Genomic DNA, 88,127 nt, shown 5'->3' on the forward strand with positions numbered 1-88,127 from the left:
ATCAGGGTGCTCTTCCCGGCCCCGTTCGGCCCGAGAAGACCGAAGATCTCCCCCCGGGTTACCGTGAACGAGACATCGTTGACTGCCGTTACTGTCTTTGTCTTGCTCAGGAAGGTTTTTGTGATGTTATTTATCCGGATGATGCTGTCACCGTCCTGGTAAGGACCGTCAGTTGTCATTCGGCCCCCTCCTCTCGCGGGATTTGATACGGGTATGCCATCGGGTTCATGGGTATGGTTTCCTTATGTGATCCTGGCGAAAATGTTTGCATTCTTTAAGGTTACTCTTTACCGGGGAGTTTTTCAGGGATTTATCAGGAATAAGCCACCATTCAGTAATTATTTATTTTTCTTGCGGTGTTGGACTATCATATAAACGATCCCGATAATTGCCGCGATAACGATGACAAGATAGATTGGATTTGTGACTATTGCATTAATCCCCGCGGGTTTATTTACATCTATTTTGACTTGTATTGTGTCTGAGGTATACGCATTTTCGAGTCCATCCTTATACTGGATCTGGGAGTCCAGACCATATTCCTTGAGAGTTGCACCCGGGTCCACGCTCATGGTATAAGAGACCGTTCTTGACTCACCCGGCTGGAGATCCCCGAGATAAGCTGTATCGTCATTGTTGGTAGTGATGAATGGGTCTTCGGGAGTTATTCTGGCGTGTGCACTATATGCCGTAGTATTACCCGTGTTTTTGTATTCAACATTGATGACTCGTGTATTCCCGGGATTCATTATTGCAGGCGGGGAGATGATACTGAAATCAATTTTTCCACCCACGGGTATGCCAACCGTGTCAGTACGGGAGGTAACAAAATCGCCTTCGTCGTTCTGGTAAATCACAACGACATCAACCGGATAGGTCTGTGGTTGTGCATCGCCCGAAACAAACACCCTGTACCGGCAGGTGGCGGTACTTCCCGGAGGGAAATCCCCGATATATACGCTGCTGTCCGTGGGAAGGATCGGGCTGGTGCTGCTCTGCAGTATTTTTACTATGGATTTTGTACCGTTTTCAGATCCGGTATTCCTGATCTGCATATCGATATACCCTTCATTACCCACATTCAGATCTTCAGGTATTGCAGAAAGAACATCGATTGATACAACAGATTTGATCTTTATCGGTATATTGAGGGTGATATTCTCGGTTTTGTATTCATTCGTGACGAGATCAACACCGTATTGGTTCGTGCTGTAAAGGAAGGTATAATTGAGTATGACGGGTACAAGGTAAGTTCCGCCGGCGGCATCCGGTTCTATTTTTGTTGTGAAAACTGCATTCGTCGTGCTCCCACCATCAAGGTCCCCGAGCATCTGGGAATCGGATTTGACAATAACAGGCGCATCACCGGGTAACAGAGTCACCGTTAAGAATTTTGCCGTATTTGGCAGATCATCACGGTTAATAATGCCTGGCTGGCTATATACGAATTCATTGAGCCCGGTGTTTTCAATAACAACGGGTAATTGCACATCATCCCCCGGGCTGAACTCATTCGTGCCGGATATATATGCAGATAATTCCGGGCTTCCGGACGAGAATTGAGATCCTGCCATAGAAGGCACGATCATGCATGCACAGAAAATCAGGATAATACAGGTCAGTCTTCCGATGTTTGCCATCAGTTATTTCTCCACAGATACTTTGTAATCTTATCCGGCTTATTTAAAGTTACGTGGTTTTTACAAGAATTCTTAGAAATTTCCAATGCTGTTTTCTCATGATCACCGCTGAAAAAGGTTCAGATACGTTGAATGCAGATCTTCGTTTTTCATCCCGGAAAAATTCCCTTTCCCGTTAACCTGACAACGTATCGGAACCTGCCAAGGTTCAGACGTTCATTGTTGCATTATTTACATACGTTTCATTCAAAATAGTTGCGCATTCAACTGTATTGAAATTTTCCGTATTTTTCCATTGTTGATTTAATCCAGTATTCCCTTATGCAGCAGGGTTTATGGTTTTGAAGAGATCAAGGTATACCGGATGCAGGATTACCGGCTTGGAGGACTTATTTCGTATTTGTTGCGGGCCCAGTCTGCTTTTTTCACGCAACGGCTAAAATCCTACAATATCAGTTATGGACAGTTCCCGTTTCTGATGGCACTCTATCGTGAAGACGGCGTGAACCAGGAGACTATTGCAAAGAGGCTGCTTTTTAACAAAGCGACGATTACACGTGCAATTGACAAACTTGAGCGGGAAGGTTATGTAAGCCGCACTCATGATGAATATGACGGCCGGGCGAACCGGATCTTCCTGACCCGGAAAGGGAGGGATATCGAATCGGTTATCACCCGGTTGTCTCGCGAATGGAATTCTATCCTCCTTGCAGAATTCACCGAAGATGAGTGTCTTGTGCTGAAAAAACTTATGAAAAAGATTATTTCCAACGTCATGGATGAGATGAATCAGGAAGATATGAAGATTATCACGGAACTCATGAAATGAGAACGGAATTCTTCGTTGATTGTGTTGCTCCGGAGACTTCCTGCGGAGAATCCTCTCAACGGTCTCCGGAAACCGTACAATTCAGTGCAAAACCCTACAGGAATCCGGGGTGCAGCATTGGGGACGGTTACAGGAAGGTCAAATCATCGAATCGCTTTCGCGCGTGGGCTATTCGATCAGCCACATTTAACCGGGCGACTGGCATCTCACCGGGTAGCCAGCTCGTCCCGGACTCCCTCATAAGGCACCGGCAGACCGAGCCTCCGGAAGAACTCGTCCGTGAAGATGACACTGTTGACGATTGCCCATTCCGCACATCCATGGCCGAGGCACTTGTCCGGGAAGAATGGCAGATTCTTTTGGGCAAACGGGTTTGTGGCAAATTTCTTTCGTAAGGTCTTCTCAAATTTTTGCGCGGTCGTCTCGTCACAATCCCCCGCAGCCCCGCGATCCCGGATCACAACCCACTCCCGCTTGTAGTGCATAAGGTGGTTGCGGATCTCGATCAGCGACCTGACGTTTTCGTAGGCCTGATCTCCGTCCTCAAACGGGGGTTTTCCCGCGATCGGGAGGATCTTCTGGTACTTGCTGATCAGCGGGGCCCGGTCAAAATTCTTCTCATTGTGCCACTTCTCCCCGATCGTCCTGAGGAGCACCTCGTGCTCTTCATCCGCGAAGAAATAGGCATCGTCCGCTGCATCGGCGTAGAGCTCGTTGACCGTCGACTCGAGGAAGGAGACCGTGGAGAGGACGGAGTTGAGGATGAAGGCCTCGTGCTGCAGGAGCAGGTCCTGCGGGAGGGGGCCGGATGCTGCACGGGTTTTTTCGATCCCGTACCCAAGCCGGCAGAGCACCGCGGCTGACTGGATGTACCGGACGGAGAAGCAGTCCCTGAACCGGATGGCCGACTCCTCACCGATCATTTCGAGGGGTATCTTATCCATCGTTAACAGTTCTTTTGTCCGGCAGGATAAAAAGGGAAAGGTAAAAAGGGATTAGTGCCCGATCCCCCGATGGCTGCCGGTGCCGGTTTCGGATTACGTGCTGTCCACAGTACCCGCGGTCCCGTCTGAACCGGTTGTTGCTGCTGATTGTGCCGAGGTACGCTGTGCCCTGATGCTCTCCTGCGTCTCCTGCATGAACTGTTTCCAGAGCGGGACAAGATCCGCGTTGACGGCCTGGAGGCCTGCCCGGTCCTCGCTGGTCAGTGCGGTCTGGAGCGCTGCACGCTCGCCGCTGATACTCGCGAGGGTTGCCTGCATCTGCGTAGTGTCGATATTGTACTTGCCAAGAATCGAGATCACGCTGTTGGCTTCCTGGACATGGTTGTCGAATTCCTGCAGCCGGTACTGCTGCTGGTTGGCCCACAGGTCGTTCCTGAGTCCCTGGTTTACGCCCGATCCCTGTCCTGCCGCCGCTGCCGGCAGCACGAGCATGCCGATAATGCAGACAGCGAGAAATGCGCCTTTCATGATGGTTTTTCTGTCCATGGTGTTCCTCTGTTACCGGGGGGGAGTTCTCCCCCTCGATCACCAGTTGCCCTGAGGAGCATATGTATTCGTAAAATGGGAGGGGTGTCCCGTGTATACGGGCATGGCGAAGCGCTGAACCTGCGGGTTAGGCGCATGCCCCGGGTGCCGGGAGACCGGGCTCATTCCGAGACATGATAACTGCGCAGATGCCGCACAGGGTGAAGGAAGGGAGTGGCGGGGCCGCCCGGATCTGCCGCACTCACCGGTCCCCGAAACCCGCCACTTCAATATCCGGCAGGTTCCTGCGCACGTCTTCGATATCATTGTAGCGTGTGAGCACGCTGACAACCCCCGGGAGCGGCTCGTACCAGATCTCCGGCAGTTCAGCCTCGCCGGGCGCCCTGACTGTGTAAGGCAACATTTCCACCGGTGGGGTGAATGATGCATCGTGTCCGGGTTTCAGCCCGCGGGCATCGGCCCGGTACCACCCGCACCCTTCGAGCCATACGGCATTGAGGCCATGGAGGAAGAACGGTTGGCCGAACTCTCCCGATACGAGGCGCTGGTAACAGAGGCCGGCGGGTATGCCGTTTGCCCGGAGGAGGGCGGCGAGGAGGTGGCTCTTGGCATAGCAGAAGCCGGTCCCGTGCCGGAGCACGTCCGATGCCGTCAGGGTCACCGGGTTCTTCTTATGGTCCCAGCTGTGGAGGATCTGATCCCGGACAAAGAGGAAACACCGTTCCGCGATTTCCCGGTCCGTGGTGCAGCCAACTGCGAGTTCGCGGGTCTTGCGGGCAACGACCGGGTGATCAAAGTCGATAACGGATGAAGGTTCAAGGTAGCGGGAAAGGTGTGTCGTGCACATGGGGAACACCGTGATACGTTCGTACCCGGTTTGCAGTACCGGGACTTCTAATTATTCCGGGCAGGGCTGAGCAGTCCTCTCCGGTTACGTGACTCATGAAAGGCCCCGGACTCCTGCAATCCCGTTTCGCAGGTTCCCGGGACTCAACCACAGGATCTCCTTTATCATCCCTTCCCGCCAATAGTAGGTCAGCACTTTTAACTGTGCTGACAGATGTAAGTCCGACGTGCGACACCGCACTGCCTACAAGCATGGCTTTGGGATTACAGAGAGTCAGTAACCAATACTGCACTTTTCTGGACTTACGTTTAGTCTACTACCAAGGAGGCTACACAATGGCACGAATGCATGCCCGCAGAAGGGGCAAGTCGAGCTCAGTCCGCCCCTACCGGAAACAGGCACCCTCGTGGTCGAACACCGATATCACGGCGATCACCAAGGTCATCCTGGAACTCCGTAAGGACGGCGCATCGAGCGCAATGATCGGACTGGTCCTGCGGGACCGGTATGGCGTTCCCGATATCAAGCTTGCCACCGGCAAGCGGATCGGGGATATCCTGAAAGAGAACAAGGTCGCAACCTCAATCCCCGAGGATCTCCGCGACCTCATGATCAAGGCCCTTGGCCTCCGCAAGCACCTCTCCGAGAACAAGAAGGACCTGCACAACAAGCGCCAGCTTCAGCTGGTAGAGTCCAAGATCCGCAGGCTCGTGAAGTACTACACGGGGAGCAGGAAACTGCCCGCGGGCTGGGTCTACAAGCCGGAGAACGCTGAGATCCTCCTCTCCAGGTAATGTATCAGGAATCGTCCACCATGTCCCCGTCGCTTGAATCCGCAGCAGAGACCGTTGCAGCGCAGATACGCAGGCAGGAGTACGTCGAGGTGTTTGCTCACCACGATGCGGACGGCATCAGTGCCGGTTCGATCCTCTGCCACGCGATGCTCCGTGCAGGCATACGGTTCCGGCTCCGGGTACGGCAGGACGTGAACGCGTCGGATCTTTCCGGTGAGAGTGCATACCTCCTCTGCGATATCGGTGCGGGGATGGCAGATCTCCCGAAGAGCACGATGGTGGTGGACCACCACCTCCCGCTCTTTGAGGGTGAGTTCCATGTGAACCCACGCCTTGCCGGCATCGATGGCGACCGCGAACTCTCAGCGTCCGGGGCCGCGTACTACGTGGCACAGCAGCTGGGTGACAACCGCGATCTCGCCGGCCTTGTCATCCCCGGTATCATCGGGGATGGGCAGGCAGTTGCCGGGAAGAACCTTGAGATCTTCAACGAGGCGGTCGCGAACGGGATCGTGGTACCGGACCGGGGGCTTACGCTGCCGGGCCGGGACATGATCGAACGCTGGTACACGGCGACTCACCCGTATCTCGACGGCATCAGCGGCGCAGAACAGATCGTTACAGACTTCATCGACCAGTCCCGGGACCAGTCCAAGGCAGACGAGCCGCTCCGGCTCGATGCCCTGGTCTCGCGGGTGGTGCTTGAGGCGGCCCCGAAGTCAACGCTCGCCGGCCTGCAGGGCATCTGGGGCGACACCTTCCACCTCCAGCGTGAGGTGATCGAGGACGCCCATGCTTTCACCGCGGTCATCGACGCCTGCGGCAAGACCGGCAACGGCGACATCGGCGCAACGCTCTGCCTGCGTTCCTCGCATGACATCGACCGTGCGTGGGAGATCACGCGGCAGCACCACATCCGGGTAATCGAGGCGGTAAAGACCGCACACCCGTACGAAGGGGTTGCCGGGGTTTTCGAGGTGAAGGATGCGAACGTCCCGAGCGACGTTGCCGACATCCTCTCCCGCGACCTGCTCTCGGCAGGACCGGTGCTTGTGTACGCGAAGAGTGGCAATGCGTGCCGGATCTCCGTACGCTCGCCTGCCGGCAGCACGCTGGAACTCGGGCCGAAAGTCCGGGAACTGGCGGCAGCCTGCGGCGGAAGCGGCGGCGGGCACAACCTCCGGGCTGGAGCAACCATCCCCTGCGACTCGCTTGGGATTTTCGCGAAAGGCTGGCAGGAGGCGCTCGCGTGAAGATCGAAGGGAAGATCACAACCCAGCACCGTGACGCGGGCTACGTTGCCGCGGCGCTTGCGCCCGACAACCTGCGCAGCATGGAGACCGTTGCGATGGGCGACCGGGTCGTTACCACGATCACGGGCACGCAGCTCCGTTCGGTCATTGCATCCATGGACGATTATCTGATGAACCTGGCAGTAGCAGAGGACGCATGTTCCCTGCACAGAGGAAAAACCAACAGGTGATATTATGGCAAAGAAGAAACAGGTAGGAAGAAGAGTTGAAGGCTGGAAGGCCAAGAGCTGGTACAGGGTGCACGTCCCCGACAACCTCGGCAAGGCGTACATCGGTGATACCATTGCAAACGATGCTGAGAGTGTTGTCGGCCGCATCATGACCGCAACGCTCGGCGAGATCGTCAATGACTACTCCAAGCAGCACGTGAAGATGAGCTTTAAGATCCAGAACGTAACCGGCGACGCGGCATACACCGAGTTCGTGGGCCACGAAGTCACCCGGGACTACCTCCGCTCGCTCGTCAAGCGCCGGAGCTCCCGTATCGATACCATCGTCCCCCTCACGACAAAGGACGGCAAGAAGGTCCGCCTGACTATCTGCACGTACACGTTCGCCCGTGCCAACCTCTCGCAGGAGCACGCGATCCGGAACGCGATCGTAGCCACCATTGCAGCACAGGCATCTGCCTGGGACCTGAACACGCTCCTCTCCGGGATCGTTTCGGGCGAGATCTCCCGCGATCTCTTCAAGGCAGTCAAGACCATCTACCCCACCCGCCGGGTCGAGGTCATCAAGTCCAAGGTCGAGCAGGTCGCAACCCTGATCTCGACAGCGTAACTTTTTTTTGTTTTTTTTCAGTGGAAATATCTTGGCTCCGACAGGTCGGGATTTCCGGAGTATCCCGGAGAAATAACAGGTACGGTTGCAACCCCGATAACAGACCGGCCGAACCGAATCGATCAACCGGCCTTTTTCCTGGTGTAACAGAAAAATAATCAAGCCAGGTTGTTCCAATTTCGGGTGCTTCCACGGTTAGATTATGAGCATAACCACCATTATTTTCATCAGAAAACGCCGGGACGCAAAAAGTTGAAGAACCCTTGCGGGTTCTTCTCCTGTCCGCACATCTGATCTCATAACTGCCACCTCTGGAATGTAATGTTTCTAAAAAAAATATTCCGAAAAGCCTGGCCCGCTTACTCACTCAGAAGGCGGTGGCTGGATCCGGTTCAGCCGTTCCCTGACTGCTGAGCCATTGCCGGGAAGGGAATCGAACGGGGGAGTGCAGGACCGTATCCCCCGTTTTGGCGAGAACATGATCTCCACGTTCAGGTTCTCGGCATTGAGCGTACGGGTAAGATGCTGGAGATCTCGCCTGACCTGGTTCTGCTGCTCGTCCCCGGGCTCCATAATAGTTAATTATACACCCGGGGAGATAAACCATTGGATCGCAGAAATCGCGATTAAAATCGTTTAAATGTAAAAATTAGTTTAAATTTTACTTTTTATTAAGATTTACCGCACTACCTGCGTTTGTGTTTTAAGGGAGTCTGGCCGGGCTTTGGGAACGGAGGTTTTTTCGGCTCGTTCTTCTTCTCCTTGTGCACGTCCTCGCTCTCCAGCTCCGCAATGATCTCGACCGGGTCCTTGATTGTCTGGGTAAGGCGGACGATCTCAAGGAGCCGCTCCATGCCGATGAAGTGCTCGGCCATCACCCGGGCGAGCGGGGTCATCACGAGCCGGGTGCCGTGCTTCTCCACGAGTTTGTGGTGGACGAGCTCGGGCAGCACCGGTTCCATGCTCCCGACCATCATGCCGTTGATCCGGTTCAGGTCGGCCTCCTCGCCATTGCAGGCCACCGCGTTCGCCACGTACTCCTCCGAGCTCTGCTCGAAGTCATGTTCCGGTGCCACCTCTTCCATCTCGCCCTTGAGGAGTCGCATTGCTACCTCTTCTTCAGTAAAAGGGTTCTCCCGCGAGTAGCTGCCGCCGGGTTCTGCCAGGATCACGACCCTGCCGAGGTCGTGGAAGTCCGGCCGCCCGGCCCGGCCTGCCATCTGGTTGAACTCCTGCACCGAGAGCCAGTCCCGGCCCATGGCAAGGGCATCGAATATCACCTGGGATGCAGGGAAATCGACCCCTGCACCGAGGGCCGCGGTAGTCACGACCGCCATCAGCTTGCCCTGCAGGAACCGGGTCTCCACGTCCCGGCGCTCCACCGAGCTGAGCCCGGCATGGTAGGCAGCGGCACGAATGCCAAGCGCCTCGGCAATCGTATGGCAGCGGGCCCGGGCATTGGTGAAGATGATCGTCTGGCCCCGGAACCCTTTCGAAGAGGTGCGCTTGTACTCCTCGGTAGTCATCTGCTTGATCGTCGGGATCTTCTGCTTGCGCTCGACAAAAAGGAGGTAGCGTTCGAGTCCTACCGGCCGGTCTGCGTACACAACGAGCGTGCAGTTCAGTTTCTTTGCGAGCACTTTCGGTGATCCGATCGTGGCCGAGAGGTAGAGGAACTGGGCCTGAGGGGCCAGGTACTTCAGCCGGGCGATCATCCCGTCGAGACGGTGGCCCCGGTCCTTGTCCTCGAGCATCTGTACCTCGTCGATCACTACCGTTGCGACATTGGCCATCTTCTGGCCACGCCGGATCATGTGGTCCACGCCTTCGTACGTGCCGACCACGATCGCTGCCTGCGGGTTCCGGTCGCCGACCTTCCGGGTCTCGGGCAGGTTCAGCCGGCTCACACCGGTCAGGAGGCCGGTCTTCGCGATCTTCCCATACCGCTCCGTGAACCGCTCGTACTTCTGGTTCGCGAGTGCAACGAGCGGGACGAGGAAGAGCGTCCTGCCACGCCCCTCAAGATAATTCTTAATCCCGGCCATCTCGCCGATGAAGGTCTTGCCGCTCGCGGTCGCTGCCACAACGAGCAGGTCTTTTCCGAACAGGAGTCCTGCCTCAACCGCGAGCTGCTGGGCCGGCATCAGCTGGGTGACGCCGCACGCTTCCTTGAATGCCGCGGGGAGGGGGAGCTCGTCCAGCGGCGCCGTCACCATCACCGGGTGCGGCTCGAGCCGGTCGAAGAGGGCGGCCCCCATCGTCATCTTCTCGGGGTTGAGTGTCGCAAGCACCCGGTCCAGGTTCCGGAACTGGAGGAGCAGGTTCTCAAGATGAGTGATCCCGTCCCTGCCGAGCCGTCCGATATGCGAGACCTCCCTCCGCAGCTCCCGACGGGCGCAGTCAAGACAGATCTTCTCGGTCTTGCCGAACTGCACCGTGTTGTTGTCGTCAAGCTGCGTGAATTTCTCATCGAGCAGGCACATCCGGCAGGCATCGACCGTCCCTGCCTTGACCTGGAACGCGCCCAGGAACTCCTCGAACTGCTGGTCCCGCTTCACGAGCCGGACATCCGACTCGCGAAGGTTCGCGATGAAGTCCTTGGACGGCGTATGCCGGTACTCCTTCTTCGTCCCCCACTTCACCCGGTACCTGGTAGGCCGGGGGCCACGGGGCGTGTCCGTGAGCTCGACAAACCCGGCGCCCCGGACATTCCTGCCATCGTGATAGAGCAGCTTGTAGATGCCCCCCCTCTGGGGCTGGACAATGATCTTCATGGCGCGATCAGGTCGTGGATCACGTACGCGAGCTCCACACTCTCCAGCCGCTTTAAAAAGTCAGTGAACTCCTCGTCTACGATCACGATCGCGCAGTCGATCCCATGGAACGCCGCTTCGATCACGCCCTCCCGGGCGCCAAAGAACATGTCCGGTTCCCTGCCTGCGGACTTCAGCGCTATATAGGCCTCAAGCCCGACTGCCGCCACCATCCCCGCAGATGAAACGATCTCCTTCAGCTGGTCTTTTCTGACCTTGCGCGATCCGCCGTGCTGGATCCGGGGCACCTTGCAGACGTGGACCACACCTTCGTGGTGCTCGATGATCCCGTTCAGGTGCGCGACTCCGACATCCGAATCTTTCTTTGCGTCTGCAACCACCGACCCGGTCGCCGCCATCGGCTTCTTCGCTGCGTACAGGAACCCGGCCTGCATGAACACCCCGACCTCGTCACCGGCTTTGAGGTCCTCGGCCGCGATCGCGGTCCAGACCGAGACCTGCTGGATGATGTCGCGCCTGATGTGCCGGGCATAGGATTCAAGGGACTCGGCGTTCGCGAGCACCCACTCGATCCCTGACTTCGTCACCTCGTAATTGCCACGGCCGCTCGCAGAAACCATGCCTTCGTCCACGAGCTCGCGGATATATTCCGAGATCGCCTGAGGGGTAACCCCGAGTTTCTCGGCGATCTCCTGCTGGCGGACGGCCGGCTGGTGCTCGGCGATCTCTACGAGGATCTGGAGGCGCGAGACCTCGCGCTTGCTCCGCAGGATAGAATAGAGGGGGTCCTTAACGCCCTGTGTCAAGCAGCACCAGTCCCTGTCCCTTCACATCCATATGGGTGATCCGTTTGGCAAGACCCTTGATGAAGACCGGGCTGACATTGAATTTGCGGGAGAGATCGTTGATGGAGCTGTTGCCCTTCGCAAGTTCCCCTTCGATCTGCTCCACCACGTCGCGGAGGTTCTCGTCGTTTGAGAGCGAGATATACAGGATGTCGGAGAGGTCGGAGAGGTTGCACTGGAAGTTGGCCCGGAACTTGTTGTAGGTGGCGCGGAACTCCTTCTCGGGCTTGGCGCCCGGCTTTGGCATCCGCCATTGTTCCTCTACAAGGTTGCCTTTCTTGAGCACCTGGAGGCAGAGCGGGACGCAGTCCTCACTGATCTGTGCCCGTATTTCAGCCTCGGTCAGCCAGGACTTGTTCAAGAGTTCGTAGACCTTCTTGAAGGCGGGATCATTGAATGTCATCAGGAGTGGAACTAGCTCAACGGGATCGTTGACAATGCGAATGTGGCCCGGCACGGTGAAAACCCTATCATTATATCGCGCTTGGCATCAATAAAATTTTGCGACAGCATCATGCACGAACAGGTACGGATCAGCGTCCGCGGGATCGTCCAGGGAGTCGGGTTCCGGCCGTTCGTATACAGGAGTGCATTAAATCACGGGATCGCCGGTTCGGTGAAGAACCTGGGCAGCGAAGTGGAGATCATCGCGCGGGGGGAACGCATCCCCGAGTTCGTGGAGGCAGTCTCCCGCGGGCCGCCTCTCTCCCGGATCGATTCGGTGGAAGTGACGCCCGTTGCCGGTATGATCGCGGACGGGTTTGTAATCCTCAAAAGCGGCACCGGCTCCTTTTCGGGCATGATCCCGCCCGACATTGCGATCTGCAGCGAATGCATCGCCGACATCTTCACTGAAGGCGGCGGGTACCAGAACTACTGGGCCACCTCCTGCGTCAACTGCGGGCCCCGGTACAGCATCATCAGCGAAATTCCCTATGACCGGGAACGCACTTCGATGGCGGAGTTCCCGATGTGCCCGGCCTGCGCCGGGGAGTACCATGACCCGCACTCGCGGCGCCACCATGCCCAGACGATCGCCTGCGCCAGCTGCGGCCCGGGGGTCGAACTCTTCGACAAACTCGGGCACAAGGTCGACTGCCACGACCCGGTCGAAGAGGCTGCCGGACTGCTCGACGCGGGCTTCATCCTCGCGATGCGGGGTATTGGCGGTTTCCACCTGGCCTGCGTGGAGGAATCGGCCACTAAACTGAAGCACCGGCTCGGCAGGATTGAGCAGCCCTTCGCGATCATGATCCGGCCGGACCAGATCGACCGGCTTGCCGATCTTTCTCCCGAAGACCGGGCAATGCTCGAAAGCCCCGTCCACCCGATCGTGGTCCTTGACAAGCGCGACCCGGATGCCCACCGGGATATCAGCAGCCTTCACACGATCGGGTGCATGTTCCCGTACACCGGGCTCCACCACCTCCTCTTCTCGCACCTTGAACACCCGCTCCTGATCATGACGAGCGCCAACATGCCCGGCTACCCGATGATCACGGGGATCGACGTGGCGATGGCGAAGCTGGGCAATGATGCGGACTTCTTCCTCGCCCACAACCGGCAGATCGTGAACCGGTGCGACGACTCGGTGGTCAGGAACGGGTACATCATCCGGCTCTCGCGGGGGATCGCCCCGAAGCGGACTGCAATCGATCTCGGCCGGCGCTGTATCCTCGGTGTCGGCCCCGAGCTGAACGCGAATGCCACGATCTACAAAGGAGGTTTTGCCATCTCCTCCCCCCACGTGGGCAATGTCCGGAACCCGGCCACCCTCGAATACCTTGAGGAGACCGTCCGGAACCTGCAGCGTATCCTCGGGGCGAAGTTCGATGTCATAGCCCACGACCTCCACCCGCAGTTCCTCTCCACCCGGTTCGCCCGTGAGATCGCATCGGAGCACGGCCTCGAACTGATCCCCGTCCAGCACCACCGGGCCCATATCGCCGCCACGACGTTGAAGCCCTGTATCGGGATCGCGATTGACGGCGTGGGATACGGGGACGACGGCACGGTCTGGGGGAGTGAGATCTTCTCCGGGCAGGTGCCGGACCTGATGCGGGTCGCCCACCTCGAACCGGTTGCAATGCCCGGCGGCGACCTTGCTACCCGGTTCCCGGAACGGATGCTGTACGGGATCCTGCCGGACGAGCGGGTCCGCTCGCTCCTTGCCTCCCGCGGCTGGTCGGACGTGGAGCTCGGCGTGCTCGAAAAGCAGGTCGCATCGGGGTTCAATGTCACGCAGACCACGAGCACCGGCCGGGTGCTCGATGCCGCAGCGGCCCTGCTCGGCATCTGCCGGGAGCGGACGTACGACGGCGAACCTGCGATGAAACTCGAATCCGTAGCGGCCTCGGGCATGGCCGAGGCATGGCCGCTGGTCTTTGCCATGACGGACGGGTGCGAAACGCTCTCCAGCCGGTCGCTTACAGGTACGGCTCTTACGAAACTGCAGGCCGCACCGGACGGCGACCAGCGGGCAATTCGCGACATCGCCGCTTCGTTCCAGTACAACCTTGCCCGGGGGATCGCTGAGCTTGCTGCCCGGGCTGCCGTACGGGACGACATGAAAGATGTCGCACTTAGCGGGGGCGTGGCGTACAACCACGCGATCCGCACAACTATAGAATGGGAACTTGCTGCCCGTGGCCTTGCCTGCATCACGAACCGTGAGTACCCCCTCGGCGACGGCTGTGTCTCGTACGGCCAGTGCGTGTACGCGGGAAGACTGCTCGCCCGGCGGGATTAGTGTGAGAGGGGCAGCCGTTCCGGCCCTAAATCGTGCACCTTATTACGCGGGAAGAAGAAAGAGTGAAACACAAGCAATGGAGCCATCCGACCATCTCTCCGATACCGAGAAGAAGCTCAGGAGCCTTGAGCAGGACCTCAACGATCTCCGGCAGGGCCTCACCCTGGTCAACGACTATTACCGGGATCTTGAGAAGATCTCCCGGCACCAGGACGCCGTGGAGGCGGTGGATGAGATCATTGCAAAACCGCTCGTGGACGATGACATCGAGTTCGAGGGGATCTGGCGGTTCCATGAAGAAGCCCTTGCCGCAGACCCGGGTGCCGCGGTCCCCTGCCAGGCAATGTACGAGGCCTTTGTCCAGTATTGTAAGACCACCGGGAGGAGCGTTGTTGAACAGGATGCCTTCGAATTCGTCTTCGCCCGGATCGAGCACCCGGCGCCGGTGCTCGACAGCGGAGCATGGACCGGCTACCGGCTCCGCACGGAGTCCCGCTGACCGGCCGCCCTGCCGGGTGCCTGCCGCATGACTCATGTCCGGATCACCGCAGAATCGGGCATCCCCCTCATGGGCTCGCTCTATTTCGGGGTCATAGACCGGGGCACGAGCCTCCTGCAGGTACGCCCGAGCTGCGGCTGTAACCTGAACTGCCCGTTCTGCTCGGTGGATGCGGGGCCGGAATCAAAGACCCGGGCCACCAGTTACGAAGTGGAGATGGAGTACCTGCTGGAAGCGGTGGACGAGATCGCCCGGTTCAAGGGTGAAGGCGTTGAGTGCCACATCGATTCGCCGGGTGAGCCGATGATGTACCGCCATCTGCCGGAACTGGTGGCTGCCCTCAAGGGGATCGGGTGTGTCACGGCCGTCTCGCTCCAGACCAACGGCACCATGCTGACCGATATCTCTATCGCAGCGCTCGAATCCGCAGGGCTCGACCGGATCAACCTCTCGCTCCACGCGCTCGACCCCGACATGGCCCGTATGCTGGCGGGCGTGGAATGGTTCGATATCGGGCAGGTCAGCGAAGCGGCCAGGATGGTGGCGAATAGCAGGATAGACCTCCTGGTAGCCCCGGTCTATATCCCGGGGATCAACGATGCCGAGATCCCGAAACTGATCCGGTTCGCGCAGGAATGCGGGGCGGGGAAACGGTTCCCGCCACTCGGCATCCAGAAGTTCGAGCACTACCGGTACGGCCGGAGCCCCAAAGGGGTGAAGGCCCAGAGCTGGTGGCAGTTCTTCAACCGGAGCATACGGCCGTGGGAGAAGGAGCACGGCCTCCGGCTCCAGCTCGATATGGAGCGGGACTTTGGTACCGTGCGGCGTCAGTTCGTCCCTCTCACCATGGCAAAGGGAGATAAGGTCACCGTCGAGATCCGGGCTCCCGGCTGGATCCACGGGGAGATGCTGGGCGTGGCAAAGAACCGTGTGGTCTCGGTCTACAACTGCGAAAAGGAGTCCGGGCAGGTCCGGGTGAAGATCGTCTCCGCCAAGCACAATATCTACACGGGACAGCCGGTCTGAAACCCGTCATGCCGGTGCCCGGGACGAAGACCGGAATTCCGGAATAATCCAGCAGGCTTAAAGATAACGGGAAATAATATCTTTATCATGAACTCGGGTCCGTATCTTTTTATTTTCGGGCTGTTTGTCATTGCCGTTGGCGTTGCCTGGATTCTCACCGGGGGCCCGGGTGCGGATATAGGTTTCCCGTCCCCGGTGACCCCCACACCCCTGCCGGTACAGGAACCGACGGCAGGTATGGCAACCCCTCCCCAGGAACAGGGTACTCTCCCGCCATCCGGACCCGGGGACCAGGCAGCTTCCACGCAGGCCCAGCCGATCACAACCACGGTCCCGGTCACCACGGTTTCACCGACCCCGCAGCCAACCCAGCAGATATCCTCGGATGACATCAAGCTGCATTTCATGGACCTTGCGTTCGGATCGGGCAATGCCTATCTCGAACGGTGGAATGTAACTGGCAACAACGGTCGTATTATCATCTCCATTTCCGCAGGCGACGACAGTGACTCAATGCTGCTTTCGGGCGCTGCACGAGAGTTTAACAGCCTCTCGCAGACCAGCCAGCTGTCCGAGATGATCAAGGAAGGGATGAACGGCAATATCGTGATCAAGTTCATCCCCGGGGAAGGGATGGGAGATATCGCCGTGAACACGTCGGACTCCCTGACAAACCATGATTTCCAGATCAACGGGAGTACTGTCTCAGAGGTCACCCCCGGGGTCGTCTATATTGACGAGGACCTCAAGGGCGATCAGCGCAACCACACGCTGATGAGAAGCCTGTACTACGAGCTCGGCGTCACCGGTGAGACCCAGAAATACCCGGACAGCCTGTTCTATTCGGGAGTGAATACGAACGTGAACCTGACCTACGTTGACAGGGGCGCTATCGCGATCCTGTACGGACCCGGCCTCTACCCGGGGATGACCGTGGACGATATCAGGAGGATCATGTATATCCAGTGATGGCAGGATCCTGCGACCCACACATATTTCTTGTTTTTTGAAAATTCCCGGCCATATTCCGTGCAATTTTAAATCCAAATTCATTTATACTATCTGTTTTTCATATTGCTGTAATGGGAAGCAGGAAAGAACAGATCGGGCGCAACTGCCCGTTCTGCGGGGCGATTGTCGCGTACGGTGAGTATTTCTGCCGTTCGTGCCATAAGAAATTCACGGACCAGAGCGAGCTCGACGCCCCGTCCACCACCCGGCCCGACACGTACGTGGTCTCGGTCCGGCAGGCCTATGTCTCGGCAATCCTCTCATTCATCGGCGTCGGCCTCGGCCAGTTCTACAACGGGGATACACTCAGGGGCATTGCGTTCTTCCTCGGCTTTATTGCGATCTCGTTCAACTTCATCACCACCCAGTACCAGACAGTCCTGTTCTACGGGATCTGGCTGGTGGCGCTCGGGGAAGCGCTCTGGTCCGCCCGCAGGATCAACCGGTACGAGCGGCCGTTCGGGGGCAGGGCAAGCTATCTGCTCTATGGGATGCTTGCCGTATACGGCCTGATTGTGGTGCTCCACTTCATGACCGGGGAACCCACGCTCGGGTACCTGGGGCGGGTGTTCCCGGCGGTGAAGCTCTGGATGGGATAACGGGAACCGGACCCTCCGGTGTAAAAAAATTACCTGCCATCTCCATCCCTGTCCGGATCGGCAGGGCAGGGGATAACACAGCAGACAAACGACGATGGTTTTGGTGTCTCGCTTTTCACTTCACCAAATGTTACGGGAATGTTATATAATTTACAGAATTTCCCAAGAGATTCCAGGTCTTCTGTATCGACACCGGATGTCCCGATGTTTTTGAGGGCTTCGCAATACCCTTCTGCAGAGCGGATAAGATCGTCCTTTTCGGATTTACTGCTGTCGGAAGTATCACCATCCGTTGGTATCATGCTCCGGATTGTTTTGAGTAAAAGAACATAGGACTCGGGATCCGGGAGAAGTTCGATCGCTTCGCAAAGAAAAATTTTTGCTCGGTCCAGAGACGTGAATGCTCCCTGGCAATCGAGGTAAGGACATTCGCTGTCCGCAGGTTGCTGGGCGGCCGCTGCAAGTGCGCATATCCCTCTGACTTTACAGAATTCTGCCCTGATTGCATTGATTTCTTTATCGGTTTCTTCCTGTATCGCAGTGTCTTTGATTTTACCCGATATGAAATTTTTAAACTCTTCGATCTCCGTGTTGATCTCACAGGATATCCGTGGAATACACGACTCCCAGGAAGAACTGATCGTCACATTCCGTTCGGCAAGTATACGGAGATGCATAATGTGTGACCGGATTATGAGGGAATACGGGTGATACCTGACGTTAAACCCAAACCCGAAAAACCGGGCCCGGCAGGGTGGAGACGTTAATGCCTTCAGGGTAATAAGTTTTACAAAACACTTGTCTGCCTCATCGTATTTCTTCATCTGGTAATACGTTTTCCCGATCCAGAACAGTGTGATAACATATTCTTCATATAATTGGTTACATGGCACATCCGTGTCGGAATTCCAAGGTTTGTAGAATTTATTGATTGCCCCAAAATGCGAGAGCGCCACGGAGAAGAAACCTGGATCTTTTTCGATCAGGCCTCTCTGGTAATTGATCCAGCCGATATAATATCGCAGGGCAAAGATGCTGTTGAGATACTCAGTGGCCAGATTCTTCCTGTGTTCAAGGGTCTCGGGGTATCCAGCCGTTTTTTCATTGAACCCTAAGGAGGGGGGATCATCGGGGGAGGCATTTTTCTCGTATACGTCATGGAGCAGGCGCAGGGCATCCTTGAGCTGGTTGTCTGCGTTTTTAAGGGTCTTTTTCTGGACGTTTACATCAGACGAATCCCGCATCGATTGCATTATCGACAATGCAGAGTATTTGAGATACTGGCTGAGGGTATCCTTCCTGAAATTTTTCGTACCATATCCCACCAGGACAGATTTTTTCCAGTATCTCTGTGCCCGGATATAATCATCGAACGTATAATAGATCAGTGCGGCAGCAGTGTTCTGGTAGCCGGAAAACGGGTTTTGCCAGTGGGCAAACGAGTTGAAGAAGTATGCTTTATAATAATCATGATCATCAAGAGCTGCTTCTATCCTTGCGATCCGTGCAGGGAGATTCATATTCACACATTCTTCAGGAAACTGCGAGAATTTCTTACAGGCACAGGAAAAGGATTTCATGGATGTTGCATAGTTTGCTCCGGATTGGAGATCCGTAAGGACAATCCAGGGATCGTACGATGCCTTAAGGTACTCAAACCGCCCTTCAAGCACGTGTTTATGGCCGTCAATCCACTGTAAAATGCGAATATCAGACCTGATCAACTCTGTATCGGTCCAGATCTTGTTCCCGATAAACAGGATATTCTCTTCAATTTTTTTCCGTACCGGGTCGTTTAGTGATTCATCCACAACAAGAGACTGTTCCGATTCTTTAATGGGGAGAAACGGATTGAATACATCGAGATACTGGTGGGTACGATACAGGGTCTCAGTGATACATTCCAGATCCGATAATCGCTTTGTAAAATCTTTTACCTCACAGGTAAAATCTGATGCCGGTTCCAGAAGCCGATAACAATTCTCAAAAATATTTTTCCATTCTGCAGCCTGATCACAGCACTCCATATCATTCCTTGTATGATCTTTTCCCAAGTCCGCACAGGTATGTTCAATTTTCCGGAAACTTCCATACAGCCTGAGGATATCTTCGCCCCGGTTGCCGGGGGGGTTTCCGTTATTATTGCAAAGTGCAGTGAGGGAGTTATCTATGCAGGTTACTACATCCGACGGGATTGAGCTCTTTGGGCTCTTATTTGAAATGCCCTTAAAGGATTTTTGTATTTCCAAAATAATTTCCTTTTGATCGCCTCCCCCGGGATTCGTTGTACCTGAGGGTAATTCCCGGAGGAGACTGCACATTTCCCCGATCTCCTTCCACGGATCTCCCCGGTGTTCGTCTTTCTCCTCGAAGGCAGTAAGAGCGTATGGCAGAATTTTTTCAAACCCGTACGAGGGGTTTACCTGCGGGGTGTCTGTACTGGCCAGGGACAACTGAAGTCTCGACGCAAGGGCAAGCGATGCATGGTACTTCATGACCGCGGGACCGCTCCCGATCGCCCTCCTGAAATCATGGTATGCCAGACAGCACCGTCCTTCGCCGGGTCTGCAGAGGTTGATTACTCCCGACATCCAGTGAAGTTCCGGGCAGCAGCTGGTCCCGTACGACTGTTCGTGAAGCGAAATTGCTGACCTGACGAGATGACGTGATTTCTCTGACACCCGGTTCCACATTCTGTACGGCGTACGGGTCTCATTGACTTCCCGGTAGAGATATATCCATCCCAGCTGCCCAAGATACTGGCAGAGCGATGAATACGTTTCCCGCCAGCGTCGTTTCGCATAATAATCTGTCTGGTTATCATACGGATTGAGCCGGATGAACTGCCTCCAGGCACAGGCCATGGCCCGGGTCTGGTATCTGACGGCCGCTTCCAGGCAGACAGCAGATCCACATTCCAGGGACCGGAATAGTTTACTCTCAGATTTCTGGTTCAGCTTGTATAATTCCAGGAAAGTGAGGGCCATCAGGTTGAGATTTTCTGCATCTTCCGGATCAAGGAACTTTGCCTGCCAGCAGGGGCCGAGTATATCCGTTTCAATGGTGCAGAATTTTTTCTCCCGTTCGCTGCCATTCTTCAGGGCAGATTTGTCCGGTGCCGCTCCGTCTTCTGCGGAGATCGGTCTTCCCGTACAGTACCGGTTATACCGTGTCAGCGCAAGGGCATGGTGGATGCCTGCCTGGTTGGGATCCTGTTCAATAGCTTTTAAAAATGCCTTTTCTGCAGCATGGGTTTTACCGGATTCGAGGTACACAACGCCAAGATTATACCAGGCGGCAGTGAACGTGTTGTCCAGGGTCAGTGCCTGCATGAACTCCTTTTCAGCTTCGGACAGGTTTGCCACCTGGTCTTTGGAAGTGATCAGGCATTCCCGGTATTTTCTCAGTCCCCTGTTGAAGTGATGCGTTGCCTTCCATTTGAACGATCCGGTTGCGGGAATGTCAGTAAAGATCCTGCATGCGAGCTCTTCGATCTTCTTCTGTAATACCGAAGAATGGGTGAGATGCGGATCGGTGGAATCCCAGTAACCCTGATCCGGTGGATCCTCTGTATCCGGTACGAATACTTTCCACCCGTACGGCTGGGCGGTCCCGGACATGGAAACTACCAGGAGGAGGCCATCCTTACTTTTCTGTAACCTCCCCCGGATCCGGGGTCCGCCTGCAATACGGTTGAAAACCGATGATACTGCGCTCACCGGGATCTGGATCGGTCCGATCGAAATATTCGAATCCGCACTCATTGCGGAATTCAGCAGATCGCCGGGATCATCCACTTTCAGGACGGCCGCGACCTGCCGGCGATCGCCGACAGAGCTGTGGATCGCTCTCTGTTCGTTGACATCACAATACAGCTGATTGATCTTGTTGAATTCCACAAGAAGCAGGGACGCAATTCCCGATGCTGCGGAGGTCCGGGTATCCCCCGACGCGAACCCAGTTGTGCCGGGATCGGGGGATTTGGTACCGGAGCCGGGGGAATTCGTTGTCGTAGTGCCGGTGCCGGTATCGGAATTCCCGGTATCATCTTCGAAATCCTCGATAATAAGGGTGGAGCGGGATCTCCAGACTATGATCACGAGAACAAGAAGGATAAATATTCCAAGGATTTTTCCCAGTTCATCAAAGGACAAGATAACACCCCAGTTGATCCAGGGGAACGGGGTTGCCGGGAAGGAGGAATTGTAGGAAAGGTAGGTCTGGGACACATTATTGGTAAGGTACGACAGGGACGAAGTGGAATTGAGCCCTGTATGGGATACCGAGAAAAAATCGAGGGACGGGGTGGTATTCGTGACATTCAGGGTCAGGTTCAGGCTGTATGACTGCACGGTAAGGAGATACTCCTGGATAACCTGGAGGGCAACGAACAGGATGGCGCTGGCAATGAGCAGGACAAAGTAAAAGGCGCGTCCCCCGAGCCGGGAGGAGACAAACTGGCTTGTCCGCCGGATGGATGTCCGGGACCGGTAATAGATGACAAGCCAGGCCGGGGAGAGATTATCTATGAACCAGTCGCGGGATCTTCTCCGCTGTTCCCGGCCGGATATCCGGTATACACCCATGAACAAAATCCAGAGGAGGAATACGGTAATTGACCAGTATACCACCACCCATCCCGGGTTCCCACCCGGTGCCGGAAGATTTCTGTCGACAGAAAATAACTCAAGGTAATAGTAAGGGGTGAAGCCAAACATCTGGCCCAGGAATTCAATACCATCAAAGATGAGGAGGACAATTGCAGAAAAGATAAGCAATTTCAGCCAGGTGCCACATGCAGGCCGGCAGCCGCGGGTCTTTCCAAAGCCCATAATCATTCACAGGAGGGAATTACTATACAGTATTATTTATAATTTATTATGGTTTGACAGGCCGCGTTTTTCAGCGGATGCATATAATACGGGAGAATCACGGGAAATCCTCGGTTACACAAAAGAACGGAACATGTGCATGTACCGGTATATTCAAAACAGAAACAGGTTTCAATGGTTTATCAATGCGAAGTTTTGCTGCGGACCTTCTCTGCCCAAAGGTTCTGACGAACCTTTCGGGTCTCGAGGGATACTCACAGTCCTGACAAATTATCCCGTGAGAAGATAAAAAGATTTAGCCGAACAGGGCACCGAGCCCTGCCATGCCGCTCTCTTCGTCTTCCTTCTTGTGCTCTTCCTTTGGCTCTTCCTTGGCGGGTGCTGCATGGCCTGCTGCTGCTGCGGGTGCTGCTGCTGCGACCGGTACAACAGCTGCTGCCTTGATTGCGTCCTCAATGTTGACGCCGTCGAGGGCTGCAATGAGTGCCTTGATCCGTGATTCGTCTGCTGCTACACCTGCGGCGGTCAGGACTGCCTTGACGCCGTGCTCATCGACCTTCTTTCCAGCCTTGTGGAGGAGAAGTGCTGCATAGATATACTCCATCTTAATACACCTCAGATAATCTCAAATAATTATTTTACCAGGTTCTTTATGACCTGGCCTTCCCTGTACGCTTTACCGATAATCGCATCGACCACGTCTTTCTCGTAGATCGCTGCCTCGATCGCAAGACCGCGGGCATCCCTGACCGCCTTGATCAGGATCGGCTCCATCGAGTCCTTCGTCGGGATCGCTGCTTCGACCGACAGGGCGAGTGCCTGCCTGGCTGCGAGCTGGATCTGTCCGAGAATGACCGTCTCGTCAACTGCAAGCACAGACGGTTCGTAGATGCTGCCGTCGTGGAACGCGACCTGCAGGGCAAGTCCTACGTCCATGGGCTTGATGTCGAGCTTGACGAGCACCGCGGCGAGTTTTGCCGAGATGACGCCGCCCGCCTTGACAACCGTCTTGGTCTCCCTGATCCTGACCTTGCCGCCTTCGATTGCTGCGGGGATGCCTGCCTGCTGCAGTTCACCGACAATCGGGCCCGGCTTGAAGCTGGTCGGACCGCTCGCGATGACGATGTCTTCCGGCGCTTTCTCGCCGGGCTTTGCCGCCATCTTGGTCTTGGTCTTCTCCAGCTGTTTGAAGAGCTTGAAGGGGTTGTCGTTTGTGAAGATGATCGCCGAGTGACCGGAGATGAACTTCGAGAGGTTCTTTGTTTCCCCGCCAATCTCATCGAACGCGTGCCTGATGAGGGTGTTCCTCGTCACCTTGATGACAGCCTTTCCGCGGAGGTTCCTGCGGATCTGCTGCACCTGCTGTGCGGGAATACCGTACATGTCGACAAGCCCGATAAGCTTGTACTGCTTCGCGTTCTTCTTGATGTCAGCGACCTCGTCCTTCTTCCATGCCGGAAGGTGGTGGGTGTATAACGCCATTATTCCAACCTCACAGCGGGACCCATCGTTGTCTTGACAAAGATGGACCGGACGTTCAGCGGACCCTGCTCAAGTACTGACTCGATACGTTTGACGATCGTCTCGATGTTCTCGGCTACCTGCTCGGGCGGCATGCCCGTTGCTCCAACCTTGGTGGAGAAGACCGTCTTGTCCTTGGTCCGAATCTTCACCGAGTTGCGCAGGCGTTCGACGATCGGGCGGATGTCCTGGCCACCGGCAATCGGCATCGGCATCCTGCCCCGCGGACCGAGCCGGGGACCTAAGTACCGACCGACACCGGGCATGACCCCTGTCTCTGCAAGGAAGTACCGGTATGTACTGGCAACTTTCCGTGCTTCGCGGGGGGCACCGCCGAGCCGTTCTACTTCTTCAGGGCCGATGATCAGATCGACTTTGGCATCCTTTGCCTGCGTGACGATATCGCCCTTCCCGATGACACAGATCCCGATCTTTTCGCCGGTTCCGTGGGGGAGCATTATCGTCTCGTCGATACGATTTTTCGGCTGCGCCATGTCGATATTCTTGAGATTGATGGTAATATCGATGCTCTCAGAGAATTGACGCTTAGGCGCTTTTTCTACCGCCGTTTTCACGGCTTCTAAAATCTTAGCCCTATCAACCATCAGATTCCTCCATAGTTCTGCGACCTTCCGATCTCCTATGGTTTTCTCATGTTATTTCACGAGAACGCTGTCGTACTTGCCTTCATCGATGAGGGCGAAGACTTCTTTTGCCTTCTTGCCGTCAACGGTCACTCCCATGCTGACGCACGTGCCGATGACTTCCCTGACGGCAGTCTTCAGCTCGTAAGCGAGCATGCTCTCGAGTTTCATGTTGGCAATCCTGACAGCGGCCTCGAATGACAGGTTACCTGCCACTTTGACGTTGGGCTCTGAGGAACCTTTCTCGATACCAGCCTCTTTCTTGATGAGTGCTGACACCGGGGGGATACCCACGGTGACCGTGAAGTTCTTCTTTGCGTCGACTTCGATCCGGACCGGGACCTGCATTCCGTTGAATGAGGCGGTTTTCTTGTTGATCTCGTCTACGACTCCCTTCACGTTGATACCGAGTGGTCCAAGCGAGGGTCCAAGGGGTGGACCTGCTGTAGCCTTTCCGCCGGGTACTAAAACCTCGACCACTTCTGCCATAGTCTTTGCACCATGCCGTCCCTCATGAGGAGGGTTCCGAGCTTGGGTCTGTTAATTTTGACGGGAAGGGAGATAAAGGTGATCTCCCGGAACTGAGGAACATGAGATTACAGAGATTGATTAATCGAATCTTTTGCTATCACAGATGGCAGGAAAGGAATTGATACAACGGGAGGAAATCCGTCGTGGAGCTTATTACGTCATGACTGAGGTGTTGTCAATTCGGTTGTCAATCGGGAGAACCTGATCATCGGGAGTTGCTTCAAACTACAAGCCCCATAATTTTTGCAATACCGGGAAAACCGGGTACTTTTTCCTGACAATAGTCCAAATAATACATATGCTGCTTGTTGCCGCCAGGTGCCGTGTCCGCCCGGACCACTGCCAGGACTTTGTACATCAGGTAGACCGGATTATTCCCGTTGTCCGTGCAGAGCCCGGATGCACCAGATATGAACTCCATGCAGATGTCTTCGAAGAGGGACTGTTCATATTTTGTGAAGAGTGGGAGAGCCAAAAACAGCTTGATGATCATATTGCCACTCCGCATATGCAGGATCATTTTGTAACGTGTGCTGCGTGGATGGCAGCGCCAACCGAATTAACCATCTATGAAGTATCGGGGCTTCAGACAGTGGTATTATCGTAATCATCAGTGGACAATCCCGGATTGCATAGCATCCGGACTGTGTCCTGTCTTGTACCCGCCCGGACCCCGTTCCCCAATCAGTCCGGCACAATGTTCCACTCGTGCCATCCGGGGCGTACCGGAAAATCTTCCGGCAGGCAAACGTTTATTGCGGTTCATATCGTCAGAGTGTGTTCATGGCATCCTCTGCCCGGGCCCGGTACAGGGCCTTTCTGGAATCAGGTGCCCTGAAGGTATCACTGGTTTACCTTGTAGTTGGTCTTGCCTGGATCTTTTTTTCCGATAACATCGCTTTTGCAATAACAGGCGGATCGGACGCGTTCCTGCTGTACTCTGAGCTCAAGGGGTTCGGGTTCATTATCGTCACCACACTGATGCTCTATGGCCTCATCCGTTACTTCACGGATGCCTCAGAAAAACAACAACAACAGCTGTTCCGGTACGAGACCCGGTACCGGAAGCTCTATGAGAGCATGAGGGATGCATTTGCGAGTGTCGATATGGCAGGCAGGATAAAAGAATACAATCCTGCATTCCGGGAGATGCTGGGCTATTCCAACGAGGAACTCTCGAAATTCACCTATCGTGATATCACCCCGGATAAATGGCATGAGTCCGAAGAGAGGATCCTGAAAGAACAGGTCCTGCTGCTCGGGCATTCTGAAGTCTACGAGAAAGAATACCGGAGGAAGGATGGGACGATCTTCCCCGTGGAATTGCACACGTTCCTTCTCCGTGACGATGCAGGACAGCCTGCCGGCCTTGGGACTATCGTCCGGGATATCACCGGGCGCAAGCGGGCGGAAGATGCATTGCGCGAGAGCGAGGAGCGGTTCCGGAAGATCTTCGAGAACAGCTCCCTGGGCATGACTCTGGTCACATCCGATTACCGGTTTTTTTCTGTCAACCCGGCCTGGATAGCCATGACCGGCTATGCAGAGGAAGAACTCCTGAAGATGTCTTTTAAGGATATTACACATCCGGATCATCGTGCCAGTGACGACGAACATATGCGGGAGCTGGCGGCAGGGACGATTCTGGTCTACGGCACGGAAAAACGGTATATCAGGAAAGATGGCAGTATCCTCTGGGGATCGATCAGGGTTACCGCGATCCGGGATCAACAGGGTTCCCTGCGCTATTTCGCCGGCCAGATCGAGGATATTACCGAGCGAAAGATGGCGCAGGATGCGTTAAATCGTGCAACAAAGAAACTAAGTCTCCTGAATTCCATCACTTTTTCCGACATCCAGAACGCGATATTTTCCCTGGCGGGATATTTTGAACTTGAAAAAACCGGTGAACCTGGTGAAAGACTGCAGCAATACCTGGATAAAGAGACCGGAATTATCCGGACAATTACGGAATCACTTAAATTTGCGAAAAATTACCAGAACCTGGGACTGAAGCCTCCCGCGTGGCAGAATGTCGGCGAGGCATTCCTCTTTGGGATCTCGCACCTGGATATCTCAGATATATCCAGGAAACTCAGTGTCGAAGGATTGGAGATCTATGCTGACCCGCTCCTTGAGAATGTCTTCTTTACGCTTGCTGAAAACATTCTCCTGCATGGGAAAACTGCGACAGAGATCACCTTCCGGTATCATGAATCCGAAGAAGGGCTCACCCTTTTCTTTGAAGATAACGGCGAGGGGATCCAGCCCGATCTGAAAGAAAAGATTTTTGACAGGCGGAATGAAGAGCGGAGAGGAATGGGCCTTTTCCTCGCCCGGGAGATCCTTTCCGTTACCGGCATTACGATCAGGGAAACCGGTGAAGCCGGGAAAGGTGCACGGTTTGAGATCAGCGTGCCAAAGGGAGTGTACCGGTTCGAAGAGCGGCCCTGATCCCGGTTCATCGGGGGAGGCAGCGGGCAGGAGCTTACAGCCCTGGACGACAGCGCAGATCACAGGACCCGGGGGCCCGTCACACATCCCTCACCATCAGCGAGATGCCCCCATCAAGACCTGCAAAAAACCGGGCCCCGTCAAGGCTGAATGCATCGTATGGCAAAGATCCTGCTTCATGGAACCCGCACTGTTCGAACGACCGGCGGGAGGCCGGGCTGGTGCAGTCGGCGATGACCTGCCGGTACCCGCGTTCCCGGGCATGGGCAAGCACCCGGCGGATCAGGGCCTGTGCGATCCCGTGTCCCCGGTACTGCCGGCTGACGCCGATCTGGAAGATATGCAGCACCGACCCGGGGGCGATCGCATCCCGGTCGAGGTACCGGTCCTCCAGATCATCGATCATGGTCACGACTTCCCGGAAATATGCCAGGAGTTCCACCATCCATTCCCCTTCACGTTTGGGATCATCTGTCATATCAACACAGAAGATGAACCCGACTGGCTCTCCGGTCTGATCATCCCTTGCGACAAAGCTCAGGTTTTTTCCGGCGAGAGACCCGGCATAGAGGATCGCGTAGTGGAGGAACAGGGCCGGGTCGGGAGAACGGCGGTGCGTTGTCGGCTCGTCAGCAAGGAAAACTTCGCTGTAGAGCCGGGCGGTCCCGTCCGCATCGGATTCTCTGAGGGGGAGACAGGCCACCGTTCCCTGGGGCAGGAAGTCCGGACCGGGAACATACGTATGAATGCCGTTGCCGGGATCTGTCGGGTATACCATGCTGAGGAGCTGTTCTCGTTCATTCCATAAATGCCGATGCCGTCATTACTGATCGGTGCATCCGGTATTCCCGCCACAGTTTTTAGCGCCGGCTGCACAACAATATACTATGCAGGCAAAGGTCCCTATGAGCGAGCTCGGGGCAAGGCTGGAACGGTTCCGGGCACGGATGGATACCGCTGACCCCGGCTGGGAGCTCGCCCTCGTCTCCAGCAACGTCAACCTCTATTATTTTACCGGGACTATGCAGGACGGGATCCTGCTCATCCCCCGCAATGGCGAGGCAGTATTCTGGGTGCGCCGGAGTTTCTTGCGGGCAGTGGACGAGTCCTCTTTCCCGCAGATCCGGCCCATGCAGAGCTACCGGGCTGCGGCAGAAGCGACGGGACCGATCCCCGGGACGGGATACCTGGAGACCGAACACGTATCGCTCGCCATGTACCAGCGGCTCCGGAAATACTTTCCGTTCCGTGACGTGCAATCGCTCGATGGCGTAATCGCAGATATCCGGTCGGTCAAGAGCCGGTACGAGCAGGAACTGATGGAGAAGGCGGGCAGCATCCACCGCCATGTCCTCGAGGATCTCGCCCCGTCCCTCCTCCGCAAAGGAATAAGCGAGGCCGAGTTCTCAGCCGAGCTCTATGCCGTCATGGTGCGGGAAGGCCACCACGGGATCGTCCGGTTCGGCATGGCCGGGGCCGAAATCATGCTGGGTCTGATCGGCTTTGGCGAGAGTTCCCTCTACCCCACGTACCTCGACAGTCCCGGGGGCAATGCCGGTATGTCTCCCGCCGTCCCGCTGCTCGGCAGCCGGGAGCGGAAACTCGAATGCGGGGACCTCATCTTCTGCGACATCGGCTGCGGGTATCACGGGTACCATACCGACAAGACCATGACCTATGTCTTTGGCGGAACGCTGCCGGATGAGGCAGTCCGGATCCACCAGCAGTGTCTCGCGATCCAGGACCAGATCGTCCCGCTCCTCAGGCCGGGCGCCATCCCCTCGCAGATCTACGAGACGGTGACGGCCGGTCTTGAGCCCGCATTCCTCGAGAATTTCATGGGATACCGGGACCGGAAGGTCCAGTTCCTCGGCCACGGGATCGGCCTCGAGATCGCCGAGAACCCGGTGATCGCCAGAGGATTTGACCAACCGCTCAAAGAAGGGATGGTCATCGCCCTCGAACCCAAGAAAGGGATCATGGGGATCGGTATGGTCGGCACCGAGAACACGTTTATCGTCACACCTCATGGCGGCCGCAGTATCACCGGCAATCACCCCGGCCTGATACGGGTCGGATGAGGATTTTCCTCTCTTCCGGGGACCCTTTCCAGGGGCCGGACCCGAAGACCCCTCACAGACCCGGTGAGCGCGAGGCATAATACTCCCGTCCCGCCATACAGTACCGTATGGAGAAGAAGCTCGTCTTCGCATTCCTCTATGTCCTGATCTTTCCTGCCCTTATCCTCATCCTCTCCGGGAACCCCTTCTGGCCTGCAGGATGGATCTTTGGCGCGTGGTTCATCCTGCTCTGTTATTCGACGATCCTCTACCTTTACCGTAAAGATCCGGCACTGCTCGCCGAACGGTTCCGGAAGCCCGGTGCCGGCAACCATGTGGGGTGGGACCGGTACGTGGTCTACGGCCTCGGGCTCGGGTTCGCGCTCTGGATCGTCATCATGCCCCTCGATGCACAACGGTTCGGCGGGTCTGCCGTCTTTCCCCACGGTCTGAATATTCTCGGCTTTGTCATGCTGGCCGGATCCTTCTTCCTTTTCTTCCGGTCTTTCACGGACAATACCTTCCTTTCACCCTTGGTGCGGATCCAGGAAGACCGGGGGCAGCGGGTGGTATCAACCGGTGTCTATGGGTTTGTCAGGCATCCGATGTACCTCGGGGCGATCCTGATGTTCATCGGAGCGCCCCTCCTGCTCGGCTCAGGCTACGGCGCACTTACCGGCATTGCCCTGACCGCGCTTCTGATGGCGAGGATCATGAAGGAGGAAGAGATGCTGGACCGGGAACTTGAAGGCTACCGCGAGTATACCGGGAACGTCCGCTACCGGTTGATCCCGTTCCTCTGGTAGTGGCAGGGGAACGCTAAACAGATACCCTCATATTGTTCTGCCCTGCAATCCTGATTCAGGAATATCTTCCATGGATGCAATAGTTGCAGATAATCTCCGCAAGTCGTTTGGGCCGGTAACGGCGGTCGATGATGTCAGCATTACGATCCCGGAAGGCGGCATCTTCGGGTTCCTGGGTCCGAACGGCGCGGGAAAAACCACCACGATCCGGATGATCACCGGTGTGCTGATCCCGGATGCCGGATCGGTACGGGTCCTCGGGACGGATGTCGACAAGGATCCGCTTGCCGCAAAGCTGAAGATGGGCGTTATCCCCGAGAACGGCACGGTTTACAGCGATCTCACCGCGGAACAGAACATCATCATCACCGCGAAATTCTTCGGCATGGACCGGGTCAGCCGCGAAAGACGGGCAGGTGAGATCCTCGACCGACTCGGGCTCACGGAGCGGAGAAACGATATCGTCCGGACGTTCTCGAAAGGGATGCGCCAGCGGATCAGCATCGCGTGTGCCATCGTCCACTCGCCAAAGGTCCTGATCCTCGACGAACCGACCACGGGGTTGGACGTCTACAGCCGCCGGCTCGTGATCGATACGGTCCGGCACATGAACGAGCAGGGCAGCACGGTCCTCCTCACCACGCACAACATCGAGGAGGCCAATGCGCTCTGTACCACGATCAGCATCATCAACAAGGGGAAGATCGTGGCGACCGGCAGCCCGGAGAAGCTCAAGAAGACCTTCGACACCTCCCGGTATGTCGAGGTCTCGTTCGACCAGCCGGTAGGACACGGGCTATTCTCCGGCCCCGGGATCACCCGGGCGGAGCAATGGGGGGACAAGTGGCGGGTCTACACGGACGATCCGGACCGGGCGGTGAAGCACCTTGCTTCCGCTGCGGAGCGGGACCGGCTGACTATCGTCTCCATTGCTACCTCGAACCCTACGCTCGAAGAGGCGTTTGTCCGGCTCACCGGGGGCGTGTAAGATGGACTGGAAGGTCTTTCTCCGCAGCATCGCTGTCGTCACCGAGAAGAACATGCGGATCTATTACTTCAAGGGGCCGGTAGTGGTCTTCGGCCTGCTCTTTCCCCTTATCATGTTCTTCACGTTCTTCATAGGCAGGAACCTCGACATCGTCCTCTTCTTCCCGGGGTTCCTCGGCATGATGCTCTTCTTTACCGCATCCTCGGTCGGCCCCCTGATCACCCCGTGGGAGAAACGGGAGAAGACCTACGAGCGACTCGTCTCCCTGCCCGTAATCCTCGAGAGCATCATCATAGGCGACCTGATGGCCGGCGCGATCTTCGGCGTTGGCATCACGGCGATCGTCTTTGCGGTCTCTGCAGTGCTCCTCCACCTCCCCCTTGCGCATATCGGGCTCCTCGCCCTCTCGCTCGTGCTCGGGTCGATCACGTTCGCAGCGCTCGGCACCCTGCTTGCATCGCCGACAACGGACAACCCGTCGAACATCATGATGCTCTCGAGCCTCGTCCGGCTCCCGCTTATCTTCGTCTCGGGCATCTTCATACCGCTCAGCCAGCTTGCCGGCTGGGAATGGATCCTCACCTCGCTCTCCCCGCTCACGTACCTCGTCGACCTCTTCCATGCAAGCCTGAACGGCGACGCAGTTTACCCGCCATGGCTCGATGCGCTGGTGCTCGTGCTCGTGATCCTCGTATTTATCTTGTGTGCGAAGGTGATCCAGAGACGGAACCTGGTGAAGGGGATTTAGGTACCGGGCGGTTTATACCCTTTTTACCGGCACATGCAATCAGAATGTGCGTGTGCGGGGGTTCCCCGCATCCGATCTTCCCAAAAAAAGGGGCGGCCCCTTATTCGATAATATCCCATACGGGTGCATCGGGGGATTCAGGTACCTCTTCGGGTTTTCCACCATTCTTCCCGTGGATCTCGTGAACGAACCGTGAACCTGTAAGCGAGGACAATATCGCTGCAATGATGGACAGAAGGGCACCTATGTAGAAGGAGACCCTGAGCGATGGCATGAAGGCATGCGCAAGCGTTGTCGGGAACCAGGTGATACCGGTCAGGGTCGTCATGGTCGAATTGCTGATCCCGGCAACAACCGCCGGGGACAACGTTACAAGGATCGCATTGACAGGATTGTATCCTAGGAACGCGGCAAATAACGCCCCCGTCGGCGGGATTGCGCTCATGGGGACGATCAGGCCCGGGGCCCCGGCACCTTCAAGCGATGTTGCGAGTTCCGGGGGAAACAGGTGCGTCAGGCTGACGATGACAATGGTAAAGAACAGGGCCATGGAGATGACCATCCCGCTGTTCTGCAGCATCGATCTCATGCCCGATGCTACACCCCGGTCCTCCGGGGGCACGGAGTTCATGATCGCCGCGATGTTCGGCGTACCGAACATGCCGTTCCCGAGTCCCATGATAAGGAGGGCCAGGGCAAAGACCGGGTAATCGAAATTATAGGGCAGCGAGGCCAGCATCAGGAACGAGAGGGAGATGAGAAGCAGACCTGACGTGGCGAACAACCGTGAACCGTATTTGTCCGAGAGCCATCCCGAGAGGGGTCCCATGATCACGAACCCGGCGGTGAGCGGCAGCATAAATATCCCGGCCCAGAATGGCGTAGACTCGTAGCTGTACCCGTGGAGCGGCAGCCAGATGCCCTGCAGCAGCATGATCAGGAGGAACATCATGCCGCCCCGGGCAAGTGCGCTCAGGAACCCGGCGGTGTTGGCAAGGGAGAATACCCGGATCTTAAACAGGCTCAGCCGGAACATCGGGTCCTCGACCCTGCTCTCGATGATCGGGAATGCGATCAGGAGGAGGATGCCGATGACGAGGGATGCGATCACCCACGGGTTCCCCCATCCCATCGGGTCGTGCCCGTACGGGAGCAGTGCATACGTGATGCCGACCAGGAGGATCGTCAGCCCGCCGACAAACGTGATGTTGCCCCAGATATCGATCTTCCGGGCCTTTTTCGGCAGCGGGGTCTCTTTGAGTTTCAGGTACGCCCAGACCGTGCCGATGAGCCCGACCGGCACGCTGACGAGAAAGACGTACCGCCAGTTATAGAACGCGAGGATGCCCCCGAGAATGAGACCCACGAACTGGCCCGAGAGGAATGCCATCGTGTTCAGCCCCAGCGCCTTGCCCCGTTCGTCGGGAGGGAATGCATCCGTGAGGATTGCTGCGCTGTTGGAGAAGGTGAAGGACGCGCCCACGGCCTGGACGAGGCGGAATGCGATAATCTCGAGGGCACCTGCGTCCCCTTTGTCCGGCGTGAGGAAGAGCAGGATGGACCCGAGGGTGAAGATGGCAAACCCGATATTGTAGAACTTTACCCGCCCGTACATGTCCGAGAGCCGGCCGCAACTGAGGAGCAGTGTCGCAGTGACGAGACTGTACCCCATCAGCACCCAGATTAAGTACTGGAACGAGCTGAGCGGATCGATATTGATGCCATTGAAGATCGCGGGCAGCGAGATGAGGGTGATGCTCCCGTTCACGGATACCATGAACATCTCGATGGTGGTGATCGAGAGTACGATCCACTTGTAGTCGATGCCTTTTTTGATGGGTTTTGTGGCATTGCCTTCGGTTTTTATGTGTTCCATGAGATCGGGCTGCCTCCGGCATCATCCGGGCATGTTCCCCGGATCTGTAAAATATAGTTTACAAATTGGATCTTTTGGTACTATAATGTTTCAGGACTTTTGCATGAAGGTGTATCTCCAGAGGAATGCATCGGACGGTATCGTGCCCCGGATCCCGGGTAAAACCTGCGAAGCGTGAAAAAGTAGTTCGCCTTTCCGACAGGAACCGGGGAAACCTTGAAGCCACCCCCGGAGTGATTACTCAGTCAGGGTGGCATACATGAAATACGCCGATATTGACAGGATTTACCGGACGATCCCGCTGGATAACCTCCCGTGGAACAACGAGACCCCGCCGGAGGCACTCGTTGAACTGGTACGGGACGAAAAAATCCGGCCCTGCAAAACCATCGATCTCGGGTGCGGTGCCGGTAACTATGCGATCTACCTGGCCGGGCTCGGGTTTGATATGACCGGCGTGGACAGTTCTCCGACAGCAATTAAAATCGCTGAAGAACATGCAAAAAAGCAGGGAGTACGGTGCAGGTTCATCATCGCCGACCTCATCGGCGACCTGCATGAAGTGACCGACACGTTTGACTTCGCCTTTGACTGGGAATTCCTGCACCATATCTTCCCGGAAGACCGGGAGGCCTATATCCGGAATGTGCATAAAATCACAAGCCCGGGTGCAACCTACTTTTCCGCCTGTTTCAGTGAGAATGACCCCCAGTTTGGCGGTAGCGGTAAATACCGCGAGACCCGGATCGGGACAAGGCTCTACTTCTCCTCGGAATCCGAGATCAGGGAACTCGTCTCCCCGTATTTCATCATCCGGGAACTGAAAACAATCGAAGTCGGCGGAAAGTCCGGCTCGCATAAGGCAGTATACCTGCTTGCGGAACGGCGGTGATTTTTTTGCTGAGTTCCGGTTCAGGGGATGTGCCTGTGCGAAGGGAAAAACGGGGTACCTGTTTTCTATGCATCAATGTAATGAATTCCTGTGGAGAACATGGTTTTTCGGTATGTTGATGGGGGTTGAAACACCCATACCCCCGGTTGCGATGGATGCCGCCACCCCCTACGGGACGCCCCCGCGGCGGATCATTGACCGAAAAGCAATAAAAATACCTCCCTGCCCCGCCGTGCCCCGGAGAGGCCCTGTGGCCGGGGAAACCTCACAAATACTGAAGGCAGATCGTACAATTTTCATCATACGGGTGTAAACCGTATCGGTTCGTCTGTGGATCTACAACGCCATTTTTGATACACCCGCTGTGAAAAAAATATTTTCCGACTCGGGAAAATTTCCGGTCTTTTCTCCTCATTCCCTGAAGCCGGCGGCCGGTTTTTTTCGAAAACTAGATAGAGATGTGGGGTAAGGTACCATGAGACAACGATACGGATCCAGCCGGAATTGTATCGTAAATAATGGGGAAACTTCGATGGAACGAACGGAAAGCAGGACCGAAGTGAACATCGGCTTTGGCAAGGGGCGGATCGAGTCCCTCACGGACGGGATCTTCGCGTTCGGCATGACACTCCTCGTGCTCGGTGCCGGTTACCCGTTCACCGTTGCAACGCTTGCAAAAACGCCCGCCCACGATATCCTTGTCAACTCGGTGCCGGACGTGATCCTGTACATCATCTCGTTCCTCCTCCTCGCCGCGTTCTGGGTGGCCCACCACAGCCAGTTCCACCATATCCGGTACATTGACCGGACGCTCCTCTGGCTCAACATCATCATCCTGATGCTGGTCGCCTTCATCCCCTTCACCAGCACCATTGCCGGGATCTTTCCTGCGGACCCCCTTGCCTCGGGAGTGTTCGAGGCGCACCTCCTCATCACCGGCCTGCTCTTCCACATCCAGTGGCGGTATGCAACAAAAGACCACCGGCTGGTAGACCCGGACCTACCGGAATTTATCATCCGCCGGGGAAAAGAGATCACCCTCATTATCCCGGTCCTGTCCTGCGTGGGAATTATCCTCGCTGCCCTGAATATTCCTTACGGTGTGGCCATCTATATCTGCGTTCCCTTCCTCCTCTGGTTCCGGCTCAGGAGAATCCGGTAAAGATCCCGGAAAAAAGAATTGTATATTGTTGCACCCTTCGGCTCAGGCAGTCTGGCGGTCCGGCCGTTTCCCGTGGCTGGGAAATGCCACCTGCGGCCGCCGGGTAATGAATGAAACGTCCAGGTTTTTTACCATCCTTTCGGCCATCCCTGCGGGAATGCCCAGCGCCATCATCTCGGGCGGGAGGGAGTGGTTCTGCGTCGGGTCCTGCGGGCCCATGAACGCGGTGTTGGGTGGCGTGTTCTCTGCAAGGCCCGCCGGAAACGTGATAAAGGTCGAGCAGGAAGAGCCCCAGGGTACGATGACAGGTGAGAACGGGTCGTCCCGGTCGAAGTGGATGAGCGCTGCCATGTTCCGGATCTGCTCCCCCGTGCCAAAGCAGCAGAGGGACCTGACTTCAGGCCCGGCATCCCGCAGTGCCTCGCAGGCCTGAACGATGAGGTATTTTCCCGGGGGATGGATCGGTCCTGCTGCCAGCGTGCACTGTTCGACCAGCTCCGGGCTGGCCTTCAGGAATTCGGCTGCCCCGCCACGGACGTCTTTCCGGCCGGTCGATACGAAATATTTGATATCATTTGGGACGGGGATATACCCAACGTGGTAGAGACCACCCATGCAGCAGCCCTCGCTGGTATCGGCACTGACATAAATTGCTGACACCTCGTTTCCGGTTGCCATCCGGTACAGGGAAACCGCAAAACACCGGTTCACCCCGGTCATCGGGGGGATCCCCTCCGGCAGTACCTCGGATCCGTACACCGCAAGCGGGCGCGTCGTTAGCCTGAATGCTGTCTTCAGCCTGGCCCCGATCTCCCTGAAATCTGTTTTCGTCATGATCACAACACCTCACTCTCTGCAGCAAGCCCTTTCCAGATCGGGCCGTCGAATACACCATCTTTTGCCTCTTTTTCCATCTCTTCAAAGAGGGAAAAGGGTACGGCAAAGGTAAACATATGCGCAGGGATCGTCTTCCCAACATTGGCCCGTGCGGCAAGATCCGTGTACCCGAGCACGGCCCGGGGGTGCTCCTTCTTTGCCTCGTCATATACGAACGCCCCGATCTGCTGGCAGGCGGCCATGGGCGGGACCCGTACCGGGTCAGTGCCCTCGCGGACTGCCCCTACCAGCGTGACGAGCCCGGTGATCTGCAGCGGGTCTGCCACAAACACCACTACGACCGGGCGCTCGCCGGGTTTCACCGTGCTTAACGGGGTGAAGATCACGTACTTCTCGGCAATGTCCGTGATCGGCAGGTCAGCGGTCATGAACCGCTTTGCCTTCTCCGTATCTTTGTGCAGGCGCTCGCCATGCAGGAACTTTTCCCGCTCCCGCCCGGGGACATGCTGCACGGTCGCACAATAGGCTTCCGGGTTTTTTGCGCTCTCCTGCCCTTTCACGAAGAACGCGGACATGAATTCTACACCGGCGCCGCCGAAGGCATCGTAGTACCCGTTGCCAAACCCGAGGCCTGCCCTGGCACCGGGGCATCCGTAACTCTCCCGGTCGAAGACGGCGGTCTTCCCCTTCGTTGCGACCTGCGCAAAGAACGGCATGATGCAGGACTGCCCGTGGGGTTTGATCTGCAATGCGCCCTCGGGTTTTGTATTGCTCCAGAGAATTGCCACGGGTTCGTAGTCAAGCCGGAGTTTTTCTGCGGTGATACTCTTCATATCATTTCACCAGAATATTCCTGCAGGTTTATTTCATCCAGCCCATCTGGACGTACCAGTCATATTCGTGGGCGAACTTGTCCTTGTTGTTCTTTACGAGCTGGCAGAAGTACTCCCTTCTCTGCCGGTGACTCTCGTCCTGTTCGGGATAGGAGATCTCACCCCGGATAGACCGGGCCAGTCGCTTCCCCAGCTCGTGGGCATCCTTCCCGGCCTTCCCGAGCGCTGCTGGGTCCCTGCCGATCGCAACGCCAATCCCCCCCACGACATTTGCGCCAAGCGTCATGAGCACCTTGTTCATGTACCCGACCACCTCGTGCTCCCCGCTCCCCCCGGCCGTGCAGACCGAGCAGCCGAACTTTCCTGTCAGCATCTGGCAGTGGATCGCATCCGCCATACGGTCGAAGACCGCTTTCATCGGGGCGGGCACGCAGTCAATATAGTTGGGAGCGCCGAGCACAATCCCGTCGGCATTCATCATGCTCTCAAAGAGATCCGGGAAATCATCGAGCAGGGTGCACTCCCCTTTTGCATAGCAGGTGCCGCAGGCCGTGCAGTGCTCTATACGTAACGTGTATATATCCACGAGTTCAGTTTCTGCACCAGCCTCCTTCGCACCGGCCAGTACAGCGTTCACCAGACGGAGGGTATTACTGTCCTTTCCCTTAGGACTTGCATTCAGTCCGATTACTTTCATGAGTGATCCATCCTGATGGATGGGAATCAGAGAATATCGGTGATAAAGCTATTGATTGGTGGGTCGGCGGGGTGCATGGAGCAGGGATACTCTGTTGCCGGCAGAGACCCGGCCGGTTGAGGACGAACAGAAGGATCTCCTGTTTTCCGGGTTTAGCCTTTCGCTAAAAGCGCGGCAAGACGGTCCATGGACTCTGCCGCCCCTTCCTCCATCCCCAACCTGAGCATCGCATCGCGATCCTCTGCCGTCTGGAATACGGACTGGTCGATCAGGTTTGTCCTGCCGCCCAGATCTTCGAACGTCACGGTTTCCAGCAGTACATGGCCCGGCGTGCCCTCAAATTCGAACGTCCGGACCAGCCGCACAGGGGTTTCGATCGCATGATACACGCCGTGAAACGCGAACTCATTGCCTTCAGCATCGCGCTGGACAACCCGCCCGGCACCGCCCGGCTTCACGTACCATACGTTCAACCGTGGTCGTGAGCCGTGCCGGTCCCCACCACCGGGAAAGCAGCATTGGATCCGTAGACACCCCGAACACCCGCTCCCGGGGCGCATCGAAGATGCGGGTGATGACGATCTCCTGTGTTCCCGGCGCGGCAACGAGAACGGTCTTTCCATGGCGTGACTTCTCCTCTCCCAGGACGGCAGCGAGCTTATCGAGGGACTGGTTCCAGCCGGCCATCATGGGACTTATCATCTCTTTTGGCGGGGTGCGTTCATACTGCAGGGAGAACCTCGTCCCGCCCCTGTATTCTTCGAACGTGGCAGTGACCTGCACCTCGACCGGCCAGTCCCAGTTCATCCCGTAGTGCGAAGCCGGGACCACGTTGCCCTCTTCATCCGCAAAGCTGTCCGTGACAACGAGCCGTTTCGGGGGATCGATCTCACGGAAGACACCGGTACTCCAGAAGTCATGCTTATCGGGCGATCGCATGCAGTAGAGGTACCTGCCGCCCACGCTGATATCGATGGTGCAGAGCGGCGACGTGAAGCCCTCCGGCCCCCACCAGCGCATCACATATTCCGGCATCGTCCATGCCTTCCATACGAGCTCCCGCGGCGCATCGAAGACGCGGGTGATCTTCAATCCCGTTCTTTTCTTATCTGGTGCTATTGCCATGATGTACATCCCTCGTTCGTCCCGGTACCATATGCACTGTCGGGAGGCGGCCGGGCATTCCCGGTATGCCCGGGTAAAACCACCCGGTTATAACACCCTGCCGGCTGGAGTGGTGCTTTTAAAAAATTCATGCTATTACCAGCGACATATATCTTTGGCTCGTACCATTGCACCCGGGGATAAGCGCTTTCCTCCTTACGGTGAGATCGGGCGACTGGAGTAGCGACCGGACTATTTAAGGAACGAACGCCCGGGCTCTTGTGCAATCGTATAGCTGAAAAAAGAGACCGGAAGTATTACCGGTCGGAAAATTTCTCTACTACGCGGACGTTGTCGCCACGGACGGTGATCGGGATCGGGACTACGCTTTCGTACAGTTCGACCGTAATCTCTTCCTTTGCGGAATCGACACGCTTGACGACAGCCTTCTCACCTTTGAAGGGCCCGGCGATCAGCTCGACGATGGTACCTTCCTCGATACCGGAGACGACCGGCTTCGGGATGAGGAAGTGGCCGACCTCGGCGAGGCTCGTTTCGCCCTTGATTACCGAGCGTGCATGGGCAATAAGCTCCACGAGCTGTTCGACACGGTTCATCTTCTCGGGAGTCTCCACGAGCACGTAGCCCTGCAGCTCGTTCGGGACGATGATCGCGGTCACCTTGACGTCGGTCGCCTTGGTCTCGATCGCCTTGAGGATATTATCCGCTACCGTCCGTTCCTGCTTCGAGGTGGTCTTGATCGCAAAGATCCTGTTCTTGAATACTTCAGGGGCAGCAGGGGGTTGGGGAGCGGCGGGTGCAGGGGTCTGGGACTGGGTCATAGACATCGGGTCAGAATCCCAGCATGGTCTTGTGTTCGAATCCCACGAAGATGATGAAGCCGATCAGGCCAACAAGAAGCACACCTGCGGCGGCAACCGTGGCGATCTTGGTGAACTCTTCCCGGGTGGGGGTGCGCGCGAGCTTGAGGACCCGGAGGTACTTGCGGAGTAATTCCTCGTGAATGGCCTCGTGTATGCCGTCCATCTTGAAATCAGGTTTTGAAATTTCCATATTGAATCACTTGAGAAAATCGATCTCAAACTGTTTCTGTACTTTGGGGGTAAGTTTCTCATTGCGACCATATATTTGTGGCGACCGTACGCCCGTGACCACCAGCAGGCACCGCATCTTGTTCTCCATCGACGGGTCGATCTGGGCACCCCAGATAATCCGGGCATTCTGGTCCACGCGATTGTAGACTTCCTGCACCACACCCTCCGCCTCTTCCATAGTCATGTCCGGGCCGCCGACCACGTTGACGAGCGCGGCAGTCGCACCGCTGATATCCACATCGAGCAGCGGGGAGCGGATCGCCTTCTTGACCGAGTCGGCTGCCTTGTCCTCGCTGTCACTCTCGCCCATCCCGATCATCGCTACGCCGCCGCGTTCCATCACGGTGCGGACGTCGGCAAAGTCGAGGTTCACGAGGCCCGGCATCGTGATCAGTTCGGTGATGCCCTTGACCGCACGCATCAGGACTTCATCCGCGATCTTGAATGCGGCATAGAGGGGGAGTTTTGGCACGATCTCGAGCAGCTTGTCATTGGGCACAACAATGACGGTGTCTGCCACTTCCCGGAGGCGTTCGAGACCTGCTTCTGCATTCTCCATGCGGATGGCACCTTCCGCAGCGAACGGAAGGGTGACAACCGCGATGGTGAGGGCCCCCTCTTCCCGGGCGGCCTTGGCCACGACCGGTGCAACACCGGTACCGGTTCCGCCGCCAAGCCCGACCGTGATGAAGACCATATCACAACCGGAGACGACTGCCCGGATCTCCTGTTCGTTCTCGAGGGCTGCTTCTTCCCCGATCTGCGGGATGGAGCCGGCGCCGAGGCCCCGGGTGCGCTGGCGTCCGACGAGGATACGCTGGTCTGCACGGGTGCGGATCAGGTGCTGGGCATCGGTGTTCATGGCAATCAGTTTTGCGCCGTGGATGCCTTCCTCCATCATGCGGGAGATCGTGTTCGATCCGCCGCCACCGCAACCGATCACCGCTATCTCGGTCTTGAGTTCGGCGAGAATCTGATCAAGGTCTTCGTTATTCTGCGTAGGGGACACGGTTTCGTCCCTCGCCTTAGTGAGTGCCTCTTCAACAATTGACCTCATGAAAACTTCTCCAACCCCGGGATGTGGATCCGGATCTCACTGCGGGAAGACACCATGTCGGGTGTGATGGTCCTGCCATCGATCGTTACCGGCCGGCCCCCTGCCAGCTCGCGGTAGGATGGTCCGGGTACAATCCCCTGTTCGCGCGCTTTGTGGGGGTCGAACCGGACCTTCGTAATGATCAGGTTATCTTTCTCCGTTGCAGTGATCTCTTTACTACGTATGATTTTTACGCACAATGTATTTAAATCATTTATTATTTCAGGGGAATGGTGCGTATACGTGATAAATTCCGGAAGCAGGCAGTTATCGTGCGTGGAAATGTGAACGAGCGGCAAATTGTCGAGATTTTTTATGAACCCCGGCTCGTCCGATTTCACGGTTTCGGCAATTAAAACAGGATTTGCCTTAACAAGCACGGGCGTGCCGGCACCTTCCAGGGCATGGATGTAACAGCGGGCACCGGGAGTGATCGCGTCAGCCATCTTCCGTACGGTCCGGTAGGTACCCCATGCTACGGTTCCCATTGCGGCAATCTCGCTCTCAGAGAGCCGGGGTATTTCAAGGGATTCGAAGATCCCGGTCAGCCGTTCAAGTTCGGGGCGGGACAATGACTTCCTGTCGATATATGCAGCGACCGCCCCGCTCTGCCTGATCATTTCCTGCACCATCTCCGTGTCCAGTGCGGAGACCTGGCGCAGGGAACTGGCGATATGCCCGAATGCCCCCCGGGAGGTGAGGGCGATCTCCGTCTCGCGGGGTGCGTAATGGGTCCCCCCGATCCCGATCAGCGGGATCGCATTGACAGGTGCCGCACTGAGCACGGCTTCCGCGACAGCCCGGCCCGCGACGGGGTCTCCCCACTCCTTCTCCGTACTGCCGATCTCGACAAAGAACGATGGGATCGAGAGGGAGGTGGGCCCATGATGCGTCACTTCGTAGGACACCCGGTACCCTTCCGGGCAGTGCCGGGCAAGGGCCCGTAAGGTGGCCTGCATCATGGCCGGTGCAGCGGGTGCCAGGGTCCGGGCCTCGCCGCCAAGTTCCGCGGCCCCGTAATTCCCGGTGACATGGACAGTGAGGACCGGAACCGGGTTGACGCTGGAGTGACGGGAGAGGAAGACCAGCAGGTCTGCCTCGATCTCCCGGTCGATTGCCTCCGCATGGATCAGCCGCTCCTCCACATCGTAGAACGCGTATGTGCGGCCGGGGACCTGCCATCCGCCTGCCCCGCCCTCATCGAGCAGTTGCCCGATATGGTGCCGGATATTCAGGCCCGCCTTGTCCTGACGGGAGTTGACCAGCGCGATCCTCATTGGTACTCAGTGGATCGTGCCGGACGATTAAGGGTGCCCGTATGTGGCGTGATCGTTACCCCGGGCCCGGTGGCCCGTTCCAGTGAGGGGCTATTTGGCCGGGTCAAACCGGGAAACTTATTCACAAGAGGCGGGGCAGGGAACGGTTGCAGGGGCACCCGGTCGTGCAGGCCTGCCCCGGCCGGTTCATTCCGGCCCGGGCGTATGCCGGGAGGGAGGGCTGGCAGCCTTTATAGCCAGCCCCACCGCATCCGCAGGAGTCGTGCATTTCACCACCCCGTCAATATCCCAGCTGGCAATGCCGAAGACCGGGCATCCGGTCTTGAGGGCGATCGCAATTTCCGACAGGGTCCCGTGGCTCCCGCCAATCGCGATCATCACATCACCGGACTGGGCGACCAGCACGTTCCGGGCATGCCCGAGACCGGTCCGGATCACGATATCGAGGTACTGGTTCCCGTCGCCTGTCCCGGAGATGATACCCACGGTCGTCCCCCCGTGCTCCCGGGCGCCTTTGCACGCCGCCTCCATCACCCCGCCAAGACCTCCGCATATAAGGACACCTCCCTGCTGTGCGATCAGGGCCCCGGTTGCATACGCAGCCTTGTACTCTGCTTCCGTTGCGTCCGCCGCACCGGCAACCGCAATCTGCATGCACTAACCGTAGCCCGCCCAAGGGAAAAACCTGCGGAGAGTTGTCCCGGGCACGCTCCTGCAGAACAATATGCCATAATTTATTTTACTTTGAGTGAATAGAAACTGACTACATCAGCACGGTGAATTGTTGTGCAGCAATCCGACACGATATCCATTTTATGCGTAGATGACGAGCCGCTCTTCCTTGACGCGTTCGTCCAGAAACTCGAACGGCAGCCGGGGTTTTCTGTCACCTCCGTATCCAAGGTCAGCGAGGCGCTCGAACTCATAAACACCAGGTATTTCGATGTGATCATATCGGACTATGCGATGCCGGACATGGACGGTCTTGCCATGCTGCAGGAGATCCGGGCGCGGGGGTGCCAGTCGCTCTTCATCGTCGTCACTGCCAAACGGCTCGCCCATATCGCAATCGATGCCCTGAACTGCGGCGCTGATTATTACTTTCAGAAGGGTGCGGATTCTGCGCAGGAGATCACAAAACTCGTCGAGTTCATCAGGAAGAGTGTCCCTGAACGACATGCCGAGCACGAGATCGCGGAGTGGGAGCGGTTCTACCAGTCGGTGGTCGAGAACCAGACCGACCTTATCTGCCGGCTGGGTCCTGATGGCACATTCAGTTACGTAAACGAGGCCGGGGTCTATTTCTTCAAAAAAACCTATGAAGAAATGCTGAAGAGCAACTTCTTCTCCCGCATCCCGGACAACGAACGGTCGCTCGTCCTCGTCCGGCTCCAGAACCTCTCGACAATAAAACCCGACCTCCTGCTCGAGCACCGGATCAGCAACGGCGACAACCGACAGGTCCCGCTCCTCTGGAGCTATCGCGGGTTCTTCGATGCCCGGGGCGCGGTGACGGAATACCAGGTCTCCGGCAGGGATCATGCATCTGCGATCCGTATCGGGAGCCCGGAGCCGGTGAAGACGTCTGCACCTTCTGCCCCGCAGGCACCTGTGAACGCGCCCCTGTCCGCCCCGGAAGAGGCGGACTGGAAGGGGCTGGTCGAGACGATCCAGTCGCTGGACAACCCCGTCTTTGCCGTGGACAAGGGTGGCATCATCATCGCATGGAACAAGGGGCTCGAGGAGCTGACCGGGGTCCCGGCTTCCGCGGTTGTCGGCAAGGGGAACCGGGAATATGCGGTTCCCTTCTACGGGAAACCGGTTCCCATGCTCATCGACCAGATCCTCGCGCTGGCCGGCAAGCCCGGGGCCGCAGCACCGCAGGGCATCAAGAAAGTCGGGGACACCTACATCGGGGATGTGGAACATGTCAGCATCCGGGGTAAGCCAATGCTGTTATGGGGCAAGGGTTCCCCCGTATACGACGCAAAAGGGAGCCTGATTGCAGCAATCGAAGCAATAACGGTTGGCGAACCGTACCAGGCGGCAGACCAGGAGGAGTACATGGGTGGCATCTCGAGTATCACGCTGAAAGTTTCCGGTGACGGGATCGGGGGCGCTATTGCAGGTGCCATCGGGTCGTCAACAGGCGGATACGGGGTATATGCCACCAGCAAACGGCTGTTCGTGATCCGGAACCCCGATATGAACGCGGAGAACTCCCAGGGCGTCCAGTTCAGCACATTCATGATGGACGAACTGTTCGGCACCACGGTCGATACCCGCCAGAAGCAGGTGAAAGACCTCGAGAAACTGAAAATTTTCGTAGCGGAGAAAGGCGACATCACCAGGATCGAACTGAAAAAACCGGTCCTGCTCTCCGGGTTCATGACCATCACGACAAAGGATGGCAGCTCGTTCAGGGTGTATATCGACCACAAGAAAGCTTACACGCATATCGAGCAGCTGATGAAATCATTCTCACCGGAGAACCTGAAGATCGAGTAAGCAGCCGGATAACCTGCCGGGAAATATTACTGCCGATCCGGTACAGGGAACGGAAGCATACCTCCCGGCCCTGTATTTAAAAAAAACCTGCTCTGTAGAAATTATTTTTTTTCGAAGAGACGATGCCCCCCCCTTGCGCCACCAGTCCCCCGCGGGGGACGGGGCGCAGTGCGATGACCATAGTCAAATGGCAGGTAGTACATCGTCATCGCAACTGGGGGATGCCATAGCGGCGGGGGCAAAGCCCAAAAGAGCGTCCGCGATTATGAGGTTTTCTACAGAGCAAAAAAACCAAAAGATTCTTTTTATTCGATCCTGCCGTTACGGAAGAACGTCATGAGCCGGGTTCGCTCAACTTTGCAATCGCACACCGGAGGCCTTCCCGCCCGTGAGGTATGGGAAGACCGGACCAGGAAGCCAGGGATCGGGCTGTAGTTTTTTAAAACGGTATCGAAGATCCAGGGGGGCACACGGCTCACCTCCTGAGCACACACGCGTAGGCTACATCAGCCCCGGTCACCAGCTGGGGGTAATAGCGCGAGACGTACTCCTTGACCATACGGCGGGCAGAGAAGCGGGGGGCATTGCTCTTGATGGACTCTTTCATCATCTTCACCCAACCGTGCGGGATCCCGTCCAGCGAGGCCGAGTAATAGAGCGGGACCACTTCCCGTTCGAGGATATCGTAGAGCGCGCAGGCATCGGCCGTATCCCGGTCATTGCCGGCAGTCGTATTCGCGAATGACCACCCGTTCTTCCCGTTGTACCCCTCGAGCCACCAGCCGTCAGGGATACTGAGGTTGATCACACCGTTCATCGCCGCCTTCATCCCGCTCGTCCCGCTCGCCTCAAGCGGTGGCATCGGGTTGTTGAGCCAGACGTCGACCCCGTGGACAAGGTACTGGGCGGTCTGTTCGCTGTAGTCCTCGACAAACGCGATCCTCCCTTCGAATTCGGGCTGCTGGGCGAGCTGGTAGATCTTCTGGAGAATCCGTTTCCCTTCGTAGTCCGAGGGGTGGGCTTTGCCGGCAAAGATGATCTGGACCGGGCGCCAGCGGTTACAGACGATCCGCTTCAGCCGTTCCATATCATAAAAGATGAGATCGGAACGCTTGTACGTGGCGAAACGGCGTGCAAAGCCGAGGGTCAGGATTGACGGGTTCAGGAGGAGTCCCGCGGCAGCAAGAGAGAGAGGGTCTTCCTGCTTCTTTGCCCACTTGATCCGTATCCGTTCCCGCATGCGGTTGATGAGCTTGATCTTGAGGTCGAAGTGGAGGTCCCAGAGCTTCCCGTCCGGGATCTCGTCGACAAGGTTCCAGATGCCCGGGTCATCGTGCTCCTGCTGCCAGTTCGGGGTGACCGGGTAGAAGTACGTGTCGAGGAGATCCTCGACCCGGGGGTTCAGCCAGGTCGGGAGGTGCACCCCGTTCGTGATCGCGTCGATGGGGACCCTGTCCTGCGTGAGATCCGGCCAGAGGTTCTTCCACATCTGCCGTGTTACCTCCCCGTGCCGCTGTGAGACCGCGTTGTGGTAGGAGGAGAGGCGCATCGCAAGGACCGTCATGTTGAACCCGCTCTCCGGATAATCCGGGTGCGTCCCGAGCCCGAGGAACTCCCCGCGGGTGATCCCGAGCGCCGGGTAATAGCAGGAGAAGTAACGGTCCACCAGTTCCGGAGGAAACGCATCGTGGCCCGCTGCGACCGGGGTATGGGTGGTGAAGAGCGAGGTCACCCGGACCTGGTTTAGGGCATCGGGGAAACTGATCCCCCGCTCAACCCGTTCCCGGATCCGTTCCAGCAGGGCAAAGGCCGGGTGCCCCTCGTTGAGATGGACTGACGAGTACAGGATACCCATCTCGTGCAGCACTTTCCTGCCACCGATGCCGAGCACGATCTCCTGCCGGAGCCGTTCCTCCTGGTCTGAAGTGTAGAGGTTGGAGGAGATCCGCCGGTTCTCCTCATCATTCAGGGGGATGTCCGTGTCAAGGAGATAGAGCGGCACCTTGCCGACATCCACCCGCCAGACAGCGACAAAGATGGGAGGCTCGATATGCGGCACCTGAACGACCAGCTGTTCTCCTTCGTCGTTCAGCACACGCTTGACCGGTGCGGCATCCCGGTCAAGGGTCTCCTGGATCCCCTCCTGCCACCCGTCAGGCAGGATGTGCTGGTGGAGGTAGCCCTCCGAGTACATGAACCCAACGGCAACGATCGGAACACCGAGATCGCTGCATTCTTTGAGATAATCGCCGGCAAGGAAACCCAGTCCCCCGGCGTACATAGGGAGGGAGTGGTGCAGGCCATACTCCGCGGAAAAATATGCGATGGTCAGGGTCCGGCTGCCGGGGTACTCTTCCCGGAACCAGCCGGACGTAGTGTTCATGTACCGCCGGAAGCGGTTCATGATGATATCGTACCGCCGCAGGTACTCCTCGTTATTTTCAGCAGCGAGGAAGAACTCCTGCGGGGTGTCCCGGAGCATCCTCACCGGGTTGTGAACACTCGCCTTCCATGCCAGCTGGTTGAGCTGCTTGAAGAGGATCCGTGCCTCGGGGTGCCAGCTCCACCAGAGATTGTAGGCAAGGTCGGCAAGGCCGGCCAGCCTTGGCGGGATATGGGTAAAACGGTTATCGGTTCCGGACACAGCAAGCGAGTGCTCTGTCATCTGGTAGGCTTATACTTTTTCTTATGCGGGAAAAAGGGGGGGGTTAAAAACGGCTCAGTGTGACCGGGACCTGGTAGATGGCATCGCTGGTACCGGACTCTTTCCGGTCGTCGACACAGATGTAATAAATGCTCTGGGTCTTGATCGTGGCCGTCTTCTCAACCGCACCCGTCACATCGTTGAGCTGGATCAACGGAACGATGCCCGCATAGACCCAGGACTTCTGGACGATATCCCACTTCGGCCTGATCTGCCGGAACCCGATCTGGTCATTCTCATCTACAATCAGCACGTTGACATTTACCCCCCCACCCGCCGGGGGAGCGGCAGTAAGAGTCACTTTCTCACCGGGATACAGGTACGTGATCCCGATCTGGTCCTGGATGTTAAGGCAGGAAAAGTCGTTATAATTTACCCCGATTGTTGTGTCGATATCGGCAGTCTTTGCAGATGTGGCAGCAGGTGCGGGTGCAGCTGCCTGCTGCGCACCCGGGACAGCAGTACCGGAGGGGGTCCCCGGAGAAGCAGGTGACTGGGTGGTGGTGCAGCCTGCGGTGAGGAGCAGCAGGACCACGGGTAGGATAAAAAGGGCAGAATAGGAGGCGGCCTTCATAGTGGTAGAGTATAAAAGATGTCCATATATTGGTTACGATCCTGTTTTCATTTACTTCCCTGATTCCTGGATGATGCCTGACAGGTGCGGGCCGGCATGAGAGAAAAACTACTTTGTGCAGGGACGCCAACATGTGAACACACAAAAGGGCTTCCCGTTGTGAGAAAAGAGGGGTTTTTTTGAGAGAAGTCACCGCGAACTTCAATGCACAGGAGATCGAGCGTGCGGTGCAGGAATACTGGCGCACCCACGATACCTACCAGACCGTCCGTCAGCACCGGAGCAGGGGCAAGCCGTTCTTCTTTGTAGACGGCCCGCCGTATACTACCGGGCACATCCACCTTGGGACGGCATGGAACAAGATCCTAAAGGACAGCATCCTGCGCTATTACCGGATGAATGGCAGGCATGTGATCGACCGGGCAGGGTACGACATGCACGGGCTGCCGATCGAGGTGAAAGTCGAGCAGGCGCTCGGCTTTGTATCCAAGAAGGACATCGAGAAGTTCGGCATCCAGCCGTTCATCGAGAAGTGCCGGGAGTTTGCTGTCGATAACAAGAAACTGATGGACGACCAGTTTGCCGCTCTCGGAGTCTGGATGGACTTCCCCGGGGCGTACCAGACCGTGAAGCCTGAGTATATTGAAGCGGCCTGGTGGACCCTTGCCAGGGCAGAGGACCGCGGGATGCTCGAACGCGGCCACCGGGTAGTGAACTGGTGCCCCCGGTGCGAGACGGCGATCGCGGACGCCGAAGTGGAATACTGGGACGAGAACGACCCCTCGGTTTTCGTCAAGTTCCCTCTTACCGGAAAGCCGGGCGAGTACCTCCTCATCTGGACCACGACCCCCTGGACCCTGCCGGCGAACGTAGCGGTTGCGGTCTCAAAGGAGTTCGAGTATGCCAGGGTGCATGCAAAGAAAGACGGGAAGGAGGCGTTCCTCTGGATCGCAGAACCCCTCGTCAAGGCGGTGCTGAAGAAGGGCCGGTTCAAGGACTATTCCGTAGTTGAAACGAAGAAGGGAACGGAGCTCGTCGGCTGGGCGTACGAGTCCCCCCTCAAAGAGATCGTACCGCTCCAGCGGGAGATCGAGCACAAGGTCGTGACGGCGGAGTTCGTGGCACTGGAGAATACCGGGATGGTGCACATCGCTCCCGGCCATGGCTGGGACGACTATGTGCTCGGGACAAAAGAAGGCCTTCCCATCGTCTGCCCTGTTGATGGCGCAGGGAGGTTCAAGGCAGAGGCCGGGGAGTTTGCCGGCCAGTTCGTCAGGGACGCAAACGAGAACGTGCTTGCGGCACTGGGCGACCACATCCTTGCAAAAGAGACCGTCACCCACCGGTACGGCCACTGCTGGCGATGCAAGACACCGATCATCTTCCGGGCCACATCTCAGTGGTTCCTGAAGGCCTCCGAGATGCGGGACCTGATGCTCTCGGAAGTCGAAAAAGTGACGTGGTACCCCGAATGGGCCGGCAGTGCCCGGTTCTACGACTGGATCAAGGAGGCCCGGGACTGGTGCATCTCCCGCCAGCGCTACTGGGGCATCCCGATCCCGGTCTGGGTCTGCCCGAAGTGCGATGCCTACCGGGTGGTAGGCACCATCGCGGAGCTCGAGGAACGGAGCGGCAGGTCCCTGCCCGATCCCCACCGCCCGTACGTGGACAGCGTGACGATCCCGTGCAGCTGCGGCGGCACGATGAAGCGGGTCGAGGACATCTTCGATGTCTGGTTCGACTCTGCGGTTGCTTCATGGGCCACGCTCGGGTTCCCCGGGAAAACAAAGGAGTTCGATGCACTCTGGCCTGCCGATTTCATTGCCGAAGGGCAGGACCAGACCCGCGGCTGGTTCTACTCCCAGCTGGGCGCGAGCACCATCGCGTTCGGGAAGGCGCCTTACAAGAGCGTCTGCATGCATGGCTTTGCCCTCGATGCTGAGGGCAAGAAGATGTCCAAGAGCCTCGGGAACGTGGTGAACCCCGGCGATGTAATCGGCAAGGTTGGTGTCGACGTACTCCGGCTCTATGTACTCTCTTCCTCCGCCCCGTGGGACGACCTCAAGTTCAACTGGGAGGGGGTCGGCACCACCAACCGGGCGCTCAACATCCTCTGGAACGTGTACCGCTTCCCGATCCCTTACATGATCCTCGATACGTTCGAACCTGCATCAAAGGACGGTGTATGGGACGACGCATACATCCGTGCGCACCTGAAAATGATGCCGGACGAGGACCGCTTCATCATCTCCCGGATCAACTCGGTTGCGGCTACGGTCGATGCGGCCACGAAGGAGTGCCAGCTCCACCGGGCCACCCGGGAGCTCGTGAACTTTATCCTTGAGGATCTCTCGCGCTGGTATGTCCAGCTCGTCCGGCCCCGGATGTGGCTCGAAGGCGAATCAGAACAGAAGGTCTTTGCCTACGAGACGATCTACTACGTGATGCGCAGGCTTACTACGCTCCTCGCCCCGTTCTGCCCGCACCTCACCGAGGAGATCTTCGGGAACCTCCGGTGTGCCAATGATCCGGCCAGCGTCCACCTGCTCGACTGGTTCGCAGGTGAGACAGCATTCGTTGACCGGGAGCTGGAACACGCGGTTGAGCTCGTCCGCTCGTTTGACGAAGCGAGCGCCAATGCCCGGCAGGCAGGCAAGCGGAAACTCCGGTGGCCGGTCTCCGAAGTCGTTGTCGTGACCAGTGCAGAGCCGGTAAAGGATGCGATCGAACGGCTCAATGCAGTCTGCATGGACCGGGCGAATGCCCGGAAGGTCAGCGTGGTCATAGGCCGGTGGGACCGGGTGGGCTGGCACGCCGAGCCGGTGATGAAGGCGCTCGGCAAGGGGTTCGGCAAGGACTCATTCAACCTGAAGGGTCTCATCGAAGCAGCAGACGGCAATGCGCTTAAGGCTGCAATCGATGCCGGGAAGACGTACCGCCTCACCAGCGGCGATGCAGTCTTCGAGATCGGCAGCGAGCATGTCACCTTCACCGAAAAGCTTCCCTCAGAAGTCTTCTCCGCCCCGATGACCGATGCCACGGTCTACGTGGATGTGGCTCTCACTTCCGATCTTGAAGCTGAAGGATATGCCCGGGAAGTGATCCGGCGGGTACAGGATATGCGCAAACAACTCGACCTCGCGGTCGAGGATACTATCAATGCGGACGTGTCCGTTAGCGACAAGCGGATCCTCACCCTGCTCCACACCAGCGAGATGATCGCGATGATCGCCGACGAGGTCAGGGCAGTGTCCTTCGGGTTCTCGAAAGACGGGAGCCGGCCGGATGCGGCCCGGTTTGCCTCCGTGAAGGAGTGGGACGTCGAAGGTGTGGCGATGATGATCGGGATCGGGAAAGCGAATTAAAGGGAGTTCTTATTTTATACCCGTTTTTTTTAATGTCAGTTGAACATTACTATAGCGTAAGAAAAGGGACAAGGGTCACCCGAAGATTTCCTGGCAATAATATCCCGCAACCGGGTATTTTTCGTGAAAATTGTTTTTAAGTGAGTTTTTTAACAACACACCGGTGAATGTATCGCCATAATTTTCCGGACCGATCCGGGTTCAGAAAAGGTGTTGAAATATCAGCGGGTATCGGCTGGTCCTTCATTTGCATCCGACCTGCATACCCATAGATCGTAGATCGGGTCGGCCGGGTTCTCCGTGACCGTCACCTGCCGGCCGAGATCCGCACCCCAGTCCCGGATAAGCAGGGCCTCCCTTTCAGTCCCTACCGTGATGAGCGTCTCCCGCGATACCGCGAAGAGCTCGCTGACAATCTGCTGCCACATGTCCTGCGCGAAGCAGTTGATCTCGCCCATCATGATGCCTATCCCTTTTGACACAGGCTCAAAATAGCGCGAGGCGATCATGGCATCGAGCCACATCGTCTCCTCCGGCAGGAGCCGGTTCTCTTTGAGTCCTCGGCAGAGAAGGGTCTCATCGTTGTCGTACGAGAGCGGAGTATAGTTCAGGTCCCTGAGGACGAGTGAACCCACACCGGAACCGCAGCAGCAGTCCACGCAGGTCTCGCCGCTGCCAGATCCCCAGAACTCCTCAATAAGATTCCCGAGAATTCCCCGGCGTTTCGGGTTGAGGTCCTCGATTGACGGAGGGACCTCAGTGGGGATTGAAGTGCTGTAATATTCACGGACTGCTGCCGCCCATACCGCCCGGTCTTCCTGGTAGATCTCCCCATTGATGTTCTCGAATTGTTCGATGAGGGTTGCGTTAGGGTTCCTGCAGAGGAATGACCCGGCTACCCAGCAGTCGCCATTGTGGAATGCAAGCGCGATCGGATCTTCCTTCTCGTCCAGCAGGAGCCGGCCTTCGTCCCCGTGTGCCAGGGAAAGGGTGACATTGTACCGTGGATCGGGGAGCATCGCAAACTGCGGCTCGACAAATATGATCTCCTCCACGCCGAGAATCTCTGCTGCTTTAAGAGGTGCCATAATCACTCGCCCCGCTCGATCCGCATCCCATGCGGTGCCTCGATCGTGCCGTCCACCTTCGCCTCTTCGTGGAGCACAATCGCCTTTGCCTTCACGTCACCGAGGATATGGGCGCCTTTCCGGACGTATACGGTCGAACCGCTCTCAACGTTCCCGTGGACCACGACACCGCTGACCACCGTGATCCGGTTCCTTGCCCGGAGGCTCCCGAAGATCACCGTGTCCTGCAGGACCTCGATCGAGCCGGCCCGGATGTTGCCGTGCAGCCGGCAGCCCTTCCCGATCTTCATCGTGGAGGGGACCGCGAAGAGCTTCATGTTCAGTTTCGAGCGGGCGGGAATCATCAGCGGGATCTCAGGCTTCCCGTCGTCTTCTGAGAAGAGGTCGTCGAGGATATGGTCGAGCTCCTTCTCGTTCTCGATCCTGAGGAGGGTCATTAAGTAGATGATGATGAACATGAAGACCGGCATCGGGTTCCGGATCTCGACGTCACCCTTTGCCTCAAAACCCTCACGGATTTCGACCTTCTCGCCGATGTCGAGCGCCCCGGCGACCGAGAGCCTGCCATTGATCTTCACACCTTCGCCGATATAGGCGTCCTGCTTGGCGATCACGTCGCCGCCGATCTCGGACCAGTTGCCGATCCGGGTGTCACCGTTTGCCCAGACGTACTCCCGGATCTTTGAGGATTCGCCGACAAAGACATCGTTGCCCCGGAGGCCGTAATCGATCTGGCAGAACTCCCCGATCACGATGTTCCGGTCGGTCTTGATGCTGTGCTCCTGCAGCTCCGTCCCGTCAGGAAGGAGGCAGTGGTTGTGCCAGTCTTTTACCGATCGTTCCTTCATGCAATCCCCGGCAGTGCGGTCACGCCCCGAACTTGTGCGCCCTGTCGATCAGGTCAAGAGCGATCGGCATGATCGCGGTGCCGGTGATCCGGCAGAGCCCGCCTTGTGCACAAGTGTATTCGTCGAACCTGACCACGTCGTCGCGCCGGACCCCGTCGCCCCGGATGATGACCGGCACCGGGTCGGCGGAATGGTCCTTGATAGTGCAGGGCGTGGAGTGGTCGCCGCAGATGATGATGATCGTGTCCTGCAGTGCAAGGAGCGGCTCAAGAACTGCGTCAATTTTCACGATGAAGTCCCGCTTCTGCTCTGCAAGGCCATCATGGCCGGATTCGTCGGCCCCCTTGATGTTGACGAGCACGAAGTCTTTCGTCTCCAGTTCCTTCTGTGCCGCCGCAATCTTGCCCGAGATATTGCTGTCGATCGAACCGGTGATGCCCGGGACCGTGACAGGAGTAAGGCCGACCGCACGGCCGATGCCGGTGATCAGGCTCGCGGCGGAGATGACGCTGCCTTTGAGGCCGTACTTCTTCTCAAACGTCTCGAAGTGCCCCATCTCGCCGGCGCCCCGCATAAGGACGATATTTGCCGGATTCAGCCCCTTCCTGATCCGCTCGAGGTTGATCGGGTGGTCGAAAAGGATCTTCGTGGACTGCTTCACGAACTCGTTGCAGACTGCGGCCGTCTTCTCGTGATTTGCCGCCTTCCTGACCGCACTGACAACAAGCGGAGGAACGCCTTCCTTCTTCGGGTCGTTCGAGGAAACACAGTGCCCGATGCCTTCTCCCCTGAGAGCGAGGGCGGCCCGGTGCCCGGCGCCCGACCGGAACGTGAACTCCACACCGAACTTCGAGAGGTCGACCCCGTCCTGGATCGCGTTGCTCAGCGCAGCCGTGTCATGGATCCTGCCAGCCCGCCGGTCGAGGACTTCCCCCTCTTTCGAGACCGTCGCATAGTTGCACCGGAACCCTATCATCCCGGGCTCCATGTGGATCCCCGAGCCTTCGCATTCGAGCGGTCCACGGCCGGTGTAATATTTGTAAGGGTCGTAGCCGAGGAGGGCGAGGTGAGCGGTGTCAGACCCGGGCCGGATGCCGGGTGCGATCGTGTCCATGATCCCGCAGATCCCTTCGGCTGCCAGCTTGTCGAGCACGGGCGTCCTCGCCGCGGCTAGCGGGGTTGTGCCGCCGAGCACGGGATTTGGCCTGTCGGAGATTCCGTCAAGCACGATGAACAGGATCTTGTTTGCGGTCATTCGTATGCAATGGTTGGGCGGATGGGGTAATTATCTTTCCCGGTGATACCTATTGCCATATGGAAAGGAGAGCCAGGATGAAAACCGGAAGTGTTCTTCAACGTGTTGAACCCTGATTTGTTCTGTCCTTTCCGGATATGATAACTCATTCCGGGTGAGCAAAAGATCCAGAAGACCTTTGAAGATTCGGGCACCTGACGTTCCCAGGGCTTTGCCCTGCCGCTGCGGCGACCCGATTGCGATATCCTGCCAGAGGATTTCAATTCAAAATCACATCTTCCCGGAAACGTACTGAGTAGCGCAAAACCAGACGAGGCGTTTTGCGTATCTGGCATCGCTAATATCTAATGCTCTTGTGCAGGTACGGGCATCTTTGGTGTTATCATGCAACACGTCCCCAGAAGTTTTTCAAAACGCCATCAACCTTCCTTCCTTCGCTCGAAATTTTTCAATCGCCCCTCACTTTCATGACCCGGAACCTCACACCGGACAAATCAATTTGCTGTTAGTTATACATCCAACAGTTGGATAATTATACAACTGCTGGCACGCTGATTAACATCTCATGATCGCGTTTGAAGATTTTACAGAACCCTGCCATGCATGAACCTGCACGGTCAGGCTCGCAGGAACACAAACAAAACTCAATAGAAAAACCCTGAAAGGTTATCTTAAAGAAATGCCACAAAATCCGACGATCTGAATGATATATCATGGACCAGAGATATGATTCCCAGAAAATTCATCAGTTGATCCGACATGAACTGCATACCGATTCTGTCATTCCAACAAGATCCTGGAATTCGTGAATGTCCGGGTACCAAGAGAAAAGAGATGACTGAACACTTCGATTCAATCCGATACCGCAAACGGGTCGTGGTTGAATCCAGATTCTCTATCTGATACGGAAGTTCGGGCCGGATCTCAAATCCCGATTATTCCGAATTCAAATGAAAGAGATCTCCTGTAAGATAATTCTGGCTAATCTCGATAGATTCCAACTTCGTGTTATCTTCGAGGTTGTCTGCAGGACTAAAAAACAACACATGGGTGCCTCCGTCACCCGGGACGCCGGTAATTACCGCTATCCTGAAAAGAACGGGTTATAACCCGACCATGCGGAGTACGGCCCCGACAAGAATGCCGAACATGGAGGTAGACGCCGAGAGCATCCCGAGGATAATATACCCTGCAATCGCACCGATCTTCAGCGGCATGTAGGTTCGGTTCAGGTTCAGTCTCCGGATGGCCCGAAATGATTTCGCGTCCCCGGATATAAACGGTTTGTTCTGTCTGATTCGAAGCATAACATGCACCTTGTTCCTGCGTACCTGCCATGCACGATCAGATGCATGGCATTACTGATGTAACAAGTACTAGGAACAGGATATATTTAATAATTTTTTAATGAGCAAATTCGAGAAATCCCATTTTCTCTCTTTATTTAACTTAAATCACCGATATTGTCCGTTTTTTTAAAATTAGCCGGAGTGTGGGTGCAGGTGGGAAGAATACACGGCCGGACCGGGAGACCGGTACGGGAAAAGATCTATATTACAAAAACAGGGGAGATCGGGAAGCTCCCGTTCATACGCCGAGGGGGAGATTTGAACTCCCGAGGCGCGAAGCGCCAGTAGCTTTCGAGGCTACCGCCTTCCCGGGCTAGACTACCTCGGCACCCGGTTCTCTTATTTTTTTCCTCTATTCCACTAATAGTTATCTGAGCCGGGACAGGTCACGGCGTACCGTGGGTCTTTTTGCACCAGATACCCAAGGCCCAAGCTTCGCAGGAAAAAGATCCCGTGGATGCGAATAGAGAAAACGAAAAAAAGGAACGGATTTTTAGTATTTACATCCCTTGCGGGGCGCCGGCCCTGCCACCCTGCTGGGTGATCATCATGTCATCCACACGGATGAGCATGACGGCGGTCTCGGAAGCGCTCTGGATGGACTGGCGCTTGGACCTGAGGGGCTCGATAACACCTTCCGCAAGCATGTCAACGACTTTGCCTTCGTAGACATTCAGGCCGGCATTCTTCTTGCCCTTGGAGTGGACATTCTTGAGCTCGACCAGCTTGTCAATCGGGTTGAAGCCGGAGTTCTCTGCAAGCGCCCGTGGGATGGACTCGTATGCAGCTGCATAGGCCTCGATGGCGATCTGCACACGGCCGCCTACAGTCTGGGCGTATTCGCGGATCTTCATCAGGAGCTCGGTCTCAACTGCACCGCCACCGACAACGTAGGTACCGTCTTCCATGGCATCCATTACTACGCGGGTGCCATCGACAACAGCCCGCTCGAGCTCGTCGAGCAGGTAATCGCTTGTCCCGCGGAGCAGGATGGTTGTGGTCTTCGGGTTCTTGCACCCGGAGATCCGGGTTACGCTGCCTTCTGAATCCTCTTCAACAAGGTCCGCGGCCCCGAGATCCTTTGCCGTGAGTGCCTCGGGCTTGCCTACTATCGTTGCGTGAAGCGCCCGGCCTGCATACTTCATGTCCTTTTCGGGTACGTCTTCGATCGCAAGTACGCCTGCCTTGGCGAGATAAAACTGGGCGATATCCGAAATGCCCTTCTGGCAGAGAAGAACATTTGCGCCGCTGTCGATGATGTTATCGGCGAGCTTCTTTAATGCTTCGCGTTCCTGCTCGCTGAAGGCATTGATCTGATCAGCGGTGGAGATCTTGATCTTTGCCTTTACCTGGGTCTTGGTAATTTCCAGGGGGGTAGCAATAAGGGCAACTTTTGCCTTGGTGATCTTCTTGGGCATACCCTCGTGGACCCGGGTTTTGTCGATGACCACGCCGCGGATCAGTTCGGCGTCGTCCATGGACTGTCCCTTCTGCTTCTTGATCATCACGTCTTCTTCGTCAACGAGGATCTTGCCGTTTTCCTTCGCTGCAACAGTCATGACCGCATCAACGATGATGCCGTCGAGCTTGCCCTTCACCTGTTCGATGGATTTCCCGGTGATGGCGGTGTCGGCGATCTTGATCAGGATCTTGCGGTCCGAGGGGTCGACCTTGAGCGAGAGGCTGTTCACGATCTCGAGCGCTTTCTCCATGCCCATGCGGTAACCCTGTGCGATGACGGTTGGGTGGATGCCCTGTTCGAGCATTGACTCTGCCTGTTCCATGAGGGCGCCGACAAGGATGACTGCGGTGGTGGTGCCGTCGCCGACTTCGTCGTCCTGGGTCCGTGCGACCTCGATAACCATCTTTGCGCCGGGATGCTGAACGGCAATCTCCCCGAGGATGGTCGCGCCGTCGTTAGTGATAACAATGTCACCGGTGGAGCCGACGAGCATCTTGTCCATGCCACGGGGGCCAAGCGTCGATCTGACGGCACCGGCGATCGCCTTTGCTGCCGCAATATTCGAGCGCTGGGCTTCCTTCCCGTAATTACGCTCCACATTTTCTTTTAAGATGATAATTGGCTGTCCTGAAAGCATAATTGATCCTCTGATGTTGTAAAAGGTGGAATTGAACTTCTATATATAATGTAATGCTGGTCTACCGGAACATTGGTGCATAAAAAAAAGAAGGATCAGTCTATACGGGAGATCTTGAAGAGAGAGTAGACCGGGACACCATCAATATCCTTGATGCCGCGCTTGTCGAAGATCACCCAGATCGCAACCGGAGTCGCGTTGTGCTTCTTGAGGTACTTGACAACTTCTTTCATCGTGTTGCCGGAGGTGATAACATCATCCACGATGATGCAGCGCTGGCTGCTGACAGAAGCGAAGTTCCCGCTGATCGATCCGGTGGGCTTGTCGCTCTGGTTCTGTTTTGCCGGGTGATAGATGGCGAGCTGGGCCGTTTCCTGCACAGCAATGAGTGTGGCAAGCGGGATACCTGAGAGGGCGATTCCCACGATCACATCTGCGGCCGGAGATCCCCCGCAGTCCGCCGGCTGGGCCTGGTAATACCTGTTCAGGAGCATTGATGCGGTCTCTTCGAGGAGGGGGGCATGGCTCGAGACTGCGGTCCAGTCGATATGGACGTCCTTGGGTGCGGTTGTTCCCTTAGCCTGCGTGAGAAGCCACGTTACCGTCTCCATGGAAAGGGAGAGTTCATCTGCAATCTGACCCGGGCTGTGGCCTTCCGCAAGGAGCATCTTTGCCCTGCCGATCAGATCGTCAAGCGAAGACATGAACAGAGATTCGCCGGTATCTATTTAAGTTTTCTTTTAATTGCCGCACCACAGACCGGGCATTCCCCGTCGTAGTCATAGTACCTGCCGCAACCGGTGCACCGGTATTTCCAGAAAACCCGTTTTGCTTTTCTCTGAGTGATGGGATGAGTCTGCACGCCAAGGACGATTGCCACATTCTGTATTGCAAAATCGTCCGTGAACAGGACGGCTTCCAGGTCCAGTGCAAGGGCGAGAAGCTCACGGTCAGTATCGGAAATGACCCCGGAATCCCGCGTTGTCACCGCGGCTGCCCTTACGCGGTCCAGGCTCATGCATCCTGGAGAAACAACGCGTAACCCGGCAGCGGAGAGCTTCTCGAAATTGCCTTTCGACCGGATATCGCGCAGTTCGTCGCAGACTGATGGCGTAGTATACAGTTCGCCATCGGGCTTAACGTCTGAAAAAAAGACGCTTGCATCAAGCACGGCTTTCATGGGTGCCTGCATGGAACAATTGACAGGGAACTCATAGATACAACCTGCCGGAAACCCGTCAGCGGTTCCTGATCGCGCCGGCAATCCGGTCTGCCGCCGATACCTTGCTGCAGGCCCGCTCAATGGTATCGCTGCAGATTACATCGCGGATACCGGTGGCCATGAGCCGTGCATAGGCCCCTCCGGTAAGTACTCCATGGACGCAGGCAGCATAGATGTCGGTTGCTCCCTGCTGGTAGAGCATACCGGCGGCAGTAACGATCGTCCCTCCTGTCGAGATGATGTCATCAACAATGATAACCTGGCGGCCGGCAGCTGAGAGTTGCCTGGGTGCCATACGGACCTCAGTTCCGCTCAGACGGGTCTTTTCAAGATGATCGAACTCCCAACCCCCGGCAGATGCGACCTGCCCGGCAAATGCAAGTGCCCCTTCATCAGGTGCAAGGATGAGTGGATTGTCGAGATCAAGGGTTCTGATATATGCCCCGATATCCGGGGCAAGGGAGAGGTTCTGTGCCGGTGCCGGGAAATATTTCAGTATCTCCGGTTCGTGAATGTTGACGGTATAAATGGTCTCAACGCCCCGTCCGATCGCCCGTGCCACGGCCCGGGCACTGAGCGGTTCGCCCGGCTTGAACTGCTTGTCCTGTCGGGCATAGGCCATGTAGGGGAGGACAAGGTGGTTCCGGGAACCTTCACATGTGTCGATGAGCAGCAGGAGCTGCACGAGAGCGTTGTTATCCACAACGCTCCCGACAATCACGGTCTCGTCACCGGTCTCCCCGGCCATGAGATAGAGTTCCCCATCCGGGAAACGGGAATATTTCATATCAACAAGCGGGAGAGTAAGTGCCCTGGCAAGACGGGTGGCGAGGATCTGGGATGTTTCCGTATACACAACATTCATGATATCGTTCCTTACACCGGCATGGGTGAATGACCGCATTTCCTGTGAGGTACCAGTCTGGTAAAAAGTATTGTGGTTTTCCAATTTGAATAGTTTGGGAACATGGAGCGTTCTCCCCCCACCCTTTCGGCAATCCCTGCGGGTGCTATCAGCTGAAAGTACTTAAACTAGCGTGAGACATTGTATATAAAAAATCCAAGGGCAAAACAGAGGGCATAACCGCAATGGAAAATTCCAGTCAAATCACCCCGCAGGAAGAGCAGATATCACCGGCCAGTGAAGTTACGGACGAGCAGAAGGCAAACAGTGCTGTCATAGACAGCGCTGTCATAACCTCATCGCAGATCGAAGTACCCGCAAAACTGATCGACCAGGTGATCGGTCAGGAACGTGCGGTGGAAGTCATCAAGAAGGCAGCGATCCAGCGACGGCACGTCATGATGATCGGCAGCCCCGGTACCGGCAAGTCGATGCTTGCAAAGGCAATGGCCGAGCTCCTGCCTAAGGAAGAGCTGCTGGACATTCTTGTTTATCCAAACTCTGATGATCCCAATAACCCGGTGGTCAGGACCGTAGCAGCCGGTCGTGGCAAGCAGATCGTTGGCGCCCACAAGGCAGAGGCAAAGAAAAAGATCCAGTTTCGTCAGACACTCCTGATGCTCCTCCTGCTCGGTATTGCAGGATATGCGATCATCACTATGCAGCTCTTAATGGGACTGATCGCAGGTGCATTCGTTTTCATGGCCCTGCGGTATACCACCCCCCGCGAAGAGACCATGGTGCCAAAGCTCCTTGTTTCCAACGATACCAAGAATATCGCACCTTTCATCGACGGGACTGGTTCCCATGCCGGGGCACTCCTCGGGGATGTCCGGCACGATCCGTTCCAGAGTGGGGGACTCGAGACCCCTGCGCATGACCGGGTTGAAGCCGGTGCGATCCACCGATCGAACGGCGGGGTTCTCTTTATCGATGAGATCAACACGCTTGATCCCCACTCCCAGCAGAATCTCCTCACAGCCCTTCAGGAAGGCGAGTTCCCAATCACCGGCCAGAGCGAACGTTCGAGCGGTGCGATGGTCAGGACCGAGCCGGTACCCTGCAGGTTTGTGATGGTGGCCGCCGGGAACCTTGACGCAATCCAGGGAATGCACCCGGCCCTCCGCTCCCGTATCCGCGGGTACGGGTACGAAGTCTACATGGCGGAGAGCATGGAGGATACTCCTGAGAACCGGCAGAAGTACGTCCGGTTTATTGCGCAGGAAGTCAAAAACGACGGGAAGATCCCGCACTTCGACCAGAGCGCAATTGACGAGATTATCCGGGAAGCCCGCCGGCGATCGAATCGCAAAGGGCACCTGACCCTCAAGCTGCGTGACATGGGCGGCCTGATCCGGGTTGCCGGGGATATCGCCCGACAGGAGAATGCTGCAATTACTACTGCAGCACATGTCACCACCGCTAAAAAGACTGCGAGATCGATCGAAGACCAGGTCTCGGATGAGATCACCCGCCACCTCAGGGAGTATGAGATGACCGTAGTCGAAGGCACCCGTATCGGACGCGTCAATGGTCTCGCCGTGACCGGCAGCGATGCGGGGTCCGTCCTCCCCATTATGGCCGAGGTCACACCTGCACAGGGCGCCAGCGGTACCGTGATTGCAACGGGCATGCTCAAGGAGATCGCCCAGGAATCGATCAAGAACGTAAGCGCTATCCTCAAAAAATTCACCGGCAAGGATGTCAAGAATATCGATATCCATATCCAGTTCATCGGCACGTATATGGGGGTCGAGGGAGACTCCGCATCCGTCAGTGTTGCCACGGCAGTAGTGAGTGCGATTGAAGGTATTCCCGTAAGGCAGGACGTGGCAATGACCGGCTCGCTTTCAGTACGGGGCGATGTCCTGCCGGTAGGTGGCGTGACCTACAAAATCGAAGCTGCGGTCAAGGCAGGCATCCACACGGTTCTCATCCCCCGCATGAACATGGGTGATGTCCTGATCGAGGAGCGGTACAAGTCCCTTGTCACCATCATCCCGGTCGATACGATCGATGATGTCCTGAAGTTCGCCCTGGTCCCGGAGAACTCCGACGGCTTCCTCACCAAACTCAAGAAGATGGCGATGAGATCGACTGCGATGATTGCAGAAGCAGAAGTACCCCCGGTTAACCAGACCACGGCCTGAACTCGCATGGACGGCATCTCCTATTACGACCTGCGGCATGTGACCGGCGAAGTCACCCATATCGATATCGATAACAGCATTGTAGAATCGGCAGGCACATCCTTTTTCAACAAGGCCATACTCCGGGTGCTCGACAAAACAGGCTGGGGGATCCTCCAGATCGATAATTATACGCCCTGCTCCGGGGAAAAATTTGACGAACTGCTTCGGAAGGCCTCGAGGCTTGCCGGGATCACCCAGGAGAGCGTCTCGCTCGGTGACGTTTCACGGGGAATTCGTCCGGTCCCGCGGCTCCTGGAAGACCCGCGGGACGTGAGCATCGAGGAGAAGTCATCACTGCTGGCAGCGATCGAGAAGAGCGCCATGCATCCCGATGTGGTGAACCGACGGGCGAATTACGTTGAACGGGCCGAAAAGGTCAGGTTCTCGGATAGTTCCGGCAACGAATATTCGTATGAGATGAGCAGGTCCGGGTTCAATGTTCTCGCCGTGGCATCCCGGAACGGGAACATCCAGATGGGCTATGAACGGGAGCATACCATCCACGGGTTCAACCTCCGGCAGCACCTGGACCTCGGGAAGAAGGCTGCGGAGATAGCCGTCGCCCTCCTTGATGCAAAAGCCGTAAAAGGGGGGAAAATGCAGGCAGTTCTCGACCCGGAACTTGCCGGCGTCTTTGCTCACGAGGCCGTGGGCCACGCAAGTGAGGGGGACCTCGTGCAGGAAGGCAACTCCGTACTGAAAGGAAGGATCGGGCAGAGGATCGGCAATGATACCCTTACCATCGTTGACGACCCCGGTCTTCCTGAGTTCGGATTCGATCCCGTGGATGCTGAGGGAGCAGCAGTGAAGCGGACCGAGATCATCCGGGGGGGCATCGTCAACGCCTACCTGCACACAAGGGAATCGCTTGCTGCAGTGGGGGACGGGGTTGCCGGCCATGCCCGGGCCATGCCGGGCGAGCCGCCTCTCGTGCGGATGAGCAACACGTTCATCGAATCAGGTGATTCAACAGCAGAGGAAATATTTGCAGAATGCAGACGGGGGATCTTCCTCAAGGGCTCCCGGGGCGGCCAGGTCGATCCAGGGCGGGGCATCTTCCAGTTCAACGCGGAGTACGGGTATCTCGTCGAGGACGGCCAGTGCACGCAGATGATCCGGGATGTCTCCCTCTCGGGGGAGATCCTCACTACGCTCCATGGCATCGTCCTCTGCGGGAACGACCGGATGATGAGTCCCGGATATTGCGGTAAAGGCGGCCAGAGCGTCCCTGTCAGTGACGGGGCGCCCCATATTCTTCTGAACGATGCGGTGGTGGGTGGCAGTGGCGTGGATTGAAGAGCTGATAAAAGAAGGACAGAAGTCCGTTGACGAAGTCGAGGTTTTCTTCGTTAAGGGGACCAGTGTCTCCGCTGACCTGAGGAACCAGAAGATCAGCCTTGCAACGACCACATATGACTGCGGTCTTGGTATTCGCACGATCCACGAGGGCCGGATCGGATCGTCGAGCACCAATAACCCGGACCAGTGGCGCGAATGCCTGGCTGCAGCGATTGCGAGTGGCAGGCTTGCTACCCCGATGAAGTGGGATGGGTTACCGGATGCCCGGCAGCTCGCGCAGAATCCTCTGACCTTTGATGCAGGCATGAAGATTGACCCAGCCACTGCCAAAGGACTGCTCGAGGAAATGCTTGCCGGGGCAGCTGAACATCCTGCAACGGTGACTTCGGGATCGGCCGGACTTTCGGGCGCGGAAGTCACGCTGGCCAACAGTCACGGGGTAATGTATACCGACCGTCACACAGGGATCTCCCTCTCCCTGGAAGCGATCGTTTCCCAGTCGACTGGGTACGAATTCGATCACTCCTGGTCCCGGGATCGTGTCGATCCGGCCATGGTTGGGGAGCGGGCAACGTTCTTTGCCTGCGAGTCTGCTGAAGGGAAGGATATCCCCTCCGGGGATTATGACATCCTCCTCTCCCCGCTCGCGTACGCGGAACTGCTCGGCAATGTCTTTGTCCCGGCCCTGAACGGAAGGAACGTGCACGCCGGGCGGTCCCGGTTTGCTTCCTGTCTTGGTACTGCGGTTACCGATCCACAGATATCCGTGTACGATGATCCCCTCATGCCCGGCGCAAATGGAAGCAGCCGGTGGGATGCAGAGGGAACGCCCACCCGGCGAGTGGATTTTATCCGGGACGGGATACTTGAATCCTTCGCGTACGACATACGGACTGCCTCCCGGTACGGGAAGAAGAGTACAGCAAATGCAGTCCGTGGAGGATATGGCGGACTGCCCTCGATCGGCCACCACAATTTCGTAGTGGACGGGAAACGGGATACCGTGGACGATGAACGGATCCTCTATGTCCACAACATGGTCGGTGCCCATACGGCAAACCCGATGAGCGGTGAGTTCTCGGTGGAACTCTCCAACGCATTCTGGATGGAAGACGGGGCATTCCAGGAGCCTGTCCGGAGTGCCATGCTCTCCGGCAATGTGTTTGACCTGCACAAAGTGATCGGCGGGATGAGCAGGGAGACCCGGACGATTGGTTCGCTCGTCCTTCCGTCAGTTAAAATACCAAAACAGCATATCATTGGTAAACATTCATAATGATATGAAATCTTCTCCGCCCTCCTGTAGGTGTCGGGTCATTTTCTGTTACTGCCAGAGATAAAGAAATTTTTTAAAGAGTCACTTCAATCCTTATTCTTCCGGGACATCAACCGGTTCGTACAACCGCCGCCGCCCCGGGCTCCATTGCAGCGAGTCTTCGTTTTGCTTCTTCCGGAGACACTGCACAGTAGGAACCATCTTCATTCTGGACAACTACCGGCGTTCGGGCAGGATAGTGCGTGTTGCATTGACGAGGAGCATAGTTCATTTTCCATCTTTTTCGAATAATAATTCAACGGATGCTTCCTTTTGCACCAGCCGGCTCCCGAGCTCGTACGCTTTTTTGCAATCTTTCGGGAATATCGTCCTACGCCGTTCCTTCCGCATTTCAGGATCGGCATAGTCGAAAACGACCTTCGTATAGTCCTTGAACTGGAGTGTCTCGAAAGAGAAGAGAAATTCGGTGTGCCCGAACGTGCGAGTGAGGTGGGCTTCGTTCTCATTGATGTGGACAGTGTACTGATAATCCTTCATATGCTGTTCCGAGAGATTCATCGTGTAAATGAACGCGGTTCGGATCTTCCTCCCGAAGAGAGATGACGGGATTTTTGTGTAGGCAAGGTATGGGAAGAGGAGCCGTTCCATGAAACAACGCATCTCCCCTGTCACGGTCCCGAAATATATCGGCGAACCGAGGATAAGGGCGTCCGCATCGTGAATCCTGTCGAGGACCGGGGTCAGCTCATCCAGGACTGCACACTTCCCATAGCTCTTCCCACCCTTTAGCTTGCAGGCAAAGCAGCTTGCGCATCCCTTGAAGTCAAGATCGTAGAGATGGATCAATTCAGTTTCCGCACCTGCGGACCGTGCTCCGGAAAGGGCATGTTCAAGCAGAGTTGCCGTATTCCACGTCTTCCGTGGACTCCCATTAATAGCAATTACTTTTGTCATAGTTCCCTTACCAGGTTAACGGCACCGTGATTTCCTCACACGATTTCCAATTTCGGTGCCCATGGCTACTAAAGCTGCGATCACCTCTTTCTGGTCCTCAACCTGCTGGATTTTTATTGAGGCACGGTCGACATCCGGCCCGTACTTCTTTATGACCCCGCTCAGGGGGCAATCTAATCCGGGACCGCACACGACACAGGGCACATTTCCCAAAACCCCGACAGCACCGACAAAATCCATGCCTTCTGTCATCATAAAATGTTTTACCGAAGAGATTGCATGTTCCATCGAAGGGGACATCACGGCATTTTCCGGAGGATGAGCACTTGTAACGATGATTCCCCCGGGCTTACCTCTCAAGAACCCATGTTTATGCCTCAGGCACCATAACCTTTCGAGGAAGGATTTCGTCCGTCCATCAAGATATCCGTATGGCGGATAACTGGCGACAATGAGGGCATCTGCATACCGGATTTTTTGCGCCAGGGCTGTCGCATCATCCTTAAGGACGCAGACGTTTGTCTCTTCACATCCAAGACATGCCCTGCACGCCTGGTAGGTGTAATCGGATAATTTGATGAACTCTGTTTCCTCTCCGGTTGCGTCAAGAGCAATGCGTAGTGCCCGATCAGTATTGCTCTTGGGGACAGGTGATCCTGAAATACCAATTATGGTCATATTCGTTTTTCCTTATATGCTTTAAAGAAGCTTCTTTCCGGCGTTCGGACCCGGCTGGCATTCGAAGACATCGGTGATCTTTACGATAATGAGAGAACGTGCAGGCGCGGCCGGATTCTTTTTGTTCATTTTTACCTTCATTTCGTCGAAATCCTTGCCGCTGGTCTTGACCGTCGCATGACCCTTGATCTGGAAGCAGCCTTTGATCTCCGGGCCCCAGATGTAAATGGCGATCTTCGGGTTGTTCTTGAGATTTTCAAGCGACTTGTTCATGAAATTGTCCGTGATCCAGATGGTATCATCGCTCACGAGTTCGACCATTTTGATGGGAACAACGTTTGGTTCACCGTCTTTTGATGCGGTCGCAACCGGGAAGATATTCATCTTGCCAAACGCTTCTTTCATTTCTGCAGTTAGTTGTGCCATAATAAAATCTCCGCTCATTGATTCTGTCCGAGAGATTACAACCCGGCCCGCTCGACAATAACGTCAGCAACAGCCTTTGCGCTCTTGAACGGGAAATCCGATGCTTTCAGGAGTTTTCCTGCCTCACCTGCGGTCATCTTCAGGTCTCCCACCTGGCATGTTGTGTCTGCACCGTTCGGGAATGCGGCGATAAGATCCTTCGGGGTCTTGACCGGGAATTTTGCTCCTTTGAGTGCGCCGGCAATTTGTGCATGGATCTGATTCTTTACTGATGGTTCAGTACCCATCATGCCGGATACCTCGCCGGCTGCCTTTGCAATCGAGCACTCTGCATTGTGGGTTCCGCACCCGAAACATGCGCCCTTGATCGCCTTAAGGGATTCTTCAGCCTTTTCTTTCGATACTTCGGTTCCTGTACAATTCCATGTAGGCATTTTTTTCACCATACACTGATGCTTATGTTACTTATATGTACTTGAGCGTCATAAAAATATACAAATCGTCTTTGGTACAGAAAAATGACCCGCACGGTCATTACCCGCCAGGACCGATATGGATGGGAAGATCATGGGGACCACAGCAGGGACACTGACAGAGATCCGCGAACTGAAGGTGGAGATCTCCGGGCTTCGGACGGATCTCCAGCGGTTCGTTGAACGGGCGAACCAGCAGCACGTAGATGCGGTTCTCGGAGGCATCAGGAAAGAGTACGCCGGGATATTTGCGGACCAGCAGATTGGTACCGCCAAAGCCGATCTCACTACTCGCATGGTAGAGGACTGCCCTATGAAGACGACCTGTTATGGAGTATTCACAGAGTTCCTGGGGAACTCCGCCCAGCATATAACCGAGGGTACGGTCTCCGAAGACCTTATCCGGTCCTATCGCGAGAAGCTCTCGACGTTCAGGGAGAACGGCAGGAAAGATGAGTGCACAACGTGCTTTAACGAGCTTGGCCGGCTCTTCGAGAACCAGGTAGGCCTGATGAAGACGCTGGGAATCTACCAGGAGGTGAATGGAATTGCCGGCGATCTTACGGGAATACCCGATGATATGGTTGTGAAAGATCTCCTTGAGCCCGTTGCAAGCACCCCCCGTTTCCAGATCCTTAAGTCGCTTACGACCGGAACACGAACCTTCTCGGACATCTCCCAGCTTACCGGTCTCCGGGGTGGAAACCTCCTGTTTCATATCAGGAAGCTGACCGATGCCGGTATGATCCTCCAGCGGCACGAGCGGGGGGATTACATTATCACCGACAAGGGATTCAAAACTCTGACGGCGATTTCGCAACTGTATCAGATGGTGAACTCATAAATTGCCGACTATGGTATGAGTATGGGGGACCTCACCAGAGCATTCAAACGGCGAATCACCTGCATGAAGGCAAAACTATGTGGATGATGATAAGGAAGCCGTTTTACAGCGCCGGGCGTCCTGCGTATGAGGTAAGATTTTATGGATCAATATGGAAGTACAATCATGAATTCCGGTTTTCCTGTGTGCGTAATCCGGGCAAATTACAAGCGATTTGAACGAATAATGCGTTGTCAACCACATTTCATTGGTAAAGAATAGACACAATACATTTCATCATTATTTCAAGTCATCTTTTCCTGTCCTTATGGTCAACGAGGAACTATGCGATCCCCATGGTATGTGTCGTAACCATCATATTCCTCATAGGTGGTTTTTTTCTCTCTCCTCCGGGTGTGGCTGAAACCCAGGCAATTCTTTACCGGTATGTTTTTGCCCGATCCGACGAAATTTCATCCTCGTACTACAGGGAAAACTCCGAAATATTCCTTACCCCCGATAAGAACAATAAAGTAAGTCCGGGTGAAAAACTAAAAAGCCCGCGGAATTTCTGATGACATCCCCATTGTCAAAATTCACCCCGACAAAACGCATTGTCGTCATCGCAATAGTTGTCGGTATTATTGCAGGTGTTGGCTCGCTCCTCTTTTATGAAGGCCTCAAATGGGGAATCGCGTTTTTCATGGGATATCTCCTGCAGTATGCATACCCGAAAGAAGGCCAGAGCTTTGCCGCAATAAGCCAGTGGTCCGAACCGCATTCTCTCGTCCTGCTCATCCCCATCCTCATCTTTGGGAGTCTCTTCACCGGGATCCTTATCACCTGCTTTGCACCTGAAGCAGAGGGCCACGGGACTGACGCTGCGATAAAGGCATTCCATGGCGATGGCAGGATACGCAAGCGTGTCCCGGTACTCAAAGCCGTCACGGCCATCCTCACCATCGCAACCGGGGGAAGTGCGGGGAGGGAAGGCCCTGCTGCCCAAATATCGGCAGGTTTTGGGTCCATTGTTGCGGATATGCTCGGCCTCAGCGCTCGGGAGAGGCGGATTGCCCTCACAACCGGTATCGGTGCGGGTATCGGGACGATCTTCAAGGCGCCGCTTGGAGGAGCAGTGCTCGCCGCGGAAGTCCTTTACACCCGGGATTTTGAATCCGATGCAATTATTCCGGCATTTCTTGCATCCGTTATCGGCTATGCAATATTCGGGTTCTTCGAAGGGTATGCCCCCATCTTCTCCCTCAACCCCATCGCATGGACCGTGGAACAGATCCCCATGTTCCTCCTGCTGGGGGTGCTGTGTGCAGCGTTCGGTATCCTCTATATCACGGTCTTTTACGGGAGCCGCGACTGGTTTGCTGCAGTGTTCAAACGGTATAATCTTCCCCTGTACTTAAAACCCGTTTCGGGAGCGCTTATTCTCGGTATTCTGGTTGTTACCCTTGCACTCATATCACCTGATGCAGAGATGCTCGGCCTTGCCGGTCTGGGGTCCGGCTACGGCTTTGACCAGCTTATGCTGTATTCCCTCCTCCCGCTTGCCGTGATCCTGCTTCTGCCGTTCTTCAAGATCCTTACAACTTCACTCACTCTTGGTTCCGGTGGAAGCGGCGGAGTGTTTGGCCCGGGGCTCACTATCGGCGCCTCAGTCGGGGCAGCGCTCGGGATCACTATGCACCTGTTTCTCCCGGCATACGTCCCCCTTGAAGCGGTCCCGGTCTTTATTGTCGTCGGCATGATCTCCCTGTTCGGGGCAGTGGCAAATGCTCCCATCGCAGTGCTGATCATGATTGTCGAGATGGTGGGAAGCATCTCGATCCTGATACCGGCAATGGCCGCGGTTGCCGTATCCCATCTGCTGACCGGGGAAAGGACAATCTTCCATGAGCAGGTCCCGACGAAAGCCCAGTCCGGAGCCCATCGCGGGGAATATGACCGGGAAACTCTTGAAGGGATATTTGTCCGGGATGCAATGACCCCAAAGGAGGCGGTAATCACGCTCGACCCCTCAGATAAACCGTCAAGAGTGCGAGACCTCATGGCAAATACCGGTCATACCGGTTTCCCCATTATTGAGGACGGGCGCCTGGTTGGCATAATTACGAGCCGGGATGCAAACGATATCTGCGCTGCAGAAACTGCATGTCAGGACATCCGGCAGGCCATGACGTTTATACCGCTTGTCATCCATCCCGACGATACCTTGGAAGATGCACTCTCTGTTATGGTCGGCCACAACTTCGATTATCTTCCGGTCGTCCGGGCAGATGCACCGGATCAACTCGCGGGTTTTCTTACGCGGTCCGATATCCTGAGAACGTATGTCCAGGCAAGCTACCTTGCAGCCAGCCGGAAACAGGATAACGATTTTGACAACTGAATTATACCGGTTGATCATCCCCAGTTAAGCCCGCTATGCGATTCTGTTGGCGGTTCTCTGTGCAGTTGGTAATATGTGTGGCAGATGAAAGAAAGTCATCCTACGGCACAAAGAATGGGTGTATGAGGTAAGATTTTATGGATCAATATGGAAGTACAATCATGAATTCCGGTTTTCCTATGTGCGTAATCCGGGCAAATTACAAGCGATTTGAACAAATAATGCGTTGTCAACCACCTTTCATTGGTAAATAGGGGATATCACATGACTGACCTTCTCGTTGCGCTTCTCCTGATTGTCGCCATCATTGTCATCGTATGGTACCTGGTAAAAAAGCTGGCCGCCCTCCTGGTGAACGCGGTCCTGGGACTTCTCCTTCTCGTAGTTATAAATTTCCTGCATGTCATGCAATGGATAGGAAAGCCGGATCTCGGGTATGATGCCGCCACTATCCTGATCTGCGCCCTCGGGGGTGTACCCGGTGTGCTGATCCTGATACTGCTTCGCATCCTCGGAATCTCGATTTAAAAAAACCCTTTTAAAAAAATCGACGTTTGCATTTTTAACCGGGACCGCCCGGCATTTTTGAGAATTCTTATTAGAATACGTTGGCTTCCGAGTAGACGAGCACCTGGTCCTGCATCAGTTCGTAGGGCTTGATCTCCCGCGAGTGTGCCGACATCCTCATCTTCACCACTTCCAGCGCAAGGTGGACATCCGTGAGATCCGAGGGACGGACGTACCGCAGCAGGATCACGGTGTCCGACAGATATTCTATGAGGGCATGACGGCTCGCAAACACGTTATCCCTGTCCGTCTCGGAGGTCATCATGATCGTGCATTTCTTGTCCCGCAACCCCTCGACGAACCGGAACATCTCCTGTCGCCGCTCGAAATCCGTTGTAAAGAGATCTTCAAACAGCGAGATGGGATCGATGACAACCCTGTGGGCCTTCACTTCCTCGATCAGTTTCGGCAGCTCGTTCTTGATCCGGTTGTTTGCCAGGTTGAAATCGGTGGGATCGAGCTTGATAACGTAGAGTGACCTGTTAAGGTACGGCTTGACGTCCCATCCCTTCTGTTGCATATAGGTGACGATCCGCTCCTCGCGCTCTTCGAGACTGATATAGATGACGTTCTCTCCTTTCTTGAGCCCCTCCCAAGCGAACTCGAGCGAGAATGTCGTCTTCCCGGTACCGTAGGTGCCGATGATGGAACAGATGCTTCCCGGGATAAGCCCGCCCCCCAGCATATCGTCAAGACCCATGATCCCCATCTTGACACGCTCCCCGTTCATATGACCACCCGGATATTGCTCACTTCAAATCCGCCAGTGGTGGAGATCCGCACGGCAAATTTCACCAGGTCGCGTTCTTCGAGGTGAGGCATGACACCACGGAACTTTTCAAAGTACATCACCCGCTGCCGGCGCGCACCGCTCGTCTCCTCCCATTTGAAGAGGAGGACGGCGTCAGCGATATCCGCAAGCTCACGCTCCTCGGAAGAATCGAGAATTCCCCGGCTCAGCAGGAGGTACGTGGTGATGTTCCTCTGCTTGGAGATCCTCTGGAGACCTCTCAGGAATCCGGTGAGGTTATGCCAGATGTTGGGGAGGGTTCTCTGGGTTGCAATATCAGTGATCGAATCAAGGACCACGAGACTGCCTGGAGGTATGCCGTTGATCACATTTGCCAACTGGAGCAGTATGCTCTCGTGACTGGCCCGCTTCTGGAGCCTCGAAATGATATCCCCGTGGCTGTACCACTCGTCAGGTACGACGCTGTTGTCGAAATAGAGCTCGGAGAGATCCTCGAAACGTATCTTTTCAACCAGCGCCGAAAGGCCGTCGACATGCAGGGAACCGGCAATCTCCTGCCGCACATCCTCTTTCAGCCGGGTGAACGTGATATACCGGACTTCCCCGGGTACGAGGATCTTATCCGAAACCACTTCGTTCATCGCATTCAGCGTATTGACAATCGAACTATAGGTGAATTCGTAATTACCGGCCCCGATGTCCCCGAGAAGAAGGATCAGTGAACCCGGCGGGACACCGCCATCAAGAATGGGATCGAGTGATGCAATCCCGGTGGGCATTTTCTGTGGTGTACGTTCCTGCATGTCTGGGTTCTCCGAAGCGTTGTCTCTGGTGCGTCTGCAACAAAACTCTCATGGACTAAACTGATAAATATATCTGCCGGGCAGGATTAATAACCAGAATGGTCAGGAAAAAATAAAAAAGGGCTGAAAATGTACCGGAATGACCCATAATTATATAGAATGGTTCCCCCGAATAATAATTCGGAAGAACCCATAAAGTATCTCACGGAGCGTCGTGTCATGCAGATAGCGGATTTCATAAATTCATTAAAGAAGGACACATCCACGGGCGGGCAGGATCAGGCCCCACCGGGGTCCGCCACGGAACCTTCACCCCAGGAGAAACCTGAGAACAGGATTGAAACCGCACCGGCAGCTGCTTTACCGCAACCTGGAAAACCCGACGCTACCTACCGCCATTATTTCCGCCTCATAAAAGGGCTGAAGAAATCATCGATTGAAGAGTACGATTTTGAACGGGACGGATCCCTTGTCGACGTACGGATCCCTGACGGATACGAAGAGGTTGACCAGTACTGGGTGGAACGCGGCCGCTCTCTGGTCATCATTGCCCATAACCGGCGCTCCAACCAGAAGGAATACCTCCTCTTCGAACCCTCCCTCTCCGATTTTGAATACGAGCTGCTCGAACGGCTCCACGAGGACCTGCGGGACGTGCTGATCCTCACGTCAGAGGAGATCAGGAAAGACCGGAAGCGTATCCTCCTGGAAAAGATGCAGGCCCTTCTGGACGATTACGGCCTTGAACTGGAGGCTTCCACGCTCTTCAAGCTCCAGTATTTCCTGATCCGGAACTTCATCGGCTGGTCGCGGATCGACCCCCTCATGAAGGACCCCCTGCTCGAGGATATCTCGTGCGACGGGAACAAGATCCCGCTCTTCCTGTATCACCGGAAATACAGGAACATCAAGACCAACATCGCCTTCGAATCCGAAGTCCTCCACTCCCTTGCCATCACGCTCGCCCAGCGCTCCGGCAAACATATCTCCACGGGATCTCCGATGATCGATGCGACCCTTCCCGATGGGTCTCGGCTGCAGCTGACCCTTGGCACAGAAGTGACGACCCGGGGTACATCGTTTACTATCCGTAAATTCCGGGAAGAGCCTTTCTCACCTGTCGAACTGATGGAAAACGGGACGTTCAATGCAGAGTCGCTCGTCTACTTCTGGATGGCGATCGAGAACAACAAGAGCCTCCTCTTCATTGGCGGGACCGCATCCGGGAAGACCACCTCATTAAATGCGGTCTCGCTGTTCATCCCGCCCGTGGCAAAAGTTGTCAGCATTGAAGATACGCGTGAGATCACGCTCTACCACGACAACTGGATCGCCAGCGTCACCCGGGAAGCACTGACCGAGGGGGGAAACGCAATTAACATGTTCGACCTGCTCCGGGCAGCGATGCGACAACGGCCCGAATTCATCCTTGTCGGGGAAGTTCGTGGGGTCGAGGCCCAGACGCTCTTCCAGGCGATGAACACCGGCCATACCACCTTCTCGACTATGCATGCAGGCAGTGTGGATGCCGCGATCCACCGGCTTGAGAGTGAACCCCTGAATGTCCCCCGGAACATGATGCAGGCCCTGAATATCATCAGCGTCCAGGGCCTGATCTACCACGGCACTGAACGCGTCCGCAGGGTCCAGGAAGTGGTCGAGATCGCAGGTATCGATCCCTCGACCGGCAACCTGCGGGTCAACAACGTCTTCGTGTACGACCCGGTCCGCGACGTTTTCAGCTATACCGGCAGATCGCAGATATATGCAGATATCACCGAGAAGAGGGGCTGGACCCGGGAACAGCTGGAAAGCGAGATCACCCTCCGCATCTCCATCCTCAACGCGATGAAAAAACAAAGCATCATGGATTACATCTCGGTGGCATCTCTCTTCCACGCGTACCATATCGATGCGAAATCCGTCCTCTCCAATATCGACGACCTGCGCAAGGTACTCCGATGATCGTAAGAAATTACCTGTACCGCTGGATAAAAAAAGATCCCCTGAGGTACCACGGTCTGCACGCGGACATGATCTCCGCCCGGGTCGGGATGACCCTTGAGCAGTACCTCTGGCGTTCGATCAAGCTTGCGCTCCTCACCGGTATCCTGTTTGCGGTTATCGGGTATTTTGCAAGTGCCTTTGTCTCCCTGCAGATGGTGACCGGCCGTTCCGGCATATCGAATGTGTTCAATCTCCAGATGCCGGTTATCTTCAACGCAATTTATCCTGCCGTTTATATCCAGGCAATTATCATTCTCTTCTCGTTTTTTGCAGGTACCTACATCGGTTACGTCCTGCTGCTGAAAGTCCCGGGGATCGAGAAGAACAACCGGTCCATCAAGATCAACCTGACCCTGCACAACGCGGTGGCCTACATGTATGCCATGCGCCGGGGCGGCGCCCAGCTGATGACGATCTTCCGGTCCCTTTCAGACAGGTCGAACATCTACGGGGAGGTGGCCCTGGAGTTCCGGCAGATCGTCCGGGATGCAGATTTCTTCGGGTATGATGTGGTCACGGCGATCCGCCACTTATCGGAAACCACCCCCTCGGAAAAACTCAAGACCTTCTTAGAGGATCTCCTTTCAGTGATCGAGAGTGGCGGGGACATGGCCGGGTTCCTCTCCATGCGGGTCAGGCTGTACCAGGAAGAGGCACGCTTTGAGCAGCGGCAGTTCCTCAATGTCCTTTCCATTGTCGCCGAATCGTATGTGACCCTCTTTGTTGCCGGTCCCCTCTTCCTGATCATCATCATGGTAGTGATGGGGATGATGGGCGGACAGGCGGTACTCCAGCTATCTCTCGTAACCTATGCGATCATGCCGATCGGATCCCTGGTCTTCATCCTGCTCATTGATCTCATCTCCATCAAGGGGGAGAAGACGGAACGGTATGTCAGGACCAAATGGCTCCATACATATGCGGATGTCACCATCGTTCAGAAAGGTAACGAAGAGCCTCTCTTTGAACAGTTGAAAAAGTACGATCGCCTGCGATCATTCGTCCACCACCTTCGTCACCCGCTTGAGAGTTTCATCAGCAATGTCAACCACACCCTCTTTATCACCGTTCCCGCGGCCATCATCTACCTCATCCTCGTATTCGTGGAGGTCCCTCGTTACCATGACGTTGAGACCTACATCGGTGTAGTCGATTCCCATGTTGTCATCGCGGTCCTGATGATCCTGATTCCCTATGCAATCTTCTACGAGATCTGGTCCCGGAAAGTACTCGGTATCCAGTCCCTGATCCCGGATTTCCTGGAGCGGATGTCCGGTATCAACCAGGTCGGGCTGACCATTGCACAGGCAATTGCGATCATGGTGAACACAAACCTCGGGCTCCTCAGCTACGAGATCCGCCGGATCAAGAGGGATATGGAATGGGGCGCGAACTTCACTGAGGCGCTGATGAGATTCGAAGAGCGCGTAAGCACGCCCTCAATCGCCCGTACCGTGACACTCATTACCAAGGCGAGTGAGATGAGCGGACAGATCGGGGAAGTGCTCTCCATTGCCTCGAGCGATGCGAAGATGAGCGAAGTCCTGAAGAGGGAACGCCTCTCTGAGATGTTCATCTACACGGCAATCGTGTACCTTTCGTTCTTTGTCTTCCTCTTTGTGGTGGCTGTTCTGACCACGCAGTTCCTGCCTGTCCTTGCAAACATTTCAACTAAAGGAATTCCCGCAGCCGGGCCACTTGCAGGCATCGGATCCATCCCTACAGTAACCTTTGGCCGGCTACTGTACCACGCCTGCCTAATCCAGGCCCTGTTCTCCGGTCTCATCGCCGGCCAGATGGGTGAATCCTCACTTGCAGCGGGGGTGAAACACTCGTGTGTCCTCCTCATTATATCCCTTGTGGCATTCAATTTCGTTCTCGTTGCTCTGTAATGTGAAGAGACCGGGTTTTTATACACTCTGCGAGATACCATTAAATCTTCACATGAAGATGTCGTAGTGAGGTGAGAGCATATGTGCACTGTCGGGGGAGGCCCTACCGGGGACCTGAATTTCGATGACGACCGGGTGAAGGTTAAGAACTACCGCTGCAATGACTGCGAGGAAAAATTCCCTCACATCAACCCGAACAAAAAACCCATCTGCCCGAACTGCGATTCGGCTAACGTTACGGAAATATGATCCACCCTCTGGAGGATGAGTTCCTGCTCGTCAGCGGCGAACACTCTTTTTTACTGGCTGCGAAAGTAAATGCCCGGTTCGGTCTTTGCATAGAGACCCCGGAAATGGAATACTGCCAGACGGTTGAACCCGATGATCTCGTGGTGGTATCAGCACCCGAAGGCGGTTCCATAGAACCGGCGATCATGCTGGCAGAGTTTATCAGGACATACCACATGCCCCTGATCGTCTTGCCGAAAAACCATCCCGGATGCCGGCGTTTCTCTTATCTCGTGTCGGTCTGGCCGGAGATCATCACCAGCTGCTCGATCCAGCGGGGAACACACCCGGAACAGCACCTTGTCTGTTCCGGCGACGAGCTGGCCGGAATAACCTTAAAGGGGCTTCCCGGTGCCATACAAATTTCCGGTCTCCCCGGAAATATTATTCCCCATTATGTAAAATCCCGGATATTAACCGAATTCTCCTGATTTCCGGGAGAAATTGCTGTGTTTTCCCTTAGGGATCACCAGTTTGATCGAAAATGACAATACATATATGGTTTTTTTCACCTACTATTGTACTGCCGTGAGAGGAGGGTTGGATGAAGACTGAGGTCCTAAGAGACATCAAGAAAGCTGAAGAAGAGTACCAGTCAGTGATCAGCAAGGCCCAGGAAGAGAAAAAGAAGAGACATTCAGAGGCCGAGCTTGAAGCTGACAATCTGGTAACGAAAGCGCAGAGCAATGCAGAACAGTACAAAAAGCTGAAACTGGAAGAAGCACGGCACCAGGCGGCACTTAAGCACGCTGAAATCATCAAAGGCGGTAACCAGCGCGCAGCAGCACTGAAACAGAAGGGCGAACAGAACCTTCCAAAGGCGGTGCAGCTGCTGGTTTTGCGGTTTAAGGAGCAGCTGCATGTTAAAGCCTAAGCAGATGAGCCGGATCCTCATCGCCGCTTCCCGGGACCAGATGGGCCCGGTCATAGCGGAGCTCTACCACCACCACCTGTTCCACATCGAGGAGTTTGTGGAAGCAGGAGCGGAAGGCTATGAGGGCTTCAGGATCGGTACGCCTCTTTCAAGTGCAAGCGAAGCGTCAGGCGACCTGCTGAAGATCCGGGCTATCGAGAACGCTATTGCCATCCGCGGCGATGACATGGAGCCCACAGCCCGGTCTTCACGGTCCGCACTCCGGACTCAGATCGAACGTGATCTTCCGGGTCTTGAACGCGAGGTCGGGGAACTGACCCAGAGACGTTCGAAACTTGAGATCCGGTCAAAAGAGTCCGAAGAGAAGATCACCGAGATCACGCCGTTTCTCAACATTCCTGCCGAGCTTGAACTGTTCCGGGGTTATGCGGGTTTCACCGTATATGCCGGGTATGTCACGGGCGAGGTTGTGCTCCCTGTCCCGTGTGAGCAGTTCTTCTCCAAAGGCAAAGAAAAGAATTTCCTTGTCGTGGTTGTCGCATCAGGGCAGCGCAGCGAGGTGGAGCGGGCCCTGCAGGCAGCCGCATTCCAGGCAGTCCCTGTCCCCGATGAGACGGGTGCCCCGCAGGCACGCATCGATTATTATACCGGGCAGATCGCGGACCTTGCAAAACAGATTGCTGACATCAACGGGAAACTGGATGCCGTCAGACAACAGCACGCCGGGTTCCTGGTCGCCTGTGAGGAATTCTTAAAAGCTGAAGTGGAGAAGACCGAAGCCCCGCTCCGGTTTGCGACCACAAAGCAGACCTTCGTTGCAGAAGGCTGGATCCCAACTGACAAGGTTGATGAAGTGAGCGAGTCCCTTGTCAGGGTAACCGGCGGCAGGATTTTTGTCACCGTTGTACCGATTGATCCGGAACACGATGCCGTGCCTGTCGAGTACAATAACCCGAAATTTGCACAGCCCGCACAGATGCTGATGGATGTCTATTCGAGACCGAATTATACGGAAGTGGATCCGACGCTGATGCTTGCCATCGTATTCCCGATCTTCTTTGGTATGATCCTCGGGGATGTCGGGTATGGCCTGATCCTTCTTGTCATGTGCTTTGGCCTGCGGAAATTTATCAAAGGCGAAGAAGGGGTTCAGTTCATAAGTGTACTCCGGAATGCCAGCATATCGAGCATCATCTTCGGCCTGCTCTTCTCCGAGTTCCTCGGATTCGAGCTCCCGTGGAGCCCGATCATCTTCTCCAGGCACCTGCTGATCGGCGGCGGTGCGGAAGGCGGTGCAGGCCCGGCAATTCCTGCACTCATGATCATGTCGATCTGGATCGGTATCCTGCACATCACGCTTGGCAGGGTGCTCGGTATGTACAACCATGCACAACAGGACCATGGCGAACACCGTATCAAGGCCGTGATGGCAAACTTCGGCTGGCTTGCGGTCATGTGGGGGCTGGTCATCGGCATCTGGTCCAATGTTGCCATGCCGTATATGCCCAATCTCACCGGGCTTCCGGCGGTTGCAGCCGCATTGAATGTCGGGACCGTTTCCGGAGCAGTACTCATCCTTATTGGCGTGGGATGTATCGCCAGGGACTCGATCCTTGAAGTGGTCGAGTTGCCCACCATCATATCCCATGTCCTTTCCTATGCACGTCTCGTTGCGGTCGGCCTGTCGTCGGTGGCCATCGCAATGGTCGTCAATTACATGTCGATCGGAATGTTCATCAATCCGGGTCTCAAGAGTCTCTCCATCGTCGGAATCGTCATGATCCTTGTCGGTATCGTGATCTTCCTGCTCGGGCATGCGCTCAACACCGCACTGGGCATCTTGGGTGGAGGGCTTCACTCGATTCGTTTGCACTATGTCGAATTCTTCACCAAGTTCTACAAGGGTGGAGGCAAAAGGTACGTTCCATTCGGAATGAAACGCAGATTTACGGAGGAATAAATTATGGTAGACGCAGGAACAGCAACAGCAGTAGCAGTATCGGCAACAGATCTCGCATCAATCCAGGCATCGCAGATGGGAATGAAGGCAATCGGCGCAGGTCTCGCCGTCGGACTTACCGGCGTGGGTACCGGTGTGGCCGAGATGGGTATCGGAGCAGCAGCAGTCGGTGCAATTGCAGAGAACAAAGACTTCTTCGGTCTGGGTCTCCTCTTCACCGTTATCCCTGAAACCATCGTCATCTTCGGTCTCGTCGTCGGCCTCCTCCTGTTGTTCTAAAGGAGAGGACAATGGGACTGGAAGCAGTAGTCGAAGAGATCAGGGAAAACGGCAGGAAAGAAGCGGACCGGATACGGCAGGAGTCGAAACAGGAAGTCGATCTTGTTCTCACAGCCGCCAGTAAGCGTGCAGGGGAGATCAAGCTTGCCGCAGAAGAGGAAGTCGCGAAACAGGCAACACATCTTGTAAGCCAGGATGTCTCTGCAGCAAATCTGCTGGTCAAGCGCGAACTGCTCAATACGCAGAAGGCCCTTCTTGACCAGGTCTACGAAACGACCCGGTCGGAGATTGCCAGCCTCCCTGAAAGTTTCCATCGGGAAGCTATCAAGAAGCTCCTCACCGAGGCAAAAAAGGAGATCCCGTCCGGGACCATCTATTGCACTGCCCGGGATGTTGCAGCCGCAAAGGCGGTTATTGCCGAACACCCGGAGTTTGCAGTATTCGCGGTCGGGGCGCCGGTCGCAATCGATGGCGGTCTTCTGATCGAGGGTGCGGGCGCCGAGTTGCAGATTGATTACAGCTACCGCACGTTCCTTATGAAGGTGTGGGAATCCGGGTTGAAGGATGCGTCGGATATCCTGTTCGGGTAAGGAGGTACAGGTATGGGTGTGAATATTTCAGCACCGTACATCTACGTTTGTACCAGGATGCGGGTGAGGAAGGCAAAGCTCCTCCCGCGTGAGGAGTACATGCGGATGCTCAACATGAGTATCCCGGAGATCACCCGTGTCATCGAGGAGACCGAATACAAACAGGAAATCGACGAACTCGGGACTACGTTCAAAGGCATGGACCTCGTGGAAGTTGCCCTGAGCTGGAACCTGGCAAAGGAATACCAGAAGATCCAGGAGATCACCCCGGGCACGCTCAAGGCATTTACCCGGGCATACCTCCGTCGCTGGGACATCCAGAATGTCCTGACAATCCTGCGTGGCAGGGTGCAGGGCGAGAAGACCGGGCGGATCAAGGAGATCCTGATTCCGGCTGGCAGCCTGGACAAGGTAATGCTCGACCGGCTGCTCGCCGAGGACAGCAACGACCGGATCATCGAGCTATTAAAGGGTCACCGGATGTACCCCGTGCTTGCACAGGAATACCCGGCTGCAAAAGAGAGCGGGTCCTTCTCCCGGATGGAGAATGAACTCTACAAGGATCTCTATGCGGAGATCATCGGCGATGCAAAGGCAGGAATCAAGGGCGGGGCATCGTTCCTCTCCTATATCCAGCTGGAGATAAACATCAGGAATGTAAAGACCCTCTTTAGGCTGCGGGCGGATACCGGGGCAGAGGATGTCCGGGAGATGTTTATCACCGGGGGGTCCCTGTCTGCAACGGATTTTGCAAACCTGAATGCAATCAAGGACCAGAACGAATTCATCGACCAGATTAAGGCAACGATCCGGAGCGACAGCCTGCATGCGCTGCTCGATGAGCTCAAAGGGCATAAGGCCATGCACGACATCGAGGTCAGGCTGACCCGGGTGCAGATAGAGCAGATGGAGAAGATGTCCAAGCGCAATCCCTTCTCCATCCACCCGATCCTCGTCTACCTTGAGAAGAAGAAGTACGAGGTCTTCAACCTGCGGGCGCTTACCCGCGGCAAGGAATCGAAGCTGCCCTCGGAGAAGATCGCAGAATACCTGGTGATGTAAATGGAGATCGCAGTAATCGGCAACAGTGAGTTCATCCTCGGGTTCCGGCTGGCAGGCATCCGCAAGACGTATGCTGCCGAGAATGATGAGAAGCTCAACGAGTACATCACCCGTGTGCTGCAGGACGGCGAGGTAGGGATTCTCGTCCTCAACAGCAGTGATATGGAGAAGATCCCCCGCAGGCTCCGCGCCACACTGGATAATTCGGTGAAACCGACCGTGATTGCTATCGGCGGCGAGGAGAAAGGTGGCCTGTCCATGAGAGAGAGAATCAAGAGATCGGTGGGTGTTGATCTGTGGAAGTAAAGAACAAACAAGCAAAAGAAGAGAAACACGGGGTTCTGAAAAGAATCGCCGGCCCTGTCGTAACGGCAGTCAACCTTGACGCCCACATGTACGATGTGGTGAAGGTCGGGAAAGAAGCGCTGATGGGAGAAGTCATCAAGATCCAGGGCGATAACGTCATCATCCAGGTATACGAGGATACCTCGGGTATCCGTCCCGGTGAACCTGTCACGAACACCGGACTCTCCCTTGCAGTCGAACTCGGGCCCGGCCTGCTTACCAGTATCTATGACGGTATCCAGCGCCCGCTTGCGGTGCTCGTCGACAAGATGGGCAACTTCATCGAGCGCGGTGTATCGGCGCCCGGTCTCTCCCATGAGAAGAAGTGGACCTTCAAGCCGCTCGTCAAGGCCGGTGACAAGGTCGAACCTGGTGCGATTCTCGGCGAAGTGCAGGAGACCAACATCGTCCATAAGGTCATGCTGCCTCCGAATGCGAAGCCGGGAACGGTCAAGACGATCAAGAGCGGAGACTTCACGGTCGATGAAATCATCTGTATTCTTGACGATGGCCGCGAGTACCCGATGATCCAGCGCTGGCCGGTCCGTGTCCCCCGTCCCGTAAAAGAGAAGATGAACCCGACGATCCCGCTGATCACCGGTCAGCGTATCCTCGACGGTCTCTTCCCGATTGCAAAAGGCGGGACCGCCGCAATTCCCGGCCCGTTCGGGAGCGGCAAGACGGTTACCCAGCAGCAGCTCGCGAAATGGTCTGATGCAGAGATCGTGGTCTACATCGGCTGCGGAGAACGCGGCAACGAGATGACGGAAGTTCTTACGGAATTCCCGCACCTCGAAGACCCGAAGAGCGGTAAACCGCTCATGGAGAGGACCGTGCTCATCGCAAACACGTCCAACATGCCGGTGGCAGCCCGTGAAGCATCGGTGTACACCGGTATCACGATCGCAGAATATTTCCGTGACATGGGATACGATGTCTCCCTGATGGCAGACTCAACCTCCCGGTGGGCAGAAGCGATGCGTGAGATCTCCTCGCGTCTCGAAGAGATGCCCGGAGAAGAAGGATACCCGGCATACCTTGCAGCCCGGCTCTCGGAGTTCTACGAGCGTGCAGGCCTGGTCAAGACGCTCAACGGGGCCCGCGGCTCGGTCTCTGTCATCGGTGCCGTGTCCCCGCCCGGCGGGGACTTCTCGGAACCGGTCACCCAGAACACCCTGCGTATTGTCAAGGTCTTCTGGGCGCTGGATGCCAAACTCTCCCAGCGCAGGCACTTCCCGGCCATCAACTGGCTGAACTCGTACTCCCTGTACCTCGAAGCCCTCCACGACTATTATGACAAAGAAGTTTCACCCGAGTGGAACAAGATACGGTCATGGGCCATGGAAGTCCTCCAGAAAGAGGCAGAACTCCAGGAGATCGTGCAGCTTGTCGGTTCCGATGCCCTGCCCGAATCAGAACAGGTAACGATCGAGGTCGCCCGTATGATCCGTGAGATCTTCCTCCAGCAGAACGCATACGACTCGGTCGACACGTTCTGTGACATGAAGAAACAGTACGATATGATGAAAGCGATCAAGACGTTCGCCGAACTGGCATACGCAGCCCAGCTTGCCGGTGTCAGCCCGGCCCAGATCAACGCGGTCAAGGCTAAGAACGAGCTGGCCCAGATCAAGTTCATCAAGGACTACAAGCCTGAACTGGCGAAGATCATGAAACAGATGGACGATGAATTCAGTGCACTGAGGTCGGCAGCATGAAGGAATACAGGACGATAAGCAAGATTGCCGGGCCGCTCGTCTTTGTCGAAAAGACCGAGCCGATTGCCTACGGAGAACTCGTGAACATAGTCCTTGCCGACGGCACAACCAAGCGCGGCCAGGTGCTCGACACAAGCGACGAACTCGTCGTTGTCCAGATTTTCGAGACCACTGCCGGTATCGGGAAAGACAGCGGCGTCCGGTTCACCGGCGAGACCATCAAGATGCCCGTGGGTAAGGACATGCTCGGACGTATCCTGTCCGGTGGCGGTAAGCCTATCGACGGCGGCCCGGACATAGTCCCGGAGAAGCGCCTCGACATCAACGGTGCCGCAATCAACCCGTACGCCCGGGGCATGCCTGCGGATTTCATCCAGACCGGTATCTCCACGATCGACGGGACCAACACCCTTGTCCGTGGCCAGAAACTCCCGATCTTCTCGGGTGCAGGTCTCCCGCACAACAATGTTGCGCTGCAGATCGCCCGCCAGGCAAAGGTGCCCGGCTCTACCGAGAACTTCGCGGTAGTCTTCGCTGCAATGGGTATCACCAAGGAAGAAGCGAACTACTTCATGCAGGACTTCGAGCGCACCGGTGCGCTGGAGCGAGCGGTTGTCTTCCTCAACCTTGCAGATGACCCGGCCGTCGAGCGTATCATCACGCCCCGTCTCGCCCTGACCACGGCCGAATACCTTGCTTTCGAGCTCGGTATGCACGTGCTCGTCATCCTGACGGATATGACCAACTATTGTGAAGCGCTCCGCCAGATCGGTGCGGCTCGTGAAGAAGTCCCCGGTCGCCGTGGCTACCCGGGATACATGTACACGGACCTTGCCAACCTCTACGAGCGTGCCGGTATGATCAAGGGCCAGAAGGGCTCCGTCACCCAGATCCCGATCCTGACCATGCCCGGTGACGATATCACCCACCCGATCGCCGACCTGACCGGTTACATTACCGAAGGCCAGATCGTGGTCAACCGCGAACTGCACCGCAAGGGCATCTACCCGCCCATCAACGTGCTGCCCTCGCTCTCCCGGTTAATGAACCTTGGTATCGGGAAGGGGAAGACCCGTGAGGACCACAAGAAGGTCTCCGACCAGATGTATGCAGGATATGCGGAAGGCAACGATCTCCGCGGCCTCGTGGCAATCGTTGGTAAGGACGCGCTCTCCGAGCGAGACCGGCTGCTCCTCGATTTTGCCGATCTCTTCGAGAACCGGTTTGTCCGCCAGGGATATGACGAGGACCGGACCATCGAGGATACCTTGAACCTCGGCTGGGACCTCCTCGCTACCCTGCCTGTTGAGCAGCTGACCCGTATCGACCGTGACCTGATCAACAAGTACCACCCGAAATTCCGCACTGGTGCAAAGAAGGAGTAAAAAATCCATGGCGCTGCGCGATATCAAGCCAACCCGCTCGGAACTGATCAACCTCAAGCGGAAGATCCAGCTCTCCCAGCGTGGCTATAAGATCCTCAAGATGAAGCGCGATGGACTGATCATGGAGTTTTTCAAGGTTCTGGCAGAAGCAAAGGACACCCGGGGTGATCTCCTCAGGAAATATGAACACGCCGTCCAGATGATGGCGATTGCAAACACCGTTGAGGGAGCAATTGGGGTAAAATCCGCGGCATTCTCTGTCAAAGAGGTCCCGCAGATTACCCTCAAGAGCAAGAATATCATGGGGGTCATCGTCCCCCAGATTGAGTCATCGAAGGTGAGAAAGACCCTCGCCGACCGCGGCTATGGCGTGCTCGGCACGTCTACGGTGATCGATGAGACCGCCTCCTCGTTCGAGGAGCTGGTCGAGGCGATCATCGAGAGCGCGGAGATCGAGACCACCATGAAGCGGCTCCTCGACGAGATCGAGAAGACAAAGCGCCGGGTCAACGCCCTGGAGTTCAAGGTCATCCCCGAGCTCACGGAAGCCCGTGATTTCATCAAGATGCGTCTTGACGAGATGGAAAGGGAAGAACTGTTCCGGATGAAGAAGATTAAATCCCGGAATACCGCATAACCATTTTTGGTGGTATGGATGCCGATTGGAACCATCATGGACCTGGGAGCCGAGGGAAAGACCGTTCTCCTCCGGCTCGATCTCAACTCTCCCATCGATCCCACCTCTAACCTTATTCTCGATGACAAACGTTTCCGGGAGCACCTGCCTACCATCCGTGCCCTTGAGAAGAGCCGTGTTGTGATCGTAACCCACCAGAGCCGCCCGGGAAAGAAAGACTTCACCACTCTCGAAGCCCACGCGGAGAAACTGGAACAGCTCCTCGGAAAACCGGTCCTCTACGTGGACAGCATCTTCGGAAGCCATGCCCGGGAGGCTGTGCATGCCATGAAGCCAGGCCAGGTGCTGATGCTTGAGAATGTCCGGTTCAATGCCGAAGAGAACCTGACCCTGAAACCGGAAGAAGCCAAGAAAACTCACCTCGTAAAAAAACTCTCTTCCATGGCAGACGTGTTTGTCAACGACGCCTTTGGTACTGCCCACCGATCGCAGCCAACGGTTGTCGGCCTTCCGCTCGTCATGCGGTCAGCAGGCGGGCTCCTCATGGAGAGGGAGGTCTCTCACCTCTCGCGGGTCTTCTCGGGCGCCCCCCGTCCCGTCTGCATGGTGCTCGGCGGAACCAAGGTGGACGATTCGATCGATGTTGCCCGGCACGTGCTGGACAACGGGATTGCGGACCAGGTGATCGTGATCGGTGTTGTCGCCAATGTCTTCCTGATCGCTGCCGGCCACAACATCGGCAAGCCCTCTACGCAGCTGATTACCCAGCTCAAATATGAGCCGGAGATCCAGAAGGCAAAAGAGATCCTCTCCCGATACAAGGATCGCGTTGTTATGCCGGAGTCGGTCGCTGTCCGGCAGGATAACCACCGCGTTGAATATCCCATAGATAAGATCCCCGATGATGCCCCGGTCCTCGACCTCGGTATGGATGCCGTTACCTCACTTGTCCAGACCATCAGGAAAGCCGGAACCGTGGTTTTCAATGGCCCGGCGGGTGTCTTTGAGGATGCTGACTTCGCTACCGGCACCTACGAACTCCTTAAGGCGGCCTCGAAAGTGGAGTTCTCGGTGGTCGGTGGCGGGCATACTGCAGCCGTCATCGACAAGCTCGGGATTGAGAAGGACTTCACCCACATCTCAACCGGTGGCGGGGCCTGTATTGAATTCCTGACCGGCAAGAAACTGCCTGCAATCGATGCTCTCGAACAGTCAAAAAAGATCTTCGGATAATCTCACTCTTTTTTCAGCATCGCGCCAAGCATGATGGCAGGAACAGGTTTATCGTACCGCTTCCGGGACACAACCGATGGCTTTCCTGCCGACTGTGTGATCGCGATCACCTCGTCCTCTGTACGTACCTGGACTACCGGGATATCGCTCCTGCGTTTCTTCTGCCGCATGGTGCTGAGCACGGCAAAAGAGAACGCAAGTGCTGTGAACATGAACAGGCAGATCGCAAAGAGCGTGGTGATGCCGAGGATCAGGCCAAACCGTGTCTCAAGGGAGATCCCCCAGACGCCGATCACAAAGAGTGTCCAGAAGAGTACTACTGCGATACGTGTGGACTCGATCGGGCTTGCAAGGCTCCGCTCGCGTCTCGATTCGTCCCCAACCGGGTAGCGGTCTATCATGGTCCCCAGACCGAGGAGACCAATACTGCACCCGACAGAAAACACCCCTACGATGGCAAGAAGCAACAGGTAGATCTCATTCATCCAATCACCTAGCGACAAACTCCTATGGTAGCCCGCGCTATAAAAAGTACTCCATAAGTATTATTTATGGAATACACTTGGCATTTTTGAATGACTTAAGGATTATTACGTGCGATTAACAGGCTATTTATAGTATTTTACCCA

At 56.1% G+C, this 88,127-nt stretch carries 84 protein-coding genes and 1 tRNA gene; 41 read left to right on the forward strand and 44 right to left on the reverse strand.

Features of this window, described 5'->3' with window-relative positions:
- Both WBL42_RS11165 and WBL42_RS11170 read right to left on the reverse strand, forming a co-directional pair.
- Positions 1-179 (reverse strand): ATP-binding cassette domain-containing protein (locus tag WBL42_RS11165; protein ID WP_424721438.1); only part of this gene is annotated, 179 nt, incomplete at its 3' end.
- A 159-nt stretch (positions 180-338) separates the two neighbouring features.
- Positions 339-1,640 carry a COG1361 S-layer family protein gene (locus WBL42_RS11170; protein ID WP_424721357.1) on the reverse strand — a complete coding sequence of 434 codons (1,302 nt, stop codon included), beginning with the start codon at positions 1,638-1,640 and terminating at the stop codon, positions 339-341.
- Between the two features lie 364 nt (positions 1,641-2,004).
- Here WBL42_RS11170 and WBL42_RS11175 point away from each other — a divergent pair, with 364 nt between their 5' ends.
- A complete protein-coding gene (locus WBL42_RS11175) occupies positions 2,005-2,469 on the forward strand; it encodes a MarR family winged helix-turn-helix transcriptional regulator (RefSeq protein WP_424721358.1) in 465 nt (154 codons plus the stop codon).
- A gap of 206 nt (positions 2,470-2,675) precedes the next feature.
- Here the strand turns inward: WBL42_RS11175 and WBL42_RS11180 are convergent, their stop codons facing one another.
- The 3 genes from WBL42_RS11180 to WBL42_RS11190 form a co-directional block, all read right to left on the reverse strand.
- Positions 2,676-3,413 carry a hypothetical protein gene (locus tag WBL42_RS11180; protein ID WP_424721359.1) on the reverse strand — a complete coding sequence of 246 codons (738 nt, stop codon included), beginning with the start codon at positions 3,411-3,413 and terminating at the stop codon, positions 2,676-2,678.
- A 93-nt stretch (positions 3,414-3,506) separates the two neighbouring features.
- Complete coding sequence (locus tag WBL42_RS11185; protein WP_424721360.1) at positions 3,507-3,959, reverse strand: hypothetical protein; 453 nt, start codon at positions 3,957-3,959, stop codon at positions 3,507-3,509.
- Positions 3,960-4,200: 241 nt separating this feature from the next.
- Positions 4,201-4,806 (reverse strand): transglutaminase-like domain-containing protein, encoded by a 606-nt coding sequence (locus tag WBL42_RS11190; RefSeq protein ID WP_424721361.1) that lies wholly within the window; start codon positions 4,804-4,806, stop codon positions 4,201-4,203.
- A gap of 335 nt (positions 4,807-5,141) precedes the next feature.
- Between WBL42_RS11190 and WBL42_RS11195 the strand changes: the two genes are divergently transcribed.
- From WBL42_RS11195 to WBL42_RS11210, 4 genes are read left to right on the forward strand one after another with little or no spacing between them, the layout of a single operon-like run.
- Positions 5,142-5,600: a 30S ribosomal protein S15 gene (locus tag WBL42_RS11195; RefSeq protein WP_424721363.1), complete on the forward strand. Its 459-nt coding sequence runs from the start codon at positions 5,142-5,144 to the stop codon at positions 5,598-5,600.
- Complete coding sequence (locus WBL42_RS11200) at positions 5,600-6,853, forward strand: DHHA1 domain-containing protein (protein WP_424721364.1); 1,254 nt, start codon at positions 5,600-5,602, stop codon at positions 6,851-6,853. Before WBL42_RS11195 ends, WBL42_RS11200 begins: the two co-directional genes overlap by 1 nt.
- Positions 6,850-7,083, forward strand: a complete 234-nt coding sequence (locus tag WBL42_RS11205; protein ID WP_424721365.1) for a KEOPS complex subunit Pcc1 — start codon at positions 6,850-6,852, stop codon at positions 7,081-7,083. Before WBL42_RS11200 ends, WBL42_RS11205 begins: the two co-directional genes overlap by 4 nt.
- A 4-nt stretch (positions 7,084-7,087) precedes the next feature.
- Entirely contained in the window at positions 7,088-7,693 is a 606-nt protein-coding gene (locus tag WBL42_RS11210) for a 30S ribosomal protein S3ae (protein WP_424721366.1), read from the forward strand.
- 363 nt (positions 7,694-8,056) lie between these two features.
- On the opposite strand, the gene WBL42_RS11215 is transcribed toward WBL42_RS11210, so the two are convergent.
- The 4 genes from WBL42_RS11215 to WBL42_RS11230 all read right to left on the reverse strand — a co-directional run bounded on the left by WBL42_RS11215 (position 8,057) and on the right by WBL42_RS11230 (position 11,769).
- A complete protein-coding gene (locus WBL42_RS11215; protein WP_424721367.1) occupies positions 8,057-8,266 on the reverse strand; it encodes a hypothetical protein in 210 nt (69 codons plus the stop codon).
- A 113-nt stretch (positions 8,267-8,379) separates the two neighbouring features.
- Positions 8,380-10,467, reverse strand: a complete 2,088-nt coding sequence (locus WBL42_RS11220; protein WP_424721368.1) for a DEAD/DEAH box helicase — start codon at positions 10,465-10,467, stop codon at positions 8,380-8,382.
- Positions 10,464-11,273 (reverse strand): winged helix-turn-helix transcriptional regulator, encoded by an 810-nt coding sequence (locus WBL42_RS11225; protein WP_424721369.1) that lies wholly within the window; start codon positions 11,271-11,273, stop codon positions 10,464-10,466. Before WBL42_RS11225 ends, WBL42_RS11220 begins: the two co-directional genes overlap by 4 nt.
- Complete coding sequence (locus tag WBL42_RS11230; RefSeq protein WP_424721370.1) at positions 11,257-11,769, reverse strand: ArsR family transcriptional regulator; 513 nt, start codon at positions 11,767-11,769, stop codon at positions 11,257-11,259. The genes WBL42_RS11225 and WBL42_RS11230 overlap by 17 nt, the downstream gene beginning before the upstream one ends.
- Positions 11,770-11,826: 57 nt before the next feature.
- Here WBL42_RS11230 and hypF point away from each other — a divergent pair, with 57 nt between their 5' ends.
- The 5 genes from hypF to WBL42_RS11255 all read left to right on the forward strand — a co-directional run bounded on the left by hypF (position 11,827) and on the right by WBL42_RS11255 (position 17,196).
- Positions 11,827-14,061 carry a carbamoyltransferase HypF gene (gene hypF, locus WBL42_RS11235; protein WP_424721371.1) on the forward strand — a complete coding sequence of 745 codons (2,235 nt, stop codon included), beginning with the start codon at positions 11,827-11,829 and terminating at the stop codon, positions 14,059-14,061.
- 76 nt (positions 14,062-14,137) lie between these two features.
- On the forward strand, positions 14,138-14,560 hold the full coding sequence (locus WBL42_RS11240; RefSeq protein ID WP_424721372.1) for a hypothetical protein: 423 nt from the start codon (positions 14,138-14,140) through the stop codon (positions 14,558-14,560).
- A gap of 27 nt (positions 14,561-14,587) precedes the next feature.
- Entirely contained in the window at positions 14,588-15,586 is a 999-nt protein-coding gene (locus tag WBL42_RS11245; RefSeq protein ID WP_424721373.1) for a radical SAM protein, read from the forward strand.
- 87 nt (positions 15,587-15,673) lie between these two features.
- Positions 15,674-16,555 carry a DUF2927 domain-containing protein gene (locus WBL42_RS11250; RefSeq protein WP_424721374.1) on the forward strand — a complete coding sequence of 294 codons (882 nt, stop codon included), beginning with the start codon at positions 15,674-15,676 and terminating at the stop codon, positions 16,553-16,555.
- A gap of 113 nt (positions 16,556-16,668) precedes the next feature.
- Entirely contained in the window at positions 16,669-17,196 is a 528-nt protein-coding gene (locus WBL42_RS11255; RefSeq protein ID WP_424721375.1) for a hypothetical protein, read from the forward strand.
- A gap of 29 nt (positions 17,197-17,225) precedes the next feature.
- Here the strand turns inward: WBL42_RS11255 and WBL42_RS11260 are convergent, their stop codons facing one another.
- From WBL42_RS11260 to WBL42_RS11280, 5 genes are all read right to left on the reverse strand, one after another.
- Positions 17,226-22,028, reverse strand: coding sequence for a tetratricopeptide repeat protein (locus WBL42_RS11260; RefSeq protein WP_424721376.1), 4,803 nt, complete (start codon positions 22,026-22,028; stop codon positions 17,226-17,228).
- A gap of 295 nt (positions 22,029-22,323) precedes the next feature.
- Positions 22,324-22,632: a 50S ribosomal protein P1 gene (gene rpl12p, locus WBL42_RS11265; protein ID WP_424721377.1), complete on the reverse strand. Its 309-nt coding sequence runs from the start codon at positions 22,630-22,632 to the stop codon at positions 22,324-22,326.
- A gap of 29 nt (positions 22,633-22,661) precedes the next feature.
- Positions 22,662-23,510, reverse strand: coding sequence for a 50S ribosomal protein L10 (locus WBL42_RS11270; protein ID WP_424721378.1), 849 nt, complete (start codon positions 23,508-23,510; stop codon positions 22,662-22,664).
- Positions 23,510-24,154: a 50S ribosomal protein L1 gene (locus WBL42_RS11275; protein ID WP_424721379.1), complete on the reverse strand. Its 645-nt coding sequence runs from the start codon at positions 24,152-24,154 to the stop codon at positions 23,510-23,512. Before WBL42_RS11275 ends, WBL42_RS11270 begins: the two co-directional genes overlap by 1 nt.
- Positions 24,155-24,205: 51 nt before the next feature.
- Positions 24,206-24,682, reverse strand: a complete 477-nt coding sequence (locus WBL42_RS11280; protein ID WP_424721380.1) for a 50S ribosomal protein L11 — start codon at positions 24,680-24,682, stop codon at positions 24,206-24,208.
- 340 nt (positions 24,683-25,022) lie between these two features.
- On the opposite strand from WBL42_RS11280, the gene WBL42_RS11285 reads away from it, so the two are divergent.
- Both WBL42_RS11285 and WBL42_RS11290 read left to right on the forward strand, forming a co-directional pair.
- Positions 25,023-25,331 carry a putative quinol monooxygenase gene (locus tag WBL42_RS11285; protein ID WP_424721381.1) on the forward strand — a complete coding sequence of 103 codons (309 nt, stop codon included), beginning with the start codon at positions 25,023-25,025 and terminating at the stop codon, positions 25,329-25,331.
- Between the two features lie 176 nt (positions 25,332-25,507).
- Positions 25,508-27,178 (forward strand): PAS domain S-box protein, encoded by a 1,671-nt coding sequence (locus WBL42_RS11290; RefSeq protein ID WP_424721382.1) that lies wholly within the window; start codon positions 25,508-25,510, stop codon positions 27,176-27,178.
- 79 nt (positions 27,179-27,257) lie between these two features.
- Here the strand turns inward: WBL42_RS11290 and WBL42_RS11295 are convergent, their stop codons facing one another.
- Positions 27,258-27,956 (reverse strand): N-acetyltransferase family protein, encoded by a 699-nt coding sequence (locus WBL42_RS11295; protein ID WP_424721383.1) that lies wholly within the window; start codon positions 27,954-27,956, stop codon positions 27,258-27,260.
- Positions 27,957-28,065: 109 nt separating this feature from the next.
- On the opposite strand from WBL42_RS11295, the gene WBL42_RS11300 reads away from it, so the two are divergent.
- From WBL42_RS11300 to WBL42_RS11315, 4 genes are all read left to right on the forward strand, one after another.
- The gene (locus tag WBL42_RS11300; RefSeq protein ID WP_424721384.1) at positions 28,066-29,259 is read left to right on the forward strand and encodes a M24 family metallopeptidase; all 1,194 of its coding nucleotides are present in this window, start codon (positions 28,066-28,068) and stop codon (positions 29,257-29,259) included.
- A gap of 107 nt (positions 29,260-29,366) precedes the next feature.
- A complete protein-coding gene (locus tag WBL42_RS11305; protein ID WP_424721385.1) occupies positions 29,367-30,044 on the forward strand; it encodes a methyltransferase family protein in 678 nt (225 codons plus the stop codon).
- 70 nt (positions 30,045-30,114) lie between these two features.
- Positions 30,115-31,032, forward strand: a complete 918-nt coding sequence (locus tag WBL42_RS11310) for an ABC transporter ATP-binding protein (protein WP_424721386.1) — start codon at positions 30,115-30,117, stop codon at positions 31,030-31,032.
- 1 nt (position 31,033) lies between these two features.
- Positions 31,034-31,780, forward strand: a complete 747-nt coding sequence (locus WBL42_RS11315) for an ABC transporter permease (RefSeq protein ID WP_424721387.1) — start codon at positions 31,034-31,036, stop codon at positions 31,778-31,780.
- Between the two features lie 100 nt (positions 31,781-31,880).
- On the opposite strand, the gene WBL42_RS11320 is transcribed toward WBL42_RS11315, so the two are convergent.
- A complete protein-coding gene (locus tag WBL42_RS11320) occupies positions 31,881-33,656 on the reverse strand; it encodes an MFS transporter (protein ID WP_424721388.1) in 1,776 nt (591 codons plus the stop codon).
- 259 nt (positions 33,657-33,915) lie between these two features.
- Here WBL42_RS11320 and WBL42_RS11325 point away from each other — a divergent pair, with 259 nt between their 5' ends.
- Positions 33,916-34,548, forward strand: coding sequence for a class I SAM-dependent methyltransferase (locus WBL42_RS11325; protein ID WP_424721389.1), 633 nt, complete (start codon positions 33,916-33,918; stop codon positions 34,546-34,548).
- 532 nt (positions 34,549-35,080) lie between these two features.
- Positions 35,081-35,710: a TMEM175 family protein gene (locus tag WBL42_RS11330; protein WP_424721390.1), complete on the forward strand. Its 630-nt coding sequence runs from the start codon at positions 35,081-35,083 to the stop codon at positions 35,708-35,710.
- A gap of 42 nt (positions 35,711-35,752) precedes the next feature.
- Here the strand turns inward: WBL42_RS11330 and WBL42_RS11335 are convergent, their stop codons facing one another.
- From WBL42_RS11335 to WBL42_RS11380, 10 genes are all read right to left on the reverse strand, one after another.
- Complete coding sequence (locus WBL42_RS11335) at positions 35,753-36,544, reverse strand: DUF169 domain-containing protein (protein WP_424721391.1); 792 nt, start codon at positions 36,542-36,544, stop codon at positions 35,753-35,755.
- A gap of 2 nt (positions 36,545-36,546) precedes the next feature.
- Positions 36,547-37,380, reverse strand: coding sequence for a DUF169 domain-containing protein (locus WBL42_RS11340; protein ID WP_424721392.1), 834 nt, complete (start codon positions 37,378-37,380; stop codon positions 36,547-36,549).
- Between the two features lie 28 nt (positions 37,381-37,408).
- The gene (locus WBL42_RS11345; RefSeq protein WP_424721393.1) at positions 37,409-38,077 is read right to left on the reverse strand and encodes a flavodoxin family protein; all 669 of its coding nucleotides are present in this window, start codon (positions 38,075-38,077) and stop codon (positions 37,409-37,411) included.
- Positions 38,078-38,229: 152 nt separating this feature from the next.
- Entirely contained in the window at positions 38,230-38,550 is a 321-nt protein-coding gene (locus WBL42_RS11350) for an SRPBCC domain-containing protein (RefSeq protein ID WP_424721394.1), read from the reverse strand.
- The gene (locus tag WBL42_RS11355; RefSeq protein WP_424721395.1) at positions 38,492-39,202 is read right to left on the reverse strand and encodes an SRPBCC domain-containing protein; all 711 of its coding nucleotides are present in this window, start codon (positions 39,200-39,202) and stop codon (positions 38,492-38,494) included. The genes WBL42_RS11350 and WBL42_RS11355 overlap by 59 nt, the downstream gene beginning before the upstream one ends.
- Positions 39,203-39,498: 296 nt before the next feature.
- Positions 39,499-40,023: a transcription elongation factor Spt5 gene (locus WBL42_RS11360; RefSeq protein WP_424721439.1), complete on the reverse strand. Its 525-nt coding sequence runs from the start codon at positions 40,021-40,023 to the stop codon at positions 39,499-39,501.
- Between the two features lie 10 nt (positions 40,024-40,033).
- Positions 40,034-40,255, reverse strand: coding sequence for a protein translocase SEC61 complex subunit gamma (locus WBL42_RS11365; RefSeq protein WP_424721396.1), 222 nt, complete (start codon positions 40,253-40,255; stop codon positions 40,034-40,036).
- A gap of 6 nt (positions 40,256-40,261) precedes the next feature.
- Entirely contained in the window at positions 40,262-41,353 is a 1,092-nt protein-coding gene (ftsZ, locus tag WBL42_RS11370; RefSeq protein ID WP_424721397.1) for a cell division protein FtsZ, read from the reverse strand.
- Positions 41,350-42,669 carry a D-aminoacyl-tRNA deacylase gene (locus WBL42_RS11375; protein WP_424721398.1) on the reverse strand — a complete coding sequence of 440 codons (1,320 nt, stop codon included), beginning with the start codon at positions 42,667-42,669 and terminating at the stop codon, positions 41,350-41,352. The genes ftsZ and WBL42_RS11375 overlap by 4 nt, the downstream gene beginning before the upstream one ends.
- Before the next feature lie 186 nt (positions 42,670-42,855).
- Complete coding sequence (locus WBL42_RS11380; protein WP_424721399.1) at positions 42,856-43,323, reverse strand: TIGR00725 family protein; 468 nt, start codon at positions 43,321-43,323, stop codon at positions 42,856-42,858.
- 132 nt (positions 43,324-43,455) lie between these two features.
- Between WBL42_RS11380 and WBL42_RS11385 the strand changes: the two genes are divergently transcribed.
- Positions 43,456-45,177: a response regulator gene (locus WBL42_RS11385; protein ID WP_424721400.1), complete on the forward strand. Its 1,722-nt coding sequence runs from the start codon at positions 43,456-43,458 to the stop codon at positions 45,175-45,177.
- A gap of 475 nt (positions 45,178-45,652) precedes the next feature.
- Here the strand turns inward: WBL42_RS11385 and glgP are convergent, their stop codons facing one another.
- Positions 45,653-47,842 carry an alpha-glucan family phosphorylase gene (gene glgP / locus WBL42_RS11390; protein WP_424721401.1) on the reverse strand — a complete coding sequence of 730 codons (2,190 nt, stop codon included), beginning with the start codon at positions 47,840-47,842 and terminating at the stop codon, positions 45,653-45,655.
- Positions 47,843-47,885: 43 nt separating this feature from the next.
- A complete protein-coding gene (locus WBL42_RS11395) occupies positions 47,886-48,455 on the reverse strand; it encodes a hypothetical protein (protein WP_424721402.1) in 570 nt (189 codons plus the stop codon).
- 179 nt (positions 48,456-48,634) lie between these two features.
- Between WBL42_RS11395 and ileS the strand changes: the two genes are divergently transcribed.
- The gene (gene ileS, locus WBL42_RS11400; RefSeq protein ID WP_424721403.1) at positions 48,635-51,820 is read left to right on the forward strand and encodes an isoleucine--tRNA ligase; all 3,186 of its coding nucleotides are present in this window, start codon (positions 48,635-48,637) and stop codon (positions 51,818-51,820) included.
- Between the two features lie 221 nt (positions 51,821-52,041).
- Here the strand turns inward: ileS and WBL42_RS11405 are convergent, their stop codons facing one another.
- From WBL42_RS11405 to WBL42_RS11445, 9 genes are all read right to left on the reverse strand, one after another.
- On the reverse strand, positions 52,042-52,908 hold the full coding sequence (locus WBL42_RS11405) for a hypothetical protein (protein WP_424721404.1): 867 nt from the start codon (positions 52,906-52,908) through the stop codon (positions 52,042-52,044).
- Positions 52,909-52,910: 2 nt separating this feature from the next.
- On the reverse strand, positions 52,911-53,756 hold the full coding sequence (locus WBL42_RS11410; protein ID WP_424721405.1) for a polymer-forming cytoskeletal protein: 846 nt from the start codon (positions 53,754-53,756) through the stop codon (positions 52,911-52,913).
- A 19-nt stretch (positions 53,757-53,775) separates the two neighbouring features.
- On the reverse strand, positions 53,776-55,011 hold the full coding sequence (locus WBL42_RS11415; RefSeq protein WP_424721406.1) for a 2,3-bisphosphoglycerate-independent phosphoglycerate mutase: 1,236 nt from the start codon (positions 55,009-55,011) through the stop codon (positions 53,776-53,778).
- 1,103 nt (positions 55,012-56,114) lie between these two features.
- Complete coding sequence (locus tag WBL42_RS11420; RefSeq protein ID WP_424721407.1) at positions 56,115-56,318, reverse strand: hypothetical protein; 204 nt, start codon at positions 56,316-56,318, stop codon at positions 56,115-56,117.
- 285 nt (positions 56,319-56,603) lie between these two features.
- Positions 56,604-56,688, reverse strand: a tRNA-Ser gene (locus tag WBL42_RS11425).
- A gap of 172 nt (positions 56,689-56,860) precedes the next feature.
- Positions 56,861-58,459 carry a thermosome subunit alpha gene (gene thsA / locus WBL42_RS11430; RefSeq protein WP_424721408.1) on the reverse strand — a complete coding sequence of 533 codons (1,599 nt, stop codon included), beginning with the start codon at positions 58,457-58,459 and terminating at the stop codon, positions 56,861-56,863.
- A gap of 95 nt (positions 58,460-58,554) precedes the next feature.
- On the reverse strand, positions 58,555-59,163 hold the full coding sequence (locus WBL42_RS11435) for an orotate phosphoribosyltransferase-like protein (RefSeq protein WP_424721409.1): 609 nt from the start codon (positions 59,161-59,163) through the stop codon (positions 58,555-58,557).
- Between the two features lie 20 nt (positions 59,164-59,183).
- A complete protein-coding gene (locus tag WBL42_RS11440) occupies positions 59,184-59,651 on the reverse strand; it encodes an NOB1 family endonuclease (protein ID WP_424721410.1) in 468 nt (155 codons plus the stop codon).
- A gap of 46 nt (positions 59,652-59,697) precedes the next feature.
- Positions 59,698-60,546 (reverse strand): ribose-phosphate diphosphokinase, encoded by an 849-nt coding sequence (locus WBL42_RS11445; protein ID WP_424721440.1) that lies wholly within the window; start codon positions 60,544-60,546, stop codon positions 59,698-59,700.
- A 224-nt stretch (positions 60,547-60,770) separates the two neighbouring features.
- On the opposite strand from WBL42_RS11445, the gene lonB reads away from it, so the two are divergent.
- From lonB to WBL42_RS11460, 3 genes are read left to right on the forward strand one after another with little or no spacing between them, the layout of a single operon-like run.
- Positions 60,771-62,735: an ATP-dependent protease LonB gene (gene lonB / locus WBL42_RS11450; RefSeq protein ID WP_424721411.1), complete on the forward strand. Its 1,965-nt coding sequence runs from the start codon at positions 60,771-60,773 to the stop codon at positions 62,733-62,735.
- A gap of 6 nt (positions 62,736-62,741) precedes the next feature.
- Positions 62,742-64,073, forward strand: a complete 1,332-nt coding sequence (locus WBL42_RS11455) for a TldD/PmbA family protein (RefSeq protein WP_424721412.1) — start codon at positions 62,742-62,744, stop codon at positions 64,071-64,073.
- Positions 64,060-65,352, forward strand: a complete 1,293-nt coding sequence (locus WBL42_RS11460) for a TldD/PmbA family protein (RefSeq protein ID WP_424721413.1) — start codon at positions 64,060-64,062, stop codon at positions 65,350-65,352. The genes WBL42_RS11455 and WBL42_RS11460 overlap by 14 nt, the downstream gene beginning before the upstream one ends.
- A gap of 267 nt (positions 65,353-65,619) precedes the next feature.
- On the opposite strand, the gene WBL42_RS11465 is transcribed toward WBL42_RS11460, so the two are convergent.
- Genes WBL42_RS11465 through WBL42_RS11480 form a run of 4 tightly spaced genes read right to left on the reverse strand, consistent with a single transcriptional unit; the run spans position 65,620 to position 67,844 of the window.
- Positions 65,620-66,306: a flavodoxin family protein gene (locus tag WBL42_RS11465; protein WP_424721414.1), complete on the reverse strand. Its 687-nt coding sequence runs from the start codon at positions 66,304-66,306 to the stop codon at positions 65,620-65,622.
- Between the two features lie 15 nt (positions 66,307-66,321).
- Positions 66,322-66,984 (reverse strand): flavodoxin family protein, encoded by a 663-nt coding sequence (locus WBL42_RS11470; RefSeq protein ID WP_424721415.1) that lies wholly within the window; start codon positions 66,982-66,984, stop codon positions 66,322-66,324.
- 21 nt (positions 66,985-67,005) lie between these two features.
- On the reverse strand, positions 67,006-67,410 hold the full coding sequence (locus tag WBL42_RS11475) for a pyridoxamine 5'-phosphate oxidase family protein (RefSeq protein WP_424721416.1): 405 nt from the start codon (positions 67,408-67,410) through the stop codon (positions 67,006-67,008).
- Between the two features lie 35 nt (positions 67,411-67,445).
- Positions 67,446-67,844: an MTH865 family protein gene (locus WBL42_RS11480; RefSeq protein WP_424721417.1), complete on the reverse strand. Its 399-nt coding sequence runs from the start codon at positions 67,842-67,844 to the stop codon at positions 67,446-67,448.
- A 118-nt stretch (positions 67,845-67,962) separates the two neighbouring features.
- Here WBL42_RS11480 and WBL42_RS11485 point away from each other — a divergent pair, with 118 nt between their 5' ends.
- The 4 genes from WBL42_RS11485 (at position 67,963) to WBL42_RS11500 (ending at position 71,635) form a co-directional block, all read left to right on the forward strand.
- Positions 67,963-68,727, forward strand: a complete 765-nt coding sequence (locus tag WBL42_RS11485) for an ArsR family transcriptional regulator (RefSeq protein ID WP_424721418.1) — start codon at positions 67,963-67,965, stop codon at positions 68,725-68,727.
- A gap of 335 nt (positions 68,728-69,062) precedes the next feature.
- Positions 69,063-69,281, forward strand: a complete 219-nt coding sequence (locus WBL42_RS11490; RefSeq protein ID WP_424721419.1) for a hypothetical protein — start codon at positions 69,063-69,065, stop codon at positions 69,279-69,281.
- Complete coding sequence (locus tag WBL42_RS11495; RefSeq protein ID WP_424721420.1) at positions 69,281-71,107, forward strand: chloride channel protein; 1,827 nt, start codon at positions 69,281-69,283, stop codon at positions 71,105-71,107. Before WBL42_RS11490 ends, WBL42_RS11495 begins: the two co-directional genes overlap by 1 nt.
- Before the next feature lie 264 nt (positions 71,108-71,371).
- A complete protein-coding gene (locus WBL42_RS11500; protein WP_424721421.1) occupies positions 71,372-71,635 on the forward strand; it encodes a pro-sigmaK processing inhibitor BofA family protein in 264 nt (87 codons plus the stop codon).
- A 70-nt stretch (positions 71,636-71,705) separates the two neighbouring features.
- On the opposite strand, the gene WBL42_RS11505 is transcribed toward WBL42_RS11500, so the two are convergent.
- Complete coding sequence (locus tag WBL42_RS11505) at positions 71,706-72,404, reverse strand: KaiC domain-containing protein (RefSeq protein ID WP_424721422.1); 699 nt, start codon at positions 72,402-72,404, stop codon at positions 71,706-71,708.
- Positions 72,401-73,228 carry an RAD55 family ATPase gene (locus tag WBL42_RS11510; protein WP_424721423.1) on the reverse strand — a complete coding sequence of 276 codons (828 nt, stop codon included), beginning with the start codon at positions 73,226-73,228 and terminating at the stop codon, positions 72,401-72,403. Before WBL42_RS11510 ends, WBL42_RS11505 begins: the two co-directional genes overlap by 4 nt.
- Positions 73,229-73,447: 219 nt before the next feature.
- Here WBL42_RS11510 and WBL42_RS11515 point away from each other — a divergent pair, with 219 nt between their 5' ends.
- The 14 genes from WBL42_RS11515 to WBL42_RS11580 all read left to right on the forward strand — a co-directional run bounded on the left by WBL42_RS11515 (position 73,448) and on the right by WBL42_RS11580 (position 87,498).
- Complete coding sequence (locus tag WBL42_RS11515) at positions 73,448-75,193, forward strand: type II/IV secretion system ATPase subunit (protein WP_424721424.1); 1,746 nt, start codon at positions 73,448-73,450, stop codon at positions 75,191-75,193.
- Positions 75,190-77,127, forward strand: coding sequence for a type II secretion system F family protein (locus WBL42_RS11520; RefSeq protein WP_424721425.1), 1,938 nt, complete (start codon positions 75,190-75,192; stop codon positions 77,125-77,127). The genes WBL42_RS11515 and WBL42_RS11520 overlap by 4 nt, the downstream gene beginning before the upstream one ends.
- An 81-nt stretch (positions 77,128-77,208) precedes the next feature.
- On the forward strand, positions 77,209-77,376 hold the full coding sequence (locus tag WBL42_RS11525) for a hypothetical protein (protein ID WP_424721426.1): 168 nt from the start codon (positions 77,209-77,211) through the stop codon (positions 77,374-77,376).
- The gene (locus WBL42_RS11530; RefSeq protein ID WP_424721427.1) at positions 77,373-77,846 is read left to right on the forward strand and encodes an alpha/beta hydrolase; all 474 of its coding nucleotides are present in this window, start codon (positions 77,373-77,375) and stop codon (positions 77,844-77,846) included. Before WBL42_RS11525 ends, WBL42_RS11530 begins: the two co-directional genes overlap by 4 nt.
- A 113-nt stretch (positions 77,847-77,959) precedes the next feature.
- Positions 77,960-78,289: an ATPase gene (locus tag WBL42_RS11535; RefSeq protein ID WP_424721428.1), complete on the forward strand. Its 330-nt coding sequence runs from the start codon at positions 77,960-77,962 to the stop codon at positions 78,287-78,289.
- Positions 78,276-80,249: a V-type ATP synthase subunit I gene (locus WBL42_RS11540; RefSeq protein ID WP_424721429.1), complete on the forward strand. Its 1,974-nt coding sequence runs from the start codon at positions 78,276-78,278 to the stop codon at positions 80,247-80,249. The genes WBL42_RS11535 and WBL42_RS11540 overlap by 14 nt, the downstream gene beginning before the upstream one ends.
- Before the next feature lie 3 nt (positions 80,250-80,252).
- Positions 80,253-80,528 carry an ATPase gene (locus tag WBL42_RS11545; protein ID WP_424028557.1) on the forward strand — a complete coding sequence of 92 codons (276 nt, stop codon included), beginning with the start codon at positions 80,253-80,255 and terminating at the stop codon, positions 80,526-80,528.
- A gap of 11 nt (positions 80,529-80,539) precedes the next feature.
- Positions 80,540-81,118 (forward strand): V-type ATP synthase subunit E family protein, encoded by a 579-nt coding sequence (locus tag WBL42_RS11550; RefSeq protein WP_424721430.1) that lies wholly within the window; start codon positions 80,540-80,542, stop codon positions 81,116-81,118.
- Positions 81,119-81,130: 12 nt separating this feature from the next.
- Positions 81,131-82,180, forward strand: a complete 1,050-nt coding sequence (locus WBL42_RS11555) for a V-type ATP synthase subunit C (protein WP_424721431.1) — start codon at positions 81,131-81,133, stop codon at positions 82,178-82,180.
- Positions 82,181-82,486, forward strand: a complete 306-nt coding sequence (locus tag WBL42_RS11560; RefSeq protein ID WP_424721432.1) for a V-type ATP synthase subunit F — start codon at positions 82,181-82,183, stop codon at positions 82,484-82,486.
- Positions 82,477-84,243 (forward strand): ATP synthase subunit A, encoded by a 1,767-nt coding sequence (locus WBL42_RS11565; protein WP_424721433.1) that lies wholly within the window; start codon positions 82,477-82,479, stop codon positions 84,241-84,243. Before WBL42_RS11560 ends, WBL42_RS11565 begins: the two co-directional genes overlap by 10 nt.
- Entirely contained in the window at positions 84,240-85,628 is a 1,389-nt protein-coding gene (locus WBL42_RS11570) for an ATP synthase subunit B (protein ID WP_424721434.1), read from the forward strand. The genes WBL42_RS11565 and WBL42_RS11570 overlap by 4 nt, the downstream gene beginning before the upstream one ends.
- A 7-nt stretch (positions 85,629-85,635) precedes the next feature.
- Positions 85,636-86,265: a V-type ATP synthase subunit D gene (locus tag WBL42_RS11575; RefSeq protein ID WP_424721435.1), complete on the forward strand. Its 630-nt coding sequence runs from the start codon at positions 85,636-85,638 to the stop codon at positions 86,263-86,265.
- An 18-nt stretch (positions 86,266-86,283) separates the two neighbouring features.
- Positions 86,284-87,498, forward strand: coding sequence for a phosphoglycerate kinase (locus WBL42_RS11580; protein WP_424721436.1), 1,215 nt, complete (start codon positions 86,284-86,286; stop codon positions 87,496-87,498).
- A 2-nt stretch (positions 87,499-87,500) separates the two neighbouring features.
- On the opposite strand, the gene WBL42_RS11585 is transcribed toward WBL42_RS11580, so the two are convergent.
- The gene (locus tag WBL42_RS11585; protein WP_424721437.1) at positions 87,501-87,983 is read right to left on the reverse strand and encodes a hypothetical protein; all 483 of its coding nucleotides are present in this window, start codon (positions 87,981-87,983) and stop codon (positions 87,501-87,503) included.
- Positions 87,984-88,127 lie beyond the last annotated feature (144 nt).

This window comes from Methanoregula sp., from assembly GCF_049686655.1.
Classification (GTDB): Archaea; Halobacteriota; Methanomicrobia; order Methanomicrobiales; family Methanospirillaceae; genus Methanoregula.

Excerpts from the sequence above, each read along its gene's own strand:
- WBL42_RS11465 (WP_424721414.1), bottom strand. The coding sequence starts at position 66,306 with ATGACAAAAGTAATTGCTATTAATGGGAGTCCACGGAAGACGTGGAAT.
- WBL42_RS11570 (WP_424721434.1), top strand. The coding sequence starts at position 84,240 with ATGAAGGAATACAGGACGATAAGCAAGATTGCCGGGCCGCTCGTCTTT.
- WBL42_RS11505 (WP_424721422.1), bottom strand. The coding sequence starts at position 72,404 with ATGAACGGGGAGCGTGTCAAGATGGGGATCATGGGTCTTGACGATATG.
- WBL42_RS11530 (WP_424721427.1), top strand. The coding sequence starts at position 77,373 with ATGATCCACCCTCTGGAGGATGAGTTCCTGCTCGTCAGCGGCGAACAC.
- WBL42_RS11395 (WP_424721402.1), bottom strand. The coding sequence starts at position 48,455 with ATGAAGGCCGCCTCCTATTCTGCCCTTTTTATCCTACCCGTGGTCCTG.
- WBL42_RS11580 (WP_424721436.1), top strand. The coding sequence starts at position 86,284 with ATGCCGATTGGAACCATCATGGACCTGGGAGCCGAGGGAAAGACCGTT.
- WBL42_RS11180 (WP_424721359.1), bottom strand. The coding sequence starts at position 3,413 with ATGGATAAGATACCCCTCGAAATGATCGGTGAGGAGTCGGCCATCCGG.
- ftsZ (WP_424721397.1), bottom strand. The coding sequence starts at position 41,353 with ATGAGGTCAATTGTTGAAGAGGCACTCACTAAGGCGAGGGACGAAACC.
- WBL42_RS11335 (WP_424721391.1), bottom strand. The coding sequence starts at position 36,544 with ATGACGAAAACAGATTTCAGGGAGATCGGGGCCAGGCTGAAGACAGCA.
- WBL42_RS11170 (WP_424721357.1), bottom strand. The coding sequence starts at position 1,640 with ATGGCAAACATCGGAAGACTGACCTGTATTATCCTGATTTTCTGTGCA.
- WBL42_RS11480 (WP_424721417.1), bottom strand. The coding sequence starts at position 67,844 with ATGCCTACATGGAATTGTACAGGAACCGAAGTATCGAAAGAAAAGGCT.
- WBL42_RS11305 (WP_424721385.1), top strand. The coding sequence starts at position 29,367 with ATGGAGAAGAAGCTCGTCTTCGCATTCCTCTATGTCCTGATCTTTCCT.
- rpl12p (WP_424721377.1), bottom strand. The coding sequence starts at position 22,632 with ATGGAGTATATCTATGCAGCACTTCTCCTCCACAAGGCTGGAAAGAAG.
- WBL42_RS11585 (WP_424721437.1), bottom strand. The coding sequence starts at position 87,983 with ATGAATGAGATCTACCTGTTGCTTCTTGCCATCGTAGGGGTGTTTTCT.
- WBL42_RS11195 (WP_424721363.1), top strand. The coding sequence starts at position 5,142 with ATGGCACGAATGCATGCCCGCAGAAGGGGCAAGTCGAGCTCAGTCCGC.
- WBL42_RS11245 (WP_424721373.1), top strand. The coding sequence starts at position 14,588 with ATGACTCATGTCCGGATCACCGCAGAATCGGGCATCCCCCTCATGGGC.
- WBL42_RS11300 (WP_424721384.1), top strand. The coding sequence starts at position 28,066 with ATGCAGGCAAAGGTCCCTATGAGCGAGCTCGGGGCAAGGCTGGAACGG.
- WBL42_RS11420 (WP_424721407.1), bottom strand. The coding sequence starts at position 56,318 with ATGCTTCGAATCAGACAGAACAAACCGTTTATATCCGGGGACGCGAAA.
- WBL42_RS11250 (WP_424721374.1), top strand. The coding sequence starts at position 15,674 with ATGAACTCGGGTCCGTATCTTTTTATTTTCGGGCTGTTTGTCATTGCC.
- hypF (WP_424721371.1), top strand. The coding sequence starts at position 11,827 with ATGCACGAACAGGTACGGATCAGCGTCCGCGGGATCGTCCAGGGAGTC.
- WBL42_RS11270 (WP_424721378.1), bottom strand. The coding sequence starts at position 23,510 with ATGGCGTTATACACCCACCACCTTCCGGCATGGAAGAAGGACGAGGTC.
- WBL42_RS11355 (WP_424721395.1), bottom strand. The coding sequence starts at position 39,202 with ATGGCAATAGCACCAGATAAGAAAAGAACGGGATTGAAGATCACCCGC.
- WBL42_RS11380 (WP_424721399.1), bottom strand. The coding sequence starts at position 43,323 with ATGCAGATTGCGGTTGCCGGTGCGGCGGACGCAACGGAAGCAGAGTAC.
- WBL42_RS11215 (WP_424721367.1), bottom strand. The coding sequence starts at position 8,266 with ATGGAGCCCGGGGACGAGCAGCAGAACCAGGTCAGGCGAGATCTCCAG.
- WBL42_RS11290 (WP_424721382.1), top strand. The coding sequence starts at position 25,508 with ATGGCATCCTCTGCCCGGGCCCGGTACAGGGCCTTTCTGGAATCAGGT.
- WBL42_RS11345 (WP_424721393.1), bottom strand. The coding sequence starts at position 38,077 with ATGAAAGTAATCGGACTGAATGCAAGTCCTAAGGGAAAGGACAGTAAT.
- WBL42_RS11360 (WP_424721439.1), bottom strand. The coding sequence starts at position 40,023 with ATGACCCAGTCCCAGACCCCTGCACCCGCCGCTCCCCAACCCCCTGCT.
- WBL42_RS11560 (WP_424721432.1), top strand. The coding sequence starts at position 82,181 with ATGGAGATCGCAGTAATCGGCAACAGTGAGTTCATCCTCGGGTTCCGG.
- WBL42_RS11200 (WP_424721364.1), top strand. The coding sequence starts at position 5,600 with ATGTATCAGGAATCGTCCACCATGTCCCCGTCGCTTGAATCCGCAGCA.
- WBL42_RS11550 (WP_424721430.1), top strand. The coding sequence starts at position 80,540 with ATGGGACTGGAAGCAGTAGTCGAAGAGATCAGGGAAAACGGCAGGAAA.
- WBL42_RS11280 (WP_424721380.1), bottom strand. The coding sequence starts at position 24,682 with ATGGCAGAAGTGGTCGAGGTTTTAGTACCCGGCGGAAAGGCTACAGCA.
- WBL42_RS11320 (WP_424721388.1), bottom strand. The coding sequence starts at position 33,656 with ATGGAACACATAAAAACCGAAGGCAATGCCACAAAACCCATCAAAAAA.
- WBL42_RS11190 (WP_424721361.1), bottom strand. The coding sequence starts at position 4,806 with ATGTGCACGACACACCTTTCCCGCTACCTTGAACCTTCATCCGTTATC.
- WBL42_RS11490 (WP_424721419.1), top strand. The coding sequence starts at position 69,063 with ATGGTATGTGTCGTAACCATCATATTCCTCATAGGTGGTTTTTTTCTC.
- WBL42_RS11445 (WP_424721440.1), bottom strand. The coding sequence starts at position 60,546 with ATGAATGTTGTGTATACGGAAACATCCCAGATCCTCGCCACCCGTCTT.
- WBL42_RS11330 (WP_424721390.1), top strand. The coding sequence starts at position 35,081 with ATGGAACGAACGGAAAGCAGGACCGAAGTGAACATCGGCTTTGGCAAG.
- WBL42_RS11475 (WP_424721416.1), bottom strand. The coding sequence starts at position 67,410 with ATGGCACAACTAACTGCAGAAATGAAAGAAGCGTTTGGCAAGATGAAT.
- WBL42_RS11325 (WP_424721389.1), top strand. The coding sequence starts at position 33,916 with ATGAAATACGCCGATATTGACAGGATTTACCGGACGATCCCGCTGGAT.
- WBL42_RS11500 (WP_424721421.1), top strand. The coding sequence starts at position 71,372 with ATGACTGACCTTCTCGTTGCGCTTCTCCTGATTGTCGCCATCATTGTC.
- WBL42_RS11175 (WP_424721358.1), top strand. The coding sequence starts at position 2,005 with ATGCAGGATTACCGGCTTGGAGGACTTATTTCGTATTTGTTGCGGGCC.
- WBL42_RS11365 (WP_424721396.1), bottom strand. The coding sequence starts at position 40,255 with ATGGAAATTTCAAAACCTGATTTCAAGATGGACGGCATACACGAGGCC.
- WBL42_RS11525 (WP_424721426.1), top strand. The coding sequence starts at position 77,209 with ATGTGCACTGTCGGGGGAGGCCCTACCGGGGACCTGAATTTCGATGAC.
- WBL42_RS11275 (WP_424721379.1), bottom strand. The coding sequence starts at position 24,154 with ATGGTTGATAGGGCTAAGATTTTAGAAGCCGTGAAAACGGCGGTAGAA.
- WBL42_RS11555 (WP_424721431.1), top strand. The coding sequence starts at position 81,131 with ATGGGTGTGAATATTTCAGCACCGTACATCTACGTTTGTACCAGGATG.
- WBL42_RS11535 (WP_424721428.1), top strand. The coding sequence starts at position 77,960 with ATGAAGACTGAGGTCCTAAGAGACATCAAGAAAGCTGAAGAAGAGTAC.
- WBL42_RS11440 (WP_424721410.1), bottom strand. The coding sequence starts at position 59,651 with ATGCAGGCACCCATGAAAGCCGTGCTTGATGCAAGCGTCTTTTTTTCA.
- WBL42_RS11340 (WP_424721392.1), bottom strand. The coding sequence starts at position 37,380 with ATGAAGAGTATCACCGCAGAAAAACTCCGGCTTGACTACGAACCCGTG.
- WBL42_RS11410 (WP_424721405.1), bottom strand. The coding sequence starts at position 53,756 with ATGAAGGAACGATCGGTAAAAGACTGGCACAACCACTGCCTCCTTCCT.
- WBL42_RS11545 (WP_424028557.1), top strand. The coding sequence starts at position 80,253 with ATGGTAGACGCAGGAACAGCAACAGCAGTAGCAGTATCGGCAACAGAT.
- WBL42_RS11260 (WP_424721376.1), bottom strand. The coding sequence starts at position 22,028 with ATGGGCTTTGGAAAGACCCGCGGCTGCCGGCCTGCATGTGGCACCTGG.
- WBL42_RS11220 (WP_424721368.1), bottom strand. The coding sequence starts at position 10,467 with ATGAAGATCATTGTCCAGCCCCAGAGGGGGGGCATCTACAAGCTGCTC.
- WBL42_RS11520 (WP_424721425.1), top strand. The coding sequence starts at position 75,190 with ATGATCGTAAGAAATTACCTGTACCGCTGGATAAAAAAAGATCCCCTG.
- lonB (WP_424721411.1), top strand. The coding sequence starts at position 60,771 with ATGGAAAATTCCAGTCAAATCACCCCGCAGGAAGAGCAGATATCACCG.
- WBL42_RS11510 (WP_424721423.1), bottom strand. The coding sequence starts at position 73,228 with ATGCAGGAACGTACACCACAGAAAATGCCCACCGGGATTGCATCACTC.
- WBL42_RS11240 (WP_424721372.1), top strand. The coding sequence starts at position 14,138 with ATGGAGCCATCCGACCATCTCTCCGATACCGAGAAGAAGCTCAGGAGC.
- WBL42_RS11455 (WP_424721412.1), top strand. The coding sequence starts at position 62,742 with ATGGACGGCATCTCCTATTACGACCTGCGGCATGTGACCGGCGAAGTC.
- WBL42_RS11315 (WP_424721387.1), top strand. The coding sequence starts at position 31,034 with ATGGACTGGAAGGTCTTTCTCCGCAGCATCGCTGTCGTCACCGAGAAG.
- WBL42_RS11255 (WP_424721375.1), top strand. The coding sequence starts at position 16,669 with ATGGGAAGCAGGAAAGAACAGATCGGGCGCAACTGCCCGTTCTGCGGG.
- WBL42_RS11485 (WP_424721418.1), top strand. The coding sequence starts at position 67,963 with ATGGATGGGAAGATCATGGGGACCACAGCAGGGACACTGACAGAGATC.
- WBL42_RS11495 (WP_424721420.1), top strand. The coding sequence starts at position 69,281 with ATGACATCCCCATTGTCAAAATTCACCCCGACAAAACGCATTGTCGTC.
- WBL42_RS11210 (WP_424721366.1), top strand. The coding sequence starts at position 7,088 with ATGGCAAAGAAGAAACAGGTAGGAAGAAGAGTTGAAGGCTGGAAGGCC.
- WBL42_RS11185 (WP_424721360.1), bottom strand. The coding sequence starts at position 3,959 with ATGGACAGAAAAACCATCATGAAAGGCGCATTTCTCGCTGTCTGCATT.
- WBL42_RS11375 (WP_424721398.1), bottom strand. The coding sequence starts at position 42,669 with ATGAGGATCGCGCTGGTCAACTCCCGTCAGGACAAGGCGGGCCTGAAT.
- WBL42_RS11405 (WP_424721404.1), bottom strand. The coding sequence starts at position 52,908 with ATGGCACCTCTTAAAGCAGCAGAGATTCTCGGCGTGGAGGAGATCATA.
- WBL42_RS11310 (WP_424721386.1), top strand. The coding sequence starts at position 30,115 with ATGGATGCAATAGTTGCAGATAATCTCCGCAAGTCGTTTGGGCCGGTA.
- WBL42_RS11295 (WP_424721383.1), bottom strand. The coding sequence starts at position 27,956 with ATGGTATACCCGACAGATCCCGGCAACGGCATTCATACGTATGTTCCC.
- WBL42_RS11285 (WP_424721381.1), top strand. The coding sequence starts at position 25,023 with ATGCTGCTTGTTGCCGCCAGGTGCCGTGTCCGCCCGGACCACTGCCAG.
- WBL42_RS11575 (WP_424721435.1), top strand. The coding sequence starts at position 85,636 with ATGGCGCTGCGCGATATCAAGCCAACCCGCTCGGAACTGATCAACCTC.
- WBL42_RS11540 (WP_424721429.1), top strand. The coding sequence starts at position 78,276 with ATGTTAAAGCCTAAGCAGATGAGCCGGATCCTCATCGCCGCTTCCCGG.
- WBL42_RS11415 (WP_424721406.1), bottom strand. The coding sequence starts at position 55,011 with ATGACCGCAAACAAGATCCTGTTCATCGTGCTTGACGGAATCTCCGAC.
- WBL42_RS11470 (WP_424721415.1), bottom strand. The coding sequence starts at position 66,984 with ATGACCATAATTGGTATTTCAGGATCACCTGTCCCCAAGAGCAATACT.
- WBL42_RS11435 (WP_424721409.1), bottom strand. The coding sequence starts at position 59,163 with ATGTCTTCGCTTGACGATCTGATCGGCAGGGCAAAGATGCTCCTTGCG.
- thsA (WP_424721408.1), bottom strand. The coding sequence starts at position 58,459 with ATGCTTTCAGGACAGCCAATTATCATCTTAAAAGAAAATGTGGAGCGT.
- glgP (WP_424721401.1), bottom strand. The coding sequence starts at position 47,842 with ATGACAGAGCACTCGCTTGCTGTGTCCGGAACCGATAACCGTTTTACC.
- WBL42_RS11515 (WP_424721424.1), top strand. The coding sequence starts at position 73,448 with ATGCAGATAGCGGATTTCATAAATTCATTAAAGAAGGACACATCCACG.